Genomic DNA, 115,343 nt, shown 5'->3' with positions numbered 1-115,343 from the left:
TGTCATCGTGCATTTTCCTGCGGCTGCCATTGCCGTGACAAGGCAGGGGCAGCAACTGATCACGCCGTCGGTGAACATCCCTGCCGATCAGATCGCAGGATCGAACGGGGCAGGAGACGCCTTTGCGGCAGGGGCACTATATGCTCTTCATGAAGGATGGGCGCTGGACCGTGTTATGGCGCTTGCGCATGCCGCGGCGGCAGCGTCGATGCGGCATATCGGGACCACGGATGCAATGATGTCATGGTCCGACTGTCTGGCACTTGCCAGCAAATATGGCACGCGGCCAGACCCTGCCTGATGCCGGGACCATTCCCGTCTGTCACGATCAGCCGGCTTGATCAATCGGGCCCGACATTCCACTATCTGGTGCCACCCCGCATACCAGGGGGCGGCTGCAAGGATATGACGATATGACCTCTGCCATCCTCCCGAATCCCCCCGAGCGCGGCTTTGACGTTGCAGAATTCGCGGCGCGCACAGCCCGCGCACAGGCCCTGATGGCTGCAGATGGCATCGCCGGGCTGTTGCTGATGAGCGAACCGGAAGTCCGGTATTTTACCGGGTTCAACACCCTGTTCTGGCAAAGCCCGACCCGGCCCTGGTTTGTTTTTGTGCCGCCAACCGGCAAGCCGGTTGCGGTCATTCCTGAAATTGGCGCGCCATTGATGAAGCGTGGCTGGCTTGACGATATCCGGACATGGAGCGCGCCGGCCCCGACTGATGACGGTGTCAGTCTGCTTGTCGAATTGCTGTCACCATTGGCGCGCGACGGTGCGGTGCTTGGGATCATGAAGGGCCATGAAACGCATCTTCGGATGCCGCTTGCCGACTGGGAGCGGCTTGTGGCGGCGCTGCCGGGGATGAAGATTGCCGATGTAACGGCGCTTGTTCAGGGAATGCGGATGGTGAAAAGCGACGCCGAGATCGCAAAACTTCGCCATATCTGTGCCATTGGTTCGGCGGCGTTTGACGCGGTACCACAATTTGTCAGCGAAGGTCTGCCCCTTGATTCAGTGTTCCGCGAATTTCGCCGTACCGCCATCGGTCTTGGGGCCGATGATGCGCCCTATCTTGTCGGCGGTGCCGATCAGGGTGGTTATGCGGATGTGATTTCCCCGCCATCGTCACGCCCGCTGCGGCCCGGTGATGTGCTGATGCTTGATACGGGATGCAGTTGGGACGGCTATTATTGTGACTTTGACCGGAACTGGGCCATCGGCCGCGCTGATGATACCGCAAGGCGGGCATATGATGTGCTGTGGCGTGCGACCGAGGCCGGCATCGCGGCGGCCCGGCCCGGCAATAGCTGCCGCGATCTGTTTGTCGCCATGTCGGAGGTGATCGCCGAGATGGATGAAAGCGGCGGCGGCGTGGGGCGGCTTGGCCACGGGCTTGGCATGCAGCTCACCGAACAGCCGTCACATGCCATGTTCGACAGCACGGAGCTTTCCGAAAACATGGTCCTGACCATCGAGCCGTCCCTGTCCTACGGGGACGGGCTGATGATGGTGCATGAGGAAAATATCGTGGTGCGCGCCGGCGGTGCTGAATTGCTGACCCGCCGGGCCCCGGCAGTGTTGCCGGTCATTGGCTGACCGCAGACCGGCCGCGATCCGGTTTTGGCCTACAGGATCTGGCTGAGGAATTCCTTTGTGCGTGGGTCCTTGGCCTTGCTGAAAAAGGTGCTTGGTGGGCCATGTTCGACAATCACGCCGTGATCGGTGAAATAGATGTGGTCCGCCACCTCTCGCGCAAAGCCCATTTCATGCGTGACCAGAATACAGGTCATGCCGTCCTGTGCCAGTTCCTTGATGGTGACCAGAACTTCTTTCACGGTTTCCGGGTCCAGCGCCGCTGTCACCTCGTCGAACAGCATCACATCGGGGCTCATCGCCAGTGACCGGGCGATGGCGACACGCTGTTGCTGGCCCCCCGACAATTCACCGGGATAGGCATCTTCCTTGCCTTCCAGGCGGACCTTGCGCATCAGATCGCGCGCCCGCTGGCGAACCTCGTCCTCGTTTTCTTTCAGCACCAGCATCGGTGCCATCATGATGTTCTCAAGCGCGGTCTTGTGGGGAAACAGGTTATATTGCTGAAACACCATGCCGACCCGCTTGCGAAGCTCCAGCTTGTCGAGATGTGGATCGGTAAGGTCGATTCCGCGTACGGTTATGGTGCCGCCCTGAATGTCGTTCAGGGCGTTGACGCAGCGGATCAATGTGGATTTGCCTGATCCGGACGGGCCGATGACGCAGACCACCTCGCCCTTCATGACATCAAGCGAGACTCCCTTGAGAACTTGAAGATCGCCAAAATATTTATGCACGTCCCGGATCGAGACAATGGGCTCTTTATCGGTCCATTCGGTCATGATGCGTCTCCTAGAGTTTGACCGCGTATCTGCGTTCGAGGGCAATGGTTACACGCGCGATCGGGTAGCAGTAGAAGAAGAACAGTGCCAGCGCGAAGGAATAGAACGGAACCAGCAGTTCGGGATGGTTGTTTTCGGCTTCCATCGCCTGACGTGACAGGGTGATGATTTCCTCGACCCCGAGAAGCGAGCAGAGAGGGGTTGCCATTGTCAGGATGGCATACCAGTTCATCCAGGGCGGGATCATCCGCTTGAAACATTGTGGCAGGATGATCCGCCACAGCGTCTGCTGGCGGCTGAACGCCAGACTTTCGGCGGCTTCCCATTGTGCGGTCGGCACCGACTGCACGGCACCGCGGACAATTTCGGAAATATTGGCCATGATTGGCAGTGACAGGCCGAATACGGCCTTCATCCAGTCCGGGATCGAGATGATCACACCGAAAATCACGATCTCGAACGGCAGCGCAAGAAGAACGATGAACAGGATCACCAGCCAGGGTGAATTGCGGAACAGCTGGGTCAGGAACCAGGCTGATCGTCGAATGACGGACAGCTTGGAAATCTGGCCAAGACCAAGCGCCGCCCCGGCAAGTGTGCCGAACAGCATCGCGAACATCGAAATCAGGATGTTGAACAGGAACCCCGATTTGAACAGGAACGGGATCCATTTCACCAAAGTCGCAAAGGCCGTCACCACGGTGAATTTGCCGGCTGCCTGGGCATAGAACGGCCACAGCACCAGCGGTGTCATCAACAATAGCGGGGTCCATGAAGGCAGGCTGGCAAGCCACTGTGTTGCCGTCGGGCCGGCGGCCGTCAGGCGCAGCGGCTTCATCACCGGCAGATCGGTGCTGGCACGCGCATTAACGCCGGGATAGGCGGTGTGCCGTCGCTCAGGTGCCATAGCCCGGAATCCTCATGCTGTTTTCCCAGCGGTTCATGCTCATCACCAGCAGACCGACAAGAACGATATAGACAACGAACACCAGCAGCATCGTTGGATAGAGCGCTGACGGGTAGTCGTTCCAGATCGTCACCGACTGGTAGAGAAGTTCCGGCACCGCAATGCCGAACGCCTGGGTGGTTGTCTTCACAAGATTGACAAGATTGTTGTTCAGCGCCGGCAGCGACACCCGCAATGCCAGCGGCAACACCACATAGCGATAGGTTTGTCCACGCGAGAAGCCCAGCGATTCTGATGCCTCGCGGGTACTTTCGGGAACAGCCTCGATGCCGGCCCGGAAAATCTCGACATTGAAGGCGCCGGCAAAAAAGGACAGGGAAATAATGGCCCAGCCGACATTCGAGATGATCGGCATCTCAAGCCAGCCATCGGGGCTGTAAGTCGGGGTGAACTGGCCAAGGGCGAAATAAAAGAACAGCAACTGCACATAGGGCGGTGTGTTGCGAAAGAACTGGATATAACCCTGGACGAGGCGCCGCAGGATGATGTTGCGGCTTCCCTGTGCGAAGGCGCCCAGAACGCCAATAACCATCGACAGCAACAGACAGGCAAGCGACAGTTTGATTGTCATCCAGATCCCGGACAGAATCTTGCCCTGCTGCACAGGCTCATAAAGCCAGATGAAATTCCATCTGGGATAATCGGCAGCAAGTTCGCGGAAAAAATCAGCAACAAGATCCATAATATCACATATGACCCCGCCGACTTTGCCGGCGGGGCCCTTTCATTTGGTGGCGGCCCGCTTTAGTCGGCCAGCCAGTCTTTCATGCGTGCGTTGTAATCGGCGAGATATTTGGTTGGCTTGATGCCCCATTTTTTCTCAAGCGCGATCAGCGAGCCGTCCTGGTGCCACTGATACTGCATGCCGGCCATGAAGCGACCGAAGACACAGTTGCGCTCCTTTGACGGAACGGCGAGTGCCCAAGGGTTGTCGTCCTCGGATGCCAGCGGCATTTCGAATTCGTCCCACTCGCCGGAGCTGAGGTCCGAGCCGATCGAGCTGTCATCATACACCCAGGCGATACACTTCTTGTCGCGAAGCGCCTGCTTGGCCTCGGCATTGCCGGTGAAGGCGATGATCTGGGCGCCATAGCGCTCTTCGACGATCTGGTTGTAGAACGCGCCCTGCTTGCCACAGACCGGCTTGCCGCGAAGATCTTCCCAGTTCTTCAGGCCAAGCGCCTTTGGCGACATCACGTTTGTGCCCGAAGTATAGTAGTTCGGGCCGACAATGCCGACAATCTCACGGCGGTCCTTACGGTCCGACATGGTGGCGATCATCAGGTCGATCTTGCCCTGCTCGAGGAACTGCATGCGGTTCGAGGACTGAACGGCGACAAGCTCGATATCGACGCCCATCTTGGCCGCAACATCCTTTGCCATGTCGATTTCCATTCCGACAATCTCGCCGCTGGTGTCACGAAAACCCCACGGCTTGTAGTCGGCCTTTACGCCAACAACGATCTTGCCGCGCGACATCACCTTGTTCCACACTTCGTTCTTGCAGGCATGCCCGTCAGCTGACGCAGCCAGCGGGGCCAGTGCAAACGCACCTGCCAGCGCAGAAGCCAAAAGTCTCTTCATCATGGATAAGTTCTCCCATTCACAGTTATTAAGCGGCTGATCACCGCTTCAGATATTCTCCGGTTTCTGTGGAGAATAATTCGGTTTTTGCAAGATTAGACTGAACGTTGCCGCCAGATTTCGCAACCATCAAACCCAGAATCACCTCAATAAGATACATCGTGCCAAGCTGAGAGGCGAAGAAATGCTGGTTCGCCGTGGCGGCAACAAGTATGTCATCGGCACATTCGGCAAGTGGCGCGTTTGGCGAATCGGTGACGGCAATGATGGTGGCACCCCGCGCCCGCCCCGATTCGGCAAGCGACAGCGTGCTGGCGGCATAGGGGCTGACACTCAGACAGATCATGGCGTCATCGGCACTCAGGCGACGCATCTGGCTGCCGGTGCTGGCCGGGTCGATGCCAAGAACCTCCCAATTGTCGAACGCCAGCGATGCCACATAGCTGGCATAGGACCCGATATGGCGCTGTCCCATCTGCGCGTTGACAAAGACCCGTCGCGCCGCGACCAGCGTCGCGGCAATTCGCTCGATGCTGTCGCTGGTGGCGTTGACCATGGTCTCGTTGATGTTGCGCATCGATTGCTGGCCATAGGCAGCATGAAAGGATGTCGTGCCATTCGCGGCGGCATGACCGACCCGCAACGCCTCGGCACGTTCGCGATAGCCGCTATAGGTGTCCTTGGCAGCAGCGCGGCAGGCCTCTTTCAGTGACTCATAGCTTTCAAAGCCAAGGCTTCGCGCCAATCGGGTGAAGGTGGGGGGTGTAAGCCCGGTCTTGTCGGCGATATAGCGCATCGACCGGAAGGACACTTCGATCGGATTTGCGGCCACGTAATCTGCAGCCTGGCGCAATTGTGGTGACAGGCTGTCGGCCTGGTCCTCGATCACCTGTCTGATATGCATCGCCTGCCATCCATTCCGAGCGTCGATATAATCTGCCAACAAGATCCGCCAGCAAGATACGGTTTCGTGATTGACATGAAACAAACATAACAATATTGATAAAATATTTCAATTGTTACATTCTCTGTCTGTCGATGGCAGGATGGCCCTGTCGTGTTTTGTGGAGAACAGGGATGGAAACCCAGTCTGCAGCTTTGCCGTCCGAAGCCAGCGTTGTCGTCATCGGTGGCGGTGTGATGGGGTGTTCAACGCTGTATCATCTGGCGCGCGATGGTGTCCGTGACGCCATCCTGATCGAGCGGAACAAGCTGACCTCCGGAACCACCTGGCATTCGGCAGCCCAGGTACGGGCCCTTCGCTCAACCCGCAATCTGACCGACCTGGTTCGCTATTCGGTTGATCTCTATTCACGGCTAGAGCAGGAAACAGGCCAGCAGGTCGGCTGGATCAACAAGGGGTCGCTGTCGATCGCGACGAATGATGACAGGATGATTCATATCCGGCGCCAGGCGGCTCTTGCCGGGCTGTTCGGGGTGCGTGCCGAGACGGTTTCAGCTGGCGAGGCGGCGGAACGCTGGCCGCTGATGCATGCCGATGATGTGGTTGGTGCTGTCTGGTCACCGGATGACGGGCGGGTCAGCCCGTCCGATCTGTGCGCCGCGTTGACCAAGGGCGCGCGGTCTGCCGGGGCGCGTATCTTTGAAGATACGGGTGTCACCGGGATCGTTACCAGAGGTGGCCGGGTGGTTGCCGTCGAAACGGACCGCGGCACCATAAAGACGGATGCCGTGGCGCTGTGTACCGGGCTGTGGAGTCGCGGCGCTGCGGCGATGGCCGGCGTCGAGGTGCCCGTCTGGCCGTGTGAACATTTCTATCTGCTGACAAAACCTGTCGCCGGTGCCGAGGGCAATCTTCCGACATTGTCGGACCATGACGGGCATCTGTATATCCGCGATGATTCCGGCGGCCTTCTTGTTGGCTGTTTCGAGCCTCTTGGCAAACCCATTGATCCGGACCGGCTTGGCAGTGATTTCGCCTTTCAGCTTCTTCCCGAAGACTGGGACCATTTCGAGCCGATGATGCATAACGCGCTGCATCGCCTGCCATGTCTTGCCGAGGCTGAGGTGAAAATGCTGTTGAACGGGCCGGAAAGCTTTACCCCTGATGGCAGCTTTCTGCTTGGCGAGACGGCCGAGACAAGGGGGCTGTTTCTGGGCTGCGGCATGAATTCGGTTGGCGTTGCCACCGGCGGTGGGGCCGGCATGGCGCTGGCGCACGCCATCCAGCATGGCGCGCCGCCGGCCGATCTGCACGAGGCCGACCCGAAACGGTTTGATTCATCAGTGAACAGCGTTGCCGCGCTGACCGCCAGAGTGCCCGAGGTGCTTGGCAAGCACTACGAGATTACCTATCCGGGCCGCCAATGGCAGAGCGCCCGGAATCTCCGTCGTCTGCCACTGCATGACAGATGGGAGGCGGCTGGCGCGCATTTCGGCCAGGTCTTCGGGTTTGAACGGCCGCTCTATTTCGGCGGTGGCGCGCCGCCGCGCCTGACCTTTGCCAGGCCTGACTGGTTTGATCAGGTTGGCAGCGAAGTGCGGGCGGCGCACGAACATGCCGGCGTCACCGACCTGTCGAGCTTTGGCAAGATCGACGTGACCGGGCCGGATGCGCTGACCTGCCTTGAATATATCTGCAGCAACCGCATCGACCGACCTGTCGGCCATGCCTGCTATACGCTGATGCTGAATGACAGGGGGGGAATCGAAAGCGATCTGACCGTATTCCGTCTTGGCGACCAGCATTTCCGCCTGATGGTCGGCACCGCAGCTGTCAAGCGTGACCTGTCCTGGATCCGGGCCAAGTGCCCACCCGATGCCGATGTGCAGATCAGCGATGTGACCGGGGATTACGCTGTGCTTGGACTTGTTGGCCCGGATACGCCGGGTATTGCGTCCGCGCTGGGGGCGGGGTGGCTGAACGATATCGGCTATTTCCGTCATCAGACTGGCGACATTGCCGGGATATCGCTTCGGGCGGCGCGGCTGTCCTATGTTGGTGAGGCGGGATGGGAGCTGAGTTGTGACAGTGGCGATGCGCCCGGACTCCATGCCTGTCTCGCGGCTGGCGGGGTGGTGCCTGTTGGCAGCTATGCGCAGACCGCGATGCGGATTGAAAAGGGGTTTTGTGCCTATGGTCATGATCTGGACACCGATGTGACACCGTTCATGGCGGGACTCGAATTCGCGCTGTCGCCGGACGGGGGTTTCATTGGCAGCGCCGCGCTGGCTGCTATGGAAGCGCCGGCAACAAGGCTGGTCAGCCTGGAATTTTCAGATGTCGAGGCGGTGCCGCTTGGCAATGAGCCTGTCTGTCTCGGGTCCACGATCATCGGCAAGACCACATCTGCCGCCTTTGGATATCGTATCGGCAAACCGGTTGCGCTGGCGCTTATTGCCAGTGATCATGCTGTTGCCGGAAGCAGGGTGACGGTGGATATCGCCGGTCACCACGCTGACTGCCGGGTGGTGGTGGCCCCGCTTTTTGACGCAGCTGGGCGGCGTATGCGTGGTGCGGCTGCCTGAAGAAGAGTTCCTGAAAGAGGGGATGGAGATCGGATATGACAACATCGCATGTGTTCCCGCGTAGCATGAAGACAGTTCCGCCGGTCGCGGTGGCCGGAGAGGGGTGCTACATCATCGATTCCACCGGCAAGCGATATCTTGACGGGTCCGGCGGGGCGGCGGTGTCCTGTCTTGGCCATGATCATCCGACAGTGATCGAAGCGGTGCGCTCGCAGATCGGCACCCTTGCCTTTGCCCATACCGGGTTTTTCACATCCGAGCCCGCGGAGTCACTTGCCAGCCTGCTTGCTGCGCAGGCACCCGCCGGTATTGACCACGTCTATTTCGTTTCCGGCGGGTCAGAGGCGGTGGAGGCGGCGATCAAGCTGGCGCGGCAATATTTCGTCGAACGCGGCATGCCCGAACGCAAGCATCTGATTGCCCGTCGCCAGAGTTATCACGGCAACACGCTTGGCGCGCTTGCTGTCGGCGGCAATGAATGGCGCCGCCAGTCCTTTGCCCCGCTGCTGGTTGAAACAAGCCATATCGCGCCCTGCTATGCGTACCGTGAAATGCGGGATGGCGAGAGCGAGCGTGCCTTTGGTGAGCGTGTCGCCGACGAACTCGAGGCCGAAATCCAGCGTCTGGGACCGGACAGTGTGATGGCCTTTGTCGCCGAGCCTGTGGTTGGCGCCACGCTTGGCGCGGTGCCGGCGGCCGAAGGGTATTTCGCCCGGATCCGGGAAATCTGCGATCGGTATGGTGTGTTGCTGATCCTTGACGAGGTGATGTGCGGCATGGGCCGCACAGGCTATCTGTTTGCCTGCGAGGCTGATGATGTGCGCCCCGATATCGTGACAATCGCCAAGGGGCTCGGCGCAGGATATCAGCCCGTCGGCGCAATGTTGTGCAGTGACGAGATCTATCGCACCATCGAGTCGGGAAGCGGGTTTTTTCAGCATGGTCACACCTATATAGGCCACCCGACGGCCTGTGCGGCGGCGCTGGCGGTTGTAACAACGCTTCTTGATGAACAGCTGATCGGCAAGGTTCAGGTTCAGGGCGCGAAGCTGAAGAGCGCACTACAGGACAGGTTCGGTGACCATCCACATATTGGTGACATTCGGGGGCGCGGGCTGTTTCTGGGCATGGAGTTTGTTGCCGACCGCGCCAGCAAGGCTGCTTTCGACCCGGCTGAAGCCCGCCACCGGCGGTTCAAGGCCGCGGCCTTTGAGGCTGGTCTCATCTGCTATCCGATGGGGGGAACGATCGATGGCAAACAGGGAGATCATGTGTTGATTGCCCCGCCTTTCATCATCAGCGATGACCAGATCGATGAACTTGTCGGCAAGCTGGAGGTGGCGGCAAAGTCGGCGCTTGCCTGACTCTGGAGAGGCTGGAAAAGAGCTGGTATGCATGGTCATTCTGCGCCACCATCTCCCGGCTTGCCGATACCACCAGTGACAGTGCGGGCGTAACAGGCAAGCCAAGGGAGACAGTCATTACAGCATCACTCTGTTTACGGGCATCGGCAATTCCGGTGGATGGCCTCGCCAATGCCAATGCCGGTGCCGTGGCATCATGACCATTCCGGTAGCAGGTGGCGCGCCGCCACCTTCAAATACGGTGGCAGGTGACAATGTAAAGGGTGCGCTGTTCATGCTGGCAGGCATGTTTGTCTTCTCGGCTGTCGACGCGCAGGCAAAATATCTAACTCAATATCTGCCCTCGCTGCAGATTGTCTGGGCCCGCCAGATCGGCCTTGTTGTCGGCGTGATCATTCTGGTTGTCTGGCATGGCAGGTCGGTTCTGCGAACCCGCTTCCCGATGCTGCAGATTGGTCGCGGTGCCGCGGCGGCATTGTCGGCAACCTTCTTCATTTTCGGGCTGAATTTTGTCGCGCTTGCGGATGCGGTGTCGGTCACCTTTGTCGCGCCGCTGGTTGTCACGATCATGGCCGCGCTGATTCTTGGCGAGCGTGTGGGCCTGCATAGATGGACCGCCACGATCATTGGCCTGCTTGGCACACTCGTCGTGATCCGGCCTGGCATGGCCAGCTTCCATCCCGGTCTGTTGCTGCCGCTTGTCGCCGCCATATTGTTTGCCATCAGGCAGGTCATTTCACGTCATATCGGGGTGCGTGATCGCACCGAAACCACGCTTGCCTACACCGCGCTGACAGCCTTTCTGATGATGAGCCTTGTGCAGCCCTTCATCTGGCAGCCGATCAACTCGCCGAAGCTGATCGCCGTTCTGGCTTCCATGTCGCTGATGGCGGCGCTTGGCGAGTTTCTGGTGATCAAGGCGCTGGAAATAGGTCAGGCTGTCTTTGTCTCGCCGCTGCATTACACCATCATCATCTGGGCCAGCATCTATGGCTATCTGTTGTTCGGACAATTCCCGGATCTCTGGACCTGGATAGGGTCATTCGTGATCATGGCGTCGGGTCTCTATGTCTTCCATCGAGAGCGCAAACGCGCCGCCATGAAATGACCCCTCTTGCGGCCGTCTTGCGAAGCCGGCTACCGGATGTCATTCTGCGGCCGGTGTTGATGGTCGTTCGTCGCGGCATGAATGAAGGGTATCAGGATGACGGATTTACAGCCCCTGCCACGTCTTATGGCCGCGCCGAACGGCGCCCGCCGGACCAAGGCTGACCATCCGGCGATTCCCGTGACCATTCCGGAGATTGTCGATACAGCCCGGTCCTGCGCCAATGCTGGCGCAGCTGCGATGCATTTCCATGTCCGCGATGCCGATCAGCAGCATATTCTTGATGCAGGGCTCTATCGCGAGGCACTTGCCGAATTGCAGTCCGCTGTGCCGGCGATGCATCTTCAGATCACGACTGAGGCTGTTGGACGCTATCAACCTGCCGAGATGCGCCAGCTTGCCTATGATGTGATGCCGCCCGGCATTTCGATTGGACTTGTTGAAATGATGCCCACACGGCGTCCCCAGGCCGAGGATATTCGCCTGTATCGCGCGCTGTACGAGGCCGGCACGCGGATCCAGCACATCATGTTCTTTCCGGATGAGGCTGATCTTCTGGTCGATCTTGTCGAGGCGGCGGACCTGCCACGTGATGATGTCTGGTGTCTGTTCGTGATTGGCCATTATACCGGCCGGATCAGCCATCCTGATCTGATACCACCCTTCCTTGACAGGCTGGCGGCGCGTGGCCTTGATGTTGACTGGGCCATCTGCGCCTTTGCCGAACAGGAAAATGAAAGTCTTGCCGCGGCGGTGGCGCGCGGCGGCAAGCTGCGCGTCGGGTTCGAAAATTCTATATTCATGCCGGATGGCAGCATCGCGCCGGACAATGCAACGCGTATCGCGGCGGCACGCCGCCTGTTCGAGGCCGTCTAGGCGCGGCCAGTCTCGCAGCTGTTTTTTACGCAGGGCACCTGACCACCTGACCAATCTGCATGCACGGCCTGTTGGCAGTACAGATGGCGGCGGCGGGGCTAGATAATCGCCGTTTCGGTGATTGGGCGCTGTGCTGGAATCCGCCCAAAGGCGAAGGGCGACAGGTCGAGCGTGCGGTATTCCCCATAGGTGATGAGTTCGGCAACACCGCGTCCCATGGCCGGACTCTGCTGCAGGCCATGACCGGAAAACCCGTTCTGGAAGATGAAGTTGCCGACCTCGTCATGCGGCCCCAGAATCGCGTTCTGATCAAGCGTATTGTAGGCGTAATGCCCGGCCCATTCGGTCACCACGCGCAGAGAATCGAATTGTGGGATCCGGGCGGCGATGATGGGCCAGACATGGGTCTGCCACCGGTCATGATCCATCACGAAATCATCATAGGCGACGCCGGGGTCGGGGTCGGCGGCGCAGCCGGCAAGATAGGTTGTCGGCCCGTCCTGGCGAACATGCACGCCCGACGGGTCGATCGTCAGCGGCAGATCGACATCAAGCGGCCTTTCGGCGGTGAAGACCCAGGAAAAGCGTTTGCGCGGTTCTACCGGCAGGTCGATCCCGGCCATCGCCGCGGTACGCGCGGCACGCGGACCACTGGCATTGACCACGGTGCCACAGGCGATGGTCTCGCCGCTGGCCAGCGTCACATGGCTGATATGATTGCCGGTACGCGACATCGCCACCACCTCGCCGACAAGATAGTCGACCCCGCCTTCGCGTGCGCCGCGCCGCAGCCAGTCGAACAGTGTCCCGCCGTCGAAATAGCCCTCGTCCTTCCGGTTGATCGATCCGAGGATGATATCCTCGACATTGTAGAAGGGGTATCTGGCGGCGATCTCCGAGGTTGTCAGCAATTCGGTCTCGGTGCCGGCAGCCTGCTGAATGGCCTGGTTGCGGCGCAGCACGTCTGCAAATGACTCGGTGTCCGCAAGATACATATAGCCGTAATTCTGAATGGTCAGCTGCGGGACGCGCTCGTCACCGCCCATATTGGCCCGCAGGTTTTTCACGAAATCGGCCGCGAACTGTGAAATTCGGATGTTCAGCTCGGTCGAGAATTGCTGGCGCATGCAGGAATTGGTGTGCGCAGTCGAGGACATTGCGTAGCTCGGGTCGCGTTCGATGACCAGAACCGAGCCGTCAAAATCCGGATTCCGTGACAGAAAGAATGCGGTCGCGGACCCCATGATCGCGCCGCCGACAATCACCACATCATAGCTTTTTTGCGGCGCACTGCCGTGCATTCTGTCCATTGTCATCGGTGGCTTCTATCCATGTCTGTCAGCGGCATCCATGACCGACAATACATCCCAGCAGGCCCCCATAGTGTGATAGTCAACCTTGCCGGCAGGTGATTTGAACGGCTCGATCCATGACCCCTCGCGGGTCACGATGCGGTACCAGGCACCATGTTCATGATCCACAAGGTGATCCCATGACCAGCGCCACAGGCGGTGATAGTCGTCACGATAGCAGGTCTTGCCAGTGCGTGCGAACAGCCGCCAGGCGGTGGCAATGGCCTCGGCCTGAACCCAGAAATATTTTGTCGCGTCGGCAAAACCGCCATCCGGCGCATATCCATAGACAAGCCCGCCATGGACAGGATCCCATCCGCGCTCCATCGCCCTGTCATACAGTGATATGGCTGTTGCCAGATGCCAGTCTGCGGGGCGGTGCGTGTCGAGCTGAAGCAGCAATTTTGCCCATTCCACCTGATGTCCGGGCTGAAAGCCCCATGGCTTGAACAGATCGTCGGGCTTGTCGATATTGTAGGCCCAGTCATGGGTCCAGCCGGAATCGTAATGTTCCCAGACCTGGCCGTCGGCGGCGGCGGCCAGCTCGACGGTGAATTTATGGGCCACCCTGTCGGCGCGGTCCAGATAGCGTGCCTCGCCGGTGGTCTCAAATGCGGCGATCAGTGCCTCGACGGTATGCATGTTGGCGTTCTGTCCGCGATAGCTGTCGAGCTGCGTCAGATCATCCGACCGCTCGTCCGCATAGGCGTCATGGTCCGGTTCAAAGAACTGCGTCTCCATGAAATCCCAGCAGGAATCCAGCATCGATCCGGCACCTTCGATGCCGACCCGCGCCGCCCAGGCCGCCGCCAGGATCACAAAGGCATGACCATAGGCCATGGCACGCCCATCCTCGACCACATCCGCCTTGCGTTGCCACAGATAATGGCCCTGCGGTGCGCGGTGGTGTGTGCCGAGATAGCTCAGCCCATGTGCGGCCCAGTCACGGTAATGGGGCCGACCGGTCGCAAGGAAGGCATTTGTGTAGTTGAAAACAAAGCGTGTCGAACTGACCAGATGGCGCGTGTCACGGTCATAGACCGACCCGTCATCCAGAAAGTGATGAAAGAAACCGCCAGCCGGATCAAACGCCTCTGGTTCATAGAACGCCAGAATGCTGTCGACATGCGCGCGAAGAAACGCTGCGGATTCAAAATCTGGATACTGTGCTGATGTCATTCCTGCCTGTCGATCGCGGCGGCCTTTCATGCGGGCGCCACGCCTCTGTCTCTGATAAATGCCAGAATATGGATATCAGGTCGGATTCGGCTCTGCCAGCTGTAATCATCCATCCCGTCACCGTGGTGGCAGCCATTATCCAGCTTGTGATCCTGCCGGTCATTGCTATTGTTCAGGCACGTGCAACGGGAGGCAGACCAGGTGACAGGTGGCAATATCAGGAAGGTCGCTGTTTTCGGCCTCGGCTCGATGGGATATGGCATGGCGCAGTCACTTCTTCGCGCCGGTCACATTGTTCATGGTTTCGACGTTGTTCCCGAGGTGCGGGACCGCTTTGTCGCCGAGGGCGGCGCGGATGGCGATCTTGCCGATATCGCGCCTGATCTCGATGCGGTTGTCATCGTCGTGCTGAACGCCACGCAGACCGAGGCGGTGCTGTTCGGTGACAGCGGCGTCGTGCCGATGCTGCGCTCCGGTGCGGTTGTCTTGTCCTGTGCGACTGTGCCGCCGGCATTCGCCCGTGACATGGCAGCCGCATGTGAGGCGCATCAGATCCAATATCTCGACGCGCCGATTTCCGGTGGCTCGGTCAAGGCTGCCGCCGGTCAGCTCAGTATCATGGCATCGGGAAGCGCGGCTGGCTTCGATGCCGCGGCCCCGATCCTCGACGCCACCGCCGAGACCGTCTTTCGCATGGGGGATGAGCCCGGTGCCGGGTCGGTGATGAAGGTGGTGAACCAGCTTCTTGCCGGGGTTCATATCGCGACCATGGCCGAGGCAATCACCTTTGGCATGAAACAGGGGCTGGCACCCGACAGGTTCCTCGAGGTGATATCGAAATGCGCCGGCACCAGCTGGATGCTGGAGAATCGCGCGCCGCACATTGTGAACGGTGATTACACACCGCACTCGCAGATTGATATCTGGCTGAAGGATCTTGGCATCGTTCTCGACATCGCCAAGGAATCGAGATTCAGCGCGCCGATTGCCGCCACCGCATTGCAGCAATATGTGGCAGCCGCCGGGATGGGTCTGGGGCGCGAGGATGATGCCGCCGTTGCCAAGGTCTATGCCCGCAACAGTGGTCTTGATCTGCCCGGGGAGGGGTGAGTGACAACCATTCTTGGCTGCATCGCCGATGATTTTACCGGCGCCACCGATCTTGCCGGGCTGCTGGCCCGGTCCGGCGTGCATGTATCGCTTCGCCTTGGTGTGCCCGACACCCCGCCTGATGGTGCCGCCCCGTTAGAGGTGATTGCCCTGAAATGCCGGACCGCGCCGGTGACCGAGGCGGTGGCGGAATGCCGTGCCGCGCTTGCCTGGTTGCGGGGTGCCGGCGCCGAACGGTTCTTCTGGAAATACTGTTCGACCTTCGACAGCACGGCTGCGGGCAATATCGGCCCGGTGGCGGAAGCGCTGATGGATGATCTTGGCACAAACCAGACAATCTACTGTCCGGCATTTCCGGAGAATGGCCGGGCCATCTTCATGGGCAATCTGTTTGTTGGCCGGCAGCCGCTTGCCGAAAGCCCGATGAAGGATCACCCGCTGACCCCGATGCGTGACAGCAATCTGATGCGGCTTCTGGAACCACAGGTGACGCGACCGGTCGGGCTTGCCGACAGGTTGGTTGTGGCGCGCGGCGCGGCGGCGCTTGCCGACAGGCTGGTGGCTTTGAGCGATGATGGTGTGGCGCATGTGGTGGTGGATGCGGTGGCGAATGAAGATATTGGCATCATTGCTGCTGCCTGCCGCGATATGGCGTTGATGACGGGCGGTTCGGCGGTGGCAATGCCGCTGCCCGATCTTTACCGTCAGGATGGTCTGCTGCCGGCCGACGCGCCCTCGCTGAAGACACCGGGTGTGGCTGCCGGCGCGGTGATTTTGTCGGGAAGCTGCTCGGCAATGACAAATCAACAGGTGGCCGCCTATGACGGACATGGTCCATCGCTGAGGCTTGATCCGCTGGACCTTGCCACCGCCGGTCCCGGTGCGGCCCTTGACTGGCTTGCCAGCCAGCCACATGACAGTGTGCCGATGATCTACGCCACTGCCGCGCCGGATGAGGTGCGCGCGGCACAGGACCGGCTTGGCACCGCAAGGGCCGGCCAGCTTGTCGAACAGGCGCTTGCCGCGCTTGCAGTGGCGGCGTTTGACGCCGGCAGGCGGCGATTTGTCGTCGCCGGCGGTGAAACTTCAGGCGCGGTGGCACAGGCGCTGGGCCTTGCGCGTCTTGATATAGGTACCGAGATCGCGCCCGGCGTTCCCTGGACCTTTGCCAATGTCAAAGGCGAGGATATAGCGGTAACATTGAAATCGGGCAATTTCGGGGACAGGGATTTCTTTGCTGCGGCCCTTGCCAGACTGGAGGCGTCATGAGCCGTGAGACAAAGCTTCGCGAACAGATTTGCCTTTTGGCAAAATCCATGTTTGATCGCGGCCTGACCGGCGGCAGCACGGGGAATATTTCGGCTCGTACCGAGGATGGTGGCCTGCTGGTCTCTCCGACCGGGACAAGCTTTGGCCGGTTGGACCCGGCACGCCTCAGCCGCTTTGATGCAGCCGGCAAGCTGGTTGATGGAGACAAGCCGACCAAGGAAATGCCGCTTCACAGCGCGTTTTATGAAACGCGGTCCAGTGCCGGCGCGGTGGTGCATCTTCATTCCTGCCATTCGGTGGCGTTTTCGATGCTTCCCGATGTCGACCCGGACAATTTCCTGCCGCCGATGACCCCCTATGCCATCATGAAGCTTGGCAGGGTGAAACTGTTGCCCTTCTTCCTGCCCGGTGACCCGGCGATGGGCACGGCGGTGCGTGGTCTTGCCGGAAGGCGGTCCGCGGTGATGCTGGCAAATCATGGGCCGGTCGTTGCCGGCAAGGATGTCGAGGCGGCCTGCAACGCGGTTGAGGAACTTGAAGATACCGCCAGACTGGCGCTTATGACCCGCGGCATGTCTCCGCGCCTTCTGAGCGAAGCGCAGGTCCGCGATGTCGTGACAGGCTTTGATATCGAGTGGGATGAATGACACGGTTTTCAGCCAATCTGGGGTTTCTGTGGGCTGACCTGCCGCTGGTCGACGCTATCCACGCGGCGCATGCGGCGGGGTTTGATGCTGTTGAATGCCACTGGCCCTATGATCACCACCCCGCAGACGTGAAGGCGGCGCTGACAGCCACAGGTCTGCCTATGCTGGGGTTGAACACGGTTCGTGGCAATGTTGCGGCTGGCGATAACGGGCTTGCCGCGCTTGTCGGGCGCGAATCCGAAGCGCGCGCGGCGATCGATCGGGCGATTGCCTATGCCGAGGCCATCGACGCGCCGAATATCCATGTGATGGCCGGCTTTGCCGAGGGCCCGCAGGCAGAATCCTGCTTCATCGACAATCTTCGTCATGCCACATCCACAGCGCCGGATGTCACCTTTCTCATAGAGCCGTTGAACCATCATGACGCGCCGGGATATTTCCTGAACCATACCGATCAGGCGCGCCGCATCATCGAGTCCGTTGGTGCGCCAAACCTGAAACTGATGTTCGACTGCTATCATATCCAGATTCTGGAGGGTGATCTGTCACGCCGGTTAACCGCGACGCTGGATATCATCGGTCATATCCAGTTTGCCAGTGTGCCGACGCGCGGTCGTCCCGACCGGGGCGAGATAGCGTATCGCCATATCTTCGCGCATATCGCCGAAATGGGATATGCCGCGCCACTCGGTGCCGAATACAAACCGGGAGACGGCGATACCGACGCCAGCCTTGGCTGGATGGACAGCCTTCGCTGAGCGCCCTGTGCCTGCGGCATCACCCCCTCTTGTCGCAAGCCATCTCCGGATCATAGGGTGGGGCGTCGGAATTCGTTCATCAGGGAGCGACATATGGCCAATCTGGCCCTCATTCACGCGGCGATTGCCGGATTCATGCTGTTTTTCATGGCGGTGGTACCGCAAGCCGCCTTCAAGACGCTGTCGGCAAAGGCCGTTGGTGCATTCCTTCGCGTCCTGTTTCCCCGATTGTTCCTGTTCGGCCTTGTGCTGGCGCTGGCAGCGTCGCTGGCCGCCTGGCAGGCTGGTGCCGACTGGCAGCTGGCCGTGTCTGTCCTGAGCGCTGGCGGATTTGCTGTCAATGTCTTCATCCTGACGCCGCGCATCAACGCCTATCGCGACCTTGATCTGGAGGGTGACGCGGCGGCAAAGCGCATGTTCGGGCTACTGCATATGGCGTCGGTCGGCATATTCCTGCTGCAGCTTGCCGGCAGTCTGACGGTGGTCGGATTTTATTCTCTCGGCAGCGCCGCCTGACGCGCCTAGACTGCGCGCTGGTATATCAGGACTTGTGCGAGGGGGCAGGGCGATTTGGCCGACATACTGAATAACTTCCTGTCATCGGTCTTTCCGGTGGCGCTGATGTTCTTCCTGGGGTTCTGGCTGGCCCGCCGGGGCGTCTTTACCGGCACCGAGGCCGAGGCCATCCTTAAATTCATCGCCCGCCTTGCGGCCCCGGCCATTCTGGTCAGCATCCTGGTGACCAGTGATTTCGGCGCTGCCGACCTGTCGCTGGTCGGGCTGTATCTTCTCGGCGAAGTGATCCTGTATGCGACAACGGCGTTGATCGGCGTCTGGCTTTTCAGGCTCGATTTCAAGAACGCCATACTTGTCGGCATCGGCGCGTCATTTTCCAACCATGTGATGTTTGCCTATCCGATTGCGCAATTCGCCTTTCCAGCGGAAATGACACTGCCGGTGCGCGGGATCATTGCCTTTGACATCATCATCTTTGCCCTGTCCATCGTCCTTCTTGATATCAATGCCGGTGCCGGACGCGGTGTGGCGGCGGCGGCGGTCCGACAGGCGCGCAACCCGTTGTTGCTGGCGCTGGTTTTCGGGCTGCTTGTCAATCTTGCGCCGGTCGAGCCGCCGCTGGCGCTTGTCAGGGGGGCCGGCTTCATTGCCGATACAGCGGCACCCTGCGGCCTGTTCGCCGCCGGCGTGCTGCTGGCAGCGCCGCTTGACCGATCGCATATCCGTCTGGCCGGGTATATCACCGGCATGAAAATGCTGGTCCATCCATTGCTGGCTGCGGGATTGATCCTGGTGCTTGGCGGCTATGCGCTGGATACGGCCCGGACGTCGCTTCTGGTCGCGGTGTCGCCAGTTGGCATCATGGCTCTGACCTTTGCCAGCCGCTATGGCGGCGAAAAGGACGCCATCGCGCTGTCAATCCTGTGGAGCTTTGTGTTGTCCGTGCTGGCGATCCCGGTGTTGCTGGCCCTGTGAGGTGATGATGATGCTAGAGACGCCGCAGCGCCCGCACGGTCTTTGAAGCCACCATATCCCTCGTTGCCTGATCGAAATGTGTGAAATGCGGAGATGCCAGATGCGCATCGAAGGCGGCACGGTCATCATAGATTTCATAGAGAAAGATATGATGCGGTGCGTCCGGATCCGTACAGACATCAAATTGGCGGCATCCCGGTTCGTCGCGAACAGATCTGTCGGCATTTTCTGTCATCAAGGGCAGGAATTCATCCAGACGATCCGGCCTGACCTCGAAATCAACGACAATCACATACATCACGCCACCTCCTGAATATGGGCCAGCACGGCCCTTGTTATGGATTTTGTGCCCATATCCCCGCCGAATTCCACGGGCCGGAGATCATTCGCGGCAAAGCCGTTCGCGACAGCATCCTCGATCCGTTTCGCCGCCGCTTCATAGGCCGGCAGATTGCATCTCATGGCAAGATAGTCGAGCATCATCGCCCCGCTCAATATTGCGGCAAGCGGGTTGGCCTTGTCCTGGCCCGCGATGTCCGGTGCTGATCCGTGGGCTGGCTGGAACAGCGCGTTTTCGTCCCCGATCTCGCCACAGGCGGCCATGCCCATGCCGCCGACAAGGCCGCCGGCAAGGTCGGACAGAATATCGCCAAACATGTTTTCCATCACCATCACATCGAAGTCCCAGGGACGACGCACCATGTCGAGCGCCATGGCGTCAACATAGCTGTAGGCTGTGTCGATGGCGGGATGGTCTTTGGCAACCTCGTCAAAAATTGACCGGAAGAAGGCCTGTGATTTGAAGACATTGGCCTTGTCGACACAGGTCAGCTGCCCCCGCTTGCCACGATCGCGCCGCCGCGCCGCATGCCGAAAGGCAAATTCATGAAGCTTGCGCGTGGTGCTGGCGGAAATTCGCATGATGTCGGACACTGCGGTTGGTGCGGTGGGGTCGCCTTCTACAGGTGAACGGTCATGGACCGCAGCCGTGTAGAACAATCCCTCGGTGGATTCGCGAATGATCACCAGATCGAGTGCCGCCGCCCGTGGGTCGGCAAGGCGTTGCGGGGCGTTTGGATAGGCTCGAACCGGGCGCACCCCGGCGTAAAGCTGAAATCGGTCGCGAAGACGCAGATGCGGCGAGATTTCAGTGCCGTCAGGATGACGAATGGATGGCAGGCCGATGGCGCCAAGAAAGATCGCGTCGGCATCGCCGGCACGCGCCTCTCCATCAGCTTCGATATCCATATTCGTGCGGCTGAAATAGGCAGCGCCAGCCTCAATGGCGTCACAGCTGAAAGCCGGGCCGCCCACAGCCCCGATTGCCGCCGCCGCGATTGACAGCGCCGCGTCGGTGACGTCACCGCCAATGCCGTCTCCTCGAATGACTGCCAGGCGTGGCGCAACTGCCATGTGGTTCCATCCTTGATGAGTCGGCGTTCAGCCGCTGTCGGTTGGTGGCAATCCTGGCCACGCAGGTGTCGGCGGGGTGGTGTCTGCCACTTGCCGCAGCATGTCACCGCAAGGTGCAGCAATCAATGGGTGTAATATGCTGGAATAACAGCCGAAAACATGCCGATGCGCGCGCGCTCATGCGGCTTTCTGCAGCGCCTGATTGAATGCTCGGTCGAATCTTCCTTGAAAAAAACAACTAATCCGCACAACCTGAAAATATATTTACTACTTTTTGTTTTTAATTTGTTGCGAAGTTTTGGTGCCATGTCACCCGTGATGTCACTTGACGAGAATTTCCTGCTTATCTGGCGTCGGTTTCTCGAAATGGAAATAATCCGCAGCCAGCATTGCCTGAAGCTTGCCGGCAGCGCCAATGCCTATCTGATATTGCAGGTGATCTGCTGGCACCATTTCCTGCTTGTCAGCGAAGATCTTGAAGAGACGTCGATTGATGCCACCCTGGAAGGGTGGGTTGCGCTGTCTAAGCGACCCGGCGGCAAGGGCAAGAAACTGACCTATGCGCTGATTGCCGACCTCACCGGTCTCGACAAGGAAACGGTACGTCGGAACGTCAAGTTGCTTTCCGGTCGTGGCTTTGTGACCGCGGACCGGAAACAGGGGGTGGTGTTTTCACCAACCGACAAACGCAATGACGAAATCGTCAATGTGCTAAACTCTACCGAGCGTCGGCTTGTGCTGCAGTTTGCAGAGACGCTGGAACGCTATGGCCGGTTGCCGGCCCTGCAGGATTAGCGGCCCTGCAGGATTAGCGCGCCTCGACCAGCCCCGGCACCTCGATCACCAGAACCTCGCTGTCTGTTGTCGCGGCAAGGCTGATGCTGTCCTGCCCTGAAATGGCAAGGCCATCGCCGCGTTTCGCGCTATGGCCGTCGATGGTGACTTCGCCCTCGGAAACCAGCAGATAGGCCTGACCCTCGATATGATGCGTCAGGGTGGTGTCGGCAGCCAGGGTGCCGGCATAGATCCGTGCATCCTGATGAATTGACAGCGGTGCCGCACCGTCGCCTGAAACCAGAAGTGACAGCGATGTGCCGGCCGGGGTTTTCGGAAACTCGATGGCATCCCATCGTGGTTCAATGCCGCGGCTCCTCGGCATGATCCAGATCTGGAATATGTTGGTCGCCTCATCCTCGTGGTTGTACTCGGAATGCGAAATGCCGGTGCCTGCACTCATCACCTGGATGTTGCCGGCCGTGGTCCGCCCGCTGTTGCCGCGGCTGTCCTTGTGGCTGATTGCGCCGCGGCGGACATAGGTGATGATTTCCATGTCCGCATGCGGGTGGGTGTCAAAGCCGGTATGCGGCTGGATCACATCGTCATTGATCACCAGCAACTCACCGAAACTCATCTTGGCCGGGTCGCGATAGCTTCCAAAGCTGAAATGATGTTTGGCGTTCAGCCATCCATGATTGGCACCGCCGAGCGTTTCATATCTGTGGTGGGTGATCATCCATCCTGTTCCCGGGCGAGGTGCCCTGTTATAACCGCGTTCGTCGTTCCCGCTCAACATTAACTTCAAATTCTGGTAAATAAATAAATTCAAAATCACAAGACTAATAACCTAAGGTTAATAAATGCTCTATTCCTCGGCTGTCGATATTTTCCGTGCGGTCATGAAGCGTGGCAGTTTTGTTGGTGCGGCCGAGGAGCTTGGTATCTCGGGTGCTGCCGTCAGCAAACAGATCAAGTCGCTTGAACAGCGTCTGAACCTTGTGCTGTTTTACCGGACGACCCGCACTGTGGTTGCAACCGAAGCTGCACAGCGTCTTGCCGATCTCCTGGTGCGTGGCCATGATGAATTCGCCATGTTGCTGGATCAGCTTGGCGATGCCCAGCTCCGCCCTTCGGGACGTCTTCGGGTCAATGTGCCGATGTCGTTTGGCGAATTGTTTCTGCGCCGTCCCATTGCCATCTATGCCAAACAATATCCGGATGTCGTCGTTGATGTCGATTTCGATGATCGCCGCGTCCACCTTGTCGAGGACGGCTATGATCTTGTCGTGCGGATCGGTGTGCTGGAAGATTCGGGCCTCATTGCGCGGCGGGTTGGTGATTGTCCGCTATATATGTGTGCAGCGCCTCGGCTTGTGGCAGATGAGGGAGCGCCAACCGGGCCGGCTGATATTTCAGCCATGCCGGCGGTGATCTATTCAATCGCTTCTGCCGCATCGAGCTGGTCCTGTCGTGACAGCACCGGCATTCAGACAACTGTGGCGCTTCGCCCGGCGCTCTATGCCAACAGTGCCGGCATGATGCTGGATGCCTGCATCGAGGGTGTCGGGGTCGCCATCCTGCCGCATTTCAGCTGTGCCGATGCGCTGGCAGATGGCCGGCTTGTCAGGCTGCTTCCCGATTATGACACGGTGCCCGATCTCGGTATCTATGTGGTCTATCCTGACAAGAGGTTCGTACCGCTGAAAGTCCGCAGCTTCATCGACGTCATCGCGGCTGAACTGGCATCTGACGATGCGCACCGGGCCCTGTCACGGTCGTCGGCATGATTGCTGTTGCCAGACAGACAGCGACATGCTTGAACCGGATTTTGGGGATTGTCCGAGGGACGTGTCATGACCATAGCCGTTGAATGTGTTGTCGACTGCCATGCAAGGCTTGGCGAAGGCGCGGTATGGGATGTGGCAGACCAGGCGTTGTGGTGGGTCGATATCAAGGCTGGACTCGTCCACCGATATGATCCTCAGACGGCGCTGAACACCACCTTCGACTGGGGCGAGCCGGTCGCCTGTCTGGCCCGGCGTGAGGCAGGTGGACTGGTGGTGGGTGCGGCAAGTGGAATCCATCTTTTCGATCCTGACAGCGGCGCGCGCAGCCCTCTGGCCGATCCAGAATCCGGCCTTGTCGGCAACCGGTTCAATGACGGCACCACGGACCTTCAGGGCAGGTTCTGGGCCGGCACGATGCGGGATGACGGATCGCCCCCGGAACGTCGTGGCCGCTTTTACAGGCTCGACACGACGCATGAGGTGACATGCTGGTTCGATCCTGTGTTCACCACCAACGGGTTGGCGTTCTCGCCCGACGGCACGGTGATGTATTTTGCCGATACCAACCGCGATGTACGGACAATCTGGGCCTGTGATTACGACCCTGAGACCGGCACGCCTTCCGGGCAGCGCCTGTTCTTTGACACGCACCGGATTGCCGGCCGGCCCGATGGTGCGACGGTGGATGCCGATGGATGCTACTGGATGGCTGGCTTTGGTGGCTGGCAGATTGTGCGCATCACGCCGGACGGGCGTGTTGACCAGATTGTCGAGATGCCGGTCGAACGTCCGACAAAGGTGATGTTTGGTGGCGCCGATCTGGCGACACTCTATGTCACCTCGATGGGTGACGGTCTTGTCGATGACCCGGCACAGCCGCAGGCAGGTGGCCTGTTTGCCGTCACCGGTCTTGCCACTGGCGGTGTGCCACAGGCCCGATTTGCGGGCTGACTTACAATATCGGGGCAGGCTGGGCATGCCTTGTCCCATCCGCCCGCTGCGCGGCCTGGTAATGGTTTCAAGGCCGGCTTTCATGCTACAATCGGCCCGCGGCGGCTTGGCTTGTGATGGAAAGAGGAATGATGACCGAAGACAGGTTCGACAGATTGCGCGACTGGATGCAGCTTGAACTCGAGGAAACGCTGGATGATCTCCTCGAGGCCGAATTCAACGAACCGATGTTGTCGGAAGAGGTGCGCAAGCTCTACAAACAGCAGCATCCCGACAGCCTTGAAGGCGCGGTCTATTATCCGAACCTGCTTCGTCTGCAGGCGGAACTGATCAAGCTGCAGGATTGGGTGGTAGAGGAAAACGCGAAGATTCTGATCATCTGCGAAGGCCGCGACAGCGCCGGCAAGGGTGGTGTCATCAAACGTATCACCCAGCGTCTGAACCCGCGTGTCGCGCGCGTTGTGGCGCTGCCAAAGCCGTCCGAGCGCGAAATGTCACAATGGTATTTCCAGCGTTATGTGCCGCATCTTCCCGCTGGTGGCGAGATCGTCCTGTTTGACAGGTCATGGTACAACCGCGCCGGCGTTGAACGTGTCATGGGCTTTGCAAGCGACGATGAGGTCGAGCAGTTCTTTCAGGACGTCACCGAGTTCGAAAGAATGCTGGTGCGCTCCGGAATCATCCTGCTGAAATACTGGTTCTCGATTACCGACGAGGAACAGCAGCTTCGATTCAAGATGCGTATCCAGGATCCGATGAAGCAGTGGAAGCTCTCGCCGATGGATCTTGAAAGCCGGATCCGCTGGGAGCAATACACAAAGGCCAAGGAAGAGATGTTCGAGCGAACATCCATCGACGAGGCCCCCTGGTACATCGTCGAGGGAAATGACAAGAAACGCGAACGCTTGAACTGTATGGAACATATCCTGTCGCAGATACCTTACCGCGAAATCCCGCATGAGAGGATTGTGCTTCCCGAACGTGTGTTCAATCCGGATTACGAGCGGCGAACCCTGCCGGACAATCTCTATATTCCGAAAATCTACTGATCGGGATGTTTGGCGACATGTCTTCGGGGGCGGCAGGTCGCGCCCGGGGCCATGCCCAATGGCGTCCACTTGGCAGCCCCGGTCTGGCTCAGTCCACGGGCTTTTCGCCACAATTTGAATTGCTTTGCCTTCATCGCAAATTACCGCAATGATTGCATATATCCCGCACAGGATTTGCAGGTTTCACAAGAGGTGATCATGAAGGTTGGTGCCATAGCCTACAGAAAAACCACCAGAGGTATCGAAATCTGCCTTGTCAGCAGTCGTCGCCATAAGGGCAAACTGACGCTGCCAAAAGGCGAGGTGAAGCAGGGTGAGGCGCTGGTAACGGCTGTGAAACGCGAGCTGTTCGAGGAAGCTGGTCTGCATGGCAAGGTCAAACAGACGTCGCGCCCGCTCTGTTTTGCTGCAAAATCACGCCAGCGCGACCCGGTATTCTATTTTCTGGTCAAGGTGACCGACGTGAAGGAAAAATGGCCGGAATTCACCGAGCGCAAGCGGGTCTTTGCCACGCTGTCCGGCATGTCCGACCTGCCGCTTGGCGATGCTCCCAAGAAATTACTGCGGCAAATGCAGCGGCTGCCAATCCTGGCAGACAGGGTGGCGCGTGAAGACATGGATGGCGATGATCTTGCCGCGGTTGCCGACACCGGCTTCAGGCGTGCGTTTCCCCGCTGGCGCAGTCGTGCCTAGATGCCGGTCTCATGCGGTGGCGACGTGACGGCTGAGATCTGACGGATGTCGATCCGTTCAGTTGGTAAAGGCCACCGCAGCCGCGCAGATCGCAATTGCGATGCCGCCACGTCCAAGCTGCAACAGTCGCTTCATCAGCACCGCATTGGGCGGTCGCTTGGCCTTCATCGCAGCGCGCGCATGCAGATTGGCGGTCACTGACACACCAAGCACAAGCGTCGCCCCAAGAAGCTTGACGTGAAAGGCGCCGTTTATCCCCAACCCGCCATAGATCAGGTGGGCCAGCCCGATGCCGGTAATCCACAAGGTCACAATCGACCCAAGCCCGATATAGCCCAGCAGGGCGAATGCCTTGCCGGCATGTGGCGGTGGCACCTCGCCGGCGCGGGCATAGGCCGATTGCATGACACCGCTGCCAACAGCAATACCGCCTGCAAACAGGATCGAGAAATAATGCAGAATCTTCAGACCGATTTCCATGGACACCTTCCCCTTTCGCCGGATATGGATACCGGCGCAATCAAAGCTGCGGTTCTGGGCATTGTCCGCACACAAAAAACTTGTCTGCGGGACAGATGGCCAAAGCCACATTCGTAGTCGGTTTCTTTATGTCGTTCTGTTCACATTGTCATAGTGTCGGGCAACAGCGAAGGGTGTCAATTGGCTTTCCGGCTGGCGAGTTGGTGAGCTGGCGGTATTCTGGTTGCGGAACACGCTGTGGGGCAAAGCGGTTTACATTCCTGTCTTCACGGTGTTCCGTGAACGTCGGAGACAGGTGTCGTGATTGCGGTGAGGGAGATACTCTGTGACGTCTTCTGATATGGACCGGATTGCCGATCTCGCCGGCCTTGCGCGTTCCGCGCTGTGCCTGTGGGATGTGCCGCAGGATGCCACGGTACGTCTGATCAATCTGTCGGAAAATGCCACATATCTGGTCGAGTCACCGCCCGACTATCGTTCGGTGCTGCGTGTTCACCGCCAGGGCTATCACAGCCACCGTGCCATTGAATGCGAACTTGCCTGGATGGCGGCGCTCGACCGTGAGGGCGGCGTTGAGACCGCGCGACCCATTCCCGGTCGCGACGGGGCGGCGATCCAGACAATGGATGCTGCCGGTGTGGGCGCACGCCGGATGGTGATGTTTGAATTCCTCGAAGGTAAAGAGCCGGACCCAGACCAGAATCTGATCGACCCGTTTCGCCAGCTTGGTGCGATCGCTGCCAGAACACATCTTCACAGCATGTCATGGACGCGGCCGGATCCGTTTGAAAGACTGGTCTGGGATGATGAAGCGGTGTTCGGCCCGGCCGCCAATTGGGGCAACTGGCGTGATGCTCCGGCACTGGATGCCGACGCCGCAGCGACTATTGACGCCGCCGAGATGCTGGTTCGCGCCCGCCTTGCCGATTATGGCCGCCAGGGTGACAGATATGGCCTGATCCACGCCGACATGCGGCTTGCCAATCTGCTGATAGATGGTGGCAGGACACGGCTGATTGATTTTGACGATTGCGGGTTGGGATGGTTCATGTATGACTTTGCAGCCGGGATCAGTTTCATGGAACACCATCCGCAGGTACCGGCACTGCGCCAGGCATGGCTTGAAGGCTATCAGGATGTCCGACCGTTGAGCGATGTCGACAAGAATGAAATCGACAGTTTCATCATGCTGCGCCGGTTGGCCCTGCTGGCGTGGATCGGGTCGCATTCGGACACCGATCTGGCGCGCTCGCAGGCGCCGCATTTTGCGACTGTGTCGGCAAGGCTGGCACGTGATTATCTGGATCGGCGCGGATAATGGGGCGTTTTGGACTCAGCCCTGACCAGGCGCGTGGACATCTTGCCATGCTCGGTTTCTCGGCGCTTGTCGCCGGTTCCTTCAGCCTTGGCACAATCGTTGCGAATGATATCGACCCCCAGGCCATCACCGCCGCCAGGTTCGTTCTGGCAACGTTTGTCATGGGGTTTGTCGCCGCGATACAGCGCGATCTGAAACCATCCCATCTTCGCAGGCCGTGGCGCTATTTCGTCCTTGGTGGTCTGTTCACGCTGTATTTCGTTCTGATGTTCGAGGGTCTGAAGACCGCAACCCCTGTTTCGGCTGCGGCGGTGTTCACGCTGATGCCGCTGATGTCGGCTGCCTTTGGCTGGCTGTTGCTGCGGCAGGTCACGACACCACGCATGGCAACGGCGCTCGCCATTGCCGGTGGGGGTGCGCTGTGGGTCATCTTCAAGGGTGATCTGGCGGCGATGTCGGCGCTCGATATCGGGCGCGGCGAGATGGTCTATTTCATCGGCTGTATCGCCCATGCGCTGTACACACCGATGGTGCGCAAGCTGAACCAGGGCGAGGGCGCGGCCGCGTTCACCTTTGGCATGCTGATTGCCGGCTCGATCCTGCTTGGTGTGGTGGGGTTTGACGCCATTCTCGCAACCGACTGGCTGGCGCTGCCGACAATGGTCTGGGTGACCATCGGCTATCTGACGATCTTTGCGACCGCCTCGTCCTTCTTCCTGCTGCAATATGCAACGCTGCGCCTGCCAAGCGCCAAGGTCATGGCCTATTCCTATCTGACGCCGGGCTGGGTCATGATGTGGGAAATCGGGTTTGGCAACGCGCTGCCCCCGCCTTTGATGCTGCTTGGCCTTGTCGCCACGGTGGTGGCGCTGGTGATGCTGCTTCGCAATGAAGACAGAGCCAGCTGATCAACCGACACTGTATTTGGCGCTTGCCGGCTGCGCATCAAGCCGCGATGCTGACAGGAACGTAACAGACCATCCGGAACGGTCCTGAATGTCGGACAGCAACCTTACAAGCCGCCATCGCCGGGGGCGCCGCGCCAAGGCCGGTGTGACGCCGGATGTGACAATGCCGGTGCTGGCGCCGGTCGGTGGTCGATTGCGGCTTCTCGATGATGCGGCAGTGCAGCGGATCCACGAGGCGGCGCTGCATTTGCTGGCGCATACCGGCATTGCCGAGGCCCCGCAGGCGGTGATCGATCTGGCGAAGGCTGCCGGCGTGACGCAGGGCGATGATGGCAGGCTGTGTTTTCCCCGGTCGCTTGTCGAGGCGGCGCTGGCCGGACTGCCGCGCGACATCACACTGCATGGGCGGGGCAGGACTGGCCAGCTTGTGCTTGGCGGTGATGCCGTGCATGTCGGCACCGGTGGCGCGTCACCGCAAATCCTCGATCTCGACAGCGGACAATACCGACCCTCGACGCTTGCCGATATTCATGCTGCGGCGCGCCTTGTCGACGGTCTGGAACATATTCACTTCTTCAGCCGCCCGATGGTGGCATGCGATATCGACCCGCCCCTGAAGATGGAGCTGAATACCGCCTGGGCCTGTCTTGCCGGCACCGAAAAGCATGTCATGGTCAGTGCCTCGTCACGCGAGGCGGTCGACGAGATTGCCGCGCTTGTCTACATGCTTGCCGGGTCCGAGGCGGCGTTCCGGGCCGCGCCCTTCCTGTCGCTGAACGTCAATCACATTGTTCCCCCGTTGCGGTTTGACGCCGAATCCGCCGGCGTGCTGATCCGCGCTGTCGAGCGTGGTATCCCCGTCATGGTCAACACATTTGGCCAGCTTGGTGCGTCAAGCCCTGTCACAATCGCCGGCTGTGTGGCACAGACAACAGCCGAAACGCTTGCCGGGATGGTGCTGGCGTGGCTTGTCGACCCCCGGGCGCGGGCGGTGTTCGGACCACGACCGATGGTGACGGATCTGCGCACCGGGGCCATGTCCGGTGGGGGCGGCGAACAGGCCAAGCTGACGGCGGCAGCCATCCAGATGGCGCGGTTCTATGGCTTGCCAAGCTCGACCATCGCCGGCGCGACCGATTCCAAATGGCCCGACGCACAGGCCGGCCACGAAAAATGCCTTGCGGTCACGCTGGCCGTGCAGGCAGGCGCGCATTTCATCACCCAGGCGGCAGGAACACAGGCAAGCCTGATGGGGACATCGCTGGAATCCTATGTGATCGACAATGACATGCTTGGTGCCATCCTCAGCGCGCATACGGCCATAGAGGTGTCCGATGACACGCTCGACCCTGCGGCGATCCATCATGCCGCCACGGGTGCCGGGCATTTTCTGGGCGAGCAAAGCACGCTGGCGCGGATGACAAGCGACTTTTTCTATCCGGCGATCGGTGACCGGCGCAGTATCGGCGAATGGCAGGATGATGGCCGTCCCGACAGCTGGCGACGGGCGCATGACAGGGTGCGCGAACATCTTGCCGCACCACCACGCCAGCTTGTCGAGCCGGCGCTGGCAGCAAGGATTGAAGCCAGATTTGGTCTGCAGCCATTAAACGCTGATACAATGATCACACAGACCTTGGCGACACAGCCGCCACAAACCCTGACCAACAATGAGGTATCCGATGTCGGATGACAGTTTCTTTACCCCTGTTTCGGCCCTCGAGATGCCGCGCTTTGCCGGCATGCCAAATTTCATGAGGCTGCCGCACCTGACGCTTGAGTCACCACGTATTGATGAGGTGGAAATGGCGCTTGTCGGCGTTCCGTGGGATGCCGGCACGACCAACCGGCCTGGCCCCCGGCATGGTCCGCGTCAGCTTCGCGATTTGTCGACAATGATCCGCGCGATGAATCCGGTCACAGGTGTGGCACCCTTTACCATGGTCAATTGCGCCGATCTTGGTGATGTCGGACCCAATCCGATCGATCTTGATGACAGCATGCAGAGAATTACCGGTTTCTATGCCGAGCTGGCGGCTCGCGGGATCACCCCGATGACAGCCGGCGGTGACCATCTCGTATCATTGCCGGTGCTGCGTGGCATTGCCGGTGCGGGGCCTCTGGGGATGATCCATTTCGATGCCCATACCGATCTCTTTGACAGCTATTTCGGAGGCTTTCGCTATACCCACGGAACACCATTCCGTCGTGCCATTGAAGAAGGGCTTCTCGATCCGAAACGTGTTGTGCAGATTGGCATACGCGGTACCGCCTACAATACCGAGGATGTGGATTGGGGCCTCGCCCAGGGGGTGCGTATCATCCGTATTGAAGAGCTGTTCGATCGCGGCATTGCCGACGTCATGGCAGAGGCCCGCAGCATTGTCGGCGAGGCACCGACCTATTGTTCCTTTGACATCGATTTCATCGATCCAAGCTTTGCCCCTGGCACCGGCACGCCGGAAATCGGCGGCGTCACCTCCTTTCAGGCACAGCAGGTGGTGCGGGAATTGTCGGGCGTGGATCTTGTCGGGGCCGATCTGGTGGAAGTGTCGCCACCATTCGATGCTGCCGGTGGCACGGCCTGGATTGGCGTATCGATCATGTTTGAACTGATGTGTGTTCTGGCACAGGCCATCGCAGCCCGCCGTGCATCCTAGGCATCCACAACCCTGGCAAGCGTCATCGCCTGGGTGCGTCCTGTTCCATCTCGTCCCACATCCGGGTGACCCACTGCCGGATGGTCAGCGCCTCTTCCCAGCGGTTTGAAAGCTCGCGCCCATCGGCCCCGGTCATGGCATATTCGGGCGGTCCAAGCTCGCACAGGAAAATGCAATCTCCGGACTCGTTGCGGGCCCGCCAGCTTTCCAGACCGTCACGCCACCACCCCTGGAACAGCTCGACCCATTTCGCATGCTGCGGGAAATCAAGCTGGATCTGGATCTGCTGGCGGCTGGCGACACGCCCCTGGAAACTGTCCGAACGGTCAATGATCCGCTGAATCAGACCAGCGTCACGCGGGTCCAGCGGCAGTTTGAATTCCCGGTCGACGACAAAATGCGACAGGTCGGCACAAAGGCGCATTTCCGGCACGGCGTCGATCAGGCACAGGGTGGCATACAGATCATTGGTGATGCAGTTGCGGTGTGTTTCGAACTGGATCGGCATGCCAATGTCATCCGCCATATCGATCCAGCGACGGATGACAGGGATCATCCCGTCGACACTCAGTGGCATCACCTGGCCAATAACATCAACGAAAGGAGCGCCGAAATCCTTGGCCATGATCAGCGTTTCGCGCAGCGATTCGATGGTCTTTGGAAAGGCGACGATCAAGGGTGTCAGCCCGGCACGTTCCATATGCGGTCGTACCTCGCGGGCCTGCGCCACATCACCGGCACCAAGATCGATCGCCATACCGTCATAGCCGGCACCGGCGACCATTTCGCAGATCTGCTCATAACCGAGAATGGTGCCGCTATCGTCATGCGGCATCATCGCCCAGAGCGAGGTATAGGTTTTCAGCTGCTGTGATGCCATTGGCTGATCAGGCTTCAAGACGGGCCGTGCGGCCACCGGCCACCGGCACGATCCAGGCCTCGTCCATTGGCCACTGGCTCTCATCCTTTTGCAAAAGCCGCTTGACCACCTCGATCTGGAATTCGATCCAGCCCATGCGATGCACCGGGCCGGCCGCCGACTCGATCTTGTCGTTCAGCTTGCGCAGCTGCCAGAACGGCACCGACGGATAGCTGTGATGCGCCGTGTGATAGGGCATCTGCCAGCACAGCCAGCGCATGACGGCGTTGGTGCGGGTGGACCGGGTGTTGTGAAGAATGTCGCTTTCATGTGACAGGCCAAGATGCTCAATCGTGTTCTGAAGCTGATGGACCCATTTTGTCAGCACCATTGGTGCCAGCCAAAAGGTCAGGGTGGCCCAGCTTTCAAACACGACCGACAGCGCCGCAATGGCAGCATAGCCAGCGATGTGGAGCCGTGATTCACGAATGACCTTGGCCTCGACGGCGGCACCGATATACGGTTCGATGATGATGCCGCGGGCCCGCCTGATCAGACCGGTGACCCGGTTCATCCAATAGGTGATGCCAATGAAATAGAGGCTGTAGCTCTTCAGCGTGTAGGGCGCGCGGGTCAGTTCCCCGTCACGTTCCCAGTTTGATGTCCAGCGGTGATGGGCCTGATGCATCACCAGGTCATAGTCGCGCGGGAAAATCATCGCAAAGCCGATGAGGCGGCCGAAGATTTCATTCATGCGGCGGGTCCGGAAGACGGTCCAGTGCGACAGTTCATGCTGGGCCGCATAGAGAAAATTCACCGCAACGCCGAGAGCAAACCCCGTTGCCAGGACCCACCAGCTTCCCATAGCCAGAAAATGCAGATAGCCAAGCAACAAGATCGCGCCGAGATGGCTTGCCATCTGCAGACCACCGGCCAGATCGGACTTTGCGTTGAACTCCTTCAGCTCAGCGCCGCTCAGCAGCTTGCGTGTCGAAAAGCTTTCTTCCACCGTTTTACCTCATTCACGACGTGCATAAGTCAGGATAACAGCCTATTGCGAATGCCAGCAAGCCGCGATGTGGCTGGAGGTCACAGGCGGAATCACCCTGCCGGTCCACATTGTGTGGAGCTGTAACATGCGGCGCTACATCTTGCTTGTCGCGGCATCACCGAGATTGTCCACACCGCGCTGTTTCAACAGCTCGTCCAGCCAGTTCGGATCCATTTCCGGAACCGAACTCAGCAGCAGATCGGTATAGGCATGGTGCGGCGGGGTAAACATCTCATCCTTTGGTCCGGCCTCGACAATCAGCCCGTCCTTCATCACCACCACCTCGTCGGCGATGGCCCGCACCGTGGACAGATCATGGGTGATCAGCATGTAGGACAACTGCATCTCGTCCTGAAGATTGGTCAAAAGCTTCAGGATGCCCTCGGCAACCAGCTGGTCGAGGGCCGATGTCACCTCGTCACAGATGATGAATTTCGGCTCTGCTGCCAGCGCCCGTGCAATGCCGATACGCTGTTTCTGTCCGCCTGACAGTTCCGACGGCAGACGGTCGATGAATTCGGTCGGGTCGAGTTCAATCTGCTCGAGCAGATGTTCAACACGGCGCCGTCTGTCAGCGCCCTTCAGCCCGAGATAGAATTCCACCGGCCGCCCGATGATGTCACCAACCCGCTTGCGTGGGTTCAGTGCCGTGTCGGCCATCTGATAGATCATCTGGACCTGACGAAGCTGATCAAGGCTGCGTTTGCGGTAATCTGCCGGAAGCACCGTTTCGGCAAAGCAAATCTCGCCCTGGCGTGGTGGCAGCAGGCCGGTGATGCACCGTGCGGTGGTGGATTTGCCGGATCCCGATTCGCCGACAACTGCCACTGTGCGGCCCTGATGAATGTCAAAACTGACATCGCGGACAACCGGCTCGCCATCGCCATAGGCGGCGGTGACATTGCGCAGGCTGATCACCGGGGTAGTTCCCGACTTCACGGCGGGCTTCTGGGGACGCTGAAAGCTGCGCACTGCCCACAGTGATTTCGTGTAGGCCTCACGCGGTGAAGTCAGCATGGTCCGCGTGTCGGCCTCTTCGACCTCATCACCGCGAAGCAGCACCTTCACCCGGTCCGCCATCTGCGCGACCACAGCCAGATCATGGGTGATATAGATGGCCGCCGTATGAAACTGATCGACAATTTCGCGAATGGCCGCCAGCACCTCGATCTGTGTTGTGACATCCAGTGCCGTTGTCGGCTCATCAAAGATGATCAGATCGGGGCGGCAGGACATTGCCATGGCTGTCATCGCCCGTTGCAGCTGTCCACCCGACACCTGATGCGGATAGCGGAACCCGATCTCCTCGGGGTTGGGCAGGCGCAGCCGCCGATACAGATCGATGGCGTCGGCCTCGGCGTCGCTGCGGGTCGACAGACCGTGGAACAGCGGTGCTTCGGAATGCTGGTTGATGATCTTGTGCGCCGGGTTGAAGCTGGCCGCCGCCGATTGCGCGACATAGGCAATCCGCTTGCCGAGAAGCTGGCGTCTGACATCCGGCGTCGCGCCGACAAGATCAATACCGTCAAAGGTGACAGAACCGCCGACAATTTCACAGCCGTCACGGGTGAATCCCATCGCCGCAAGGCCAAGAGTCGATTTGCCGGCACCCGATTCACCAATCAGCCCCAGAACCTCGCCACGTTTCAGATCGAGATCGACGCCATTGATGATCCGCACCCGTGTCTCGTCGGTGATGCCGTCGATTTCCAGATCGCGGATCTGGACAAGCATGTCACTGGCAGCCATGACGTTTACTCCTTCAGGCCGGATGCGCGATGCAGCATCCAGTCGACGACGAAATTCACCGCCACGGTCAATAGCGCGATGGCACCTGCCGCCATCAGCGGAAGCGAGGCTGTCAGGGGACTGATGACGGCGAAATTGATGAATTGTGACAGGTCACGGACCATCGTGCCCCAGTCTGCGAGCGGCGGCTGGATCCCGATACCGAGGAATGACAGCGATGCGATCGTCAGGAAGACGAAGCAGAAGCGAAGGCCGAATTCGGCAAGCAAGGGCGCAAAGGCGTTCGGTGTGATCTCGCTGAAGACAAGATAGGACAGCTTTTCACCACGAAGCTTTGCCGCCTCGAAGAAATCCATCACCACGATATTCATGCCGACGGCGCGCGCCAGCCTGAAAACGCGGGTCGAATCAAGCACCGCGATAATCAGGATCATGAACAGTGTCACCATCCCCTTTTCCGACCCGAACCAGGCGGTGGCGATGGTCATCAGAAGCAGCGCGAAGATCAGCTGCGGGATCGACATCAGCATGTCGACGATGCGCGACAGGATCTGGTCAAGAACACCGCCTATGGTGGCGGCGAGGAAGCCGAGGCTGATGCCGATGAAAAAGGCCAGAAGCGTCGTCACAAACGCGATGCCGACGGTATTCTGGGCGCCATATATCAGGCGCGAGAGAATGTCCCGGCCAATCTGGTCGGTGCCAAGGAAATGCGCCGGATTGCCGCCCATATCGGGATTGCCGCCGGGCAGCACATTGGCGTCCTTGAAGATTTCCGCCTGGCCGTAGGGAGCGATGAAATCGGCAAAGATCGCGACACTGGCATAGATCAGGATCAACAGAATGCCGAGCGCCGCCGTCACCGGCATTGACCGGAACAGTTTTTTCGACCCGCTGGTGCCGACATGTCGGCCAAATTGCTGGAACAGGAACCCGGCAATGCTGAACCCGACAACGCCATGAACGGCCCATCTGAAGAAGACTGCGCCCGGTGTCATGTTCTGGCCGAAATACAGCGCAACACCCTGATACAGGGTCACAACCAGCAGACTGTAGCCGAATGCAGCTGTCGGGGTGATGTCGCGCAACCGCTCGATCGACCTTGCGGCACCGGCCCGGCGGCCACCGAAATACAGCGCCAGCGCGCCGGCGATGACAAGGGCTGACCAGTAGGAAAGTGGCAGAGTTGGCATCGCGATTCCCCTATTTCGGCAGCCGCAGCCGCGGGTTGGAGAGGATCGACATCACATCTGCGAGGAGGTTCAGCGATATATAGGCCGCCGCAAAGACAAGGCAGCAGGCCTGCACCACGGGAATATCCCGGATTTTCACCGAATCGACAAACAGCTGGCCAACGCCTGGATAGACAAACACCACCTCGACCACGACCACGCCGGTGATCAGATAGGCAAGGTTCAGCGCAATGACATTGATGATTGGTGCCAGCGCGTTAGGAAGCGCATGGAAGACGATGATGCGGAAGGGCGACAGTCCCTTCAGCCGCGCCATTTCAATATAGGGCGAGGCAAGAAGATTGATGATCGCGGCCCGCGTCATGCGCATCATATGTGCGGTGACGACCAGCGTCAGGGTCAGGGCCGGCAGCATCGTCTTTTCCAGCTTCTGGCCAAAATCCATCCCGTCATGGATATTCGACAGCGACGGGAATACCGGGCTGAGAACGGCTAGCAGCAGGATCAGGACATAGGCAACGAAGAATTCCGGGCTTGAGATCGAGGTCAGGGTGCTGATGTTGGCGATCCTGTCAAAGATCGAGTAGCGGTAAAGCGCCGCCAGAACACCGATGATCAAGGACAGCGGCACGGCGATCGCGGCGGTTACGCTGGCAAGGAACAGCGTGTTGGCGAATCGAGGCGCCAGCTGGTCTGCCACGGTGCCGAAATTGGCGTCAGCCGTGGTGCCGGCATAGGATGAAAAATTGGCCTTTGCGAAACTGGTGCCGAAATCCCACTGCACGGCGCCGATCAGCCAGTCGAAATAGCGGATATGGATCGGCTTGTTCAGGCCCAGATCGGCACGGATCGCGGCCACCGCCTCGGGGGTTGCCGACTGTCCGAGAAGCGCCTGCGCAAAATCGCCGGGAAGCATGTTCACGGCCAGAAAGATGATCACCGAAACCATGAACATGGTCAGCACGCCAAGGGCCAGGCGCTTGCCGATAATGGTGATTACGTTGTTCATCCTTGCCCCGTCCGCCGCTTGATGATGATACCTACATGACGATTGTCACGGTAATCCGGGCGTCTGCAAAAAAACTATGTTGGAAGCAGAAAAAGGAAAAGGCGGGACCCGAGGGTCCCGCCACAGTTGGTTCAGGATCAGGCAGTCCACCAGCGCTTACAGCTGCGCAGGTTGTCCAGCATCCACAGATTGCCGGTCTTGCCGCTATGCTCGACGCGGTTTGATTTCGCATCGACATAGTTCTGATACATCGGAACCACGGTTGCACCTTCGTCACGGCAGATAGCCTGCATCTCGCGATAGATTTCGCTGCGCAGACCAGTGTCGAGCTGGGCGCGACCCTCCAGAAGCAGCTTCTGGAAGCGGTCATTTTCCCAACCGGTGTCGTTCCATGGAACGCCGCTTTCATAGGCGGTCGAGAACATCCAGTCCTCGGTCGCGCGGCCGGACCAGTAACAGGCCACCCACGGCTTCTTCAGCCACACATTCGACCAGTAGCCGTCAGCCGGTTCCTGAACGATGTTGATGTTGATGCCGGCACCCTTGCCCGAATTCTGGTACAGCTGGCCAGCATCGACCGCACCGGCAAAAGCACCGTCGGATACGCTGAGGTCAACATTCAGCGACGACATGCCGGCTTCCTTCAGATAGAACTTGGCCTTGTCCGGATCATATTCGGTCTGCTCGAGATCCGAGGCATAATACTGGTTCGCCGGACCGATCGGATGGTCGTTGCCGACCGCACCGTGGCCAAGCAGAATCTTGTCGACCATTTCCTGACGGTTGATGGCATATTTCAGCGCCCGACGTACATTCACATCGTTGAACGGTGCGTTTGCCACCAGCATCGGGAAGGTGTTGTGCATGTTGCCGGTCACTTCGAGAATGTCGATATTGACATAGGCATTCAGCAGCTTCACCGACTTGAAATCAACGCGGTTGATGACGTCGACCTGGCTGGTCATCAGGGCGTTCACACGTGCCGATGCGTCGGCGATGTAGATCTGCTCGACTTCAGCGAAATAGCCGCGGTTGTCAGCATCCCAGTGATCGTCGAATTTGGTCACCAGCGCGCGAACACCCGGCTCGAACGATACGACCCTGTAAGGACCGGTTCCGATGCCGTTGGCGATGGCCTCGGCAATCTGGCCGGCCGGGAACATGCAGATATGATAGTCCGACACCAGATAGGGGAAATCGGCGCTGCCTGAATTCAGAACAAACTGGACCTGATGGTCGGACAGCTTCTTCATCTCGGCGACCGAGGCGACAATCGGCTTGGCGGCCGACTTGGCGCCTTCCTCGACATGCATGTTCATCGACGCGATGACATCATCGGCGCCGAATGACTTGCCATTATGGAACTTGACGCCCTTGCGAAGATTGAACGTCCAGATCTTCGCGTCGGGTGACGCCTCCCAGCTTTCGGCCAGTTCACCAACCAGTTCACCAGCTGCCGATACTTCAGTCAGGGTTTCAAACACACAGCCGGCACCCATGTTGATCATGAAGCTGTCGGAATGTGTACGGCTGTCCCATGTATCGGATGTGTTGCCGCCGGACATGCCGATGCGATAGGTCCCGCCATGTTTTGGCGCGGCCATTGCTGGCATGCCGGTAACGGAAAGCGCGCCAGCGGCGGCAGCCGTCTTCAGCGCGGTCCGTCTTGAAATGTTAAAAGTCATGTTTCCTCCTCCGCTCGGCCGTTTTTCCGGCTTCGAGCTGGAATTATCGTTGCACCATAGACAAAAAAGTATTCAGGATTCCGCTGGCAATGCAAGCTCTATATGCCCATGTCGCGGGATCAGCCCTGTCTGCGCCCGGCGATCCGGCGGCAAAAAAAGTTGCATGGTTGGGGCGCGATCTCCTGCCAACCTCTGCATTTTTGGCCAACGCCCGCTTTTTGGCCAGCGCTTGCATTGACGACTGTCGCGGCTGAAGAACGGGCGTTATCTTTCCGGGGCACCCGGCGCGCCGGTCCAACTGGCAAGGATGGCGTCATGCCGCAGCAGCGCCTTGGTGTCACGACGCACACCGATCCAGCGAAGATGGATCGAGTTGCGGACAATCTCCTCGTCTAGGGCTTTCAACTCGTCGGCAATCGGGGCCCAGTGAAAGACCGCGTCCGAACTTGCCTTGAAGGCAGCCGACCCGTCGGCAATGTCCGGCCAGTTGGCAAAGGCGGCGCGGCGATGTCCTTTGGCCAGCATGTCAAGAAACACCTGCGGCGGGACATCCTGCTGCTCGTAATTGGTCAGCACCTCATCCATGATGCCGCCGGCAAAGGCGGCGCTCTGTTCAGCGTTCAGCGCATCATGGCGGTGGAACTGTGCTGCCGCAAACAGCGCCATATCGGCGACGGCGGCACCGAAGATATGCCAGCGCGCGATCCGCAGGGACGTCAGAAACTCCTCGTTCGTGAACAATTTCGGATATTGCGTGCCGGCGCGCGCCTTGATGTAGGTATAGAGTGTCACCTGTGACACATAGGCGGCGTTTTTCGCTGTATGGTCAATAAGCTGCTGGTATGACCGGATTGGTGGCTGGCCCATGAAGCCCAGCGTTCGAAAGACGGATTTGAGTGTTTCAGGCAGCTGCATTTTTCTGAAAATTAGAAAAGTAGTTGTCATTCTTACGCTCCTGAGTACCATCAGGCGCTAATGAAGTCGCGGTAAAAAAATATCAACCCGCGATGGATTGGGGAGGCTTTGAAATCGACATTCCTCATTCGGTTTCGGGGCTAATGTGCCACTTGCCGCGAGGCGGGGGCTTCAACAGGAGGAATTTTCATGTCAAACGAAGCAGCTGGTTCGTCCAGCCATTGGGAGAAGTCCAAAAGCTTGCTGTTTATCACGCTGGCGATCTGGGCCTTCTTCTCTTTCGTCGTGCACTGGTTTGGTTCAGCCCTGAATGGTGCCGAGGGATCCTTCCCCGGTGGTTATTTCATGGCGGGCCAGGGCTCGCAGATCGCCTTCGTCATCCTGATTTTCTGGTTCGTTTCGCGCCAGAACAGACTGGATGACGAGCATGGTGTTTCAGAAGAATAGGGGGACGCACCATGATGAAACTTGAAGGCGGATTCATTCAGAATCTCGGTCGAGTCTACGGAATCTACACATTGGGCTTCCTGGGCTTTGTCATTCTCATGGCCATTCTCGAACAGGCCGGCGTGCCAGCACGCTATATCGGCTACATGTTCGTTGGCTTCACAATTCTCATCTACGCGCTGATCGGCATTCTTTCGCGGACCATGCAGTCCAACGAATATTATGTTGCTGGCAGACAGGTGCCAGCTGTGTTCAACGGCATGGCGACGGCAGCCGACTGGATGTCGGGTGCCTCGTTCATCGCCATGGCCGGTGGTATCTACCTGAAGGGTTACCCCTATATGGCGTTCCTCGTCGGCTGGACCGGCGGTTACGTTCTGGTGGCAAGTCTTCTGGCACCATATCTGCGGAAGTTCGGTTGCTACACCGTGCCCGACTTCATCGGCACGCGCTATGGTGGCAATCTGGCGCGCTTCTGTGCCGTTGTGATCCTTGTGGTTGCGTCCTTCACCTATGTGACAGCGCAGATCACAGGCACCGGCATCGTTGCCTCGCGGGCTCTCGACATTCCGTTCGAGGTTGGCGTCTGGTTCGGTCTTGCCGGCATCCTCGTATGTTCGATGCTCGGTGGCATGAAGGCCGTGACCTGGACACAGGTGGCGCAGTATATCGTGCTGATCATCGCCTATCTGTTGCCGGTCTTCTGGATGTCGAACAAGCTGGATTACGGTTTGATTCCGCAATTCGCCCAGTTTGACGCCGTGCTGCGGGTCCAGGAACTGGAAGCACTTCACAAGGTTGGTGAGTTGAAGCCGACTGCCGAAGCTGCCGCCCAGGCGAAAGGACTTGCTGCGCTCAGTGTCGGCATCAATGACGCCAGCGACACGCTGATGGCAAAGTGGAAGTTCCTGACACTCGTGCTCTGCATGATGGCTGGTACCGCCTCGCTGCCACACGTTCTGATGCGTTACTTCACGACTCCGTCGGTGAAGGCAGCCCGCCAGTCTGTCGGCTGGTCGCTGATCTTCATCTTCCTTCTGTACTTCACAGCGCCCGCTCTGGCGACCTTCACCAAGCTGTCGATCCTGGATCCAAATCTGGCGACCGGCATCATCGGTTCGTCGATTGCCGAGGTGAACGCGCTTGATTGGGTCCAGAACTGGTCGAGTGTCGGGTTTGTGAAGATCATCGATGGTAACGGTGATGGTCTCCTGCAGATCAACGAGTTCTTCATGAAGGGCGACATCGTGGTTCTGGCTACGCCGGAAATTGCGGGTCTTCCCTATGTGATCTCGGGCCTTGTGGCCGCGGGTGGTCTTGCGGCCGCCATGTCGACCGCTGATGGTCTGCTTCTGGCGATTGCCAACGCACTGTCGCACGATCTGTACTACAAGATCATCGACCCGAAGGCGGACACCAAGACACGTCTTGTCGTGGCGCGGATCCTGCTTCTCGCGGTTGGCGGGGCTGCGGCCTATGCGGCGTCGGCAAAACTCACCGGGATTCTCGGTGCGGTTGCCTGGGCGTTCTGTTTCGCGAACTCCGGTCTGTTCTTCCCGCTGGTCCTTGGTGTCTGGTGGAAGCGGGCCAACCGTGCAGGCGCGGTGGCAGGCATGATCGGTGGCTTCGGCGCCGGCGCCTGGTACCTCTACATGGTGCAGTTCGGTGGCATGACACCCTGGGCCGGCCTTGACGGTCTGCGCTTCGGCATGATCGGTATGCCTGTCAGCCTGGTGCTGATGGTGGTTGTATCGCTGATGACCGAGGAGCCGGATGAGGAAACCCAGAAGATGGTTGATGCGATCCGTATTCCAAAAGGTAGCACGGTTACCAACGCCTGATTCCGGATCCATGTGCCTCTATTGATGATGGGGCATGGATGATGGATAAAATGTCGCGGAGCAGGGAGTCTTTCCTGCTCCGTTTCTTTTCAGCATAATTTCATAAACGGCAGCATATCAGGGAACGACAATGTTCGAAGGTATTCCAATTTGGGTGATCTTGATCGACTACGCGATGGGGCTGGTGATGTGGACCCTCGTCGGCAGGTTCGGGATGAGTCTGTTCGTCTCCGAACAGTCGGACTTCTTTTTCATGAAGGCATTTGTGAAAATGACCGATCCGCTGATCAGGGTGATGAACAGGCTGACGCCGGGTTTTCTGGTGGAAAGGCTTCGGCCGCTCTATGTCGCATGGTTCATTTTCATGATCCGCTTCTACATCATGCCGGTGCTGCTGGGATATGATGTCATGGGCATGCTGTCCTTTCCGCTTGAATCCGAACTTGCGGTGGTCATCTACGAATTCGGCCAGATATTCCGTTAGCCAGTTCTTCCGTTAGCCAGTTCCGCCGTTAGAGGGTAACCATGTCGCTTGTGGCTGTTGATGTTGGTGGCACGAATGTTCGTTTTGCCCTTGTTGGCGAGGATGGTCTGTCACAGCACCACAGCATGCTGTGTCGTGATTTTCCGACGCTTGAAGCGGCATTCCTTGCCTATCAGGACCGTGTCGACAGTCGGCTGACCGCTGCCAGCATCGCGGTGGCCGGACCCGTCCAGAACGAACATGTCACCGTCACCAACAATCACTGGCGGTTCGGCAAGCGCGACCTGATCGAGGCGCTGCGGCTGGACAGGTTGCTGGTGATCAATGATTTCACCGCCCAGGCACTGGCCCAGAATGATCCGGCTGCGCATGGCAATCTGAGGCTTCTTGACGGCGTTGGCCGGGATGACGCGCCGTTGCTTGTCATCGGGCCCGGAACCGGGCTCGGGGTGGCGGCGCTTGTGCCCTCGCCGCGTGGCCCTGTCCCGCTCGAGGGTGAAGGGGGGCATGTCGGCTTTGTGCCGCGCGATGCCGCCGAGATGGATCTGCTGGCCCGCATGCGTGCCGAAACACCGCATGTATCTGCCGAGCATTTTGTCAGTGGTGGGGGTCTGGAAAGGCTGTATCGACTGCTGTCCGGGGGCGATGTGCTGGCAGCGCCCGACATTGGTGCCGGGGCGCTTGCCGGTGATACGGATGCGCTGCGGGCGGTGAACATGATGCTTGGCATCCTGGGAACGGTCATGGCGGACGCCATGCTGACAATCGGATGCTGGCGCGGGGCGGTAATTGCCGGCGGTATTGTTGCCCAGCTCCACACCCTGATTTCGGACAGCCCCTTTGCCGGGCGTCTTCGGCATGATGGTATGATGGGGCATCTTCTTGCCGATCTACCCGTCTGGTTGTCGGTCGATCCGCATGCCGGTCTGCGCGGGGCGGCGGCGGCCTTTGACAATGCCAGCCTGTCCGCGCGGATCATTGCCGCCACCTAGTTGGCTATGGCTGCCCCCGGCTACCCCTAGCTGCCGGTTCCACGGCTGGAAAAACGTGGCATCGCAAAGCTTGCCAGCCCCAATATCAGCGCCAGCCCGCCAAGCACAAGCAGCGTGGAATCAAGCCCGACAAGATGTGCTGTCACACCGAACAGCGCCGGACCGCTGATCAATCCGACATAGGCAAACCCGACAATGATCGAAATTTCGCGCAGTGGCCTGTCACCGGCAGCCCGGCCAGCCTCGGATATGATGATCGGAAACGCATTGCCAAGGGCAAGACCCATCACGACATAGGCCATCATCAATAGCGGTACCTGCGCTGTGGTAACGGCCAGCATCAACAATATGGCCGCCAGGATCAGCGGCACCGCAAGCAGCAGATGGGGCCGTATGCGCGCTGTCAGCCAGTCACCGGCGAATCTGGTTATGGTCATCGCAACGCTGAACCACAATACGGCGTGACCGGCCTCGGCAAATGGCAGGCCAAGCGACCGGTGAAGATGCAGCGCCGACCAGTCGATGATTCCCCCCTCTGTCAGGGTTGCCAGAAGAATTGCCAGACCAAGGAAGATGATCACCCCATAGGGCAATCTGAACGCCGCCGCATCGCTCGTCGCGCCCTGATCGACCTGATCCGGCGTTGCAACCCAGCTCCGCCTTATGGCCATGAAGCCACCATAAATGACAGCGCAGGCAAGAATGGCCGGCGCAAGTCTGGCCGGATCGCTTGCCATCACAAAGGTCACCAGTCCGGCGCCGCACAGGACACCAAGCGAAAACAGCGCATGAAAGAACGACATCGCGCGCCGCCCCGCCGCCTGTTCCCATTGCGATGCCTGGCTGTTCAGGGCGGTATCGACAAATCCGGCGGCAAAGCCGGTGAAGATGCCGCACACAAAGAACAGCGGCGGTGATCCTGTGGTCAGGCACAGGGTAAAGCCGAACGCATAGGTCGGCCCGGCAAGCCGGATCAGCCGCACAGGGTCCTGAAAGGGTCGGAAGCGGGTGACCAGAAAAATCGCGGCACAGAGGCTGACTCCGACAAGCAGCAGAAAGCCTGCAATCATCAATTCGCTGAGGCCGAGATCGGCACTCCGCGCCGGGACCAGCGCGCCCCACATGCCCATGAACAGCCCAAGTCCCAGAAATCCGTTCAGGATTGAATAGCGTGCCGCTTCGAGGCGGGTGCCGTCGAGGGCGTCGAGGGAGCGGTCTATCATTCTGCCTCAGAGCGCCGCAGCGGTGCGCGCGCGTGCGGCAATGGCGTCGAATTTTCCGGCTGCGATATCCGCCTGTGGGGCCACCCAGCTGCCACCGACACAGGGAATATTGGCAAGCGCCAGCCAGTCTGGTGCGGTTGCCTCGGTGATGCCGCCGGTCGGACAGACCGAAATGCCGGGAAGCGGGCTGATCAGCGACTTGATGAAACCGGGTCCACCGGCGGCGTTCGCCGGGAAGAATTTCACCGCGTCGAACCCGTGTTCCTGAAGCGCCATGATTTCAGACACGCTTGCCGCGCCCGGCAGCAGCGGCAGACCGGCGTCACGGCATCCCTCGATCACGGCGGTGGTTGTGCCCGGCGACACCGCAAAGGTGGCGCCGGCATCGCGCGCGGCGGTGGCCAGCGCGGCGCCGGTGACCGTTCCGGCCCCGATGGTGATGCCCGGACAGGCGGCGGCGACAGCCCGGATGGCGTCAAGCGCAGCCGGGGTTCGCAGCGTAATCTCGATGGTTTTCAGACCACCTTCAAGCAATGCCTCGGCAAGCGGAACAGCCTGCTGGCTGTCATCGATGACAATCACCGGCATGACCGGGCCAAGCGCCAGAATGTCTGTGATGGTTTTCATGGCTCAGATCTCCGTAAAGGTAAGTCCGGCACCCTGCTCCGCCGATCCGGAGGCGGCGCGCATGGCACTGAAAAGGGGACGGGCAAAGCCGCGCTGCGGGGCGCTGTTGACCGGGCCGGACACAGGCCGCGTCGACAGCTCGGCGGCAACATCAAGTGTCCCGGCACGCGCGTCAAGCCGAATGATGTCACCGTCCATGACCTGGCCTATGGCGCCGCCCGATACCGCTTCCGGGGTCACATGAATGGCCGCTGGAATGGTTCCCGATGCGCCGGACATGCGCCCATCGGTGACAAGCGCGACGGCAAAGCCCTGATCCTGAAGGTTGGCAAGCATCGGTGTCAGGCTGTGAAGCTCGGGCATGCCGTTGGCCTGTGGGCCCTGGCCGCGAACCACGACAACGACATCACGGTTCAGTTTGCCGTCCGCATAGGCGGCCTTGACCGCAGCCTCGTCGGTGAACACGGCGGCCGGTGCCTCGATGACATGGCGGTCCTCTGTGACCGCCGAAATCTTGATCACCGCCTTGCCAAGATCACCATCCAGCATGCGCAGCCCGCCATTCGGGGCATGCGGATTGCTGACCGGACGCAGGATCTCCGGGTCAAGCGATGTGTCGGGAGCGGGACGCCAGCTCAATGTGCCGTCAGCAAGAACGGGTTCACTGGCATAATCGGCAAGGCTGCTGCCGGCAATTGTGGTGGCGCTGCCGTCAAGAAGACCGGCGCCGAGCAACTCGCCGATGACATAGCCCATGCCGCCAGCGGCGTGGAAATGGTTTACATCCGCCTGCCCGTTCGGATAGACGCGGGCAAGAAGAGGGGTGACTTCCGACAGATCGGCGAAATCTTCCCAGGCAAGGGTGATACCGGCAGCCGCTGCCATGGCTGGCAGATGCAGCGTGTGGTTTGTCGATCCACCCGTGGCGTGAAGCCCGACAATGGCGTTGACGAAGCTTCGCTCGTCGAGGCAGCGGCCGATAGGCCGCGGGTCGCCACTGCCGCGGGCAATTTCGATGGCGCGCTCGGTCGCCGCCACTGTCAGCGCGTGGCGAAGATCGTCATGCGGGTTGACAAAGGCTGCGCCGGGAAGATGCAGGCCCATCACCTCCATCAGCATCTGGTTCGAGTTTGCGGTGCCGTAGAAGGTACAGGTTCCCGGCCCGTGATAGGCGGCCACCTCGGATCGCAGCAGATCCTCGCGCGTGGCCTCACCGCGGGCAAAGGCCTTGCGGATGGCGGCTTTTTCGGCATTTGGCAGACCACTTGTCATCGGACCGGCCGGGACAAAAATCACCGGAAGATGGCCGAATGACAGTGCCCCGATCACCAGTCCCGGCACAATTTTGTCACAGACACCAAGGCACAGTGCTGCGTCATAGACACCATGCGACAGTCCTATTGCGGTCGCCATGGCAATGACATCGCGGCTGAGAAGCGACAGTTCCATGCCGGGGCGGCCCTGGGTAACGCCATCGCACATTGCCGGCACGCCGCCAGCCACCTGTGCGGTCCCACCGGCGGCGCGGGCGGCGGCACGGATCACCTGTGGATAGGTCTCGAAAGGCTGATGCGCCGACAGCATGTCGTTATAGGCGGTGATGATGCCGATATTGGCGACGGGCCGGCCACTGGCCGCCAGAACATTGTCCTGGTCTTCACCGGCCGCAGCGGCGGCGTGCGCCATGTTTGAACATCCAACCTGACGGCGGTCGCTGTCCGGCGATTCCTCCATCGCCGCGATATCATCGAGATAGGCTTGGCGGCGATCATGGCTCCGCTGGCGAATCCGTTCGGTGACGCTGGCAACGCGGTCGTGAAGTTCGGTCATCTCATGCTTTCCTGACGCCGGGGAATTCCGATGCTGTCTGTGACTATCTCACAGCAGAGGGTGCCTGTCATAGGGGCTTGGTCTTCATAGGGGCTTGGTCTTCATACGGGCCCAGTCTTCATACAGGCCTAGTCTTCATACGGGTCGACCCACGCATGGCCGTCATGACCAAGCAGGCTGTCGGCAGGCCCCATGGTGCCGGACCGGTAGAGTTCGGGCGCACGGTCACGGATCATGTCTATCACAGGGTCAATGATATCCCAGGCGGCAAAGACCTCGTCACGCCGCATGAACAATGTCTGGTTGCCGCGCGCGGTGTCCATCAGCAGTCGCTCATAGGCATCGGGCAGACGTGAATCAAAGGTGTCGCCAAAGCTGAGATTGAGTTCGGACGGGAAAAGCCGCATGCCGCCAGGCCCCGGCTCCTTTGAGATCAGCTGCAGACGCAGCCCTTCGCGGGGCTGCAGGCGGATGATCAGCCGGTTTGGGGGGCTGTCGATATCACCACCGCCATTGCGCTGGAAGATATCATGCGGGCGCTGCTTGAAGGTGATGACGATTTCCGAAGCCCGGCGCGCCAGCTTCTTGCCGGTGCGGATATAGAAGGGAACCCCGGCCCAGCGCCAGTTATCAACCGCCAGCTTCATCGCCACAAAGGTTTCGGTGTTGGAGTGCCGGCCAAGCTCGGTGGCGTATTCCTGATACTGGCCGCAGACAACATCCCCGGTTGCAAGCGGGCGGATGGCCCGAAGGACGCGCAGTTTCTCGTCGCGAACCTGATCAGCGTTGAAAAAGGATGGCGGTTCCATCGCGACCAGACAGACAAGCTGCAGAAGATGGTTCTGCACCATGTCGCGAACAGCGCCATAGGCGTCATAGTAATCAGCGCGGGTATCGACCCCAACCGTCTCGGCGACGGTGATCTGCACATGGTCGATATGGCTGTTGTTCCACTGGGTCTCGAAAATCACATTGGCAAAACGCAGCGCCATCAGATTCTGGACCGTTTCCTTGCCCAGATAATGGTCGATCCGGTAGATCTGTGATTCATCGAAGATATCGGCAAGTTCGGCATTGATGGTGCGGCTGGACTCGCCGTCATGACCAAGCGGCTTTTCAACCACAAGCCGCGCCTGTGGGGTCACAAGGCCACTTGCCTTCAACAGGCGGGTGGCGTCACCAAACAGGCTTGGCGCGATGGCAAGATAAAAGATCGTCGGTCTGTCAGCATTGGCGCGCGTGGCAATGAAGCTGGCCAGTTCGTCGGCGCCATCTCCGGATTTCACATCCAGGGTCAGAAGTGTGATCAGTGTGAGGAATCCCTGCCACTCTGCCTCGCTGGCATGGCCGCCTGTCAACGCATCTTCACAGAACGGGCGAAGCCGTGCGGCGAAGTCGTCAATGTCCATCGCGTGACGCGCCGCTGCCGCGATCCGGAACTCCGCAGTGACCTGGCCGTCGAGATAGCGCCAGAAAAGAGCTGGAAATATCTTTCTCAGCGCCAGATCGCCAGTGCCACCGACAATGATGTAGTCGCTCGGGCTGAGATTGACAGATGTTGCTTTTGCGTCACTCATCATCACGGTTCCTGCTGCGTTGGTCCGATCGCCATTCTGGCACCCCTGTTTCAAAGTTCCAGAGTTTCAGAGCTTCAGTGTGTCAGAGTTTCAGGATTGTTGTGGCGGTGTCCAGCATCCGGTTCGAAAAACCCCATTCATTGTCATACCAGGCAAGCACCCTTGTCATGCCGTCTGGCATGACGCGCGTCTGATCAAGATGCACAATGGCCGAAGCGGGATCATGGTTGAAATCACTGGAAACCAGTGGCCGATTGGTCACATTCATCACCGGCGCCATTCTTGCGGCAGCCGCGATCAGGGCCGCGTTGATATCTTCGGCCGGCATTTGTCTGGTTGGCTCGAACACAAGATCGACAGCCGATACATTTGGTGTCGGCACCCGGATCGCGACACCGTCAAGCTTGCCGGCAAGCTGCGGAAGGACCAGGCCGACGGCGCGCGCGGCACCGGTCGTCGATGGCACCATGTTCAGCGCCGCGGCGCGGGCCCGGTAGGGGTCTTTGTGATCGCCATCGACCAGGTTCTGGTCCCCTGTATAGGCATGGATGGTGGTCATGAAACCCTGGTTGATGCCGCAGCATTCCTGAAGCGCGGCGGCTACCGGTGCCAGACAGTTGGTGGTGCAGGAAGCGTTCGAGATAATCCGCATGTCCGATGTCAGGCTGTCATGATTGACGCCATAGACGATGGTCGCATCGGCGCCGCTTGACGGTGCCGAAACAAGCACCCTGCCGGCGCCGGCCTCGAGATGGCGTGTGGCGTCCGTGGCGGATGTAAAGATACCGGTGCATTCCATCACCAGATCGATCCCGCGCTCACCCCAGGCGCATTGCTCCGGCTCGCGATGGCTCATATAGGCGATGCGGTGCCCGTCAACTTCCAGATAATCCGGGCCGTGGCTGATCGGGCAGGTCAGGCGTCCATGTGTGGAATCAAGCTCCAGGAGCAGGGCGGCGGTTTCGGCAGGTGCCAGATCATTGATGGCGACAATCTGGAAATCGTCGCGTGGCGCTTCGATCAGGGCCCGCAGCACATTGCGGCCAATCCGTCCAAATCCGTTTATCGCAACCTGTTTCATATCCGGCACCCTCAATGATTGTTGCCAGCCTGATACATCACCATCACGCTGTGGTCAATTAATAATTCAATTTGATTTAATAATAAAGCCCTGTAGCCTACAACCAGATGCCTGCTGCGGTATCGGCGGTCCGCCGACGCGCGTGACAGCCGGTCATCATGGGCGCAATTGTGTTTGTGGAGCGGTGATATTATTCTGCCGACAGCACGCAAGGGGGCATTGCTGATGAACACCCGGTCACCGGCTGGCCAATCACCGATTGGCGACCATATTTCGGCTTCGCTTCATGGCGGCAATCAGGTCAGTGTCGGACAGTATAATGAACGGCTCGTCATTTCATTGCTGCGCCGGCATGGCTGGCTGACCAAGGCCGATCTGGCGCGCATGACCGGGCTGTCGGCGCAGACCATGACGGTTATCGTCAAGCGCCTGGTTGCTAGCGAATTGCTGCTCAGCGGTGATAAGATGCGCGGGCGCGTTGGCCAGCCGTCAACGCCTTTCGCGCTGAACCCGCTTGGTGCGGTGTCGATCGGCATCAAGATCGGGCGGCGGTCGCTTGACCTGATCGCCATGGGGTTTGACGGCACGGTGCTGGCCCGGCGCACAGAACGGTTTGCGCTGCCGGATGCGGCGGCGACATTGCGGTTGATTGATGAAAATCTGCCCGGTCTGCTGAAAGATCTGCCGACCGAGCAGCAGACGCGCATCCTTGGTGCCGGTGTTGCGATGCCGCGGACGCTTGCCGGGTGGGAAAGCGAGCTTAATCTTCCCGCCGGGGCGCTTGCCGACTGGAATGATGTCGATATTGTTGCCGAGGTTGAACGCCGGATTGGCGCGTCGACCTATCTTCTTCACGATGTATCGGCGGCCTGTCTCGCCGAGCTGTGTTTCGGTCTTGGCAAGGGCATCCAGAATTTCCTCTATCTCTATGTTGGCAGTTTTGTCGGTGGGGGGCTGGTATTGTCAAACCAGCTGCAGACCGGCGCGCGCGGCGCGGCGGCGGCCATCGGCTCGCTTCCCACGGCGCTGCTTGCTGATGATGGCGGGCCGGGGATGCCGCCGCAATTGATAGAAAAGGCCTCGCTGACAGGGTTTGAGGCGCTGGTGCGTGCGGCCGGGCGCGAAGATCCGCACTCCTTTTACTATGGCGAGCAGGATGACACCACGATCAGGGTCTTTACCGAATGGGCCGAGGGCGCGTCGCGCAGTCTTGCCTTTGCCATTGCCGCCACGGCCTCGATCCTCGATCTCGATGCGGTCATTCTGGCTGGGGGACTCCCCGACGACCGCACTGCCGATCTGCTGCGGATGACAGACGCGGCGCTTGGCGACTACAACACCAAGGGTCTGCACCTGCCGCAGCTTCATCAGGCCGAGATTGGTATCACCGCACGGGCCATTGGAAGCGCCTTTTTGCCGATTTACGCGAATTTCTCGCTTGATCGGGATTCGCTGTTGATCAACATCTAGAGGCCGGGACCAGTAGGGAGCCGGATATGCATCCGCTGTTGAATGAACATGATATCGACTCCTATGCCCGTGATGGCGCGGTGCTGATTCGGGGCCTGTTCGCCGCTCATGTCGATACCATTGCTGCCGGCATTGCCTGGAATATGGACCATCCCGGACCCTATGCAGCAGAGAATCTGAAGCCTGGCGAAGGCGGCAGGTTCTTTGACGACTACTGTAACTGGACCCGCATCCCGCATTTTCAGGAGGTCATTGCCGACCCGACCATTGGCGAGGTGGCGGCCGATCTGATGCGAACCGACACTGTCCAGATGTTCCACGATCATGTTCTGGTCAAGGAACCCGGAACCGCCAAGCCAACGCCCTGGCATCAGGACAGCCCGTATTATTTTGTCGAGGGACAGCAGACCGTCAGCTTCTGGTGCCCCGTTGATCCAGTTGGCGAGGCGACGCTTCGCTGTGTTGCCGGCTCGCATCGCTGGCCGCGGCCCGTACTGCCGACCCGCTGGCTGTCGGAAGAGACATTCTACGCCGATGACAGCGCCTATATGCCGGTTCCAGATCCCGACGCCGAAGGTATGAAGATCCTCGAATGGCCGATGCAGCCGGGTGATGCGGTGGCGTTTGATTTCCGGGTTCTGCATGGTGCGCGCGGCAATCACAGCAGCACCCGTCGCCGCGCCTTTTCGTTGCGCCTTGTCGGCGATGATGCCCGCTATGTGGAACGACCCGGCCGGACCTCGCCGCCATTTCCCGGCCATGACATGCGACCGGGTGAACGATTGCGCGAAGACTGGTTCCCCACTATTTTCCAGCGCTAGAATGTTGGTGTCGGCCACAGCGTGACCGGAGCCGCCGGGAATGACCGATCCGAAGTAGGAGTGTGAAGGTGCGTAAACAGGTTGTCATCGTCGGGGCTGGCCCGGCAGGGTTGCTTCTTGGACGGCTTCTCGATCTTGCGGGGATCGACAATATCGTCCTTGAACGCCAGTCGCAGGATTATGTGCTGGCGCGCATCCGTGCCGGCATTCTTGAGCAGACGACGGTTGATCTAATCCACCGCGCCGAGGCAGGCCAGCGGCTTGCCGCAGAAGGCATTCAGCATCACGCTGTTCATCTGGCCTTTGATTACAAGGCGGTGTCCATCGGCCTGTCGAACCATACCGAAGGCAAGGTTGTCACCGCCTATGGCCAGACCGAGGTGACCCGCGATCTGTGCGATGTCCGGGACGCATCGGGAAGCGAGACAGTCTACGAGGCAGTGGATGTCGAGATCCACGACTTCGACGGCGCAAACCCCTATGTCACCTATGTAAAGGACGGCGTCACACACCGGGTCGACTGCGATCTGATTGCCGGCTGTGACGGCTATCATGGGGTGTGCCGGAAATCGATACCCGAAGGTGCCATCACGACCTATGAAAAACTGTATCCCTTTGGCTGGCTGGGGTTGCTCTCCGAAACCCGCCCGGTGGCGCATGAGGTGGTGTACGCCAATACCGAACGGGGCTTTGCGCTCTGCTCGATGCGGTCGATGACACGCTCGCGCTACTACATCCAGTGCGATGTCGATGACAAGGTTGAAAACTGGTCGGATGACGCCTTCTGGGATGAATTCCGCCGCCGTCTGCCACCCGAAATGGCCGAGTCACTGGAAACCGGCCCGTCGATCGAGAAAAGCATCGCGCCGCTGCGAAGTTTTGTAGCCGAACCGATGCGCTTTGGCAGGCTGATGCTGGCTGGGGACGCGGCGCATGTTGTGCCGCCGACAGGCGCCAAGGGGCTGAACCTTGCAGCCTCCGACATCCATTACATGTATGACGCCATCCTCGCCTTCTGTGCCGACCGGGACGAAGCCGCGCTTGATGAATATTCACGCCGTGCCCTGGATCGGGTGTGGAAGACCGAACGGTTTTCCTGGTGGCTGACCAATCTGACTCATCGGTTCAATGATGATGCCTTTGAACAGCGGATGAAAGAGGCCGAGCTGGCCTATATCACGACATCCGAGGCCGGTCGCAGGATGGTTGCCGAAAACTATGTCGGGCTGCCACTCTGATCCCGGCGGGCGGGCTTCTAGGCGTCAGCGTCTCCACCCCCATCCTCATGCAGACTGTCGAGTGAGGGCCGCTGGCGGGTTGGGTCGTCTTCAGGCCGGTGGCGCCGCCTGAACCGCCGCCCGGTCTGCAGTGAGTCACGACCCATCCTGGCGTGAAGGTCATCGATCGCCGCTTCCAGATCATCACGTCGCCGGCTGTTGTCATCCGCGATATCAAGCAGCCCCTGACCCTGCGGTGGTCCAAGCTGGTCAGCCCCGATCCCCAGTAGCCGGTAGCGCTGTCCCTTGCCGGTTTCGCGCGCCAGCAATTCCCGGCCGACAGCAAACAGCGCATGCGCCTTGTCGGTGCGTTCACCCAGTGTCTGGCTCCTCGTCAGCAGACTGTGATTCGGGCGTTTCAGCTTCAATGTCACACGTCCACCGGCAAGTCCCTGGGCCTTCATCCGGGTTGATACCTTGAGGCACAGCGTCTCAAGTTCGGCCTCCAGTTCGGCCTGCGTCGACAGATCGGTAATGAAGGTGGTTTCGCTCGAAATGCTCTTCGCTTCCCGGTCGGGGGTTACCGGCCGGGGGTCGATTCCGGCGGCAAGATTGCGGATGGTTGGTGCGCCGCGGCCAAGCAGGGCTGTCAGCTCACGCGGGTTGGCGGCAACAAGATCACCGCAGCTTGTGATGCCGGCTGAGGCAAGCCTTGCCACCGCCGCCTTGCCAAGCCCGAAAAGCACCGAAACAGGTTGCGGTGCAAGCCAGGCTGCCGCCCCCGTCATGTCGATGGCAAAGAACCCGTCCGGCTTGTCCCTGTCGGATGCCATCTTGGCCAGCGACTTGGTGCCACTCAGACCAATCGAGACGGTGATCCCGATATCCTCGCGAATGGTGCGCTGCAACCGCAGAAGCGATTCTGCCGCCGTGCAGCCATGCAATGCCTCGGTGCCGGCAAGATCAAGAAAAGCCTCGTCGATCGACAGCGGCTGCACAAGCGGCGTCAGCGCCAGCATATGCGCCCTTATGGCGCGGCTGATGCTGACATAATGATCCATTCGCGGGCGGATCACCACCGCGTCCGGACAGCGTTTCAGGGCCTGCCATGTCGGCATTGCCGAACGCACACCAAACTGGCGGGCAATATAGCAGGCAGCCGCGACCACACCGCGTTCCCGTCCCCCGACAATGACCGGACGGTCGCGGATGTCCGGATTGTCGCGCTTCTCGACAGACGCATAGAAGGCATCGCAATCAACATGTGCGATGGTCAGGCTGAACAATTCCCGCCCGCTGCGAACATCGGCTGATCCACAGGACGGACAATTGGCTGGGGGTGTCGTGCCACCAACATGGCCACTGCGAAGGCAGGACCGGCACAGCATCTGGAAAGCGCCGCCACTCATCGGCACGGCGCGGCCCGGTCACCGCCGCGCGTGATCCGGTATGTCGTGATCAGGTGTGTGGTGTGACTGGTCCCCCTCGACATCAAGGTCTGACGTCCCCTGCTGATATCCTTACCGCCAGCTTGATGGCCGGCATCATTCAACAATACCGGTTTCAGCCCGGTCTGTAAGCCGGCAACCCGCGATCCAGTACACAGTGATGAAGAACCATGTAACAAAACTGTAATATCGACGTATGAAATCTGTAACGCACCGGGTGCAAAAGGTTGTCATTAACCACCCCACGCAGGAGAGTCATTATGCGTTTCATCCTTGCTCTTGTCGGTGCGGTCGCGTTTGTCGGTGCCACAACCGCCGCCAGCGCCCGTGATTACGTCAGCATCGCCGGGTCTTCGACCGTGCTGCCATTTGCCACCATCGTGGCCGAACAGCTTGGCAACAACCCGTCATTCAAGACTCCAGTCGTCGAATCGGGCGGATCGTCTGTTGGCAAGAAAGGTGTCTGCGAAGGCATCGGCACAGAATTCATCGACATTGGCAATGCATCCTCGCGGATGAAGATTGGCGAGCTTGAATATTGTGACGGCAACGGCGTCGACCTGACCGAAATCAAGGTCGGCTATGACGGCATCGTGATTGCCAACTCCAAGGATGGCCAGCCTCTGCTGATTTCCAAGGCGGATCTCGGCATGGCCCTGACAGCAATGGTTCCGGCCTGTGCGGACGGATCTTCAGCTGCCGATTGCACAAAGATGATCCCCAACCCGTTCACCAAATGGAGTGACATCAACGCCGATTATCCGGATATTGAAATCCGCGTCTATGGCCCGCCGACAACCTCCGGCACCCGTGCCTCGTTTGCCGAAATGGTGAATGAAAAAGGCTATTGCGCCAAGAATGACATGGCCAAGGCAGCCCTTGCCGCGGCCGGTGCCAAAGCCAAGATCTGCCGCGCGATGCGCACCGATGGTGCCTATGTCGAGGCCGGCGAGCAGGACAATCTGATTGTCCAGAAACTGCAGGAAGACCCGACCGCCTATGGCATTTTCGGCTTTTCCTATCTGGATCAGAACAGCGATGCCCTGCAGGGCGCGGTGATCGACGGCACCAACCCGACCTTCGATGAAATCGCGGATGGCAGCTATTCGGTATCGCGTGCGCTGTATTTCTATGTGAAGCACGCGCATATCGGTGTTGTTCCCGGCATCAACGAGTATATGGCCGAGTGGGTCAAGCACTGGGGTGACGATGGCGCATTGTCGGATGCCGGCATGATCCCGATGCCGGAAGACGAGCGTGCCAAGTATGCCGCCGCGATGAAGGACCTGCCGAAACTTACGGCAGATATGCTCAAGTAAGGCTGGCAAATTTACCGAGAGCCGGCTACAAAGCCGGCTCTCGTTCTTTAATTTCATTGCATGGAGGCCGAGGTGAACAGCTTTTCGCTTGCTATCGCGGTTCTCTTGTTCAGCTCCGGCTATTTCCTCATTGGCAGCCGCGCTTCGGTGGCACATCGTGCCAGTGGTCGGCGTCTGCATTCCCTTCCGCATTATTACGGTATCTATGCCGGCCTTGTTGCGGCCATCCCGGCGCTGCTGCTTCTTGCCGTGCTGGCAATTGGCGACGACATCGTCTTCCGGTCACTGGCGATGGATTTTGTCCCGGATGAAGTCAGGGCCGATAAAGATTACAGTGAAGTGATTGTTCTGGCGCGGATCACCAATGTCGTCGACGGCATCAATTTCGGCGAGCAGCCGCAATGGGTATATGACGCCGCCGCGGCCTGGAAGGGGTGGGACGCGAATTCCACGACAGTGAAGACAGTCACCGTTCTCAGCCTGTCGCTTGTTGGCGGCCTGATTGCTTATCGGCAGATCAATCCATCGTTCCGCTCGCGCAATGCTGTTGAACGCATCCTGATGATTGTTCTCGCCGGAAGTTCGGCCATCGCCATTTTCACGACCATCGGGATCGTGTTTTCGGTGGTGTTCGAATCGCTTCGCTTCTTCGCTCTTGTTCCGGTCAGCGAGTTTCTGTTCGGCACAACCTGGAACCCCCAGTTCGAAGGTGCCGAACGCGCCGGTTCCGGCCAGATGGGGCTTGCCACCTACGGGTCGGTACCGCTGTTTGCCGGCACGTTCCTGATCTCGGTTGTGGCGCTGTGCGTGGCGGTGCCGGTAGGGCTGTTCAGCGCCATCTATCTGTCCGAATATGCGTCACCGCGCATGCGGGCCTTGATCAAGCCGGTGATGGAGCTGCTGGCCGGTGTGCCGACAGTTGTCTATGGCTTTTTCGCCGCGTTGACCGTGGCCCCCTTCATCCGTGCCACAGGAATGAATCTTGGCCTCGATGTGGCGTCGGAATCAGCACTTGCCGCCGGTCTGGTAATGGGAATCATGATCATCCCGTTCGTGTCGTCGCTGTCGGATGACGTCATAAATGCGGTGCCGCAGGCACTTCGCGACGCCGCCTACGGGCTTGGCAGCACGCAGAGCGAGACAGTCCGTCAGGTGGTGCTGCCGGCGGCGCTGCCCGGTGTGGTGGCGGCCGTTCTTCTTGCTGTGTCACGGGCTGTCGGCGAGACGATGATTGTGGTGATGGCGGCTGGACTTGCCGCCAATCTGTCGCTCAACCCGCTTGACGCGGTGACAACGGTGACATCGCAGATTGTCACCATCCTTGTCGGGGATCAGGAATTTGAATCCGCGAAAACCCTGTCGGCCTTCGCCCTTGCCCTGACCCTGATCGTGATCACGCTGGCGCTGAATTTCGTTGCCCTGCAGATCGTCAAGAAATACCGAGAGCAATATGACTGAGAACCGCATGAAAGGAACGGGCGGCGGCATGATCAGCCCGCAGGAAGCGGCGGTGAGGGTCCAGGCCAATCTGGCGGCGCGGCGTGCGCGTGAACGCCGGTTCCGCGCCTATGGCCGCATTGCCATCGGGATCGCGCTGGCGTTTCTGGTGACGCTGTTCGTGTCGATTTTTTCAAAGGGCATCCCCGGCTTTTTCCAGCATTATGTGACGCTGGAAGTCGCGCTGGACCGTGCCAAGCTGGACCCGGTTGGCGATCTTTCCGTGCAGTCGCTTTACGACGGTGACGCGCGCGGGGTGCTGCGGGCCGCGCTGTATGAAGCCACCGGCGCATCCGGGCGATCGGGGCGCAAGGCGGCTGGCAAGATCATCTCTGCAGGTGCCGAGCAGCGCCTTCGCAACGCCATTCTTGACGATCCGTCCATTCTCGACACCACCCGGCGCATGACCTTTGCTGTGGATGATGATGTGGATTCCTTCCTGCGGGGATTCATCAAACGCGAGACCCCGGAACAGGATCGTCGCATCAATGACAAGATGATCGGCTATATCGACGCGCTACAGGATCAGGGGCTGATCAGCTTTCAGTTCAGCGACTACCTGATTTTTGGCAGCGCCTCGCGCAATGCGGAAATGGCTGGCATTTTCGGGGCGTTGATCGGCTCGTTGCTGACGCTTGCCGTCTGCCTTGTGCTGTCCTTTCCGATTGGCGTTGCAACGGCGGTCTATCTTGAGGAGTTTGCGCCGAAAAACCGGCTCACCGAAATCATCGAGATCAATATCAACAATCTGGCCGCCGTGCCGTCGGTTGTCTTCGGGATCCTCGGTCTGGCGATCTTTATCGGTGTGTTCGGTATGCCGCGGTCGATTCCGCTGATCGGCGGGGTTGTGCTGGCGCTGATGACACTGCCAACCATCATCATCTCGTCGCGTGCCGCGATCCGCGCCGTCCCGCCAAGCATTCGTGATGCCGCGCTTGGTGTTGGTGCCTCGCGCGTGCAGACGATGCTGCACCATGTTGTGCCGCTGGCCATGCCGGGCATGCTGACAGGCACCATTATCGGCATGGCGCAGGCGCTTGGTGAAACCGCGCCACTGCTGATGATCGGCATGGTGGCCTTTATCGTCGACGTGCCGGGAGGCGTGACGGACCCGGGAACGGTGCTTCCGGTGCAGATTTTCATGTGGGCGGATTTCGCCGAACGCATGTTCGTGCTGAAAACCTCGGCTGCGATCATGGTGCTGCTGGCATTCCTGATCCTGATGAACGCGGCGGCCATTATAATTCGCAAAAAACTGGAGAGACGGTGGTAGAGTTCCGCCTTCAGGGACCATCCGATGGATTCGCAGATGATGAATAGTGCCGACCAGACCAAGACACTGGAAATATCGAACATCCCGTCGGAGACGGTTGGCGATATTCATGTCGAACATCCCCGGATGACGGCGCGGGCGGTCAATGTGTTCTATGGCGACAAACGCGCCATCGACAATGTGTCACTCGATATCGCCGAGAAACAGGTGATTTCCTTCATCGGACCGTCAGGCTGTGGCAAATCCACGTTTCTGCGCTGCCTCAACAGAATGAACGACACCATCGATATCTGCCGGATTGAAGGCACCATCGCCCTTGATGGACAGGATATCTATGCGCCGCATATCGATGTTGTGCCCCTGCGGGCGCGCGTCGGCATGGTATTTCAAAAGCCAAACCCGTTCCCGAAATCAATCTATGACAATGTTGCCTATGGCCCCCGTATTCATGGACTGGCCTCAAGCCGTGGCGAACTTGACGATATCGTCGAGAATTCGCTGGTGCGGGCCGGCCTTTGGGACGAGGTAAAGGATCGCCTCGCCCAGCCGGGGACAGGCCTGTCGGGTGGCCAGCAACAGAGGCTGTGTATCGCCAGGACCATTGCTGTCAGCCCGGAAGTGATCCTGATGGATGAGCCATGCTCGGCACTTGACCCGATTGCCACGGCACGGATTGAGGAACTGATCCACGAACTGAGCGCCGAATTCACGATTGTGATTGTCACCCATTCCATGCAGCAGGCGGCGCGTGTCTCGCAGCGGACAGCCTATTTCCACCTCGGCCGGCTGGTCGAGGTCGGTGATACCGAACAGATTTTCACCAAACCGCAGCATGAAATGACGCATAATTACATTACAGGCCGTTTCGGCTAGGTTTGAATGGTCATATTCACGAGGATTTGTGCCGGTTCCGGCACCATGATGACAGGCACGATAACGTGCGACGGGAGATACCGATGAGCCAGGTTGCGCATACAAGCAGCGCTTTTGCCCAGGATCTTGAAGAACTGAACATGGGAGTCGTCAAGCTTGGCGCGCTGGCAGCCCGGCAGCTCAATGCATGCCTGCGCGCCATGTCGGATTTTCAGGCAAGCCGCGTGGATATGCTGATTGAACGCGACGTGGAACTTGACGACCTCGAGGCGCATCTCAACGAAAAGGTGTTTCATATCATCACAGTGCGCGCACCGCGTGCCGAAGATCTGCGGCGCGTCCTTGCCGCGGCAAAGGCAGCCCAGAACCTCGAGCGGATCGGCGACTACGCCCGCAATACAGCCAAGCGTACGAAAGCCATCATGGCCAGCGAGGCGGACAATCTTCCCTGGGACCAGTTGATCGAGATGGGCACCATGGTGGCAGCAATGATCGACGATGTGCTGGTCGCGCACCAGAAAGGTGATCTTGACGCTGCGCAGGCCATCCGCAATTCCGACGTTCATGTCGACAAGCTTCATACCGCGTTCTTTGGCACGGTCATCGCCGATATGGAGGCTGGCAATCTGCCACCACTTGTCGGTGTGCATCTTCTGTTCATCGGCAAGAATCTCGAACGGATCGGCGATTTCACAACCAGCCTTGCCGAACAGGTGCTGTTCATCGAAACCGGTGAAACGGTTGAGACAAGCCGGCCCAAGGCGGACCGCACAAGCTGGATGATCGAGGAAAGCTGAGCCTGCCTGATCACCGTCATGGCCGCCCCCCTGCCACCGGCAAGACTTGTCGTTGATGCCGGCCTCGCGCTAGCCTGTCTGCCAATGCTGTTCCAGACAACGCCCGGAGACCCTGATGAGTGATGGTGACATGGCAAGCAACGCCACCGATGATGTGCTTGTCCATTCCAGCTGCGATGCCGATGGCATTCTGCGCCTGACATTGAATGCGCCTGGAACGCGCAACGCGCTGTCCGAAGCCATGATGACATCGCTTGCGGCCGCGCTCGAGGCGGCGGCTGACAGCAAGGCCGTCCGGGTGATTGTCATTGCCGCCAATGGTCCCGTGTTCTGCGCTGGCCACAATCTCAAGGAGATGGCGGCGGCGCGCGCTGCACCGGAAAATGCCGATGACCGCGGGCGGGCCTATTTCACCCGCATTCTGACCCAATGCTCGGCATTGATGGCATCGATTCCCGCGCATCCGAAACCTGTCATCGCCGAGGTCGCCGGGACGGCGACGGCCGCCGGCTGCCAGCTTGTGGCAAGCTGTGATCTGGCTGTCGCGGCGGAGGGCGCACATTTTGCCACCCCCGGGGTTCATATCGGTCTGTTCTGTTCCACCCCGATGGTGGCACTGTCGCGCAATGTGGCGGCAAAGCACGCTATGGAGATGCTGTTGACGGGTGACCCCTGTCCGGCATCGCGCGCCGCCGAGATCGGGCTCGTCAACCGCGCTGTGCCCGCATCCGAACTGTCCGACACTGTCATGGAGATGGCGCGGCGTATCGCTTCGAAATCAACCGCCACCGTGGGGTTTGGCAAACCGGCATTCTACCGGCAGGCCGAACGACCGCTTGTCGAGGCCTATGAATATGCGGCCGCAGTGATGGTCGACAACATGCTGGCCAATGATGCCGAGGAAGGTATTGCCGCCTTCATCGAAAAGCGTCCGCCGCGCTGGTCCGACAGCTGACCGCGACAGCCCGTCATCAGCGCTGTCCGAGTCGTCGCAACATCGCCGACAGCGGCACCGCCCTTGTTGCGTGGAATGTCTCGTGATTGGCCTCGACGACGTCAAGGTCATAGAGATAATTCACCATCAGCCCGCCAGACTGTTGCATGCCCTTTGGTGACCTGTCGGCACCAAAATTCAGCTGTTCGAGAATGGCGCCATTGCCAAGATGGAAGCGCGCGACAGGATCGTTCGGCCAGCCGTCCTCGCGGTCAGGTTCGGTGAAATAGCGAATGGCGGCGGCAAGAAAGGCAGCTTCATGCTGTGCGGCCTCGCCATTCCAGAACCCGGCATCATCGGTGTCAAAGACCGTCGCAAGATCGGGCACATTCTTTCGCAGCCATCGCATCAGGCCGGGTACCGGCGACAGGGTGACAAAGCGTTTCAGATCCGGAAATTCCTGTTTCAGTTCCTGGGCCACGCGTTTGATCAGGAAATTGCCAAAGGAAATGCCGGCAAGCCCGGCCTGACAGTTCGAGATCGAATAGAAGACCGCGGTGCTGGCGCTTGCAGCCGGCAGCGCCTCGCGGTCAATGACCAGAACCGAGTCAATGTCCCGCGGGATGTCCTCGGTCAGCGCAACCTCGACAAAGATCAACGGCTCTTCAGGCATGCTGGGATGGAAAAACCCAAAACAGCGCCGGTCTTCAGGGGCAAGCCGCGCGCGCAGGTCATCCCATGATGAAATGGCGTGGACAGCCTCATAGGCAATGATCTTCTCCAGAATATTGGCCGGTGTTGACCAGTCGATGGGCTGCAGGATCAGAAAGCCCGGATTGAACCACATGCGAAGCAGTGATTTCAGCCCGCTATCGAGGCGGGTGATATCGGCAGACTGTGCGGTCAGGCCCAGCAATCGCTGACGAAGCCGGACCAGCCGCACGGTGCCGCCATTGGTGGCGTTCAGCCGCCGGAACAGCTCCATCCATCGCGGTTCGGCAATCGCGGCGATGCCGGCAAGTTTGCCGGCGTCGGGATCCGCTGCATAGGCGGCTGCGGCCTGTGCCAGCCGGGTGCCATCCAGATCGAATCGCGTTGCGATATCCGTCATCAACGCGGCCAGCCGACTGTCATCCATGGATTCGATCTGGTCGAGAAGGGAATGCGCGGAGACAAGCGAGGACACGTCGCCGGTGGCGGAAAGTACGGCATCGACAGCCGCCTCCGGGTCATTGTCAATTCCGGCAGGTTGCCGCCAGCCCAGCGTGGCCATGCGAACCGGCGCGTTGACCAGCGCTGTCAGCATTGATTGGAGGATGCGCATTGCGTGCCTTTTGCGGACGAAACCATGTTGGTGGCGCACCCGGTGCGCGCCTGAAACCCCGTTGTCCGGATTATGGCACGGATTCGCGGTGCTGCGGAATTGAAAAGGTCGGCGGCAGCGCCTAGGATGCGTAGCCACGCAAGCTGATGTGACCGATCGGAATGACACGCCAGCGCGCCAGGGAGAATGATCATGTCCGAGTCCGCAACCCTGTCTGAAATTGTTATTGCCGGGGCCGCTCGCACGCCGATGGGCGGCTTTCAGGGAGACCTGTCTTCGATGACGGCGCCACAGCTTGGTGGCGCTGCGATCGGTGCCGCGCTCGCCGATTGCGGTGCTGCGGCCGGGTCGGTTGACGAGGTGTTGATGGGCTGTGTCCTGCCGGCGGGTGTCGGTCAGGCACCGGCCCGTCAGGCCGGCTTTGCCGCCGGTCTGGATGAATCCGTGCCTGCATCGACAGTGAACAAGGTATGCGGGTCCGGCATGCGGACCGTGATGATGGCGCATGACATGATCCGCGCCGGCACGGCTGGCCTTGTTGTCGCCGGTGGTATGGAAAGCATGACCAATGCCCCCTATCTGTCGCCGGCCACGCGCGGCGGGGCCAGACTGGGCCATCAGTCATTGCAGGACCACATGTTCCTTGACGGGCTGGAAGACGCCTATGACCGCGGCAAGCTGATGGGACGCTTTGCCGAGGATTGCGCGTCATGCTATCAGTTTTCGCGCACGGCACAGGATGACTATGCCCTGCAGTCACTTGCCAACGCGCGCGCCGCTCAGGACAACGGGGCCTTTGACGGTGAAATTACGCCTGTCACCTTCAGCACCCGCAAGGGCGATGTCACCATCACGTCTGACGAACAGCCGGCCAAGGCGCGGCCCGAAAAGATTCCACAGCTGAAGCCTGCCTTCGTCGCTGACGGCACGGTGACGGCGGCCAACGCCTCGTCCATCTCCGACGGGGCGGCGGCGCTCATTGTCACCAGCGCGGCCAAGGCGGATGAACAGGGGCTGAAGGTGCGCGCCCGGATTTGCGGTCATGCCAGCCATGCCCATGCCCCGCAATGGTTTACCACGGCGCCGGTCCCGGCAGCGCAGAAGCTGCTGGAAAAGCTTGGCTGGCAGACAGGTGATGTTGATTTATGGGAGGTCAATGAAGCCTTTGCCGTGGTGCCGATGGCTTTCATGCACGAGCTTGGTCTGCCACGCGAACGGGTGAATGTGAATGGCGGTGCCTGTGCGCTTGGCCATCCGATCGGCGCGTCGGGAAGCCGGATCATTGTGACCCTGCTTCACGCGCTGGAAGCACGTGGGTTGAAGCGCGGCGTGGCTGCGATTTGTATTGGCGGCGGCGAGGGCACCGCCATCGCGGTTGAGCGCATCTAGCGCGCTCACGCGATTGCGAGGGAACAGACGGTGGCAGGACAGCTGAACAACATGGTGCTTGCCGATCCACGCCGCGAGGGGCGGGTGGCGCCTATCGCGGTCATCGACATCGGCTCGAACTCGATCCGTCTTGTTATCTATGCCAGTGGCGGCCGATATCCGTTTCCCCTGTTCAATGAACGGTCGAACTGCCGTCTTGGCGAGGGCCTTGGTGAAGACGGGATGTTGCAGACCGAGCGGATCACGGTGTCGCTGGCGGCATTGTCGCGTTTCGCAAGGCTCATGAAATCTATGGGTGTTGCCGCCATTCATGCCGTTGCCACGGCGGCGGTAAGGCGAGCCCATAATGCGGCTGAATTCATCGCTCCGGCTGAGGTCATTCTCGGCCAGCCAATCGGCGTTCTGAGCCAGCGTGAAGAGGCACATTTCGTGGCGCGTGGCCTGACATTGAACATTCCCGAGGCAACAGGTCTGGTGGCTGACCTTGGTGGTGGCAGTCTCGAGGTTGTCGCGCTTGAAAACGGTCAGGCCCAGCAATCGACAAGTTTCAATTTCGGTCACCTGTCAACTGTGGAAGCCGCCGAGATCGACCATGCCATTGCGGAAGTGCCCTGGCTTGCTGCCAGGCCGGAGACACGAATTTTTGGTGTCGGCGGGTCGTTCCGCGCGCTCGGCCTTGCCTATATCGAGCAGACAGGTTACCCGCTGCCGGTTCTTCATGGATTGCGCATTCCAGCCGATGACGCTGGCAACATGCTGTCGGCGTTCTGCCGAACTGACCCCGATCTGTCCGGTGTGCCGCTTGGCCGTCAGAAAACAATGCCGACAGCGGCGCTGATCATGCGTGCGTTGCTTCGCCAGAGCCGTGCTGAAAGGCTTGTTGTCAGCGGCACCAGTATCCGTGACGGGCTGATTGCCGATCTCGAGCTTGGGGCCCTCGACAGGGCGGATTTCCTGCTTGTCGTCTGTCAGGAAATTTCACGGGCCTCGCATCGCTTCCCCGGCGTTCCCGGTGCGTTGGTCGCGTTGCTGCGGCCCTTGTTCAGACCGCGCGACGATCAGACCGCCGACGAGGTGGACATTGACCGGAAACGGTTTGACAGGCTGCTGGAGGCAGCGTGTTTCCTGTCCGACATGTGCTGGAACGAGCATGAGGATGTGCGCGGTGATCTTGGCGCGCGGCGTGTTCTCGGCCTGCCGGTGAACTGTGTTACCCACAAGGAGCGGGTCTGGCTCGCCACCGCAATCTATCACCGTTATGTCGGACGCAAGACCAACAAGTCGCGGCCGACCGAACTGTCGGTCCTGCTCAGCCGTCGCCGCCGCGCCGAAGCAACGGTGATTGGCCTTGGGTTGCGTTTCGCGCTGACCTTTTCCGGTGGCACGGCGCAGAATCTCGACCAGATCCGCCTCAGCAATGATGGGACAACATTGACGCTTCACGTTGGTGCCGGGTGCGCCGCCCTTGTCGACAGCCATGCAATGCGCCGCTTCCAGCAGGTGGCGCAAAGTGCGAATCTCGAGGCTGACATCAATTATGACAGCCCCTAAGATGACACCTTCAGACGACCATCTTTCCCGGCCGGATGTGACAGCGGATGCCCATGCGGCAAACAGCCGTTCTGCGGACATGCAGGGCGCGCTGACCGAGATTGGCGCCATGCTCGACGACGGTCTGCTTGTCGTTGACGGTGACGGCACGGTGAGATTGGCCAACAACGCGGCGGTGCGGTTTCTGGGTGAGGGGCTTGTTGGCCGGGAACTGGCCGACGTCATCCCGGCGCCGGATGTCCTTGATATCATCGCTGGCCGCGAGGCCGAACGGATGTTCATCTTCACCGCCAAGACCAGTGTCGCGATGGAATTCGATGTGCGGGTTCGCCGGCTGGATGACGGCCGGATTATCGTCATGCTTCTCGACATGACATTGCAGCGCAACCTTGAAAAGGTGCGGCGCGATTTTGTGGCCAATGTCAGCCACGAGCTTCGCTCACCGCTGACAAGCCTTGCCGGTTTTATCGAGACGATCCTTCTCAATGATGTTCGGGACTGGCCGACACAGCAGCGGTTCCTGCGCATCATGGCCGAAGAGGCAGGTCGTATGTCGCGTCTGATCGACGATCTGCTGTCGCTGTCGCGGGTCGAGGTTGATGAACATATCATTCCCGACGAGACAGTGCCGCTTCTTGAAGTTGTGAAAGCGGTGATCGCAAGTCTCGAGACACAGGCCACCCGAAAGGGCATGCGGATCCGGCTGGATGACAGGCGGCCGGTATCCGCGTCGCGGCTGGTCATGTTCGGTTTCGCCGACGAGATCAACGAGATCTTTCACAACCTGATCGAAAACGCCATCAAATACGGTTTTGACGATACCGAGATCGTGGTCGATCTTGAACTTGCCAATCCGGGGCAGGTCGTTATTTCGGTCACCAATCATGGCGAATCGATCGCGGACAAACATATCAACCGGCTGACCGAAAGATTCTACCGTGTTGACAAGGCACGCTCGCGCAAGATCGGCGGTACGGGCCTTGGTCTTGCCATCGTCAAACATATCGTCAATCGACATCGCGGCACCATGCATGTCAGCAGTACCGATGCCGGTGTAACCCGGTTTGCCGTGACCCTGCCGGTAATGGCGCAGTCATGAAGAGTCATAAAATTGCAATATTGTCATGTCACACCTTGCCTGATGCGGTGTGTGGAAAGGCAAGGCAATAGATGTCCATCCGTATTCTTGTCGCTGATGATGAGCCCAATCAGCTTGAGTTGCTGACCTTCAATCTGGTGCAGGCGGATTACGAGGTCATTCGTGCCGAGGATGGCCAGCAGGCGCTGGACATGATCGAGGAACATCGTCCCGATCTTGTGATCATCGACTGGATGATGCCGCGGATGTCGGGGATTGATGTCTGCCGCACGCTGCGCTCCCGCAGCGATACAAAACATCTCCCGATTATCATTCTGAGTGCCCGTGGCGAAGAGGGCGATCGCACACTGGGCCTGGATATCGGTGCCGATGACTATATCTCGAAGCCGTTTTCCCCGCGCGAGATGATCAGCCGTGTTCGGGCATTGCTTCGCCGGGCGCATCCGGCGCTTGTTGACGAGATTCTGGAATTTCACGATCTGCGGTTCAACCAGTCGACAATGGAGATCACCCGTGCCGGGCATCCGGTGTCACTTGGGCCGAAGGAAAGCCGGCTCCTGGCAATCCTGATGGAACGACCGGGACGTGTATTCAGCCGGACCCAGCTTCTGGACCTGGTCTGGGGGCATGGCGTCTATGTCGAGGAACGGACGGTGGACGTCCATATCTCACGGCTTCGCAAGGCCATCAACAATCCCGCGGGTGACGATGCCGGCGGCGGCAATCTGATCCATTCCGTGCGCGGCAGTGGCTATGCACTCCGCGCCCCGACCGACGCGCTGTAACAGCCTGTCTGTAACCGCTGGATTACCGTTTGTGAACATGGCAGCATGCCACCTTCCAACATCCTGACCGGAGATCGCCATGACCCCGTCCGATTCCCCATCCGGGGCACATTTCGTGCCGCTTGCGGTGATCATGTCAGACTATGGCGGCAGTCTGGCTGCCTATATGACCGCCACGCACAGCCGTGACAATGTCATCACCATGCAGGTCGAGATGGAGGTGGCCGGCGTCAGTGGCCGCAAATTCATGGTTGCCGTCGCCGTGACATGGAATTTCGACAGCGCCGAGGCATTGCAGGACGCCGCCACCGAGGATTGTCCGGCCGACCATGAATCTGTGTTCGCCTGGGTGCCCGCCGACAGGTTTGGCGGTGATGATTTCGGCATCTATATCGATGATATCGGTGTTGGCGACCAGCTTCAGAACGGGCTTGTCGCCGAGATCATCGAAAAGGCCGGCATCGAACAGGCTGTCGCCGGTGGCCCGTCATGAGGCGCGGCCACGCTGCCCGGCACAGCGTTTCGAACAATAGCGCACATTTTCCCAGTCGCGTTCCCACTTCTTGCGCCAGGTAAAAGGCCTGCCGCAGGTGGCACACAGCTTGGTGGGAAGGTCGCGTTTCTGTAACCGTTTTGTCATGATACCGTCATATCCTGTGCGTCTCACACATGTTTACAGGTCGCCCCGATGACAAGTCCCCGCAATGTTCTTTTTTTGTGTACTGGCAACTCGGCTCGTTCCATTCTCGCCGAGGCCATTCTCCGCCGGGACGGGGTCGGTCGATACGCCGCCTTTTCGGCAGGTTCACAGCCCACTGGCGCTCCCAACCCGGCGGCGCTGGCCACGCTGCGGGCGCGGGGTCTTGAACATGAATTCGCGCGTTCGAAAAGCTGGGATGAATTCGCCGGTGTCGGGGCAGTGCCGATGGATTTGATCATCACTGTCTGCGCCGGTGCCGCCGGCGAGGTCTGTCCGGTCTGGCCGGGGCATCCCCACACCGCGCATTGGGGTGTCGAGGATCCGGCTGCCGTCACCGGGGGCAAGGCGGATATCCAGGCCGCCTTCGCGGCAACCTTTGACCAGATGGAGGCGCGCATTGATGCGCTGTTGGCGCTTGGTGATGCGCCTGTTGCCGAATTGATGCCGGCAATCCGCCGGATCGGAGAGATGCCATGAATGCCCCCTCGATATCGCGCCAGCTTGTCGCCGAGGGTATAGGTACGATGCTGTTGCTGGCCACGGTGATTGGTTCCGGGATCATGGCCGAGAGGTTGGCTGACGGCAATCTGGCGGTGGCGCTTCTTGGCAACACCATTCCGACAGGTTCCATTCTGTATGTTCTGATCACCATCTTCGGTCCTGTTTCCGGGGCACATTTCAATCCTGCCGTGACCCTTGCCTTTGCGATCCGTCGCCAGATCACGGGCACCCGCGCCCTGATGTATGTCGTGATGCAGATTGCCGGGGGTCTGTGCGGCGCCATGCTGGCGCATCTGATGTTCGAGATGCCGGTGCTTCAGCTGTCGCAGAATATGCGAACCGGCGGCGCGCAATGGCTGTCGGAATTTATCGCCACTCTCGGCCTGCTGACGGTGATTTTCGGTGGTCTGCGCTGGCGGCCCGACGCCATTCCGGCGCTTGTTGGTCTTTACATCACGGCGGCCTACTGGTTCACCGCATCAACCAGTTTCGCCAACCCGGCGGTAACCATTGCACGGTCCTTCACCGACAGCTTTTCCGGGATTTTTCCAGCCCACGCGCCGGGCTTCATTCTGGCCCAGCTGGCGGCGGCCATTATCGCTCCGGTTGTCATTGGCTGGATGTTTGCCGACTCCGAGTGACGCCGTTTGCGACGCGTGACGTCGTGGATGACAAGCCGGTGGCCCTTGTCTAATATCCGCTCGCAAATGGAGGCGTGATGTGACCCTTGATTCACAACATACATACGACAAGGCCGCGATTGCCCGTTCGGTGGCGCGAATGCTGCTTGAGATCAAGGCGGTTCTGTTCCGCGCCGATGATCCCTTTACCCTGACATCAGGCATGAAAAGCCCGGTCTATATCGACTGCCGCAAGATCATCGCCTTTCCACGAATGCGGGCGCAGATGATGGATTACGGCCGGACCGTGATCATGAATGACATCGGCTATGAAAGCCTTGACGCTGTTGCCGGCGGCGAGACTGCCGGCATCCCCTTCGCCGCCTGGCTTGCCGAACGGACTGCCCTGCCGATGCATTATGTCCGCAAGAAGCCAAAGGGCTTTGGTCGTGACGCGCGGATCGAGGGCGACATCCAGGATGGTCAGCGTGTCCTTCTTGTCGAGGATCTGACAACCGATGGCGGTAGCAAACTCAGCTTTGTGAACGCCATTCGCGAGGCTGGCGCCGAAGTCGGCCACACATTCGTCATCTTCTATTACGACATCTTCAAGGATACGCCGGAAAAGCTGGCTGCCGAGGGAATCCAGCTTCACTATCTGTCGACATGGTGGGATGTTCTGGCGGCAAGCCGCGAGGCCGGCAGTTTTGACGAGGCGACCCTGTCTCAGGTAGAGGCATTCCTTCATGACCCGCGTGGCTGGTCGAAGTCCAGGGGTGGTGCCTAATCCGTCCTGACAGGGCGTTCAGTCTCCAAATGGAACATCAAGATCGGGGAGAGTTTCATGATAATTGATTTTGACAGTTTTACACCGATTGCGTCGCTCGTCGGAGGCGTGATGATTGGCCTCGCGGCTTTGCTGCTGATGCTGACACATGGCCGCGTGATGGGAATCAGCGGCATCCTGGGGGGCGTTTTCGGCGGCATGTTCGCCTCAGGCGACAAATCGGCCTCGGGCGACAAATCGGACGTTGCCTGGCGGCTGTTGTTCGTGATCGGCGTGCTGGCGGGTCCGCTGGCGCTGATGGCGCTGACCGGTGCGCCGGTGGAGCGGGCATCGGTGGCGTCCGGATTGACCCTGCCGGTCGCCGGGTTTCTGGTCGGGCTCGGGACCGCCATCGGGGCCGGTTGCACCTCGGGGCACGGGATCTGTGGTCTGGCGCGGCTGTCGGTACGCTCGGCGGCGGCTGTCGGGATGTTCATGGCTACCGCGGTCATCACTGTCTATATCGTCAGGCATGTGGTCTGAGGGGGAGGAAGATCATGATACGTGCAATTTCATTGATCCTGACCGGCGCGCTGTTTGGTGCCGGCCTTGCGCTTTCGGGCATGCTGAACCCGGCCAAGGTTGCCGGATTTCTTGATCTGTTCGGGGTCTGGGACCCGTCGCTTGCCTTTGTCATGGGCGGCGGGGTGATCGCCAATTTCATCGGCCACCGCATCGTGATGCGTCGCGCGGCACCGGTCTTTGGTTCTGGATTCGTCATTCCGACACGTTCGGACATTGACAGTCGGCTGTTGATCGGGGCGGCATTGTTCGGTGTTGGCTGGGGTCTTGCCGGTCTTTGTCCCGGGCCTGCCATTGCCTCCATCCTGGTGGCACCTGGCGAGGTCGGGCTGTTCGTGCTGATGATGCTTGCCGGACTTTTTGTCGGACGGATGCTGTCAGACGGCCCGTCGGCACGCCCTGCCACGCAAAGCTAGGCTGGCCGCACAACAGGCACCCTTTACACCCGGCGTCGGTGGCGACAGGATCTGCATATGACAGTCGCCCCGCGCTTTGACATCGATATGCAGGCCTTCTGGCACGACCCGTATCCAACACTGGCGCGGCTGCGGGAACAGGCACCGGTTGCCTTTGTTCCGCAGCTTGACGGTATCGTACTGACCCGCCGCGATGACATTGATCACTGGGAAAAACGGACTGATGTGTTCAGTTCCGAGCAGCCCGGCGGGTTGATGACCCGTCTGATGGGGCAGAACATGATGCGGTGCGATGGTGACCAACACCAGCGCCAGCGGCGTCAGATGCAGCCCGCAGTATCACCGCGTGCTGTCGCACGGCACTGGCAGCGCGCCTTTCATGACGCGGCGGCGACGCTTCTTGATGATCTGGAGGCGCATGGTGAGGCCGAGTTATGCCGTGATTATGCAATGCCACTGTCCGGCGAGGCGCTGCGGCTGATCACCGGGCTTGCCAATATATCCGCAAGCGAGATGGACGCGCATTCACAGGCAATGATTGACGGCATCTCGAACTATGCCGGTGATGCGGCCATTGAAACACGTTGCTGCCAGGCTGTGGCGACACTCGACGCGGCGATTGATGAAACGCTGTCCGGCCTTGCGCGCCACGATCCCGATCCGGATTCACTGGCCGGTGTCTCGGTGATTGCCGTGCTTCACCGCGCCGGCGCGCCCGAAGATGAAATCAGGGCGAATGTAAAGCTTGTCATCAGCGGTGGCCAGAATGAACCTCGCGATGCCATTGCCGGGGCCATCTGGGCGCTGCTGACCCATCCGGAACAAATGGCACTGATCCGACAGGGGACTGTCAGCTGGGATCGCGCGTTTGACGAATATGTCCGCTGGATGGCGCCAATCGGCATGTCGCCGCGTCGCATCGCCGCCCCGGCCTGGATCAGGGGAATCGATATCGAGCCCGGAGGCCGCGCCTTTTTCATGTTTGGCGCGGCGAACCGCGACCCGCTGCATTTTGACATGCCGGACAGCTTCGACATCACCCGTGATACACGCAAGCATATTGCCTTTGGTGCCGGGCCGCATTTCTGTGCCGGGGCCTTTGCCGCGCGCGCACTTGTGGCGCATGTCGCCCTGCCGATGATTTTTGACAGGCTGCCAGCGTTGCGGCTTGACCCGGCGCATCAGGTGGCCTTTGGTGGCTGGGCGTTTCGCGGGCCGCTTGGCCTGCATGTGAAATGGGATTGATTGCCGGGCCGCCACCGGTTCGCCATCAGCCCAGGGAGTGCTGAGATGACACGGGCACAGGATGACAAGACCGGCCGGCGGACAATTGTCAGGGGCGGCTCGCCGCCGCCTTCGGCCAGCCGGCCGGTGGTCCCGCCGCTTTACCCCTCGGTTGTCTATGCCGCGTCATCTGCCGATGCGCTGGACGCCCAGTATGAAGGCAAGGTGCCGGGATATACCTATGCTCGCGAAGGTCACCCCAACGCCGACATGCTCGCAGACAAGATCGACTGGCTTGAAGGCGGCGAGGGCGGCCTGATCACCGGGTCTGGTATGGCGGCGGTCTCGGCGATGTTTCTTGGGTTGCTGTCGCGCGGTGACCATGTGCTTGCCGGCGACCAGCTCTATGGGCGCTCGCTTCGCATGCTGACCCAGGATCTGCCGCGGCTCGGCATCGAGACCAGCTTTGCGGATGCCGGTGACGCCACCGCCATGGCGGCGGCACTGCGCCCGAATACGCGGATCATCCTTGTCGAGGCGGTGTCAAACCCGACTTTGCGGGTGGCCGATATGACAGGCATTGCCGAACTGGCAGCCGGTTCGGGGGCGCTGCTCGCGGTTGACAATACCTTTACCACCCCGGCCATGTTCCGGCCTTTGAACAGCGGCGCCGATATCGTGATCAACTCGATCACGAAATTTCTGGCAGGGCATTCCGATGTAACACTCGGCTATGTTACGGCGCGTGATCCCGACCATCGACAGGCGATGCGTGACGCCGCCGTCACATGGGGCCTGACACCAAGCCCGTTTGACTGCTGGCTTGCCGACCGGGGGCTGCACAGCTTTGATCTCCGGTTCGCGGCTGCCGAACGGAGCGCAGCGATGATTGCCGATCATCTGGCCGGGCGCAGCGGTATCCGCAAAGTGCTGTATCCCGGACGTGCCGATCATCCGGATCATGGCCGTGCGAAGTCCCTGTTCGGAGACCGGTCGGGCAATATGGTGACGTTCGAGATCGAGGGTGGCCGTCCACAGGTCAACGCCTTTATCGAGGCCGCGGCCAGCATTCCGTTTGCGCCGACCCTTGGCGATATCGGCAGCACCCTGTCGCATCCGGCCTCATCATCGCATCGCGGCCTCGCCGCTGAAGACCGTGCCGGGCTTGGCATCGGTGAAGGGATGTTTCGTCTGTCCGTCGGTATCGAGCCGGGTGAAATGCTGATCGATGAACTAAACGCCGCACTTGCGGCGATAAAGGACGATTAGAGGATATCTGAAACCTGCCGGGTCGTCAGACACTGATGCGCTGGCGAGGAGACAACTGGTGCGTGAATTTGACTATATCATTGTTGGCGGCGGCTCGGCTGGATGCGTCCTTGCCGAACGGCTGACCGCCTGTGGGCGTCATTCAGTGCTGCTGCTCGAGGCGGGTCCGTCAGACAGGCGGCTCTGGGTGCGGGTGCCGATCGGCTATGGCATCCTGTATCACCAACGGGCTGTCAACTGGATGTACAATACCGATCCCGAACCGCATCTTGACGGACGCACGGTCTATCAGCCGCGTGGCAAGGTTCTTGGCGGGTCCGGTTCGATCAACGCACTTGTCTATCACCGGGGTCAGGCTGGCGACTATGATGACTGGGCCGCAGCCGGCAATGATGGCTGGGGCTACGACCAGGTCGAAGCCGTCTATGACAGGCTGGAAACGCCGGCTCCCGAAAATCCCGGAACCCCTTTCCTGTCGGTATCGGACAACAGCGCCGATTTTCACAGCCTCTGTGGCGATTTCGTCGATTTCTGCACCGAAGGCCAGCTTCCCGCCGGGATGACGGCCCGGCGTGAGGGGGTCGGAATCGGCCCCTATCTGACAACAACCAGAAACGGCATGCGATGTTCAAGTGCGGTGGCCTTTCTGTGGCCGGCGATGCGCCGCGCGAACCTGACTGTTGTGACAGGTGCGCATGTCGAACGGATCGGGTTCACAGGGCGGCTGGCGGACAGCGTGACCTATCGGCACCGGGGTGCCAGCCACACCGTGCGGGCCGGACGTGAAATCCTGGTGGCTGCCGGTGCGGTTGGCTCGCCACAGCTGCTGCAGGTCAGTGGTGTCGGTCCGGCCCTACATCTGCGTGATCTTGGCATTGATGTCGTTCATGACCAGCCGCAGGTCGGTCAGCATCTGCAGGACCATTTCGGCATCAACTATATCTTCAAGGCCAACAAGAAGACGCTGAATGATGTGTTTGGCAGCTGGTCTGGCCGGGTCATGTGCGGGCTGGAATATCTGCTGCGGCGTCGCGGACCTTTGGCGCTCAGTGTCAATCAGTTTGGCGGGCTGGTCAAAAGCAGCGGCTCACAGGCCCGCCCCGACATGCAGATCTATCTGAATCCGCTCAGCTATCAGAGCTTTCACAAAGGGCGCCGCAAGCTGATGCGTCCGGACGCCTTTTCCGGCTTCATCATCGGCTTCAACAGCTGCCGACCGAAAAGCGAGGGCACAGTCACCATCCGCAGCCCGCGCACATCGGACGCGCCGTCGATCCGCCCGAACTATCTCAGTCACGAGGATGACAGGAACGACGCCATCGTCATGGCGCGTGTTGTTGAACGGCTTCAGAACACGCCGCATCTGAAGTCCATTCTCGCCGACGACCCGCTGACTCCGCTGGACAGGATGAATGATGAGGAAGTCCTGGCCGATTTCAAGGATCGCGGCGGCACCGTCTTTCATCTGTGTGGCACCTGCCGCATGGGGCCGGACCCTGCTTCCGCCGTTGTCGATGCAAGGCTTCGGGTCCACGGTATCGACGGGCTTCGGGTGTGTGATGCCTCGGCCTTTCCCAACATCACCTCGGCGAACACCAACGCGCCGACAATGATGCTTGCCGATCGTGCTGCCGAGATGATTCTTGAGGATGCGAAATGACATCCGGCCCGCGCGGTCTTGCCATGATTGCCGGCATCGGCATCGCCCCGGGACGGTAGCATCAGCTTGTATCGGAGTCTTTCTGCGACTATATAACCCGCAGACAGAATATCGCGCAGACAGGGCGGCTTTTCCGGCGATGGATTCATGAAATTCAGAACATCTTATATCTGGGCAGCGCTCGTGGCGCTTGGTGTTGCGGGCTGGATGGTGTCCGGCAAATTCAGCAACCCGTCAGCGGATGCAGCGTCCGAACAGGATGTGTCCGACACCTCGGTTGTGGCCGGGGCGCAGGATGGCGCGCAGGATAGCGCGAGCCTGGCCGAAACGGCTTCGGTGTCCTCTGCGCCGCGGATTTCGGCTGTCACCGTGACCAACAGTGCGGTGCGCCGGTCGGTCCGGGCCAGCGGTGTGACCCAGCCAAAGTCGGTTGTCACCGTGTCGGCGGAAATTGCCGGTACAGCCCGCAAGGTGCCGGTCAGTGAGGGCAGTGCCATTGCCGCGGGGGATGTTCTGGTGGCTCTGAACACGACCACCCTGCCTGTCAGGATCGAGGCGGCCACAGCCGAGATCGCCGCCGCGCAGACTGCCTATGACATGGCGGTTGAGCAGGCGGGCGGCACCTATGAAGAAGAGCGTGCCGCCGCGCAGGCCACGCTTGAAGTGGCGCGGCAGCGGCTGGACATCTCTCGCAAACTGGCCTCACAGAATTTCAGCGCACCGGTCGAACAGGCCCAGCTGAAGGCGGATTATGAAAATGCACGGATGGCGCTGGCACGCATTGATCTGGCAAAAAACCTCAAATCCGAGGTTGATGTCTCACAGAGCAGGGCACGACTTGCGACGGCAAAATCCAACCTTGCTGTGCTTCGTGACCAGCTGAAGAAATCCACCATTACCGCGCCAACCGGTGGCTGGCTTGAAACCGTATCGGTCGATGCCGGGGAACAGGTCGGTGCCGGGTCGCCGGTGGCGACGATCCTCAATATGGACGAGGTGAAAATCATTGTTGGTGTGCCGCAGACCGACATTGCGCAGATATCCGTTGGTGACCGGGTCAGCGTCGATGTGGCCGGCGCCGGCAAGCGCGAGGGCACTGTTTCACGCATTGCCTCGATCACCAGTTCGACAACACGGACCTTTGACGTCGAGGTGACGGTGCCGAATCCGGACCGTATCCTGCGCGCTGGGATGAGTGTAGAGGCGACCATCGATGTCGGGTTCCAGCCCGCCTTTGGCATGTCGCCGGCGCATCTTTCGGTTGCTGGTGACGGGTCCCTGACGGCCAAGATCAGCGAAAACGGCGTTGTGCGTGTTGTGCCTGTCGACCTTGTACGGTCGGGCGTGGAGCAGGTTTTCGTCTCGGGTCTGGCCGATGGTGACACGCTTTTGACCTTTGGACAGGCCTTTGTCGACGCCGGTGACACGGTCAGGGTCGACAGGGGGCCGGCCTCATGAATGCGGTGATCAGCGCGGCCTTCTCGCGTGCCGGGGCGGTTGTTCTCGGGCTGATCCTGCTCTGTGCCTTCGGGGTCAAATCCTATATCGACATTCCCAAGGAGGCCAAGCCGGACATCGATATTCCGGTGGCCTATGTATCGGTCAATTATGACGGTATCTCGCCCGAGGATGCCGAAAGGCTGCTGATCAAGCCGCTGGAAAAGCATCTTCGCACTGTCGAGGGGCTCGACGCCATGTCTTCGGTGGCGTCCGAGGGCTATGGTGCGGTCACGCTTGAATTCAACGCCGGCGAAGATATCGATCTGGCGCTTGCCGATGTGCGGCAGGCTGTCGACGATGCCAAGCCCGATCTGCCGGGTGAGGCTGATGAGCCAAAGGTGACCGAGGTCAGCCTGTCGCTGTTTCCCATTCTGACGGCAGCTCTGTATGGGCCGGTGTCGGAGCGCGAGATGGTTCTGGCGGCACGCGAGATCAAGGACAAGCTGGAAGCGCTTGAAGGTGTCCTCGAGGTGGAAATTGGCGGCGATCGCGAAGAGGTGCTGGAAATCCTTCTCGACGCCGCGGCGATCGAGGCCTATGGGCTTGACCCGTCGGCGGTGATCAGGCTGGTCAGCGGTAACAACCAGCTGGTGACCGCCGGTGCCATCGATGATGGCGGGGGACGGTTGTTGGTCAAGGTGCCGGGCGTGATCGAGACCATCGACGATCTGGTCAATATGCCGGTGCAGGCGCGTGACGATTCCACCATAACCTTTGGCGATATCGCGGTGGTGCGTCGTGCCTTCCGCCAGGCTGAGGGCTGGTCGCGGGTGAATGGCGAGCCGGCGGTGGTGCTTGATGTTCGCAAACGGGTTGGCTCGAACATCATCAAGGTTGTTGAATCCGCGCGTGCTGTCATCGACGCCGAAGCGCCGAAAATCGGCGAGGGTGTCAAGGTCAGCTACCTGTTCGATGACTCCAAGGATGTCCGGAACCTCCTCAGCGACCTTGGCAACAATGTCGCGGCGGCGGTGATCATCGTCATGGTGGTGGTGCTGGCGGTTCTTGGCATTCGCAACGCGACGCTTGTCGGGCTGGCCATTCCGGGATCCTTCTTTGTCGGCATCAGCATCCTGAACATGATGGGTGTGACGATGAACATCATCGTCCTGTTCTCGTTGATCCTGGTTGCCGGGATGCTTGTCGACGGGGTCATTGTGACCACCGAATATGCCGACCGGCAGATTGCCAAGGGCGCAACCCGGCGCGAGGCCTATCGCCAGGGTGCCCAGCGCATGGCCTGGCCGATCATTTCCTCGACCATCACCACGCTGATGGTCTTCATGCCGCTTCTCGTCTGGCCGGGTATTGTCGGCCAGTTCATGAAATATCTTCCGATCACGGTCATCTGCGTGCTGACGGCCTCGCTGTTCATGGCGTTGATCTTCATTCCCGTTCTTGGCGGGATGATTGGCAAGAAATCCGTGCCAAAGGGCGCCATTTCGGCGACGGCACCGCGAAGCTATCGCTGGCTTCTGAAACGCGCGATCCGCTTTCCGGTGATTACCATGGGGGTGGTTGTCGGTATCATTGTTGCCAGTTTCGTCGGCTATGGCAGTGCCGGGCTTGGGGTGTCCTTCTTCCCCGATATCGAACCCGATCAGGCGCAGGTTCAGGTGCTGGCCCGCGGTGATCTGTCGGCCAAGGAACGCGATGCGCTGGTCAACAATGCCGAAACATCGATCCTTCCTGTTGACGGTGTACAGGATTTCTATGCCCGTTCGTTCCGTCCTGGCGGGGGTGGCAACCAGACGCCGCGCGACTCCGTCGGCACCATTCGAACCGTCTTTGCCGACTGGAATGAACGCGACAAGGCGGCCACGCTGATCGACCAGATGCGGGATCTGGTTGCCAGCCTTGCCGGTGCCGATTTCAGCATCACCAAACAGCAGGAAGGTCCCGGCGGGGCCTTGCCGATCCGGATCGAGATCCTGGGCGACGACCTTGACGAGCTTGCCACGGCAACCGACCAGATGGTGGCGCGGATGATGGCGCTTGGCGGTTTTGTGGATATCGCCGACAACCGGCCCCTGCCGGGTCTGGAATGGACCCTGGTCACGGATCGCGAGGCGGCAAGCCGTCATGGTGTGTCCATCTCGTCCCTTGGCACGATGATCAAGATGCTGACACGCGGCGTGCGGATTTCCGATTTCCGCCCCGATGACTCCGATGACGAGCTTGACGTTGTCATGCGGTTCATGGGGGACCAGCGCAATATCGACCGGCTTCGGGAATTGCGGGTGCCGGCGGCGGACGGATCCTACATTCCAATTTCCGTCTTCGCCAAACTGCAGCCCCGGCCGAAAGGTGGTGATATCGAGCGCAAGGACGGTACACGCTATATGTATATCAATTCCGATATCGGCGACGGCGTGCTGGCGGCAGAGCGGATTCAGACATTGAAGGATTCGCTTGCCGAGACCCCACTGGCGCAGAATGTCCGCGTGAAATTCGGCGGTGAGGACGAAGATATCGCCGAGACGCAGAGCTTCCTTCAGCAATCCTTCACCCTGTCGCTGCTGCTGATGGTGATTGTCCTGATGGTTCAGTTCGGGTCAGGCTGGCAGGCCTTTGTCACCATGTCGGCCATCCTGCTGTCGACAGGCGGTGTCGTTCTCGGCCTGTGGGCGGCGAACCAGCCATTTGGCATTGTGATGTGCGGGCTTGGCGTGATTGCGCTTGCCGGTATCGTGGTCAACAACAACATCGTCCTGATCGACACCTTCAATGAATACAGGCGGCGCGGATATGACGCGCGTGATGCCGCCTTCCGTGCCGGACTGGTGCGTTTCCGGCCCGTGATCCTGACTGCGGTGACGACGATACTCGGGCTGTTGCCGATGGTGTTCCAGCTGACCATCAAGATCATGGATCGTGAAATTCTGGTCGGCGCGCCGTCATCGCAATGGTGGACGCAATTGTCCAGCACCATTGCCGGTGGCCTGACCTTTGCAACCATACTGACCCTGGTGGCAACGCCGGCGATGCTGGTGATTGGTGGGCGTTTTGCCCGTGATCGGGCACAGCCGTCACTGTTCCGGCGGCTGGCGGATCGTTGGCGCCGCAATCGTGGATTTGTGCCGGCCGAGTAGCCTAGCCGCTGACCACCGGTTCCACGCTGGCGGCGATGGCCAGCAGCCGTCTGTCATGATGGCGTGAACCCATCAGGGAAAACCCGACAGGTGCGCTTGCCGGCGCATGGCACGGCAGGGTGATGGTTGGTCTGTCCAGATAGTTCGACAGCGCGGTGTTGCGAAGCACCCGGGCGCTTGCCGTCATCAGCTGATCGATCCCCTGCAGGGCGTCAATCGGCATCGGCAATGCCGGTGTGGTCGGCAGCGCCACCGTATCGAACGGGCGGGTCACGGCCTGAACGGCGGCACAGGTCTGCGTACGCTCACGACACATGGCGATGAAGTCGGCGGCGGAAATGTCACCACCACCGGCCAGACGCGCCGCGACATAGGGGTCGTATTCGTTGCCACGCGTTGCCATCATCTCGCGATGAATTTCATGTGCTTCGGCTGACACGATGCTTTTCGCGCGGTTTGCCGGACGCAGTTCCTCGAGGATATCAATCCTGATGTCGGTGATCTGCGCGCCAGCCGATGACAGCCTGTCGATGGCGGCGTCAAAGGCCGAGGCCACCTGCGGGTCCAGATCGTCGAACAGATAGCCGCGCGGCACCGCCAGTCGCAGTCCGGCAAGAGGAAAGCCCGATTCCGATTTGCCATCACCGCCGGTCATCAGGTCATCCAGAATCGCACAGCATTCGACGCTGGCCGCCATCGGGCCTGCGGCGTCAAAGGATGTGGACAGTGGATAGACCCCGGTCGATGGCATCCGGTGTGCTGTCGGCTTCATGCCGACAATGCCACAGAACGCGGCTGGTGCGCGGGTTGACCCCCCTGTGTCGGTGCCGATCGTCGCGGCCGCCATGCCGTCGGCGATTGACACCGCACTTCCCGAAGATGATCCGCCGGCGATATGTCCATCGCCCTGATCACGGCCATAGGGGCTGCGGGGGTTGCCATAGTGCGGATTCATGCCAAGTCCGGAATAGGCGAATTCGGTCATGTTGGTCCGGCCAATGATGATGAAACCGGCGGCACGAAGGCGGGCCACCACGGTGGCATCACGGGCGGCTGGCGCGGCATCATCAAGCACCCTTGATCCGGCGCGCGTTGTCTCGCCGGCAATGTCGAACAGATCCTTGACCGACAAGGTGACCCCGGCAAAGGGCGGCAGAGCGGCGCCGGCGGCGCGCAACCTGTCGATATGGTCGGCCTCGGTCCTGGCACCCTCTGCATTGACGGTTATGAAGGCCCGCGTGCCATCTTCGCTGTCAATGGCGGCAAGACAGGATTCAACATGATCTCGGGCGGTGAGTGTGCCGGCAGCAAGCCGCTCGGCGATGGTGGAAATGGTCATGGACATCTGCCGACTATGACCCGGCGGCGCTGAAAAATCATCCGGAAAATCCGTCACCCCGCGGCCTGTCGATGACGGGTCTGCTTGACGTGGCTGGCGCGGCTCCTGATAGTGGCGCCATGACTGACAGCTATGACTATATCATCATCGGTTCGGGATCGGCGGGAAGCGCGCTTGCCTACAGGCTTGGCGAGGATGGCACGCGGCGGATTCTGGTACTTGAATATGGTGGCAGCGACGCCGGCCCGTTGATCCAGATGCCGGCTGCCCTGTCATATCCGATGAACATGCCGCGCTATGACTGGGGCTATCTGGCGGAACCGGAGCCATCGCTCGGTGGACGTCGGCTTGTCTGCCCGCGTGGCAAGGTGATTGGCGGATCATCCTCGATCAACGGCATGATCTATGTCCGTGGTCATGCCGGTGACTATGCGCATTGGGAGGAATCGGGTGCCGCCGGATGGGGCTATGCCGACGTGCTTCCCTATTTCAGGCGGATGGAAACATCGCATGGCGGCGAGACGCCATGGCGTGGCACCGACGGGCCGCTTCACGTGACCCGTGGCCCGCGTGACAACCCGCTTCATGACGCATTTGTCGCGGCGGCCGAGGCGGCGGGCTATGCGGCGACCCCGGATTATAATGGCTATCGCCAGGAAGGGTTCGGCCCGGCCGATATGACGGTCTGGAAGGGACGGCGCTGGTCGGCGGCGAGCGCCTATCTGCGGCCGGCAATGGCGCGTGGCAATGTGCGGCTTGTTACAGGCGCGCTGGTCGATAGGATCCTGTTTGACGGCGCGCGCGCGGTGGGTGTCAGCTATCGCCGGCGTGGCACCATGCACGAGGCGCGGGCAAATGCCGAGATTGTGCTGGCGGCGGGGGCCATCAATTCGCCCCAGATCCTGCAGCGATCGGGCATAGGGCCGGGCCGCGTTCTTCAGGATGCGGGCGTTGCTGTGCATGTCGACAGGGCCGGTGTGGGGGCCAATCTGCAGGATCATCTGGAAGTCTATTTTCAGATTGCCTGTCTCCAGCCAATCACCCTGTATCGTCATCTAGGTCTTCTGGCCAAAGCCCGTATCGGGGCGGAATGGCTGTTCTTCAAAAGGGGACTTGGCGCGTCAAACCAGTTTGAAACACTGGGGTTTATCCGCTCGGCTGCCGGCGTCGCCTATCCTGATATCCAGTATCATTTTCTGCCTGTGGCAATCAGCTATGACGGCAAGGCCCCTGCCGAGGGGCACGGGTTCCAGCTTCATGTCGGGCCGATGCGCTCAAAATCACGCGGCCATGTCAGGATCCGTGACGCCGCGCCGGACTCGGCACCTGAAATCCGCTTCAACTATATGAGCCATCCTGACGACTGGGCAGAGTTTCGCCGCTGCATCAGGCTCAGCCGCGAAATCATCCGGCAGGCGCCGATGGATCCCTATCGCGGTGATGAAATCCAGCCTGGCGAGGCCGCCACTTCGGATGCGGCAATTGACAGCTTCATCCGTGACCATGCCGAAAGCGCCTACCATCCGTGCGGCACCCTTCGCATGGGCGCGGCGGATGATCCGGCAAGTGTCGTTGACCCGCATTGCCGGGTGATCGGGGTTGACGGGCTGCGGGTTGCGGATTCCTCGATCTTCCCGCGGATCACCAATGGCAATCTCAACGCGCCCTCGATCATGACCGGCGAAAAGGCGGCAGATCATATTCTTGGCCGCACACCGCTGGCGCGCGCCAATGACACGCCGTTCTTCCATCCCGACTGGGAGCATGTCCAGCGATAGGTCGCAGCACCTGCTGGCGGTACAGAAACATTCTTGTGCCGGTCTGGCCGCCATGCCATCGTAATCACAGAGTCATGACAGGCCGCCGCCCGCAACCGGGTGGTCGCGGCCACGCCTCAGGGAGGAATGAAAGATGAAAACCCGTGCCGCTGTTGCTGTGGCTGCCGGCAAGCCACTCGAAATCATGGATGTTGATCTGGACGGGCCGCGCGCCGGCGAGGTGCTTGTCGAAATCATGGCAACCGGCATCTGCCACACAGATGCCTTCACACTGTCCGGCGCCGATCCCGAGGGGATGTTCCCGGCCATTCTTGGCCATGAAGGGGCCGGGATCGTCCGCGAGGTTGGCGCGGGCGTCACCAGCGTCGTCCCCGGCGATCATGTGATTCCGCTTTACACGCCGGAATGCCGGGAATGCGAATATTGTCTGCATCCCAAAACGAACCTGTGTCAGGCCATTCGCACCACCCAGGGTCAGGGCGTGATGCCTGACGGGACCAGCCGGTTCTCGATCAAGGGAGAACCTGTGCTGCATTATATGGGAACATCGACCTTCTCGAACTTCACGGTGCTGCCGGAAATTTCCCTGGCGAAGGTCAACAAGGACGCCCCGTTTGACAAGATCTGCTATATCGGCTGCGGCGTTACGACGGGCATTGGCGCGGTCATCAACACGGCCAAGGCCGAACCCGGATGCACGGCTGTTGTCTTTGGTCTTGGCGGCATCGGGCTGAACGTCATTCAGGGGCTTCGCATGATTGGCGCGAACATGATTGTCGGCGTCGACCTGAATGACAGCAAGAAGAAATGGGGTGAGCGGTTCGGCATGACGCATTTCGTCAATCCGGCAGAGCATGGCGACAATCTTGTCGGCCATCTTGTCGAACTGACAGGTGGCGGTGCCGATTATTCCTTTGAATGTATCGGCAACACAACGGTGATGCGCCAGGCGCTGGAATGCGCGCACAAGGGATGGGGCGAATCGATCATCATCGGCGTTGCCGGTGCCGGTCAGGAAATCTCGACCCGCCCGTTCCAGCTTGTCACGGGCCGCAGCTGGCGCGGCACGGCTTTCGGCGGCGCGCGGGGCCGTACCGATGTGCCGAAGATCGTCGACTGGTACATGCAGGGCAAGATCGAGATCGATCCGATGATCACGCATACGCTGCCGCTCGAGGACATCAACAAGGGCTTCGATCTCATGCATGAGGGTGAATCAATCCGCGCCGTCGTGGTTTTCTAGGTCGATACCGTCATGGAAACAGTGTCTGCCGAAAAATCCTTTGGTGGTGTCCAGGGGATCTATCGTCACGCCTCGAACGTCACCGGATGCGACATGACCTTTGCGGTCTATCTGCCGCCACAGGCCGACAAGGGGCCGGTGCCGGTGCTGTGGTATCTGTCGGGCCTGACCTGTACCCATGCCAATGTGATGGAGAAGGGTGAATACAGGCGCGTCGCGGCGGAGCTTGGAATCGCCATCATCTGCCCTGATACCAGCCCGCGTGGCGATGATGTCCCCGACGAGGATAACTGGCAGTTCGGTTCGGGCGCCGGCTTTTATGTGGATGCCACAATGCCGCCCTATGACACCAATTACCGCATGTACAGCTATGTGCTTGAGGATTTGCCAGCCGTGATTGCGGCAAATTTTCCCGTCGATATGGCACGGCAGGGGATTTTCGGACATTCGATGGGGGGGCATGGCGCGCTGGTGATGGCGCTTCGCAACAGCCAGCGATTTGCCAGCTGTTCCGCATTCGCGCCGATCGTCAATCCATCGACGGCCGACTGGGCGGCGAATGCCTTTACCCGTTATCTTGGCTCAAACAGTGACGACTGGCGGGCCTATGATGCGGTGGCGCTTGTCGAGGACGGCCACGCCTTTCCGGAAATCCTGATTGATCAGGGCGATGCCGACAGTTTTCTTGAAACCGGTTTGCGGCCCTGGCTGTTCGAGGCCGCCTGCAAGGATGGCCCGACCGCATTGACGCTGCGGATGCAGCCCGGATACGGGCATTCCTATTATTTCATTTCCACCTTCATGGAGGATCACCTGCGCTGGCATGCGGCGCGGCTGTGATCTGACATGAATGACAGACTGTGGGGCATCGCGAGATGAGTGACAAGGCAGCCGACTATCCGCAACCGCTGGGTGGCAACGAGATGCCACGCTTTGCCGGACCGGGAACGATGATGCGTCTTCCCGCTGTCGACAGCGCTGCCGGTATGGATGCGGTCTTCATCGGTATCCCGCTTGATGTCGGCACCTCGAACCGGCCGGGAACACGGTTCGGGCCGAAACAGATTCGGGCTGAATCGGTCATGTTGCGCCCCTACAACATGTGGACCCGCGCTGCGCCCTTTGATTCGCTGCGCGTCGGTGACCTTGGCGATGTGCCGATCAACACGTTCGATCTGAAGGATTCGGTGAATCGCATCACCGCTTTCTATGACGATGTGCTGGCGCATGACGTGATTCCGTTGACGCTTGGCGGCGACCATACTTTGACTCTTCCGGTGCTTCGCGCCATTGCGCGGCGTCATGGGCCTGTGGGGTTGATCCATGTTGATGCGCATGCGGACATCAATGACCACATGTTCGGCGAGGCCATCGCGCATGGCACACCATTCAGGCGCGCGCTCGAAGAAGGGCTGATCGACCCGCACCGGACCTGTCAGATCGGGCTTCGGGGCACCGGCTACACGGCCGAGGATTTCGACTGGGCGCGGGACAAGGGGTTCACCGTCATCCAGGCCGAGGAACTGTGGCATCAATCGGCGGCACCATTGATGGCGCGCATTGGCGCGGCGATCGGTACTGGGCCGGTCTATCTGACATTCGATATCGATTCCCTTGATCCGGGGTTTGCCCCCGGCACGGGCACCCCGGAAATTGGCGGCCTGACGCCAATCCAGGCGCTCGAGATCATCCGGGGCTGCCGTGGCCTGTCACTTGTCGGGGTCGACCTTGTCGAGGTGTCGCCCCCCTATGATCCGCAGGGCAATACGGCATTGCTGGCGGCCAACCTTCTCTATGAGATGCTGTGTGTTCTGCCTGGCGTCGCCTACCGGGACGGAGAGTGAAATATGGCACCTGCTTTCACCAAGGCCGAATATGCAGGCCGCCTCGCCAGGGTGCGCGCGGAAATGGAGTCACGGGGTCTGGAAGCGCTGGTCATTGGCGATCCGTCGAATATCAACTGGCTGACCGGCTATGATGCCTGGTCATTCTACACCCCGCAGGTGATGCTGGTTGATCTTCATGACGGGCCGTTCTGGATGGGCAGGCTGATGGATGCCGGCGCGGCGAAATTCACCACCTATCTGAGCGATGCGCAACTCGTTCCCTATCCTGAAACGCTGGTCCAGCGACCGGACACGCATCCGATGGCGCATATCGCCGCCTGGATGGTGGACAGGGGATTTGGCCGTGCCCGCACAGGGTATGAAAGCGACAGCTATTTTCTTTCGCCTCGTGCGCTGGCGACGCTTCAGGCGGGTCTTCCCGACGCTGAATTCGTTGATGCCGACCTTCTTGTCAACTGGCAGCGGCTGATAAAGAGCGAGGCTGAAATCGAGATCATGAGCCGGGCGGCGCGAGTTGCCGAAGCGGCGATGAGGACAGCCTGGGATGGCGCGCGCGCCGGGGTTCGCCAATGTGATCTGATGGCTGATGTCGTGGCGACCCAGATCCGTGGCACGCCGGAGCAGGGCGGCGACATGCCAGCCATTCATCCGCTGATCCTTGCCGGCGAGGCGGCGGCAACGGCGCACCCGCTATGGACCGACGCGCCGCTGGAGCCGGGTCAGACAATCGCCTTCGAGCTTGGTGCCTGCGTTCGGCGCTACAATGTCGGTCTTGCGCGGACAGTGCATATCGGGACACCGCCCGACGATCTTCAGCGCACGGCAGCGGCGGTCGAGGAAGGAATGGCAGCGGTGATGGACAGTCTGAAGGCCGGCGCCGTCGCCGGTGACGTTCATGCCGCCTGGCAGCGTGTCCTTGATCGTTACGGTCTCGAAAAACCAAGCCGTATCGGCTATTCGATTGGCGCTGCCTATGCCCCGGACTGGGGTGAACACACATTGTCATTCCGCCCCGGCGAGACGACTATTGTGCCTGAAGATGCTGTGGTGCATATCATCCTTGGCATGTGGATGGATGACTGGGGGATGGAACTCAGCGAAACATTGCATGTCCGCAGGAATGACTGTCTGCGGATGTGTGATTTCCCGCAGCAGGTTCATGTCGTGCCGGCATGACGCCATCCACCCATCCCACCCGCGAGGCGGCAATCGCGCTGCTGGCTGATCTTGTCGGCTATCAGAGCGTCAGTCTGCAACCGAATGACGATATTGTCTCCTACATCGAATCCTATCTGTCCGAACTGGGTGTCGAGACATATCGTGATGCGCATGAAGATGGGTCACGCTTCAATCTTCTGGCCAGAATTGGCCCGGCTGGCGATGGCGGCGTACTTTTGTCGGGGCACCTTGATGTCGTGCCTGCGGCGGCCGACGGATGGAGCGGGGATCCCTTTACGCTGCGCCGCCAGCAAGGCCGGCTGATCGGTCGCGGTGCCGTTGACATGAAGGGGTTCCTTGCGATGGCGCTTGCCATGGTGCCGGCATTTCAGGCGCGGGCCGAGGATCTCGTCGAGCCGCTTTATCTTGCCTTTACCTTTGACGAGGAGATCGGCAGCTTTGGTGCCCAGCGGATGCCGGCCTTCCTTGCTGCCAGGTCGGTAACACCGCGCCTTGCCGTCATTGGCGAACCGACAGGCATGCAGCCTTTCAACGGGCACAAGGGCATTATGGAGCTTGTTACGCATATCCGTGGTGCGGCCGGCCATGCCTCGCGCCCGGCGGCCGGCGTCAACGCCATTTATGTGGCGGCACGGCTGATTGGTTTTATTGACGGGCTGGCGGCAGAATGCGCAGCCAGTCCGATGCCGGGATCGCCATTCGATCCGCCCTGTTCGACATTGTCGGTCGGGACCGTCACTGGCGGTGAGGCGCGCAACATCATTGCCGGGGAATGCCGCATCGACTGGGAGATCAGAGCCCTTCCAGGCGAAGATCCGCATCGGCTGTATGACCGCGTCGTGAAGTTCATCGACAGCGATCTGCGCCCGGCCATGACGGCAGCCGACCCAAGCTGTGATATCACCACCCGGATGCTGTCGGATGTGCCGCCTCTGAAGGCCCAGTCACCCTCTCCGGCGGCTGAACTGATCGGCAGATTGTGGACAAATGAGCCGCCGCAGGTGGTGTCCTTCGGAACGGACGGCCCGTTCTTCCAGCAGGCCGGCATGGATACCATCGTCATTGGGCCGGGCGGCATGGCGCAGATGCATCAGCCCGATGAATTCATTACCGAACTGGCGATAGACCAGGGGCTGACATTTCTTGACAGGCTGCTTGCCGAAATGACGGGCGGGACCATCGCCAAGGTGCGTGGGTGACCCCGCTTCATCTGCTGATCGCGCTGCTGGTGCCGCTGACATGGGGCTTTGGCTTTGTGCTGGCCAAGGCCGGGCTGGCGCACTTTCCGCCCTTGCTGCTGATGGGAATGCGGTTCCTGATCGCCGCGCTGATCCTTGTCTGGTTTGTGAAATTGCCGCGCGGTCACTGGCGTATGCTGACGCTGATCGCCATGACCTCGGCCACCCTGCAATATGGCCTGACCTTTTCCGGTCTTGCCAGAATGGATGCCACCCCGGCGATCCTGTTGGTCCAGTCAGAGGTTGTCTTCGGCAGTGTGATTGCCGCGCTGATGCTTCGCGAATGGCCAACCCGGCGGCAGATCCTGGGTATGGCGGTGTCGCTTGGCGGCATTGCGACCATTGTCGGCGCCCCGTCATTGCAGGGGCAGATGGTTGGTGTCGGCCTGGTGTTGTCCGGCTGTCTGTTCTGGGCTTTTGGACAGGTTCTGGTGCGCCGTCTAGGTGATGCGCTGACGGGCTTCCAGCTGACGGCCTGGATAGGCATGATCGCGGGACCGCAGATGCTTCTTGCCTCGGTCCTGATCGAAGGGAACCCGGTGCCGGTGCTTTTCAGCGCGTCACTCGCCGACTGGATGGCGGTTGCCTATCTCGGGGTGATCATGACCGTGGTCGGCTATTCCGCCTGGTATTTCATTCTGGCACGCTATCCGGTGCCGATGGCAATGCCTGTGCTGCTGCTTCTGCCGGTATCAACGATCCTCGGGGCGATCAGCTTTCTTGGCGAACGTCCGGGATATCATGTGATGGTTGGCGGCATCATCGTCATAGGCGGGGTGGCGGCGATCATTGTCGAACCGGATCATCTCCGCCGACTGATAACGCGGCAGCCCCGTTAGGACGGCTCGCCAACGACGCCTGTTTCCACCAGACGATCAATCTGCGCCTGCTCCATCTCCAGAAGATCGCGCAGCACGGTGCGGCTGTCGGCACCCAGACGGGGCGGCGGGGTGGCGGCAACCGGCGGTGTCGCGCCAAGGCGAAGCGGGCTTGCGACGCCGGGAAGGCTGCCATTGAGGTCATCGTCAATCTTCATGGCAAGCCCGCGATGCACTGCCTGTGGTTCGGCAAAGACCTTGTCGATCGGGTTGATCGGACCCGCTGGCACGCTGACCGTGGCAAGCCTGTCCAGCCACCAGTCCGTTGTCTGTCGGCGGAACGCCGCCTCGATATGCGGCAGCAGGGCGGTCCTGTTCATCACCCGCGCCTTGTTGGTGGCATAATCGGGATTGTCGGCCAGCCCGTCCAGGCCGGCCACATCACAGAATTTGCGAAACTGCGAATCATTGCCGACCGCAAGGATGATATGTCCGTCAGCCGTTGCAAAGGCCTGATAGGGAACGATGTTCGGATGCGCGTTGCCAAGCCGTCCCGGCACCTCGTCCGACACGAGATAGTTCAGCGCCTGATTGGCAAGGCTGGCGACACTGACGTCGAACAGGCTCATGTCAATATGCTGGCCGGTGCCGGTACGCTGTGCATGCAGCACCGCGGCAAGGATGGCGGTGGCCGTGTTGGTGCCGGTCAGAACATCGACCAGCGCCACACCAACCTTCATCGGCATGCCGTCGGGCTCGCCGGTGACACTCATCAGCCCGGCCATGCCCTGAATCATGAAGTCATAGCCTGCGCGCTCGGCATCCGGTCCGTCCTGGCCGAAGCCGGTGATGGAACAATAGACCAGCCGGGGGTTCAGGGCCTTCACCGAGTCATAATCAAGTCCATATTTCGCCAGCCCGCCAACCTTGAAATTTTCCACCAGGACATCGCATTGCGGTATCAGGTCGCGAAGGATGGCACCACCTTCCGGCGATGTGATGTCTATGGCCAGCGATCGCTTGTTCCGGTTGACGGAACAGAAATAGGCCGATCGTGCAGCCGCATCCGCCGCCGCATCGCCTGTCATGGTATCGGCAAAGGGTGGCCCCCAGCCGCGCGTGTCATCGCCGGTGCCAGGCCGTTCGACCTTGATGATGTCGGCACCAAGGTCGCCAAGCATCTGCGTTGCCCAGGGACCGGCAAGAATCCGGGACAGATCAAGCACCCGAAGGTGCGACAGCGCCCCGGTTCCCTGCGTCATGACAATAATCCCCGAATCAGCCGGTAAAGGCCTGAATGCCGGTGATGGCGCGGCCCAGGATCAGCGCGTGAACATCATGTGTACCTTCATAGGTGTTCACGGTTTCCAGATTCATCATGTGGCGCATCACATGATATTCTTCGGCAATGCCGTTTCCACCATGCATGTCACGTGCGGTACGGGCCATTGCCAGCGCCTTGCCACAGCTGTTGCGCTTGATGGTCGAAATGTTTTCCGGCGGGCAGTTACCCTGATCCAGAAGGCGACCGACGCGAAGACAGGCCTGAAGACCAATGCTGATTTCGGTATGCATGTCGGCAAGCTTCAGCTGCACCAGCTGGTTGGCTGCCAGCGGGCGCGAGAACTGCTTGCGCTCCAACGTGTAACTGCGGGCCGCATCATAGCAGAACTGTGCCGCACCAAGGGTGCCCCAAGCGATACCGTAACGCGCCTTGTTGAGGCATGAGAACGGCCCCTTCAGCCCGGTCACATCCGGCAGGATGTTGGCGTCGGGAACAAAGGCATTGTCCATCTGGATCGACCCGGTGATCGATGCGCGAAGCGACAGCTTGCCTTCGATCTTCGGTGTGGCGAATCCCGGTCCGGCAGTTTCTCGCTCGATGATGAAGCCACGAATGACGCCATCAAGCTTGGCCCAGACAATCGCGATGTCGGCGATGGGCGCGTTCGAGATCCACATCTTGGCGCCGCTCAGATGGTATCCCCCCTCAACCTTGACCGCCTTGGTGACCATGCCGCCCGGATCGGACCCGTAATCCGGTTCGGTCAGCCCGAAACAGCCAATCAGTTCGGCTGTTGCCAGACGCGGCAAAAAGCGCTGTTTCTGGTCTTCGGTACCGAATTGATGAATCGGGTGCATGACCAGCGAGGACTGAACCGACATTGCCGACCGGTAGCCGGAATCGATCGCCTCGATTTCATAGGCAGCCAGACCGTAGGACACATGGTTGACGCCGGCACCGCCATATTCATGCGGGATGGTCGGGCCAAGAAGGCCAAGCTCACCCATCTGACGCATGACGTCCGGATCAAAACTTTCCTCGCGAAAATCGGTGATCACCCGCGGCAACAGGACATCGCGCGCAAACTGGCGCGCGGTATCGCGAACCATCCGCTCTTCATCATCGAGCTGCTGGTCGAGATAGAGCGGATCCTCCCAGGAGAATACGGGCTTGGTCGTGGACACAACGCCTTCCATGATCAATCGTCCTTTGGTGAGTGGTAAACCAGAGCGGGAACAATAGCCGAAAAAGCACCCGGTGGGGTAGTCCCTGCGACACTTTATTGTCAGGCGTGGGTGCAGGGCCGGACTGCCGGTAATCCGCGCGCGCTGCCAGGCGGTGCTTTCGGTTGAGTTTTCGCCGCCACGCGGCTATGACAACACGCATCGTCACCATGTCTTGGCAAGGAGGATATCGTGGGCGAAGGAATCATTATCGCGCCGTCTATCCTGGCGTCGGATTTCAGCCGTCTTGCCGACGAGGTGGAGGCTGTCGACCGGGCCGGCGCAGACTGGATCCATCTGGATGTCATGGATGGCCATTTCGTGCCGAATCTGACATTCGGGCCGCCGATCATCAAGGCGCTCCGCCATGTTACCGACAAGACCTTTGACGCGCATCTGATGGTGGCGAATCCGGATGCGCTTCTTGACGCCTATGCGGATGCCGGTGCCGAGATCATTACCGTCCATGCCGAGGCCTGCCAGCATCTGGACAGGACACTGGCACGCATTCGCGATCTTGGCTGCCGGGCCGGGGTGTCGCTGAACCCGCATACGCCCGCCGACGTTCTGCGTCATGTTCTCGACAGGCTGGACCTGATACTCGTGATGACAGTCAATCCCGGATTTGGCGGCCAGTCCTTTATCAATGGTATGGTCGACAAGATCGCCACCCTTCGCGACATGACCACCGGACGCGATATTGTCATCGAGGTTGATGGCGGCATCACGCCGGAGACGACCAGCCTTGTCACGGCTGCCGGCGCGCATGCGCTGGTTGCCGGATCGGCCATTTTCAAAGGTGACGGCGAGGCAGGATATCGCGCCAATATCGACGCCATCCGCGCCGCCGCGCGGGTCTGACGGGGCGTCTGGCATGGGATTGCTGATTGATGGCCAATGGTCGACGGCCTGGCATGACACCAGCCGGTCCGGAGGGCATTTTGTCCGTGAGGATGCGCGCCATCGCAACTGGATCACCGCTGATGGCAGTGCCGGCCCGACGGGCGAGTCCGGCTTCAAGGCAGAAAGCGGGCGATATCATCTCTATGTGTCCTATGCGTGCCCCTGGGCGCACCGGGTATTGATCTTTCGCCTTCTGAAGGGCCTGACAGACCATGTCTCGGTATCTGTTGTGCATCCGCTGATGCTCGATAATGGCTGGAGTTTCGCGCAAGACCCGCATGGCGCCGATGGTGACGATCTGTTCGGCTACGACTTCCTGCATCAGGTCTATACACGGGCCCAGCCGCAGGCCTCGGGGCGGGTTACCGTGCCGGTATTGTGGGATCGCAAGCGGGACCGCATCGTGTCGAATGAATCATCCGAGATCATCCGGATGTTCAACACCGCTTTTGATGGGCTCACCGGCAATCAGGATGATTACTGGCCCGAAGAGCTTCGTGCCGACATCGAAACAGTGAATGACGACATCTACGAAAACATCAATAACGGTGTCTATCGCACCGGCTTTGCCACAACCGCCGCCGCCTATGAAGAGTCGGTCATCCGCCTGTTCGACGCGCTGGACAGACTGGAGCTGCGTCTGACAGACCGGCGCTATCTGATGGGTGACAGGTTGACCGAAGCCGACTGGCGTTTCTTTGCAACGCTGGTCAGATTCGATCCGGTCTATGTCGGCCATTTCAAATGCAATATCAGGCGGATTGCCGATTATCCGGTGCTGTCGGCCTATCTTCGCGACCTGTACCAGATGCCGTCCATTGCCGACACCGTGGTGATGGCGCATATCAAGCAGCATTATTACGGGAGCCACCCGACGCTCAATCCGACAGGTATTGTGCCTGTTGGTCCGGAGCTGGATTTTGGCAGCCCGCACGGGCGTGACGCGCTCTAGTCTTTGGTCTGGTCCTTGTTCCGGTCTTCGCGCTGTCGTCGCGCGGCGGCGCCAAGGTGCGGGGTGCCGCGTTCACGGGCCAGTCTGATCTGGCGCTGTCGTTCGGCAAAGCGCTGCCGCTGTTCGGAATCGGTCACGCTGTGGCAGTGCCGGCAACTGACGCCAGCTTCATATGTTTCATCTTCCAGGTCTTCGGGCGCCAGCGGCATGCGGCAGGCATGGCACATGGCGTGCCGGCCCGGCTTCAGGTCGTGATCAACCGCAACCCGATTGTCAAAGACGAAACATTCGCCCTGCCATCGGCTGTCCTCGCGCGGAATCTCCTCAAGATAGCGAAGGATGCCGCCCTTCAGATGATAAACCTCTTCAAACCCGAAATCCTGCATCAGGGCGCTAGCCTTTTCACAGCGGATGCCGCCAGTGCAGAACATCGCAAGCTTTTTCGGGCGCGCGCCGTCACCGGCAGCCAGATGTTCGGCCCAAGCCGGAAATTCGCGAAAACTGTCGGTCTGCGGGTCAATCGCACCGGCAAAGCTGCCAATGGCTGTTTCATATCGGTTGCGGGTGTCGATCACCATCACATCCGGATCATCGATCAGCGTGTTCCATTCGGCTGGTTCGACATAGGTGCCGGTGGCCTGGGCCGGCCGGATTTCCGGGCGTCCCATAGTCACAATCTCGCGCTTCAGCCGGACCTTCATACGCAGAAAGGCCTGTTCCGGTGCGGCAGAGAATTTCAATGACAGCCCCTCCAGACGCCGGTCACGCTCTATCCAGTCAAGGAATGCCAGCATGCCGTGGCGCGGGCCACAAACCGTGCCGTTGATCCCTTCTTCGGCCAGCAGAATCGTGCCGTGAATATCGTGTTCGTCGCACAATGCCTGCAGGCGCGGCTGTATTTCGCGGAAATCCGGAAGATCGACAAATTTGTACAGCGCGGCAATCACGAACCCCGGCTGGTTGTCGACACCAAGCCGTCGCAACGCGTCTGCCATGTCATCTGCAAGCCGGCCCATGACTCTCCGATGATGCTCCCGGTCAATAGTTCGGTTGTCTTCGCTTCGGTTGTCTTCTTTGGCGCGGACCGTACATCGCACGGCGCGAAGTGACAAGACCGGGCGTCTGCAGATGCTTGTGCGGTGGACAAGCCAACGTTAGTGTCTGTCCATAGCAGGGAGGTGCGCGATGTTGAAAGATCTTGTTCTCGGTGATGACAAGCTCAGCCTGTCCGTGAATGGCGGGCCGGCCACATATGACTATTTCTGGCTTCGTGACAATGCGCGCGACCCGGTAAGCTATGATTCGCGCAGCCACCAGCGTGAATTGTTCACCGCCTCGGTCGACCCGGCGATCAAGCCGCAGAATGGCTGGCTGGATGACGGCACTGACAGCCTTGTCCTTGAATGGCCCGGTCTGGATGTGGCGGCGCATTATGAAGCCGGCTTTCTCGCCGAATTCGCGCATGCCGGTGATCCGATGCAGCTTCCAGACCCGCACCCCTGGGATGCCTCCAGCCTCGACCGTGATGCGGTCCGCCTGTCCCATCAGGCCCTGGCGGGCGAACAGGGGGTCTCCCAGCTTCTGCAGCGATTGCAGAGATATGGATTCGCGGTTCTGACCGGCACGCCGCGCACCCTGGATGCGGTGCAGCAGGTTGCTGATTCCATCGGCTATGTCAGGCAGACCATCTTTGGCGGATTGTTCGAATTCGAAGCCAATGAGGATATGGCCGACTCCGCCTACACACCAAAGGAACTTCGTCCCCATACGGACGGCACATACAGCCATGACGCGCCTGGGCTGCAGCTGTTGCTGTGCGTCGATTACGACGCCACAGGCGGCGAATCAATCATGGTTGACGGTGCGCGTATCGCTGCCAGCCTGCAGGCGACGCAGCCGCAGGTCTATGATGACCTGACACGGATTGGCGTTACCGGCCTCTACAGGGGCGATGGTGTGGAATTGCGGGCCCGGCGGCCCATTCTGCGGCTGGATGAAACCGGCAGGCTGGTACAGGTCACCTTCAATAATTACGACCGTGACACGGTGCGACTTGCCGATGATGACATGCGTGCGCTTTACGCCGGCATCAGGGCGTTTGACAGCATGGCCAATGATCCGGCCTATCAATGGCGCTATACGCTGGAGCCGGGCGACATGCTGATTTTCGACAACTGGCGTGTCCTGCATGGGCGCGGTGCCTTCAGCGGTCGTCGCAAGATGGCGGGCGCCTATCTCAATCGCGAGGATTTCGAAAGCAGCCTTCGCAAGTGCGGTCTGGCCTGATTTTCAGGGCCTATGGCCGCTTGCCAGCTCCGGGTCGGCGGCCCATACCTCGGCAAGCCAGTTCCGCATCAGACGGGGCCCGCCCAGATTCAGCGCGATGTCGCGAAACTGCGCGGCTGGCCCGGAAAGTCCCATGATCCGTCCCGATATGTCGGCCTTGCGGACAATGCGCGCCACGTCGCCGGCGCGGGCCCGCGCATAGCCGGAAAAGGCGGTGCCAACATCATCTTTCGTGCCAAGCCAGTGGCGCAGGCTGGCGGCGTCCTGAAGTCCCTGTCCCGCCCCTTGCGCCAGATGCGGCGGCATGCTGTGTGCCGCCTCCCCTGCCAGAACAACCGACCCGCGACGCCAGCATCCGGCGGTTCCGGCAGGCGGCAGTGGGGTTGTCGCCCAATCGACGTCACAATCGGCGAGACATGCCAGGGGGCTGCGGGCTGAAAACAGGCGGGCCTGCCATCCGGGGGTGGCACCGTCTGCCGGCAGGGTGACAACAAGATTCATCATGCTGCCGATCGGATAATGAACCACATGAACCCCGCGCCCAAGCCACAGATTGCTGGTCGGAAGCGCAAAGCTGGCCGGCAGGGCGGCAAGCGGTATCTGCGCCCGCATGGCGACTTTGCCGCTGGTTCTGGCCGAATCCGGGGAAGGTGCCACATGCCGCCGCCCCGGTCCCGTCGCGCCATCGGCGGCGACCAGCCCGTCAAAGCTGGCGCTGGTCCCGTCATCCGCTATCAGACAGACCCGCCCGGCAGCGGTCTGGTTCGTCTGCTGATGAATATGTTCCAGATTGAGATGCTCAACCCGCACCAATGGCTGGGCCGCCAGCGCATCGGCAAGGCAGTCGGCAAGCGCCGCACGGTCAAAACTGGCATAGGTATCATGCAGCGGCAGACGGATCAGGGTGCTGCCGCTGTCGAGCGATCGCACCATGATGTCGCCAAGGCGAAGCGACACCGTCGTGGCAGGGTCAGTCAGGCCCAGCCTGGCCAGCGCCGCCCAGCCATTCGGTGCCAGCTGTAACCCGCCGACAGGTTTTGGTGCGGTGCGACCGGAAAACAATGTGACCTCATGGCCCGCCTGCGCTGCGGCAAGCGCGGATGCCATACCGGCGATTCCGCCACCGCTGACTGCCAGTCGGGCCATGATCACATCCTATGGGTGGGTTGCACCCTGTACTGATAGCTGGACGCCACCCCGTTGCTTACAGGGCTTCGTCCAGGGTCTTGCGGAACTTGTCGATGATTTCGTCGATATGCTTGCGCTCGGCCACAAAGGCCGGGGCAATAATCGCGTTGTCACCGGTCCATTTCACATGCAGCCCGTTCCAGAACATCGCCTTTTGCATCTCGCCGCCGCGCGCGCCGGGGGCGTCACCGGCATGCACCTCGACACCGGCCATCAGACCGATGCCGCGGATATCGGCGACCAGCGGGTGATCACGAAGCGAGAACACGGCATCCAGGAAATAATCCTCCAGATTGGCGGCATTCTCGAACAGCCCGTCGGATTCATAGATCTTCTGGGTGGCGATGCCGGCGGCACAGGCTGCCGGGTGGGCCGAATAGGTATAACCGTGGAAGAATTCGATCGCATTGCCGGGGGCCGAGTTGACGACGGTGTCGTAGATTTCGTCTGTGACCGCCACACCGCCCATCGGGATGGCCCCGTTGGTGATCGCCTTGGCCATGGTGATGATGTCGGGACGGACGCCGAATTTCTGTGTCGCAAACGGTGTTCCCATCCGGCCAAAACCGGTGATCACCTCGTCAAACACAAGCAGCATACCGTGCTTGTCACAGATCTCGCGGACCTTCTCGAGATATCCCTCCGGCGGCACCAGCGTGCCGGTTGAACCTGCGACAGGCTCGATGAACACCGCAGCCAGCGTGCCGCCACCGAGGTTTTCGGCAATCCGCTCCAGATCCATTGCGAGTTCCGCGCCGGTCTTTGGCTGGCCTTTCGAGAACCGCTGCTCTTCGGTCCAGGTGTGGCGGATCATCGAGATGTTGGGAAGCGTCAGGCCAAAGGTCTCGCGGTTGCGGACCATGCCGGCAAGAGACACACCACCCATATTGACGCCGTGATAGGCGCGCTCGCGGCTGACAAGCCGGTTGCGCTGCGACTGTCCACGGGCGCGTTGATAGGCGAGGATGATCTTGATTGCCGTATCAATCGATTCGGAACCCGAATTGGTGAAGAACACATGGTTGAAAGTGTCGGGAAGCATCCGGCACACACGCTCGGCAAGTTCGAACGAGCCGGGGTGACCAAGCTGGAAATGCGGTGAGTAGTCATTGTTCAGCATCTGGCTGTAGACAGCTTCGGCAATTTCGCGACGGCCATGACCGGCCGGGGTGCAGAACAGCGCCGATGATCCATCAATGATCTGGCCACCTTTGTAATCCCACATATACATGCCCTCGGATTTCACAACCATCCGTGGGTTTGCCTTGAAATCGCGATTGGCGGAAAAAGGCATCCAGTGCGCTTCGAGCGAATTCACATCATAAGACATGGTGGTCTCCTTCATGTTGGCCGGGCATTCTGGCCGGGCGTCTTGACTTGGCGATCTGTACTGGCACCTTCCCGTGGCGCCCTGCCAATTGGCATTAAAAAGTTGGGCCAATTGGCATTAAAGAGTTGATAGTCTGTTCCCGTAGACAGTCATCCAGTCGCGGCATCGGGCCTGCCTTGTCTGGCCTGCCTTGTCTGACCCGCCTTGTCTGACCCGCCTTGTCTGAACCGTAATACCATAGCGGACAAATGAAGGCGGACAAATGAAGGCGGGCGGACTGCGACCGATGGTGGCACGTCTCCAATCACGCTAGACAGGGTTCAAGGGCTGCTATAGAGCCAGATTTGTGATAGTCTGGTACCAGATAGGCGCTGCGGCATGATACAGGTCACTTACACCGTCACCAGCTTGCGCCGTTGCTCTCGTGACGACGACGTCCTGTGGAAAGGCGGTCCCGATGCTTGATCACCTGATCATCAACCTTGATGCCGGCGCGGACTCAAGCTTGCAGTCGCAGATCCAGCAATCGGTTGTCGAGGCCATTCTGGCGCGGGCCATCCTGCCTGGCGACAAGCTCCCGTCCAGCCGGGCGCTGGCGGCGCAGCTCGGCGTGTCCCGGAACACTGTGATTCTTGCCTATCAGGCGCTGATCGACACCGGATATATTCAGCCGCGTGAACGCTCCGGCTATGTCGTCAGCAGCGACGCCCCGGTCAGCCATCTTGCCGAGGCACCGGGCGATATCGGGGGTGACGGTGACGGCGAGGGGGTTGATTGGCGAGACAAGATTGTCGGTGCCTGTTCCGATATTCGGCCAGTCCGAAAGCCGCTGAACTGGCGCGAATATCCATTTCCCTTCGTCTATGGTCAGGTCGATGATGAATTGTTTTCGCTGACCGCCTGGCGTGACTGCGCGCGTCAGGCGCTTGGCATGCGAAATTTCGGACGCATGGTCGGGGATTTTGGTCTCAGCGACGATCCGATGCTGCTGAACTATATCTGTTCACGAAGCCTGCCGCGGCGGGGCATCACCGCCCGGCCTGAACAGATCCTGGTCACACTTGGCGCGCAGAATGCGCTCTATCTCGTTGCCCAGCTTCTGGTGTCCGGCCAGCGCAGGGTGGTCATCGAGGATCCCGCCTATCCCGATCTTCGCGATATTCTGCACCAGCGGACCGACCGGATCACCGCGCTGCCGGTCGACAGTGGCGGGCTGGTGATCGACGAGCCGACACTTGCGGACAGTGATGTTGTCTTCATCACGCCAAGCCACCAATGCCCGACAACCCATACCATGCCGGCGGATCGCCGCCGCGCGCTGCTTGATCTTGCCGGTCGTCATGACTTCCTGATTGTCGAGGATGATTATGAATTCGAGATGAATTTCCTGGAGTCGGCAACACCAGCCCTGAAATCGCAGGATCGTGACGGGCGGGTGATCTATGTCGGCAGCCTGTCAAAATCGGTCTTTCCGGGATTGCGGCTTGGCTATCTGGTGGCACCGGAACCGCTGATCGAGGAAGCGCGCGCGCTTCGTCATCTGATTTTGCGGCACCCGCCGGGTCATGCCCAGCGGACGCTGGCCTATTTCATGGCGCTTGGTCATTACGATGCCCAGATCCGGCGTCTGCGGCGGCATCTTGCCGGCCGTCGGCGAACCCTGCAGGGGGCGCTGGAATCGCACCAGCTGTTCACGCAGAGCGCGTCACATTTCGGTGGCACCAGCTTTTGGGTCAGGGGACCGGACTGGCTTGATTCGCGCCAGCTTGCCGAACAGGCTGCCGCCGACGGGGTGCTGATCGAACCCGGTGATGTGTTTTTTGCCCCGGAATCGCCGCCGCTGAATTATTTCCGGCTTGCCTATTCGTCAATCCCCGAGGCACGCATCGCCGAAGGGGTGACAAGGCTGGCATCGGCAATCGAGAGATTACGACGCGGCGCCGGTTGATTTTTCTGCTGGTCGGGTGATAGACAGCAATCGAGGCCACGATCGCAGCGGGTGGGGGAGCCCTGAATGACGTCATATGTATCTTCAGATGCAAGCCCGTTTCTGACGCCTTGCGATCCGGTGTGCCCACCCGAATTTCTGGCGCTGGCAACAGGCGCGCCGCCGCCCCCTGTGGCGTTTGTGCGGGCGGTTGGCAGGCCCATCCTTGAAACCGCGCGTGATGCGCTTGCTGCCGGGCTGGCTGTGCCGATCCTGATTGGCGAGGCAGCCCAGATTGAAGAAGACGCGGCGGCAATCGGCTGGGATCTTGCCGGTGCCAGCATCATCGATGCCGCGGGTGAACAGGCCGCTATCGACACGGCTGTTGCCGAGGTGGGGGCTGGACGTGCCCACGGGCTGATCAAGGGACAGCTTCACACCGATGTCTTTATGGGCACCATCGTCAGGCGCGCATCCGGCATCCGTACCGACCGCCGACTGGTTCACATCTTCGCCATGCTGCCACCAGGGGGGGGACGACCGCTATTGATCAGTGACGCAGCGGTGAACATCGCGCCCGATGTCGCCACCCGTACCGAGGCCGCTCTGGCCATGGCGGCGTTGCTTCGGCGGATGGGGGTGAAGATTCCGCGGATCGCCGTTCTGTCCGCCACTGAATCCCAGCTTCCCGGTATGCCGTCCAGTATCGAGGCGGCAGAGATCGCCGCCGCCGCCGCCGGGTCCGACGACCAGGCTGCCTTCGCCGGCCCGCTGTCCTTCGATTTAGCGCTGTCGCCTGAATCGGTTGCCATCAAGGGCATCTCGCCGGACAGCGAGATCGGCTCTGTCGCGGGGCATGCTGACGGGTTGATCGTGCCTGACATTGTGTCCGGCAATGTGTTATTCAAGGCTATTGCCTATTGTGCCGGCGGTCTTGCCGCCGGTGTCGTTCTTGGTGGCACTGTTCCCATTATGCTGACCAGCCGGTCCGATCCGGCGGCAGCACGACTGGCATCACTTGCACTGGCGGCCATCGCCGCACAGGAGGATCACACATGACCGTTCAGCCAAAGGTCGATACCGCTCCGCATGTCAGCGACGAGGTCAAGCAGACGACCTGCTACATGTGCGCGTGCCGCTGTGGCATCAATGTGCATCTGCGCGACGGCAAAATTCGGTATATCGAGGGCAACCGCGACCATCCGGTGAATCAGGGCGTCCTGTGTGCCAAGGGTTCGGCTGGCATCATGCAGCATTATTCACCTGCCCGCCTTCGTGCCCCGATGAAGCGGGTCGGGCCGCGCGGGTCCGGCCAGTTTGAAGAGATCAGTTGGGAAGAGGCGCTGCAGACAGCCACCGACTGGCTGGCGCCAATTCGCAAGAGTGATCCGCGCAAACTCGCCTTCTTTACCGGTCGTGACCAGTCACAGGCCCTGACCGGCTGGTGGGCCCAGCAGTTCGGCACCCCGAATTTTGCCGCGCATGGCGGGTTCTGCTCGGTCAATATGGCGGCCGGGGGAATCTACACGCTTGGCGGTGCGTTCTGGGAATTCGGATCGCCGGACTGGGATTTGACCGAGCTTTTCATCCTGTTTGGTGTTGCCGAGGATCATGATTCAAATCCGATCAAGATCGGACTTGGCAAGCTGAAGACACGCGGCGCACGGGTGATTTCCGTGAACCCTGTGCAAACCGGCTATGCGGCGATTTCCGATGATTGGTACGGGGTCACACCGGGAACCGACGGGCTGTTGATCCTGTCGCTGGTGCGTGAACTGATGCGTGCCGGCAAGATCGATATTGATTATCTCAGCCGCTACACCAACGCCCCGTGGCTTGTCATCCGCAATCCCGGCAAGGCGAATGATGGGCTGTTCCTGCGGGATGATGACGGCACGCCGCTGGTGCTTGACCGTGTCACCGGCAAGACCGCGCCGCACAGCGACCCGTCGGTGAAGCTTGCGCTTCAGGGTGAGGTCAAGGTGAAGGGTGGCGGTGTCGCAGTGCCGGCTTTCACGCTGATGGCCGAAGCCTATCTGATTGACGATTATGCGCCGGAAACGGTGGCACCGAAGGTTGGTATCAGCGCCGAGAGGATCCGCCAGCTGGCGTCCGATCTGGCAAAGGCCGCCTTTGAAAAGGAAGTGGTGATCGAACAGCCCTGGACCGACTGGAAAGGCGAAAAGCATGACCGCATGGTCGGGCGTCCGGTATCCATGCATGCCATGCGCGGGATTTCGGCGCATTCGAACGGTTTCCAGACCTGTCGGGCGCTGCATATGCTGCAGCTTCTTCTCGGCTCGGTCGAGGCGCCTGGCGGCTTCCGCTTCAAGCCACCCTATCCAAAGCCGCCACATGTTCATCCAAAGCCTGCCGGCAGACCCGATCAGGTTGCGCCCGAAACGCCGCTTGCCGGCGCGCCGCTGGGTTATGTTCTGGGGCCGGAGGATCTGATCATCGGTGATGACGGGTCGCCGCAGCGGATTGACAAGGCCTATAGCTGGGACGCGCCGATGTCGGCGCATGGGATGATGCATATGGTCATCTCGAACGCTGTTGCCGGTGATCCGTATCCTGTCGACGTGCTGTTCATGTATATGGCCAACATGGCGTGGAATTCGTCGATGAATACGCGCGGCGTCATGGAGATGCTGACCGAAACCGACCCTGAAACAGGCGAATACAGGATCCCCAAGCTGATCTATTCCGATGCCTATTCGTCGGAAATGGTGGCCTATGCCGATCTGATCCTGCCTGACACCACCTATCTGGAGCGACATGACGCGATTTCGCTTCTCGACCGCCCGATCTGCGAGGCTGACGCGGTTGCCGATGCCATCCGCTGGCCTGTTGTCGAGCCGGACCGCGATGTGCGCTGTTTCCAGTCGGTTCTTCTCGATCTTGGGGCGCGGCTTGGTCTGCCGGGGATGGTGGATGCCGACGGCGCGGCGAAATACAAGGATTACGGCGATTATATCGTCAATCACGAGCGCAAGCCCGGTATCGGCCCGCTTGCCGGATTCCGGGGTGCCAATGGCGGTGCCGAGGGGCGGGGCGAGCCGAACAGCGAACAGCTCGAGGCCTATATAGCCAATGGTGCGTTCTGGCAGGCGGAGATCCCTGAAGAAGCGCGCTATTTCAAGCCGGCGAACGCGGCCTATCAGAAATTTGCCGTCGAGATGGGGTTCTATGACACGCCCCAGCCCTATGCCTTCCAGATCTATGTCGAGGTGTTGCAGAAATTCCGTCTTGCTGCGGAGGGTCATGGCGATCAGCAGCCACCGGAGCATCTTCGTGACCGGATCAGAACCTGCTTTACCCCACTGCCAAGCTGGTACCCGCCCTTCGAGGGCAGCGCGATCGACGAGCAGACCTACCCGCTTCACGCGCTGACCCAGCGGCCGATGGCGATGTATCATTCCTGGGGTTCGCAGAACGCATGGCTTCGCCAGATTCACGGCCATAACCCGATGTTCATTTCGCAGGGGCTTGCCGCCGCGCACGATCTTGTCGATGGAGACTGGATCTGGGTGACGTCGCATCATGGCCGTATCCGTGTGCCGGTGGCGGTGATGGCGGGCGTCAATGACCACACGATCTGGACCTGGAACGCCATTGGCAAACGCAAGGGGGCCTGGCAACTGGATCCCGATGCGCCGGAGGCAAAGAAGGGCTTCCTGCTGAACCACCTGATCCATGAATTGCTGCCACCAAAGGGCGATGGTATGCGCTGGTCGAATTCCGATCCGATCACCGGTCAGGCTGCCTGGTTCGACCTGCGGGTGCAGATCGAAAAGGCGGCGGCTGACGAACCGGCAGAATCCTGGCCGCAATTCGACACCCTGCCGCGCGTCAACGGACAGGGGGCACCGGAAGCGACGCTCCGCTACGGCATTGAATGGACCGCACAGGGCGCCGACACGACAAACAGGGGAGACAAGTCATGACCATGCTGCCGGAACCGTCAGCCATCAAGCTGGGTCTTGTCATCGATCTTGATATCTGCGTCGGCTGTCAGGCCTGCGTCGTCAATTGCAAGGAATGGAACACATCCGGCTATGGCGCGCCGCTGGCCGATTCCGATGCCTATGGCGAATCCCCAACCGGTGCCTGGCTGAACCGGGTGCATGCCTATGAGGCCGGTGACGGGGCCAATTCGCGGACAGTGCATTTTCCGAAATCCTGTCTGCATTGCGAAGAGGCACCCTGCGTTACGGTCTGCCCGACAGGTGCCTCGTTCAAACGTGCCGAGGACGGCATTGTGCTGGTGAATGAAGACTGGTGCATCGGCTGCGGGCTGTGCGCATGGTCATGCCCCTATGGCGCGCGCGAGCTTGACCCGGCCGAGGGTGTGATGAAGAAATGCACGCTCTGTGTCGACCGGATCTATAATGACAATCTTCCGCAGGAAGACCAGGTACCGGCCTGCGTTCGGACCTGTCCGACAAATGCCCGGCATTTCGGCGATCTTGGTGACCCGAATTCCGAGGTCAGCCAGATGGTGGCGGCACGCAGCGGTATGGATCTGATGCCTGAACAGGGCACAAAGCCGGTCAATAAATATCTGCCGCCACGCCCGCGGCGGGCGGCTGACGAGGCGCCTGTCTCGCTGGTCGCGATGGCCGAGGCCGATACGCCGACAGGCTTCTGGAAATGGGTTGATTCCGCGCTCGACAGGCTCGGCTGACAGCGGCAACAGATACGGGGACACGACAATGCGGCCAGCCTGGTCAATTATCTTCTTCACCACCATGTCCGGCCTTGGTCTCGGCCTTGCCGGCTGGATCATTCTTGGATTGCTGCCGTTGATGACACCGGCAAGTGTGATGGGGGTTGGCATCGCCACGCTGACCTTGATCGGTGCTGGCCTGATCAGCTCGACCTTCCACCTTGGTCATCCTGAACGGGCCTGGCGCGCGCTCAGCCAGTGGCGGTCAAGCTGGCTGTCGCGGGAAGGTGTGCTGGCGGTGATTGTCATGGTTGGACTTGCGGCCTGGTTTTTGGCTGCCTATGGCGGTTTGCGGGTGCCTTTCTGGGCCAATCTGGTGCTGCTTGTGCTGCTCTATGTCACTGTGTATGCAACCTCGATGATCTATGCCTCGCTGAAGACGGTGGCGCGCTGGCACCATCCGCTGACGCCGGTCTGCTATCTGATGTTTGCCGCGGCCGGCGGGCTGCTGGCGACGCTGGCCCTGCTTGCCATCCTGCGGCTGCCGATCACCGCGGCGCTGGCGCAGGCCGCCATTGTGCTGATGCTGTCGGCATGGGGTGTGAAGCTTGCCTGGTGGCGTCTGGCCGGTATGGCGCAGCATGCTGGCAGCATTGAATCCGCGACCGGCCTTGGCCAGCTTGGTGCGGTAAGGCCATTGATGCCGCCCCACACCGAAGAAAACTATCTCCAGCATGAAATGGGGTTCGTCGTTGCCCGCAAGCATGCCGACAAGCTTCGCATGATTGCGCTGGCGCTTGGTGGTGGTCTGCCGGTACTGGTTCTGCTGCTGGCACCGGCTTCGGCCGGGGCGCTGGCGGTGGCGGTGCTGGCGCATGTCGCCGGTATGTTCGTCGAACGCTGGCTGTTCTTTGCCGAGGCAAAGCACGTTGTCACGCTGTATTATGGCGAGGCTGCCTGAGAGCGTTATCTGAACGCCATCTCCACGGCATCCGTCTCCACCGACAGCCCGCCAAGCCGGGCGAATCGCTGCAGTTCGGCCTGTAGCCGCGCCCGGCGGGCGGCGGACCATCTGACGCCGGGTTCCGGCCAGAACCCGACGATCCGCATCATGCCGTCACGGCGATCACCCTTCAGCTCGATTCGACCGACGAAGCGATCCGCCTCCAGAAGCGGATAGACATAATAGCCCCAGCGGCGATCGGATTTGGGGACGAACATCTCGTTCCTGTAGGTGAATCCGAACAGACGGTGCAGCCGCCGCCTGTCGCGGATCGCCGGGTCGAACGGGTTGATGATCCGCATGCGTGTTGGGCTGACCGGTAGGTTCGCAAGATGTGTCTCGATATCGGGATGGGCCAGACAGTCATGCCACTGGCCGTCCGCCGCCTCGATGCGGGCGGCAACAAGAGGGGTCTGTCCGGCCCAGTCGGCAACGTCGCGCGGCGTGACCGCATCCCAGAAATGTCTGACCTCTGTGGCATTCGCAATCCATAGCCGCTCGATGGCCGCATCGCACAACCATCTGGCCTGGTCACGGGCGCTCGCGCCGGTGTCGGCCAGGGCCGGAAACACGCGCTCTCCAAGATCATAGAATTTGATGAAATTTTCACGGTGGGACGTGGCCAGCTCGCCAGCATACCACATCTGCTCCAGCGCCTTCTTGTGGGGTGGGCGCGCCCACATCTCGGCTGTTCGGGGCCGGCTTTCAAAGGCCTGTGTCGACAACGGACCTTCGGCGGCGATACGGGCATGGATGGCGCGGATATCGCGTTGCGTCAGACCGGATTTGTACCAGGCCGCATGTGCCGTTCGTTTGCCAAGCCGTTCGAACTGGCGCTGCCACATTGGATAGACATCCATCGGGATCAGCGAGGCATCATGGGTAAAATGCTCAAACAGCTTGCGCTGGCCCAGCAGCGTCCAGACCATGCCTTCGCGATACTGCCGGACACGGCTCCACAGAATATGGTCATGCGCGCGCACGATATTGCGAACCGTATCAATCTGCACGAATCCAAGTCTATGGATGATCTGCAACAGGTCGTTCCGCCCGGTCGGCGGGGTGGCAAGATGATGCGCCGCCAGCCATAGCCGGCGCGCCTGCCTGTTGCCAATGCAAAGCCTTGTTTGATGGTGAAGGGGTTCTGGCATTTTGGTCCGACAGTCTGTTCACCTCACATCTTATCGCCGGGCTGTCAGACTCATACAGACAAAAAAACGGCCCGCCAGAGGCGGGCCGTTCCGGAAATTTTGCGATGTGGCAGGTGTCAGACCAGCAGCGGTGCGATAACCAGGCTGACGATCGCCATCACATTGATCAGGATGTTCATCGACGGGCCAGATGTGTCCTTCAGCGGATCACCGACGGTATCGCCGACAACAGCCGCCTTGTGGACGTCGGAACCCTTGCCGCCAAGATTGCCCTTTTCGACAAATTTCTTGGCGTTGTCCCATGCGCCGCCGGCATTCGCCATCATCAGTGCCATCATCACACAGCAGATCAGCGCGCCGCCAAGCATGCCGCCAAGTGCCTTCGGCCCAAGACCGAAACCAATGACAACAGGTGCAAGCACGGCCAGCGAACCCGGCAGGATCATCCGGCGCAGCGCGGCGCGGGTTGCGATATCGACACACCGTGCCGTATCCGGCTTTGCCTTGCCTTCGAGAAGGCCTGGGATCTCCTTGAACTGGCGGCGAACCTCGACAATCATGTCGAAGGCGGCGTCACCAACGGCTGTCATCGTCATCGAAGCGACGATGAACGGGAAGATGCCGCCGATGAACATGCCGACCAGAACGATCGGGTCGTTGATCGCCAGAACAAAGTCCGGGTCACCCTTGCTGACCTTTGCGATATAGGCGCTGATCAGGGCGAGGGCGGCAAGCGCCGCTGCGCTGATCGCAAACCCCTTGCCGATGGCGGCGGTGGAGTTGCCAACCTCGTCAAGCGAGTCGGTGATTTCACGCGTCTCGGGGCCCATCTCGGCCATTTCGGCGATGCCACCGGCATTGTCGGCAACCGGGCCATAAGCGTCGATGGCCATGGTGATGCCGACAGTTGCCAGCATACCGACAGCCGCCATACCGACGCCGTAGAGGCCCGCGAACATGTTGGCGAAGAAGATGATCGCGGCAATGGTCAGCACCGGAATGGCCACAGACTGCATGCCAACGGCAAGGCCGCTGATCATGATCGTGGCTGGGCCGGTCTCGCCATCCTTGGCGATCTTACGGACAGGTGCGCCACCGGTGTAGTACTCGGTGACAAGGCCAACGATGATGCCGCCAATGGCACCAACCAGAACCGCACCCCAGACGCCGCTGCTGGCGCCCATGCTGGTGATCACGAAATAGGCTGCAGCGATGAAGATCACCGCCGAACCGATGGTGCCAAAGCGAAGCGCCACATCGGGGCTTCTGTCGGCAAACATGCGGACAGACAGGATGCCGAGAAGCGAGCAGACAAGACCGGTCGAGGCCAGAACCAGCGGCATGAACTGAAGGATCTCGCGGTTACCGCCAAGGCTTTCGAGCGAGGCCATCGACATCGATGCGGCAAGGGCCATAGACGCAATCATCGAACCGCAGTAGGATTCGAAGATATCCGATCCCATGCCGGCAACGTCGCCGACATTGTCACCGACATTGTCTGCAATCACGGCCGGGTTGCGGGGGTCGTCCTCGGGGATGCCTGCCTCGACCTTGCCGACCAGATCGGCACCGACGTCAGCCGACTTGGTGAAGATGCCGCCACCGACGCGGCTGAACAGCGCCACCGATGATCCGCCCATGGCGAAACCTTCAATGGCTTCGATGCCGTGCGCGGTGCCACCCATGAAATGGTAAAGGATGCCAATGCCGAAAAGACCCATCGAGGCAACTGTCAGACCCATGATCGAACCGCCAAAGAAGGCGACGTTCAGAGCTTCCGCCGCGCCCTTGGTGTTGGCGGCAACGGCGGTGCGGACATTCGCCTTGGTGGCGGTATACATGCCGATATAGCCGGCTGTGCCCGAGCAGAGCGCGCCAAGCAGGAAGGCGACGGCAGTGTCGGCGCCAAGGCTGGCATAAAGGGCCACGATACAGATGATGCAGAAAACGGCGAGGCGCTTGTACTCGCTGGCCATGAAGACCATCGCACCAAGGTGGATCTCGTCAGAGATTTCCCTGACCCGACCTTCGCCTGCGGGAGTCTGCAGAATTCGTGCATAGACCATGAAGGCCGCAATCAGACCCAGAATGCCCAGGCTGATCGGAAGAACGGCTGAGGTAAGCATGAAGACTTCCTTTTAATTAGTGTAGAAATGGGACTGCCGTGCCGCCGGATGCTCCCCCGACAGGCGACGTAAACCGACGCGGTTATAGACGCTTCACCTATGGCTGTAAAGCCAGCGTTTCAGCGGGGATTGCAGGGATTGCAACAGGCGGTGTGACCCCGCTGTCCGGGCCGGGTCGGTTGCGGCCAGCACAAGCGGTGACGCTTTGCTTTCAGTTGACTTGATTTGATGGCGCGCCGCATACTCGGACGACCGAATTTGAACGGTCGATTGACGGTCATGTTCAGTCATGGCTCAACGCCCAACACCAACCGCCCAACACCAAACGAGAGATCACGATGAAACATCTCACAAAAACCAAGATCATGCTGTCAGCTGTCACTGCAACTGTCATTGCCGGCGCGGCACACGCGCAAGAGGTGCTGAACGTCTATAACTGGTCGGATTACATCGCCGAGGACACCATCGCCAATTTTGAAGCCGAGACCGGCATCAAGGTGACCTATGATGTGTACGACTCCAACGAGGTTCTCGAGGCCAAGATGCTGGCCGGGTCTTCGGGCTATGATGTTGTCGTGCCGACAGGTGATTTTCTGGCCCGTGGCCGCGAGGCTGGCGCCTATCAGGATCTCGACCTGTCACGGCTGGCGAATTACAGCAGCCAGGACATGCAGGTCCAGAATTTCGCCAATGCGCAGATTGGCGTCGACAATGCCGGCACCGTCTATATGTGGGGCACCACCGGCATTGCCTATAATGTGGCCATGATCGAGGAACGTCTCGGCACCGACGCGCCGACCGACAGCTGGGCCCTGATTCTCGACCCGCAATATGCCTCGAAGCTCGAGGATTGCGGGATTGCCGTTCTCGACGCGCCGACCGATGTGCTGCCGAATGTGATCGCCTATATGGGTGGCGACGGCACCAGCACCGATGCCAAGGATTTTCAGGCTGCCGGTGATGTGCTGAACGCGGTGAGGCCGAACCTCCGCTACATCCATTCCAGCCAGTCGATCAATGACATTGCGAATGGCGATATCTGTGCTGCCATCATGTGGTCCGGAGATGCGTTCCAGGCCGCCTATCGCGCCGAGGAAGCCGAAAACGGCCACACCATCGAATATTACATTCCGAAAGAGGGCACGAATCTGTGGTTTGACCATTTCGCCATCCCGGCGGATGCGAAGAACCTCGATAATGCCTACAAGTTCATCGACTATATGCTTCGTGCCGATGTCGCCGCCAGCAACGTGAACTATGTCTGGTATGCCAGTGGCAGCGAAGGTGCCAAGGCGTCGATCGATCCGGAGATTCTGGAACATCCGGGGATCTATCCGACCGAAGAGGCGAAAAAGAACCTGTTCGTCGTTCCGGTCTATGATTCCAGGCTCGACCGTGCCGTGACGCGTGTCTGGTCCCGTTTCTCGTCCGGAAGCTGAGCCGGTCCGACATGGGTGACGACGTTTTCCGCCGCTGGCACATACGTGCTGGCGGCGGCGTTGTTTCAGCCTCTTTTCCACCTTCCAGCCTTGCCCGATAGGTCGTCAATGTCCCCCTTCATTCGAATCAGAAACGTGACGCGGCGCTTTGGCGATGTCGTGGCTGTCGACGACCTGTCGCTTGATATTGATCGGGGTGAATTGTTCTGTCTTCTCGGCGCATCGGGTTGTGGCAAGACGACATTGCTGCGGATGCTTGCCGGGTTCGAACGTGTCGACAGTGGCAGCATAGAGATTGACGGCATTGACATGGCGGCCGTCCCACCGGCCGCGCGCCCGGTCAACATAATGTTCCAGAACTATGCGCTGTTCCCGCATATGTCGGTTGCCGACAATATCGTCTATGGTCTGCGCCGCGCCGGGCTGCCAAAGCAGGAGATCGCGACGCGACTTGATGAATTGCTGCGGCTTGTACGACTGACCGGGATGGGCGGGCGCAGGCCGCACCAGCTGTCGGGCGGTCAACGTCAGCGGGTGGCGCTGGCACGCGCGCTGGCCCGCCGTCCGAAATTGCTGCTTCTCGATGAACCCCTTGCCGCATTGGACAAGAAGCTTCGCGAGGACACACAGTTCGAACTGGTCGATATTCAGGAACGTCTCCAGACAACCTTCATTGTTGTTACCCACGATCAGGAAGAGGCCATGACGCTGGCCAGCCGGATCGGGGTGATGGATCAGGGCAAACTTGTCCAGGTCGACACGCCGCGCACGCTCTATGACAGGCCACGCAACCGGTTCATCGCCGATTTCCTGGGTACCGTCAGCTTTCTGGATGGGGTCGTCACATCGCGGGCGGATGGCCGGATCATGATTGACGGCCCTGTGCCTGTTACCGCCATCGACCCCGGCGGCTTTGTGGTCGGTGAGTCTGTCCGCATGGCAATCAGGCCGGAGAAAATCACGCTTGGCCGGAAGCAGAGCGGCGCGGTGAATGAAATCGCGGTGACGGTCGAGGATATGGCTTTTACCGGCGTGGCAACGAATTACCGGGTGATCGGGCCGGACGGCCTGCGTCTGAAGCTGACCCAGCCAAACCGTCGCGGCGATGCAGCGGCACTGGAGTGGGAGCAGCAGGGCTTTGTCAGCTTTGATCCGGCAGACGTCGTGCTGCTCAGGGACTGACGGTGATGGTGAAGGCACGGCAATGGCTTTTGCGTCATGGGCGGCGGCTGGTCGTGGCGCTGCCCCTGTTGTGGCTGCTGATCTTCTTTCTGTTGCCGCTTTTCGAGGTGGCGCAGACCTCCTTCACCACGGCGCGGCGCGGCATCCCGCCATTTGCGCCACTCTGGGGATTTGGTGATGACGGGTTTTTCACCAATTTCACCCTCGAAAATTACAGCCTGCTTCTCGATTACTGGCAGGACTATATCGGCCCGGCTGGCAACAGCCTGCGTCTGGCTTTTGTCTCGACGCTGATCTGTCTTCTGTTTGCCTATCCCATGGCATGGTGGATCGCCAGGTCAGACCCCCGCCAGCGGGCGATCCTGCTGGTGCTGGTGATGCTGCCGTTCTGGACTTCCAGCCTGCTGCGGATCTATGCGTTGATCGGTCTTCTGAACCCCAACGGCTTCATCAACAGCATGCTGTTGTTCCTTGGCGTGATCGATACGCCGCTTCGCATGATGCAGACCGATTTTTCGATCTATATGGGCATGTTGCTGACCTATCTGCCGCTGATGATCCTGCCACTCTATGCGGTGATGATCAGGCTTGATGACGATCTGCTCGATGCTGCCGCCGACCTCGGCGCTTCGCGTACAGGCATGTTCATGACCATTATTCTGCCGCTGACCTTGCCCGGCATCATCGCCGGCAGTCTGCTTGTCTTCATTCCGGCGGTGGGCGAGTTTGTCATTCCGGCGCTTCTTGGCGGGCCTGAACAGATTATGGTTGGCAAGGTGCTGTGGACAGAATTCTTCCGCAACCGTGACTGGCCGGTGGCCTCGGCCATTGCCATTTTGCTGCTGGCGATTCTGGCGCTGCCGATTATCTATGCCCGCTATCAGGACGGGCGCGAGACGGCGCTCGACCAGGCGGCCAGACAGGGAGGCGAGTGATGAACCGCGCTGTCTCCTGGCCGGCCTTGTGGCTTGGCATCATCGGGTTCGGGATTCTGTATGTCCCGGTTGTGGTGATGGTGATCTTCAGTTTCAACGCCAGCCGTCTGGTTTCGGTCTGGGCCGGATTCTCGACCAGATGGTATGGCGAGCTGATGCAGAACGACCAGATTCTCTCGGCGCTCGGCAAGTCATTGTGGGTGGCGGTAAACGCCGCCACGCTGTCGACCGTCTTCGGAGTTCTGATCGCGCTGGCTTTTGTGCGGTATGGCAATTTTCGGTTTCGGCTTCTGCTCAGCGCGCTTGCCAGCACGCCGCTGGTCATGCCCGAAGTGGTGACGGGATTGTCACTGCTTCTGCTGTTCATTGCGATGGAGGGGTTTTTTGGCTGGCCGGCTGGCCGTGGCCTCGACACCATCATCATCGCCCACACCACATTTGGCATGTGTTTCGCCGCCGTTGTGGTGCAGTCGCGGCTGCGCGATTTCGACATGTCGATCGAGGAAGCCGCATCCGACCTTGGCGCAACACAGCCCTTCATCTTCTTTTCAATCACCCTGCCGGTGATCGCGCCTGCGGTCGTTGCCGCCTGGCTTCTTGCCTTTACGCTCAGCTTTGATGATCTGGTTATTGCCAGCTTTGTCAGCGGGCCGGGAAGTTCAACCCTGCCAATCGTCGTCTTTTCCAAGGTCAGGCTTGGCGTAACCCCTGAAATCAACGCGCTGGCAACAATCATGATCGCTCTTGTGGCGGCAAGCGTGACTGTCGCCAGCATCATCCTCTATCGCGGTGCCGCCAGACGGGCGGTGAGCGAACAGAAAGGCGGTAGCCATGAGTGAACAGAAAAGCGGATCGGATCAATATCGAGGTGACCAGGCTTTTCGTGACAGTGACGGCCGTGGCAGCTGGACCGAAATGACGTATGGTGGTGCGCTCAGCTTCGCCCGCCGTCGCTACAGCCGCGATCTCGACGGGGTCGATATCGTTATCAGTGGCATTCCCTATGACAATGCCGTGACCTACAGGTCGGGATGCCGCCTTGGGCCGCGTGCCATCCGGGCCGGGTCGGTCCAGCTTGCCGAGCTGAAGCATTTCCCGTTCGGCTTTGATCCGTTCGAAACCCTGTCCGCCGTCGATTATGGCGACTGTTTCATCGATCCGCACCATCCAACAGGTGTGTTTGACAGCATCGAGGCGCATGCCGCCGGCATTCTGGACTCCGGTGCCCTGATGCTGAGTCTGGGTGGTGACCACTCGGTGGCCTATCCGCTGTTGAAGGCGCATGCGGCGAAATACGGACCGCTGGCGCTGGTCCAGTTCGACGCGCATTGCGACACCTGGCCGGATGACGGCACACGCTTTGATCACGGCACCATGTTTGCGCGCGCGGCGGCCGAGGGGCTGATTGATGTCAGCCGGTCAACCCAGGTCGGGCTTCGCACCTATAATGACAGCGATCACGGTTTCGAGATTCTGACCAGCCCGTGGGTACACCGCAATGGCATCGACGCGGCGATGGACATCGTGCGGGACCGTGCCGGTGATATGCCGGTCTATCTGTCCTTTGACATTGACGGTCTCGACCCGGCCTTTGCGCCGGGAACGGGGACTCCCGTATCCGGTGGTCTGGCCAGCTGGCAGGGTCTGGAATTCATTCGGGGTCTGGAGCCGCTGAACCTGATCGGGATGGATCTTGTCGAGGTGGCGCCGGCCTATGACCATGCCGAGATCACCGCCATCGCCGCCGCAAGCATGGCCTTTGACTGGTGTGCTGTTATCGCCAAAAAGCGTGGTGCCGTGGCGCGACCGATTGGACGACTCTAGAGTTTCAGCCTGTCGCGAAGCTTGTACCATGCCATGCCAAGCGCCAGCGCGGGGGTACGAAGAGGCCCACCCGGAAATGGCATATGGGTCAGCCTGCTCATCACATCGAACTCGGTGCTGTCACCAATGACGGCTCTGGCAAGCATCGCGCCTGCCTGTCCCGAAAGGGCGACGCCATGGC

Annotated in this window: 103 protein-coding genes and 1 pseudogene (2 of these 104 running past the window's edge); 69 read left to right on the top strand and 35 right to left on the bottom strand. The window is 60.1% G+C overall.

Features of this window, described 5'->3' with window-relative positions; all coding sequences use genetic code 11:
• Together AB3X55_06045 and AB3X55_06040 are read left to right on the top strand one after the other, a co-directional pair.
• A protein-coding gene (locus tag AB3X55_06045; protein ID MEX0503142.1) for a carbohydrate kinase family protein crosses the window boundary here: on the top strand, positions 1-301 show its final stretch. It extends 731 nt beyond the left edge of the window; only the last 301 of its 1,032 coding nucleotides appear in the window; the start codon falls outside the window, past its left edge; the stop codon is at positions 299-301.
• A 112-nt stretch (positions 302-413) separates the two neighbouring features.
• A complete protein-coding gene (locus tag AB3X55_06040) occupies positions 414-1,598 on the top strand; it encodes a M24 family metallopeptidase (GenBank protein MEX0503141.1) in 1,185 nt (394 codons plus the stop codon).
• Between the two features lie 29 nt (positions 1,599-1,627).
• On the opposite strand, the gene AB3X55_06035 is transcribed toward AB3X55_06040, so the two are convergent.
• The 5 genes from AB3X55_06035 to AB3X55_06015 form a co-directional block, all read right to left on the bottom strand.
• The gene (locus AB3X55_06035) at positions 1,628-2,377 is read right to left on the bottom strand and encodes an amino acid ABC transporter ATP-binding protein (protein ID MEX0503140.1); all 750 of its coding nucleotides are present in this window, start codon (positions 2,375-2,377) and stop codon (positions 1,628-1,630) included.
• A 10-nt stretch (positions 2,378-2,387) separates the two neighbouring features.
• Positions 2,388-3,284 carry an amino acid ABC transporter permease gene (locus tag AB3X55_06030; GenBank protein ID MEX0503139.1) on the bottom strand — a complete coding sequence of 299 codons (897 nt, stop codon included), beginning with the start codon at positions 3,282-3,284 and terminating at the stop codon, positions 2,388-2,390.
• Entirely contained in the window at positions 3,274-4,026 is a 753-nt protein-coding gene (locus AB3X55_06025) for an amino acid ABC transporter permease (GenBank protein ID MEX0503138.1), read from the bottom strand. Before AB3X55_06025 ends, AB3X55_06030 begins: the two co-directional genes overlap by 11 nt.
• Before the next feature lie 62 nt (positions 4,027-4,088).
• Positions 4,089-4,931, bottom strand: coding sequence for a transporter substrate-binding domain-containing protein (locus AB3X55_06020; GenBank protein ID MEX0503137.1), 843 nt, complete (start codon positions 4,929-4,931; stop codon positions 4,089-4,091).
• A 37-nt stretch (positions 4,932-4,968) separates the two neighbouring features.
• Positions 4,969-5,832: a MurR/RpiR family transcriptional regulator gene (locus AB3X55_06015; protein MEX0503136.1), complete on the bottom strand. Its 864-nt coding sequence runs from the start codon at positions 5,830-5,832 to the stop codon at positions 4,969-4,971.
• Positions 5,833-6,005: 173 nt separating this feature from the next.
• Here AB3X55_06015 and AB3X55_06010 point away from each other — a divergent pair, with 173 nt between their 5' ends.
• The 4 genes from AB3X55_06010 (at position 6,006) to AB3X55_05995 (ending at position 11,765) form a co-directional block, all read left to right on the top strand.
• Positions 6,006-8,417, top strand: a complete 2,412-nt coding sequence (locus AB3X55_06010) for an FAD-dependent oxidoreductase (GenBank protein MEX0503135.1) — start codon at positions 6,006-6,008, stop codon at positions 8,415-8,417.
• Between the two features lie 35 nt (positions 8,418-8,452).
• Positions 8,453-9,781 carry an aspartate aminotransferase family protein gene (locus AB3X55_06005; protein MEX0503134.1) on the top strand — a complete coding sequence of 443 codons (1,329 nt, stop codon included), beginning with the start codon at positions 8,453-8,455 and terminating at the stop codon, positions 9,779-9,781.
• Positions 9,782-9,977: 196 nt separating this feature from the next.
• Positions 9,978-10,889 (top strand): DMT family transporter, encoded by a 912-nt coding sequence (locus AB3X55_06000; GenBank protein ID MEX0503133.1) that lies wholly within the window; start codon positions 9,978-9,980, stop codon positions 10,887-10,889.
• 96 nt (positions 10,890-10,985) lie between these two features.
• Positions 10,986-11,765: a 3-keto-5-aminohexanoate cleavage protein gene (locus AB3X55_05995; GenBank protein ID MEX0503132.1), complete on the top strand. Its 780-nt coding sequence runs from the start codon at positions 10,986-10,988 to the stop codon at positions 11,763-11,765.
• A 98-nt stretch (positions 11,766-11,863) separates the two neighbouring features.
• Here the strand turns inward: AB3X55_05995 and AB3X55_05990 are convergent, their stop codons facing one another.
• Both AB3X55_05990 and AB3X55_05985 read right to left on the bottom strand, forming a co-directional pair.
• Positions 11,864-13,081, bottom strand: coding sequence for an NAD(P)/FAD-dependent oxidoreductase (locus AB3X55_05990; protein ID MEX0503131.1), 1,218 nt, complete (start codon positions 13,079-13,081; stop codon positions 11,864-11,866).
• Positions 13,082-13,090: 9 nt separating this feature from the next.
• The gene (locus AB3X55_05985) at positions 13,091-14,296 is read right to left on the bottom strand and encodes an AGE family epimerase/isomerase (GenBank protein MEX0503130.1); all 1,206 of its coding nucleotides are present in this window, start codon (positions 14,294-14,296) and stop codon (positions 13,091-13,093) included.
• 201 nt (positions 14,297-14,497) lie between these two features.
• On the opposite strand from AB3X55_05985, the gene ltnD reads away from it, so the two are divergent.
• From ltnD to AB3X55_05955, 6 genes are all read left to right on the top strand, one after another.
• On the top strand, positions 14,498-15,406 hold the full coding sequence (gene ltnD, locus AB3X55_05980) for an L-threonate dehydrogenase (GenBank protein ID MEX0503129.1): 909 nt from the start codon (positions 14,498-14,500) through the stop codon (positions 15,404-15,406).
• Complete coding sequence (otnK, locus tag AB3X55_05975; protein MEX0503128.1) at positions 15,407-16,675, top strand: 3-oxo-tetronate kinase; 1,269 nt, start codon at positions 15,407-15,409, stop codon at positions 16,673-16,675. It abuts the gene before it with no gap.
• Positions 16,672-17,322 carry an aldolase gene (locus tag AB3X55_05970; protein MEX0503127.1) on the top strand — a complete coding sequence of 217 codons (651 nt, stop codon included), beginning with the start codon at positions 16,672-16,674 and terminating at the stop codon, positions 17,320-17,322. The genes otnK and AB3X55_05970 overlap by 4 nt, the downstream gene beginning before the upstream one ends.
• Positions 17,319-18,080, top strand: a complete 762-nt coding sequence (locus AB3X55_05965; protein ID MEX0503126.1) for a hydroxypyruvate isomerase family protein — start codon at positions 17,319-17,321, stop codon at positions 18,078-18,080. Before AB3X55_05970 ends, AB3X55_05965 begins: the two co-directional genes overlap by 4 nt.
• Positions 18,081-18,173: 93 nt before the next feature.
• Positions 18,174-18,596, top strand: coding sequence for a DUF4149 domain-containing protein (locus tag AB3X55_05960; GenBank protein MEX0503125.1), 423 nt, complete (start codon positions 18,174-18,176; stop codon positions 18,594-18,596).
• 54 nt (positions 18,597-18,650) lie between these two features.
• Positions 18,651-19,571, top strand: a complete 921-nt coding sequence (locus tag AB3X55_05955; GenBank protein ID MEX0503124.1) for an AEC family transporter — start codon at positions 18,651-18,653, stop codon at positions 19,569-19,571.
• Between the two features lie 13 nt (positions 19,572-19,584).
• Here AB3X55_05955 and AB3X55_05950 read toward each other — a convergent pair whose 3' ends face one another.
• Together AB3X55_05950 and AB3X55_05945 are read right to left on the bottom strand one after the other, a co-directional pair.
• Positions 19,585-19,869 (bottom strand): putative quinol monooxygenase, encoded by a 285-nt coding sequence (locus AB3X55_05950; GenBank protein MEX0503123.1) that lies wholly within the window; start codon positions 19,867-19,869, stop codon positions 19,585-19,587.
• Entirely contained in the window at positions 19,869-20,984 is a 1,116-nt protein-coding gene (locus AB3X55_05945) for an isocitrate/isopropylmalate dehydrogenase family protein (protein MEX0503122.1), read from the bottom strand. The genes AB3X55_05950 and AB3X55_05945 overlap by 1 nt, the downstream gene beginning before the upstream one ends.
• Positions 20,985-21,290: 306 nt before the next feature.
• Between AB3X55_05945 and AB3X55_05940 the strand changes: the two genes are divergently transcribed.
• Positions 21,291-21,779: a hypothetical protein gene (locus tag AB3X55_05940; protein ID MEX0503121.1), complete on the top strand. Its 489-nt coding sequence runs from the start codon at positions 21,291-21,293 to the stop codon at positions 21,777-21,779.
• A 13-nt stretch (positions 21,780-21,792) separates the two neighbouring features.
• Here AB3X55_05940 and AB3X55_05935 read toward each other — a convergent pair whose 3' ends face one another.
• The gene (locus tag AB3X55_05935; GenBank protein MEX0503120.1) at positions 21,793-22,497 is read right to left on the bottom strand and encodes a pirin family protein; all 705 of its coding nucleotides are present in this window, start codon (positions 22,495-22,497) and stop codon (positions 21,793-21,795) included.
• Between the two features lie 124 nt (positions 22,498-22,621).
• Here AB3X55_05935 and AB3X55_05930 point away from each other — a divergent pair, with 124 nt between their 5' ends.
• The 4 genes from AB3X55_05930 to AB3X55_05915 all read left to right on the top strand — a co-directional run bounded on the left by AB3X55_05930 (position 22,622) and on the right by AB3X55_05915 (position 26,241).
• Positions 22,622-23,548 (top strand): LysR family transcriptional regulator, encoded by a 927-nt coding sequence (locus tag AB3X55_05930; GenBank protein ID MEX0503119.1) that lies wholly within the window; start codon positions 22,622-22,624, stop codon positions 23,546-23,548.
• Positions 23,549-23,614: 66 nt separating this feature from the next.
• On the top strand, positions 23,615-24,499 hold the full coding sequence (locus tag AB3X55_05925; protein MEX0503118.1) for an SMP-30/gluconolactonase/LRE family protein: 885 nt from the start codon (positions 23,615-23,617) through the stop codon (positions 24,497-24,499).
• Positions 24,500-24,630: 131 nt separating this feature from the next.
• Positions 24,631-25,548 (top strand): polyphosphate kinase 2, encoded by a 918-nt coding sequence (gene ppk2, locus AB3X55_05920; protein MEX0503117.1) that lies wholly within the window; start codon positions 24,631-24,633, stop codon positions 25,546-25,548.
• 198 nt (positions 25,549-25,746) lie between these two features.
• Complete coding sequence (locus AB3X55_05915) at positions 25,747-26,241, top strand: NUDIX domain-containing protein (protein ID MEX0503116.1); 495 nt, start codon at positions 25,747-25,749, stop codon at positions 26,239-26,241.
• A gap of 57 nt (positions 26,242-26,298) precedes the next feature.
• Here the strand turns inward: AB3X55_05915 and AB3X55_05910 are convergent, their stop codons facing one another.
• Complete coding sequence (locus tag AB3X55_05910; protein ID MEX0503115.1) at positions 26,299-26,721, bottom strand: hypothetical protein; 423 nt, start codon at positions 26,719-26,721, stop codon at positions 26,299-26,301.
• 325 nt (positions 26,722-27,046) lie between these two features.
• Here AB3X55_05910 and AB3X55_05905 point away from each other — a divergent pair, with 325 nt between their 5' ends.
• The 4 genes from AB3X55_05905 (at position 27,047) to speB (AB3X55_05890) (ending at position 31,607) form a co-directional block, all read left to right on the top strand.
• Positions 27,047-28,039, top strand: coding sequence for a phosphotransferase enzyme family protein (locus AB3X55_05905; protein MEX0503114.1), 993 nt, complete (start codon positions 27,047-27,049; stop codon positions 28,037-28,039).
• Positions 28,039-28,947, top strand: coding sequence for a DMT family transporter (locus tag AB3X55_05900; GenBank protein MEX0503113.1), 909 nt, complete (start codon positions 28,039-28,041; stop codon positions 28,945-28,947). The genes AB3X55_05905 and AB3X55_05900 overlap by 1 nt, the downstream gene beginning before the upstream one ends.
• Before the next feature lie 88 nt (positions 28,948-29,035).
• Positions 29,036-30,640, top strand: a complete 1,605-nt coding sequence (locus tag AB3X55_05895) for a trimethylamine methyltransferase family protein (GenBank protein ID MEX0503112.1) — start codon at positions 29,036-29,038, stop codon at positions 30,638-30,640.
• The gene (gene speB, locus AB3X55_05890; GenBank protein ID MEX0503111.1) at positions 30,630-31,607 is read left to right on the top strand and encodes an agmatinase; all 978 of its coding nucleotides are present in this window, start codon (positions 30,630-30,632) and stop codon (positions 31,605-31,607) included. The genes AB3X55_05895 and speB (AB3X55_05890) overlap by 11 nt, the downstream gene beginning before the upstream one ends.
• A gap of 22 nt (positions 31,608-31,629) precedes the next feature.
• Here speB (AB3X55_05890) and AB3X55_05885 read toward each other — a convergent pair whose 3' ends face one another.
• From AB3X55_05885 to AB3X55_05855, 7 genes are all read right to left on the bottom strand, one after another.
• Positions 31,630-32,487, bottom strand: a complete 858-nt coding sequence (locus AB3X55_05885; GenBank protein MEX0503110.1) for a sugar phosphate isomerase/epimerase family protein — start codon at positions 32,485-32,487, stop codon at positions 31,630-31,632.
• A gap of 7 nt (positions 32,488-32,494) precedes the next feature.
• Positions 32,495-33,475, bottom strand: coding sequence for a fatty acid desaturase (locus AB3X55_05880; GenBank protein MEX0503109.1), 981 nt, complete (start codon positions 33,473-33,475; stop codon positions 32,495-32,497).
• A gap of 135 nt (positions 33,476-33,610) precedes the next feature.
• Positions 33,611-35,266, bottom strand: coding sequence for an ABC transporter ATP-binding protein (locus tag AB3X55_05875; protein MEX0503108.1), 1,656 nt, complete (start codon positions 35,264-35,266; stop codon positions 33,611-33,613).
• 5 nt (positions 35,267-35,271) lie between these two features.
• Positions 35,272-36,264, bottom strand: coding sequence for an ABC transporter permease (locus tag AB3X55_05870; protein ID MEX0503107.1), 993 nt, complete (start codon positions 36,262-36,264; stop codon positions 35,272-35,274).
• Positions 36,265-36,469: 205 nt separating this feature from the next.
• Positions 36,470-37,468: an ABC transporter permease gene (locus AB3X55_05865; GenBank protein ID MEX0503106.1), complete on the bottom strand. Its 999-nt coding sequence runs from the start codon at positions 37,466-37,468 to the stop codon at positions 36,470-36,472.
• A 137-nt stretch (positions 37,469-37,605) separates the two neighbouring features.
• Entirely contained in the window at positions 37,606-39,153 is a 1,548-nt protein-coding gene (locus AB3X55_05860; protein ID MEX0503105.1) for an ABC transporter substrate-binding protein, read from the bottom strand.
• A 264-nt stretch (positions 39,154-39,417) separates the two neighbouring features.
• The gene (locus tag AB3X55_05855) at positions 39,418-40,098 is read right to left on the bottom strand and encodes a hypothetical protein (GenBank protein ID MEX0503104.1); all 681 of its coding nucleotides are present in this window, start codon (positions 40,096-40,098) and stop codon (positions 39,418-39,420) included.
• Positions 40,099-40,257: 159 nt separating this feature from the next.
• Between AB3X55_05855 and AB3X55_05850 the strand changes: the two genes are divergently transcribed.
• The 4 genes from AB3X55_05850 (at position 40,258) to AB3X55_05835 (ending at position 43,832) form a co-directional block, all read left to right on the top strand.
• Positions 40,258-40,515: a DUF4212 domain-containing protein gene (locus tag AB3X55_05850; GenBank protein ID MEX0503103.1), complete on the top strand. Its 258-nt coding sequence runs from the start codon at positions 40,258-40,260 to the stop codon at positions 40,513-40,515.
• 11 nt (positions 40,516-40,526) lie between these two features.
• Positions 40,527-42,356 (top strand): sodium:solute symporter family protein, encoded by a 1,830-nt coding sequence (locus tag AB3X55_05845; protein MEX0503102.1) that lies wholly within the window; start codon positions 40,527-40,529, stop codon positions 42,354-42,356.
• 130 nt (positions 42,357-42,486) lie between these two features.
• A complete protein-coding gene (locus tag AB3X55_05840) occupies positions 42,487-42,840 on the top strand; it encodes a hypothetical protein (protein MEX0503101.1) in 354 nt (117 codons plus the stop codon).
• Between the two features lie 41 nt (positions 42,841-42,881).
• Positions 42,882-43,832 (top strand): ROK family protein, encoded by a 951-nt coding sequence (locus tag AB3X55_05835; GenBank protein MEX0503100.1) that lies wholly within the window; start codon positions 42,882-42,884, stop codon positions 43,830-43,832.
• Between the two features lie 26 nt (positions 43,833-43,858).
• Here the strand turns inward: AB3X55_05835 and AB3X55_05830 are convergent, their stop codons facing one another.
• The 5 genes from AB3X55_05830 to gap all read right to left on the bottom strand — a co-directional run bounded on the left by AB3X55_05830 (position 43,859) and on the right by gap (position 50,170).
• Positions 43,859-45,055, bottom strand: a complete 1,197-nt coding sequence (locus tag AB3X55_05830) for a sugar MFS transporter (protein MEX0503099.1) — start codon at positions 45,053-45,055, stop codon at positions 43,859-43,861.
• A 6-nt stretch (positions 45,056-45,061) separates the two neighbouring features.
• Positions 45,062-45,682, bottom strand: a complete 621-nt coding sequence (gene eda / locus AB3X55_05825) for a bifunctional 4-hydroxy-2-oxoglutarate aldolase/2-dehydro-3-deoxy-phosphogluconate aldolase (protein MEX0503098.1) — start codon at positions 45,680-45,682, stop codon at positions 45,062-45,064.
• A gap of 3 nt (positions 45,683-45,685) precedes the next feature.
• On the bottom strand, positions 45,686-47,512 hold the full coding sequence (edd, locus tag AB3X55_05820; GenBank protein ID MEX0503097.1) for a phosphogluconate dehydratase: 1,827 nt from the start codon (positions 47,510-47,512) through the stop codon (positions 45,686-45,688).
• Between the two features lie 128 nt (positions 47,513-47,640).
• Positions 47,641-49,092: a glucose-6-phosphate dehydrogenase gene (gene zwf / locus AB3X55_05815; protein MEX0503096.1), complete on the bottom strand. Its 1,452-nt coding sequence runs from the start codon at positions 49,090-49,092 to the stop codon at positions 47,641-47,643.
• A 79-nt stretch (positions 49,093-49,171) separates the two neighbouring features.
• The gene (gap, locus tag AB3X55_05810; GenBank protein MEX0503095.1) at positions 49,172-50,170 is read right to left on the bottom strand and encodes a type I glyceraldehyde-3-phosphate dehydrogenase; all 999 of its coding nucleotides are present in this window, start codon (positions 50,168-50,170) and stop codon (positions 49,172-49,174) included.
• Positions 50,171-50,395: 225 nt separating this feature from the next.
• On the opposite strand from gap, the gene AB3X55_05805 reads away from it, so the two are divergent.
• From AB3X55_05805 to pobA, 3 genes are all read left to right on the top strand, one after another.
• The gene (locus AB3X55_05805) at positions 50,396-51,640 is read left to right on the top strand and encodes an ROK family transcriptional regulator (GenBank protein ID MEX0503094.1); all 1,245 of its coding nucleotides are present in this window, start codon (positions 50,396-50,398) and stop codon (positions 51,638-51,640) included.
• A gap of 26 nt (positions 51,641-51,666) precedes the next feature.
• The gene (locus AB3X55_05800) at positions 51,667-52,461 is read left to right on the top strand and encodes a phytanoyl-CoA dioxygenase family protein (protein ID MEX0503093.1); all 795 of its coding nucleotides are present in this window, start codon (positions 51,667-51,669) and stop codon (positions 52,459-52,461) included.
• Between the two features lie 68 nt (positions 52,462-52,529).
• Positions 52,530-53,699, top strand: coding sequence for a 4-hydroxybenzoate 3-monooxygenase (gene pobA / locus AB3X55_05795; GenBank protein ID MEX0503092.1), 1,170 nt, complete (start codon positions 52,530-52,532; stop codon positions 53,697-53,699).
• Positions 53,700-53,716: 17 nt separating this feature from the next.
• Here the strand turns inward: pobA and AB3X55_05790 are convergent, their stop codons facing one another.
• Entirely contained in the window at positions 53,717-55,087 is a 1,371-nt protein-coding gene (locus AB3X55_05790) for a DNA polymerase IV (protein ID MEX0503091.1), read from the bottom strand.
• Positions 55,088-55,386: 299 nt separating this feature from the next.
• Between AB3X55_05790 and AB3X55_05785 the strand changes: the two genes are divergently transcribed.
• The 6 genes and pseudogenes from AB3X55_05785 (at position 55,387) to AB3X55_05760 (ending at position 61,840) form a co-directional block, all read left to right on the top strand.
• The gene (locus AB3X55_05785; GenBank protein MEX0503090.1) at positions 55,387-56,445 is read left to right on the top strand and encodes a substrate-binding domain-containing protein; all 1,059 of its coding nucleotides are present in this window, start codon (positions 55,387-55,389) and stop codon (positions 56,443-56,445) included.
• Positions 56,446-56,517: 72 nt separating this feature from the next.
• Positions 56,518-57,903 carry a phosphate ABC transporter permease subunit PstC gene (gene pstC / locus AB3X55_05780; GenBank protein ID MEX0503089.1) on the top strand — a complete coding sequence of 462 codons (1,386 nt, stop codon included), beginning with the start codon at positions 56,518-56,520 and terminating at the stop codon, positions 57,901-57,903.
• A gap of 7 nt (positions 57,904-57,910) precedes the next feature.
• Positions 57,911-59,215 carry a phosphate ABC transporter permease PstA gene (pstA, locus tag AB3X55_05775; protein ID MEX0503088.1) on the top strand — a complete coding sequence of 435 codons (1,305 nt, stop codon included), beginning with the start codon at positions 57,911-57,913 and terminating at the stop codon, positions 59,213-59,215.
• A gap of 84 nt (positions 59,216-59,299) precedes the next feature.
• Positions 59,300-60,088 (top strand): annotated as a pseudogene (gene pstB / locus AB3X55_05770) (phosphate ABC transporter ATP-binding protein PstB).
• Positions 60,089-60,171: 83 nt separating this feature from the next.
• Positions 60,172-60,885 carry a phosphate signaling complex protein PhoU gene (phoU, locus tag AB3X55_05765; GenBank protein MEX0503087.1) on the top strand — a complete coding sequence of 238 codons (714 nt, stop codon included), beginning with the start codon at positions 60,172-60,174 and terminating at the stop codon, positions 60,883-60,885.
• Positions 60,886-61,000: 115 nt separating this feature from the next.
• Positions 61,001-61,840: an enoyl-CoA hydratase gene (locus AB3X55_05760; protein ID MEX0503086.1), complete on the top strand. Its 840-nt coding sequence runs from the start codon at positions 61,001-61,003 to the stop codon at positions 61,838-61,840.
• Positions 61,841-61,856: 16 nt separating this feature from the next.
• Here the strand turns inward: AB3X55_05760 and AB3X55_05755 are convergent, their stop codons facing one another.
• Positions 61,857-63,143: a malonyl-CoA decarboxylase family protein gene (locus AB3X55_05755; GenBank protein ID MEX0503085.1), complete on the bottom strand. Its 1,287-nt coding sequence runs from the start codon at positions 63,141-63,143 to the stop codon at positions 61,857-61,859.
• A 210-nt stretch (positions 63,144-63,353) separates the two neighbouring features.
• Here AB3X55_05755 and AB3X55_05750 point away from each other — a divergent pair, with 210 nt between their 5' ends.
• From AB3X55_05750 to AB3X55_05730, 5 genes are all read left to right on the top strand, one after another.
• Positions 63,354-64,532 carry an acetyl-CoA C-acyltransferase gene (locus tag AB3X55_05750; GenBank protein MEX0503084.1) on the top strand — a complete coding sequence of 393 codons (1,179 nt, stop codon included), beginning with the start codon at positions 63,354-63,356 and terminating at the stop codon, positions 64,530-64,532.
• Positions 64,533-64,562: 30 nt separating this feature from the next.
• Positions 64,563-66,083: a hypothetical protein gene (locus AB3X55_05745; GenBank protein ID MEX0503083.1), complete on the top strand. Its 1,521-nt coding sequence runs from the start codon at positions 64,563-64,565 to the stop codon at positions 66,081-66,083.
• A 1-nt stretch (position 66,084) separates the two neighbouring features.
• On the top strand, positions 66,085-67,182 hold the full coding sequence (locus tag AB3X55_05740; GenBank protein ID MEX0503082.1) for an ATP-binding protein: 1,098 nt from the start codon (positions 66,085-66,087) through the stop codon (positions 67,180-67,182).
• A gap of 71 nt (positions 67,183-67,253) precedes the next feature.
• On the top strand, positions 67,254-67,967 hold the full coding sequence (locus tag AB3X55_05735; GenBank protein ID MEX0503081.1) for a response regulator: 714 nt from the start codon (positions 67,254-67,256) through the stop codon (positions 67,965-67,967).
• Between the two features lie 79 nt (positions 67,968-68,046).
• The gene (locus AB3X55_05730; GenBank protein MEX0503080.1) at positions 68,047-68,460 is read left to right on the top strand and encodes a hypothetical protein; all 414 of its coding nucleotides are present in this window, start codon (positions 68,047-68,049) and stop codon (positions 68,458-68,460) included.
• On the opposite strand, the gene AB3X55_05725 is transcribed toward AB3X55_05730, so the two are convergent.
• Positions 68,455-68,607, bottom strand: a complete 153-nt coding sequence (locus AB3X55_05725; GenBank protein ID MEX0503079.1) for a DUF2256 domain-containing protein — start codon at positions 68,605-68,607, stop codon at positions 68,455-68,457. The genes AB3X55_05730 and AB3X55_05725 overlap by 6 nt on opposite strands.
• Before the next feature lie 48 nt (positions 68,608-68,655).
• Here AB3X55_05725 and AB3X55_05720 point away from each other — a divergent pair, with 48 nt between their 5' ends.
• The 10 genes from AB3X55_05720 (at position 68,656) to AB3X55_05675 (ending at position 80,297) form a co-directional block, all read left to right on the top strand.
• Entirely contained in the window at positions 68,656-69,144 is a 489-nt protein-coding gene (locus AB3X55_05720) for an arsenate reductase ArsC (GenBank protein ID MEX0503078.1), read from the top strand.
• On the top strand, positions 69,141-69,809 hold the full coding sequence (locus AB3X55_05715) for an aquaporin (protein ID MEX0503077.1): 669 nt from the start codon (positions 69,141-69,143) through the stop codon (positions 69,807-69,809). The genes AB3X55_05720 and AB3X55_05715 overlap by 4 nt, the downstream gene beginning before the upstream one ends.
• 79 nt (positions 69,810-69,888) lie before the next feature.
• Positions 69,889-70,575, top strand: coding sequence for an orotate phosphoribosyltransferase (locus AB3X55_05710; protein ID MEX0503076.1), 687 nt, complete (start codon positions 69,889-69,891; stop codon positions 70,573-70,575).
• Between the two features lie 57 nt (positions 70,576-70,632).
• Complete coding sequence (locus AB3X55_05705; protein ID MEX0503075.1) at positions 70,633-71,097, top strand: YeeE/YedE family protein; 465 nt, start codon at positions 70,633-70,635, stop codon at positions 71,095-71,097.
• 14 nt (positions 71,098-71,111) lie between these two features.
• Positions 71,112-71,552 carry a DUF6691 family protein gene (locus AB3X55_05700; GenBank protein ID MEX0503074.1) on the top strand — a complete coding sequence of 147 codons (441 nt, stop codon included), beginning with the start codon at positions 71,112-71,114 and terminating at the stop codon, positions 71,550-71,552.
• A gap of 57 nt (positions 71,553-71,609) precedes the next feature.
• On the top strand, positions 71,610-72,797 hold the full coding sequence (locus tag AB3X55_05695) for a cytochrome P450 (GenBank protein MEX0503073.1): 1,188 nt from the start codon (positions 71,610-71,612) through the stop codon (positions 72,795-72,797).
• Between the two features lie 45 nt (positions 72,798-72,842).
• Positions 72,843-74,045, top strand: coding sequence for a PLP-dependent aspartate aminotransferase family protein (locus AB3X55_05690; protein ID MEX0503072.1), 1,203 nt, complete (start codon positions 72,843-72,845; stop codon positions 74,043-74,045).
• Between the two features lie 58 nt (positions 74,046-74,103).
• The gene (locus AB3X55_05685; GenBank protein ID MEX0503071.1) at positions 74,104-75,705 is read left to right on the top strand and encodes a GMC family oxidoreductase; all 1,602 of its coding nucleotides are present in this window, start codon (positions 74,104-74,106) and stop codon (positions 75,703-75,705) included.
• A gap of 147 nt (positions 75,706-75,852) precedes the next feature.
• The gene (locus AB3X55_05680; GenBank protein ID MEX0503070.1) at positions 75,853-77,163 is read left to right on the top strand and encodes an efflux RND transporter periplasmic adaptor subunit; all 1,311 of its coding nucleotides are present in this window, start codon (positions 75,853-75,855) and stop codon (positions 77,161-77,163) included.
• The gene (locus AB3X55_05675; protein ID MEX0503069.1) at positions 77,160-80,297 is read left to right on the top strand and encodes an efflux RND transporter permease subunit; all 3,138 of its coding nucleotides are present in this window, start codon (positions 77,160-77,162) and stop codon (positions 80,295-80,297) included. Before AB3X55_05680 ends, AB3X55_05675 begins: the two co-directional genes overlap by 4 nt.
• Before the next feature lies 1 nt (position 80,298).
• Here AB3X55_05675 and AB3X55_05670 read toward each other — a convergent pair whose 3' ends face one another.
• On the bottom strand, positions 80,299-81,636 hold the full coding sequence (locus AB3X55_05670; protein ID MEX0503068.1) for an amidase: 1,338 nt from the start codon (positions 81,634-81,636) through the stop codon (positions 80,299-80,301).
• Between the two features lie 119 nt (positions 81,637-81,755).
• On the opposite strand from AB3X55_05670, the gene betA reads away from it, so the two are divergent.
• From betA to AB3X55_05635, 7 genes are all read left to right on the top strand, one after another.
• Positions 81,756-83,414 carry a choline dehydrogenase gene (gene betA, locus AB3X55_05665; GenBank protein ID MEX0503067.1) on the top strand — a complete coding sequence of 553 codons (1,659 nt, stop codon included), beginning with the start codon at positions 81,756-81,758 and terminating at the stop codon, positions 83,412-83,414.
• 133 nt (positions 83,415-83,547) lie between these two features.
• A complete protein-coding gene (locus tag AB3X55_05660; GenBank protein ID MEX0503066.1) occupies positions 83,548-84,657 on the top strand; it encodes an S-(hydroxymethyl)glutathione dehydrogenase/class III alcohol dehydrogenase in 1,110 nt (369 codons plus the stop codon).
• Between the two features lie 12 nt (positions 84,658-84,669).
• Positions 84,670-85,497, top strand: coding sequence for an S-formylglutathione hydrolase (gene fghA / locus AB3X55_05655; GenBank protein MEX0503065.1), 828 nt, complete (start codon positions 84,670-84,672; stop codon positions 85,495-85,497).
• A 35-nt stretch (positions 85,498-85,532) separates the two neighbouring features.
• The gene (gene speB / locus AB3X55_05650; GenBank protein ID MEX0503064.1) at positions 85,533-86,501 is read left to right on the top strand and encodes an agmatinase; all 969 of its coding nucleotides are present in this window, start codon (positions 85,533-85,535) and stop codon (positions 86,499-86,501) included.
• A 3-nt stretch (positions 86,502-86,504) separates the two neighbouring features.
• Positions 86,505-87,680, top strand: a complete 1,176-nt coding sequence (locus AB3X55_05645) for a M24 family metallopeptidase (protein ID MEX0503063.1) — start codon at positions 86,505-86,507, stop codon at positions 87,678-87,680.
• Positions 87,677-88,882, top strand: a complete 1,206-nt coding sequence (gene argE, locus AB3X55_05640; GenBank protein MEX0503062.1) for an acetylornithine deacetylase — start codon at positions 87,677-87,679, stop codon at positions 88,880-88,882. Before AB3X55_05645 ends, argE begins: the two co-directional genes overlap by 4 nt.
• The gene (locus AB3X55_05635; protein ID MEX0503061.1) at positions 88,879-89,760 is read left to right on the top strand and encodes a DMT family transporter; all 882 of its coding nucleotides are present in this window, start codon (positions 88,879-88,881) and stop codon (positions 89,758-89,760) included. Before argE ends, AB3X55_05635 begins: the two co-directional genes overlap by 4 nt.
• Here the strand turns inward: AB3X55_05635 and AB3X55_05630 are convergent.
• Together AB3X55_05630 and AB3X55_05625 are read right to left on the bottom strand one after the other, a co-directional pair.
• On the bottom strand, positions 89,757-91,001 hold the full coding sequence (locus AB3X55_05630) for a CaiB/BaiF CoA transferase family protein (protein MEX0503060.1): 1,245 nt from the start codon (positions 90,999-91,001) through the stop codon (positions 89,757-89,759). The genes AB3X55_05635 and AB3X55_05630 overlap by 4 nt on opposite strands.
• Positions 91,002-91,017: 16 nt before the next feature.
• Positions 91,018-92,220, bottom strand: a complete 1,203-nt coding sequence (locus AB3X55_05625) for an acyl-CoA dehydrogenase (GenBank protein MEX0503059.1) — start codon at positions 92,218-92,220, stop codon at positions 91,018-91,020.
• A 219-nt stretch (positions 92,221-92,439) separates the two neighbouring features.
• Between AB3X55_05625 and rpe the strand changes: the two genes are divergently transcribed.
• Both rpe and AB3X55_05615 read left to right on the top strand, forming a co-directional pair.
• Positions 92,440-93,108 carry a ribulose-phosphate 3-epimerase gene (gene rpe, locus AB3X55_05620; GenBank protein ID MEX0503058.1) on the top strand — a complete coding sequence of 223 codons (669 nt, stop codon included), beginning with the start codon at positions 92,440-92,442 and terminating at the stop codon, positions 93,106-93,108.
• Positions 93,109-93,121: 13 nt separating this feature from the next.
• The gene (locus AB3X55_05615) at positions 93,122-94,102 is read left to right on the top strand and encodes a glutathione S-transferase family protein (protein MEX0503057.1); all 981 of its coding nucleotides are present in this window, start codon (positions 93,122-93,124) and stop codon (positions 94,100-94,102) included.
• Here AB3X55_05615 and AB3X55_05610 read toward each other — a convergent pair.
• Entirely contained in the window at positions 94,099-95,097 is a 999-nt protein-coding gene (locus tag AB3X55_05610) for a rhodanese-related sulfurtransferase (GenBank protein MEX0503056.1), read from the bottom strand. The genes AB3X55_05615 and AB3X55_05610 overlap by 4 nt on opposite strands.
• A 190-nt stretch (positions 95,098-95,287) precedes the next feature.
• Here AB3X55_05610 and AB3X55_05605 point away from each other — a divergent pair, with 190 nt between their 5' ends.
• Positions 95,288-96,388, top strand: a complete 1,101-nt coding sequence (locus AB3X55_05605) for a TauD/TfdA family dioxygenase (protein ID MEX0503055.1) — start codon at positions 95,288-95,290, stop codon at positions 96,386-96,388.
• A 3-nt stretch (positions 96,389-96,391) separates the two neighbouring features.
• Here the strand turns inward: AB3X55_05605 and AB3X55_05600 are convergent, their stop codons facing one another.
• Together AB3X55_05600 and AB3X55_05595 are read right to left on the bottom strand one after the other, a co-directional pair.
• Entirely contained in the window at positions 96,392-97,534 is a 1,143-nt protein-coding gene (locus tag AB3X55_05600; protein MEX0503054.1) for an FAD-dependent monooxygenase, read from the bottom strand.
• Positions 97,535-97,592: 58 nt separating this feature from the next.
• Positions 97,593-98,906: an aspartate aminotransferase family protein gene (locus tag AB3X55_05595; GenBank protein ID MEX0503053.1), complete on the bottom strand. Its 1,314-nt coding sequence runs from the start codon at positions 98,904-98,906 to the stop codon at positions 97,593-97,595.
• Positions 98,907-99,363: 457 nt separating this feature from the next.
• Between AB3X55_05595 and AB3X55_05590 the strand changes: the two genes are divergently transcribed.
• The 5 genes from AB3X55_05590 (at position 99,364) to AB3X55_05570 (ending at position 106,463) form a co-directional block, all read left to right on the top strand.
• Positions 99,364-100,854 (top strand): PLP-dependent aminotransferase family protein, encoded by a 1,491-nt coding sequence (locus AB3X55_05590; GenBank protein ID MEX0503052.1) that lies wholly within the window; start codon positions 99,364-99,366, stop codon positions 100,852-100,854.
• A gap of 66 nt (positions 100,855-100,920) precedes the next feature.
• Complete coding sequence (locus AB3X55_05585) at positions 100,921-101,892, top strand: phosphate acyltransferase (GenBank protein ID MEX0503051.1); 972 nt, start codon at positions 100,921-100,923, stop codon at positions 101,890-101,892.
• On the top strand, positions 101,889-104,780 hold the full coding sequence (locus AB3X55_05580) for a molybdopterin oxidoreductase family protein (GenBank protein MEX0503050.1): 2,892 nt from the start codon (positions 101,889-101,891) through the stop codon (positions 104,778-104,780). Before AB3X55_05585 ends, AB3X55_05580 begins: the two co-directional genes overlap by 4 nt.
• Positions 104,777-105,520 carry a 4Fe-4S dicluster domain-containing protein gene (locus tag AB3X55_05575; GenBank protein MEX0503049.1) on the top strand — a complete coding sequence of 248 codons (744 nt, stop codon included), beginning with the start codon at positions 104,777-104,779 and terminating at the stop codon, positions 105,518-105,520. Before AB3X55_05580 ends, AB3X55_05575 begins: the two co-directional genes overlap by 4 nt.
• 28 nt (positions 105,521-105,548) lie before the next feature.
• Complete coding sequence (locus AB3X55_05570; GenBank protein MEX0503048.1) at positions 105,549-106,463, top strand: dimethyl sulfoxide reductase anchor subunit family protein; 915 nt, start codon at positions 105,549-105,551, stop codon at positions 106,461-106,463.
• Positions 106,464-106,468: 5 nt separating this feature from the next.
• On the opposite strand, the gene AB3X55_05565 is transcribed toward AB3X55_05570, so the two are convergent.
• Together AB3X55_05565 and AB3X55_05560 are read right to left on the bottom strand one after the other, a co-directional pair.
• Entirely contained in the window at positions 106,469-107,656 is a 1,188-nt protein-coding gene (locus AB3X55_05565) for a winged helix-turn-helix domain-containing protein (GenBank protein MEX0503047.1), read from the bottom strand.
• 116 nt (positions 107,657-107,772) lie between these two features.
• Positions 107,773-109,782, bottom strand: a complete 2,010-nt coding sequence (locus tag AB3X55_05560) for a sodium-translocating pyrophosphatase (GenBank protein ID MEX0503046.1) — start codon at positions 109,780-109,782, stop codon at positions 107,773-107,775.
• 338 nt (positions 109,783-110,120) lie between these two features.
• On the opposite strand from AB3X55_05560, the gene AB3X55_05555 reads away from it, so the two are divergent.
• The 5 genes from AB3X55_05555 to speB (AB3X55_05535) all read left to right on the top strand — a co-directional run bounded on the left by AB3X55_05555 (position 110,121) and on the right by speB (AB3X55_05535) (position 115,162).
• Positions 110,121-111,221 (top strand): polyamine ABC transporter substrate-binding protein, encoded by a 1,101-nt coding sequence (locus AB3X55_05555; protein MEX0503045.1) that lies wholly within the window; start codon positions 110,121-110,123, stop codon positions 111,219-111,221.
• Positions 111,222-111,329: 108 nt separating this feature from the next.
• Complete coding sequence (locus tag AB3X55_05550) at positions 111,330-112,403, top strand: ABC transporter ATP-binding protein (protein MEX0503044.1); 1,074 nt, start codon at positions 111,330-111,332, stop codon at positions 112,401-112,403.
• Between the two features lie 5 nt (positions 112,404-112,408).
• Positions 112,409-113,338 carry an ABC transporter permease subunit gene (locus AB3X55_05545; protein ID MEX0503043.1) on the top strand — a complete coding sequence of 310 codons (930 nt, stop codon included), beginning with the start codon at positions 112,409-112,411 and terminating at the stop codon, positions 113,336-113,338.
• Entirely contained in the window at positions 113,338-114,177 is an 840-nt protein-coding gene (locus AB3X55_05540; protein MEX0503042.1) for an ABC transporter permease subunit, read from the top strand. Before AB3X55_05545 ends, AB3X55_05540 begins: the two co-directional genes overlap by 1 nt.
• A complete protein-coding gene (speB, locus tag AB3X55_05535) occupies positions 114,170-115,162 on the top strand; it encodes an agmatinase (protein ID MEX0503041.1) in 993 nt (330 codons plus the stop codon). The genes AB3X55_05540 and speB (AB3X55_05535) overlap by 8 nt, the downstream gene beginning before the upstream one ends.
• On the opposite strand, the gene AB3X55_05530 is transcribed toward speB (AB3X55_05535), so the two are convergent.
• Positions 115,159-115,343, bottom strand: the end of a protein-coding gene (locus AB3X55_05530; protein MEX0503040.1) for an NAD(P)/FAD-dependent oxidoreductase. 1,093 nt of this gene lie beyond the right edge of the window; 185 of the gene's 1,278 nt are visible here — the last part of the coding sequence; the start codon falls outside the window, past its right edge; the stop codon is at positions 115,159-115,161. The genes speB (AB3X55_05535) and AB3X55_05530 overlap by 4 nt on opposite strands.

This window comes from Alphaproteobacteria bacterium LSUCC0719 (genome assembly GCA_040839025.1).
GTDB lineage: Bacteria > Pseudomonadota > Alphaproteobacteria > Puniceispirillales > Puniceispirillaceae > UBA8309.
The sequence above is the reverse complement of the archived record's forward strand: the minus strand, read 5'-3'. Positions and strand labels throughout refer to the sequence as shown.

What these genes read in the sequence shown, in the direction of transcription:
- ppk2 (MEX0503117.1), top strand. Translation starts at nt 24,631, where the DNA reads ATGACCGAAGACAGGTTCGACAGATTGCGCGACTGGATGCAGCTTGAA.
- AB3X55_05595 (MEX0503053.1), bottom strand. Translation starts at nt 98,906, where the DNA reads ATGTCTTATGATGTGAATTCGCTCGAAGCGCACTGGATGCCTTTTTCC.
- AB3X55_05605 (MEX0503055.1), top strand. Translation starts at nt 95,288, where the DNA reads ATGTTGAAAGATCTTGTTCTCGGTGATGACAAGCTCAGCCTGTCCGTG.
- AB3X55_05965 (MEX0503126.1), top strand. Translation starts at nt 17,319, where the DNA reads ATGACACGGTTTTCAGCCAATCTGGGGTTTCTGTGGGCTGACCTGCCG.
- AB3X55_05865 (MEX0503106.1), bottom strand. Translation starts at nt 37,468, where the DNA reads ATGAACAACGTAATCACCATTATCGGCAAGCGCCTGGCCCTTGGCGTG.
- phoU (MEX0503087.1), top strand. Translation starts at nt 60,172, where the DNA reads ATGAGCCAGGTTGCGCATACAAGCAGCGCTTTTGCCCAGGATCTTGAA.
- AB3X55_05930 (MEX0503119.1), top strand. Translation starts at nt 22,622, where the DNA reads ATGCTCTATTCCTCGGCTGTCGATATTTTCCGTGCGGTCATGAAGCGT.
- AB3X55_05835 (MEX0503100.1), top strand. Translation starts at nt 42,882, where the DNA reads ATGTCGCTTGTGGCTGTTGATGTTGGTGGCACGAATGTTCGTTTTGCC.
- AB3X55_05615 (MEX0503057.1), top strand. Translation starts at nt 93,122, where the DNA reads ATGGGATTGCTGATTGATGGCCAATGGTCGACGGCCTGGCATGACACC.
- AB3X55_05755 (MEX0503085.1), bottom strand. Translation starts at nt 63,143, where the DNA reads ATGCGCATCCTCCAATCAATGCTGACAGCGCTGGTCAACGCGCCGGTT.
- AB3X55_05705 (MEX0503075.1), top strand. Translation starts at nt 70,633, where the DNA reads ATGATAATTGATTTTGACAGTTTTACACCGATTGCGTCGCTCGTCGGA.
- AB3X55_05600 (MEX0503054.1), bottom strand. Translation starts at nt 97,534, where the DNA reads ATGGCCCGACTGGCAGTCAGCGGTGGCGGAATCGCCGGTATGGCATCC.
- AB3X55_05625 (MEX0503059.1), bottom strand. Translation starts at nt 92,220, where the DNA reads ATGGAAGGCGTTGTGTCCACGACCAAGCCCGTATTCTCCTGGGAGGAT.
- AB3X55_05885 (MEX0503110.1), bottom strand. Translation starts at nt 32,487, where the DNA reads ATGGCATCACAGCAGCTGAAAACCTATACCTCGCTCTGGGCGATGATG.
- AB3X55_05630 (MEX0503060.1), bottom strand. Translation starts at nt 91,001, where the DNA reads ATGACGCAGGGAACCGGGGCGCTGTCGCACCTTCGGGTGCTTGATCTG.
- AB3X55_05715 (MEX0503077.1), top strand. Translation starts at nt 69,141, where the DNA reads ATGAATGCCCCCTCGATATCGCGCCAGCTTGTCGCCGAGGGTATAGGT.
- AB3X55_05800 (MEX0503093.1), top strand. Translation starts at nt 51,667, where the DNA reads ATGCATCCGCTGTTGAATGAACATGATATCGACTCCTATGCCCGTGAT.
- AB3X55_05585 (MEX0503051.1), top strand. Translation starts at nt 100,921, where the DNA reads ATGACGTCATATGTATCTTCAGATGCAAGCCCGTTTCTGACGCCTTGC.
- AB3X55_05830 (MEX0503099.1), bottom strand. Translation starts at nt 45,055, where the DNA reads ATGATAGACCGCTCCCTCGACGCCCTCGACGGCACCCGCCTCGAAGCG.
- AB3X55_05645 (MEX0503063.1), top strand. Translation starts at nt 86,505, where the DNA reads ATGGCACCTGCTTTCACCAAGGCCGAATATGCAGGCCGCCTCGCCAGG.
- AB3X55_05680 (MEX0503070.1), top strand. Translation starts at nt 75,853, where the DNA reads ATGAAATTCAGAACATCTTATATCTGGGCAGCGCTCGTGGCGCTTGGT.
- AB3X55_05875 (MEX0503108.1), bottom strand. Translation starts at nt 35,266, where the DNA reads ATGGCTGCCAGTGACATGCTTGTCCAGATCCGCGATCTGGAAATCGAC.
- fghA (MEX0503065.1), top strand. Translation starts at nt 84,670, where the DNA reads ATGGAAACAGTGTCTGCCGAAAAATCCTTTGGTGGTGTCCAGGGGATC.
- betA (MEX0503067.1), top strand. Translation starts at nt 81,756, where the DNA reads ATGACTGACAGCTATGACTATATCATCATCGGTTCGGGATCGGCGGGA.
- AB3X55_05550 (MEX0503044.1), top strand. Translation starts at nt 111,330, where the DNA reads ATGTCCCCCTTCATTCGAATCAGAAACGTGACGCGGCGCTTTGGCGAT.
- AB3X55_05545 (MEX0503043.1), top strand. Translation starts at nt 112,409, where the DNA reads ATGGTGAAGGCACGGCAATGGCTTTTGCGTCATGGGCGGCGGCTGGTC.
- AB3X55_05570 (MEX0503048.1), top strand. Translation starts at nt 105,549, where the DNA reads ATGCGGCCAGCCTGGTCAATTATCTTCTTCACCACCATGTCCGGCCTT.
- AB3X55_05760 (MEX0503086.1), top strand. Translation starts at nt 61,001, where the DNA reads ATGAGTGATGGTGACATGGCAAGCAACGCCACCGATGATGTGCTTGTC.
- AB3X55_05590 (MEX0503052.1), top strand. Translation starts at nt 99,364, where the DNA reads ATGCTTGATCACCTGATCATCAACCTTGATGCCGGCGCGGACTCAAGC.
- AB3X55_05790 (MEX0503091.1), bottom strand. Translation starts at nt 55,087, where the DNA reads ATGAGTGGCGGCGCTTTCCAGATGCTGTGCCGGTCCTGCCTTCGCAGT.
- AB3X55_05675 (MEX0503069.1), top strand. Translation starts at nt 77,160, where the DNA reads ATGAATGCGGTGATCAGCGCGGCCTTCTCGCGTGCCGGGGCGGTTGTT.
- AB3X55_05725 (MEX0503079.1), bottom strand. Translation starts at nt 68,607, where the DNA reads ATGACAAAACGGTTACAGAAACGCGACCTTCCCACCAAGCTGTGTGCC.
- speB (MEX0503064.1), top strand. Translation starts at nt 85,533, where the DNA reads ATGAGTGACAAGGCAGCCGACTATCCGCAACCGCTGGGTGGCAACGAG.
- AB3X55_05925 (MEX0503118.1), top strand. Translation starts at nt 23,615, where the DNA reads ATGACCATAGCCGTTGAATGTGTTGTCGACTGCCATGCAAGGCTTGGC.
- AB3X55_05730 (MEX0503080.1), top strand. Translation starts at nt 68,047, where the DNA reads ATGACCCCGTCCGATTCCCCATCCGGGGCACATTTCGTGCCGCTTGCG.
- AB3X55_06035 (MEX0503140.1), bottom strand. Translation starts at nt 2,377, where the DNA reads ATGACCGAATGGACCGATAAAGAGCCCATTGTCTCGATCCGGGACGTG.
- eda (MEX0503098.1), bottom strand. Translation starts at nt 45,682, where the DNA reads ATGAAAACCATCACAGACATTCTGGCGCTTGGCCCGGTCATGCCGGTG.
- AB3X55_05735 (MEX0503081.1), top strand. Translation starts at nt 67,254, where the DNA reads ATGTCCATCCGTATTCTTGTCGCTGATGATGAGCCCAATCAGCTTGAG.
- AB3X55_05580 (MEX0503050.1), top strand. Translation starts at nt 101,889, where the DNA reads ATGACCGTTCAGCCAAAGGTCGATACCGCTCCGCATGTCAGCGACGAG.
- AB3X55_05700 (MEX0503074.1), top strand. Translation starts at nt 71,112, where the DNA reads ATGATACGTGCAATTTCATTGATCCTGACCGGCGCGCTGTTTGGTGCC.
- AB3X55_05990 (MEX0503131.1), bottom strand. Translation starts at nt 13,081, where the DNA reads ATGACAATGGACAGAATGCACGGCAGTGCGCCGCAAAAAAGCTATGAT.
- AB3X55_05900 (MEX0503113.1), top strand. Translation starts at nt 28,039, where the DNA reads ATGGGGCGTTTTGGACTCAGCCCTGACCAGGCGCGTGGACATCTTGCC.
- AB3X55_06025 (MEX0503138.1), bottom strand. Translation starts at nt 4,026, where the DNA reads ATGGATCTTGTTGCTGATTTTTTCCGCGAACTTGCTGCCGATTATCCC.
- AB3X55_05695 (MEX0503073.1), top strand. Translation starts at nt 71,610, where the DNA reads ATGACAGTCGCCCCGCGCTTTGACATCGATATGCAGGCCTTCTGGCAC.
- AB3X55_05565 (MEX0503047.1), bottom strand. Translation starts at nt 107,656, where the DNA reads ATGCCAGAACCCCTTCACCATCAAACAAGGCTTTGCATTGGCAACAGG.
- speB (MEX0503041.1), top strand. Translation starts at nt 114,170, where the DNA reads ATGAGTGAACAGAAAAGCGGATCGGATCAATATCGAGGTGACCAGGCT.
- AB3X55_05950 (MEX0503123.1), bottom strand. Translation starts at nt 19,869, where the DNA reads ATGTATGTGATTGTCGTTGATTTCGAGGTCAGGCCGGATCGTCTGGAT.
- AB3X55_06000 (MEX0503133.1), top strand. Translation starts at nt 9,978, where the DNA reads ATGACCATTCCGGTAGCAGGTGGCGCGCCGCCACCTTCAAATACGGTG.
- AB3X55_05960 (MEX0503125.1), top strand. Translation starts at nt 18,174, where the DNA reads ATGGCCAATCTGGCCCTCATTCACGCGGCGATTGCCGGATTCATGCTG.
- AB3X55_05670 (MEX0503068.1), bottom strand. Translation starts at nt 81,636, where the DNA reads ATGACCATTTCCACCATCGCCGAGCGGCTTGCTGCCGGCACACTCACC.
- AB3X55_05785 (MEX0503090.1), top strand. Translation starts at nt 55,387, where the DNA reads ATGCGTTTCATCCTTGCTCTTGTCGGTGCGGTCGCGTTTGTCGGTGCC.
- AB3X55_05740 (MEX0503082.1), top strand. Translation starts at nt 66,085, where the DNA reads ATGACACCTTCAGACGACCATCTTTCCCGGCCGGATGTGACAGCGGAT.
- AB3X55_05540 (MEX0503042.1), top strand. Translation starts at nt 113,338, where the DNA reads ATGAACCGCGCTGTCTCCTGGCCGGCCTTGTGGCTTGGCATCATCGGG.
- AB3X55_05995 (MEX0503132.1), top strand. Translation starts at nt 10,986, where the DNA reads ATGACGGATTTACAGCCCCTGCCACGTCTTATGGCCGCGCCGAACGGC.
- argE (MEX0503062.1), top strand. Translation starts at nt 87,677, where the DNA reads ATGACGCCATCCACCCATCCCACCCGCGAGGCGGCAATCGCGCTGCTG.
- gap (MEX0503095.1), bottom strand. Translation starts at nt 50,170, where the DNA reads ATGAAACAGGTTGCGATAAACGGATTTGGACGGATTGGCCGCAATGTG.
- AB3X55_06030 (MEX0503139.1), bottom strand. Translation starts at nt 3,284, where the DNA reads ATGGCACCTGAGCGACGGCACACCGCCTATCCCGGCGTTAATGCGCGT.
- AB3X55_06020 (MEX0503137.1), bottom strand. Translation starts at nt 4,931, where the DNA reads ATGATGAAGAGACTTTTGGCTTCTGCGCTGGCAGGTGCGTTTGCACTG.
- AB3X55_05845 (MEX0503102.1), top strand. Translation starts at nt 40,527, where the DNA reads ATGATGAAACTTGAAGGCGGATTCATTCAGAATCTCGGTCGAGTCTAC.
- AB3X55_05555 (MEX0503045.1), top strand. Translation starts at nt 110,121, where the DNA reads ATGAAACATCTCACAAAAACCAAGATCATGCTGTCAGCTGTCACTGCA.
- AB3X55_05910 (MEX0503115.1), bottom strand. Translation starts at nt 26,721, where the DNA reads ATGGAAATCGGTCTGAAGATTCTGCATTATTTCTCGATCCTGTTTGCA.
- AB3X55_05935 (MEX0503120.1), bottom strand. Translation starts at nt 22,497, where the DNA reads ATGATCACCCACCACAGATATGAAACGCTCGGCGGTGCCAATCATGGA.
- AB3X55_06010 (MEX0503135.1), top strand. Translation starts at nt 6,006, where the DNA reads ATGGAAACCCAGTCTGCAGCTTTGCCGTCCGAAGCCAGCGTTGTCGTC.
- AB3X55_05970 (MEX0503127.1), top strand. Translation starts at nt 16,672, where the DNA reads ATGAGCCGTGAGACAAAGCTTCGCGAACAGATTTGCCTTTTGGCAAAA.
- AB3X55_05870 (MEX0503107.1), bottom strand. Translation starts at nt 36,264, where the DNA reads ATGACACCGGGCGCAGTCTTCTTCAGATGGGCCGTTCATGGCGTTGTC.
- AB3X55_06040 (MEX0503141.1), top strand. Translation starts at nt 414, where the DNA reads ATGACCTCTGCCATCCTCCCGAATCCCCCCGAGCGCGGCTTTGACGTT.
- AB3X55_05690 (MEX0503072.1), top strand. Translation starts at nt 72,843, where the DNA reads ATGACACGGGCACAGGATGACAAGACCGGCCGGCGGACAATTGTCAGG.
- AB3X55_05915 (MEX0503116.1), top strand. Translation starts at nt 25,747, where the DNA reads ATGAAGGTTGGTGCCATAGCCTACAGAAAAACCACCAGAGGTATCGAA.
- AB3X55_05610 (MEX0503056.1), bottom strand. Translation starts at nt 95,097, where the DNA reads ATGGCAGACGCGTTGCGACGGCTTGGTGTCGACAACCAGCCGGGGTTC.
- AB3X55_05945 (MEX0503122.1), bottom strand. Translation starts at nt 20,984, where the DNA reads ATGGCAGTTGCGCCACGCCTGGCAGTCATTCGAGGAGACGGCATTGGC.
- zwf (MEX0503096.1), bottom strand. Translation starts at nt 49,092, where the DNA reads ATGATGAGTGACGCAAAAGCAACATCTGTCAATCTCAGCCCGAGCGAC.
- AB3X55_05840 (MEX0503101.1), top strand. Translation starts at nt 42,487, where the DNA reads ATGTTCGAAGGTATTCCAATTTGGGTGATCTTGATCGACTACGCGATG.
- AB3X55_05720 (MEX0503078.1), top strand. Translation starts at nt 68,656, where the DNA reads ATGACAAGTCCCCGCAATGTTCTTTTTTTGTGTACTGGCAACTCGGCT.
- edd (MEX0503097.1), bottom strand. Translation starts at nt 47,512, where the DNA reads ATGACCGAACTTCACGACCGCGTTGCCAGCGTCACCGAACGGATTCGC.
- pstA (MEX0503088.1), top strand. Translation starts at nt 57,911, where the DNA reads ATGAAAGGAACGGGCGGCGGCATGATCAGCCCGCAGGAAGCGGCGGTG.
- AB3X55_05560 (MEX0503046.1), bottom strand. Translation starts at nt 109,782, where the DNA reads ATGCTTACCTCAGCCGTTCTTCCGATCAGCCTGGGCATTCTGGGTCTG.
- AB3X55_05985 (MEX0503130.1), bottom strand. Translation starts at nt 14,296, where the DNA reads ATGACATCAGCACAGTATCCAGATTTTGAATCCGCAGCGTTTCTTCGC.
- AB3X55_05940 (MEX0503121.1), top strand. Translation starts at nt 21,291, where the DNA reads ATGTCACCCGTGATGTCACTTGACGAGAATTTCCTGCTTATCTGGCGT.
- speB (MEX0503111.1), top strand. Translation starts at nt 30,630, where the DNA reads ATGTCGGATGACAGTTTCTTTACCCCTGTTTCGGCCCTCGAGATGCCG.
- AB3X55_06015 (MEX0503136.1), bottom strand. Translation starts at nt 5,832, where the DNA reads ATGCATATCAGACAGGTGATCGAGGACCAGGCCGACAGCCTGTCACCA.
- AB3X55_06005 (MEX0503134.1), top strand. Translation starts at nt 8,453, where the DNA reads ATGACAACATCGCATGTGTTCCCGCGTAGCATGAAGACAGTTCCGCCG.
- AB3X55_05805 (MEX0503094.1), top strand. Translation starts at nt 50,396, where the DNA reads ATGAACACCCGGTCACCGGCTGGCCAATCACCGATTGGCGACCATATT.
- AB3X55_05850 (MEX0503103.1), top strand. Translation starts at nt 40,258, where the DNA reads ATGTCAAACGAAGCAGCTGGTTCGTCCAGCCATTGGGAGAAGTCCAAA.
- AB3X55_05660 (MEX0503066.1), top strand. Translation starts at nt 83,548, where the DNA reads ATGAAAACCCGTGCCGCTGTTGCTGTGGCTGCCGGCAAGCCACTCGAA.
- AB3X55_05575 (MEX0503049.1), top strand. Translation starts at nt 104,777, where the DNA reads ATGACCATGCTGCCGGAACCGTCAGCCATCAAGCTGGGTCTTGTCATC.
- AB3X55_05860 (MEX0503105.1), bottom strand. Translation starts at nt 39,153, where the DNA reads ATGACTTTTAACATTTCAAGACGGACCGCGCTGAAGACGGCTGCCGCC.
- AB3X55_05895 (MEX0503112.1), top strand. Translation starts at nt 29,036, where the DNA reads ATGTCGGACAGCAACCTTACAAGCCGCCATCGCCGGGGGCGCCGCGCC.
- AB3X55_05855 (MEX0503104.1), bottom strand. Translation starts at nt 40,098, where the DNA reads ATGACAACTACTTTTCTAATTTTCAGAAAAATGCAGCTGCCTGAAACA.